This window comes from Rufibacter sp. JT20002 (genome assembly GCF_056491185.1).
Genome location: NZ_JBSZJY010000003.1, coordinates 288,358 through 403,700, shown reverse-complemented (window position 1 = coordinate 403,700; position 115,343 = coordinate 288,358). Strand labels below are relative to the sequence as shown.

115 protein-coding genes (2 of these 115 only partly in view) are annotated in these 115,343 nt (G+C 48.5%); 36 read left to right on the top strand and 79 right to left on the bottom strand.

Going from position 1 to position 115,343, the window contains the following annotated elements:
- From ACW9SV_RS15640 to ACW9SV_RS15630, 3 genes are all read right to left on the bottom strand, one after another.
- A protein-coding gene (locus ACW9SV_RS15640; protein WP_479557693.1) for a T9SS type A sorting domain-containing protein crosses the window boundary here: on the bottom strand, positions 1-1,472 show its 5' portion. Its footprint begins 2,470 nt before the window's first position; the window shows 1,472 of its 3,942 coding nt (coding positions 1-1,472); it begins with the start codon at positions 1,470-1,472; its stop codon lies off the left edge, out of view.
- Between the two features lie 1,350 nt (positions 1,473-2,822).
- Positions 2,823-5,147: a penicillin-binding protein 1A gene (locus ACW9SV_RS15635; RefSeq protein ID WP_479557692.1), complete on the bottom strand. Its 2,325-nt coding sequence runs from the start codon at positions 5,145-5,147 to the stop codon at positions 2,823-2,825.
- Between the two features lie 276 nt (positions 5,148-5,423).
- On the bottom strand, positions 5,424-6,371 hold the full coding sequence (locus tag ACW9SV_RS15630) for an N-acetylmuramoyl-L-alanine amidase (RefSeq protein ID WP_479557691.1): 948 nt from the start codon (positions 6,369-6,371) through the stop codon (positions 5,424-5,426).
- 384 nt (positions 6,372-6,755) lie between these two features.
- Here ACW9SV_RS15630 and ACW9SV_RS15625 point away from each other — a divergent pair, with 384 nt between their 5' ends.
- Together ACW9SV_RS15625 and ACW9SV_RS15620 are read left to right on the top strand one after the other, a co-directional pair.
- A complete protein-coding gene (locus ACW9SV_RS15625; protein ID WP_479557690.1) occupies positions 6,756-7,355 on the top strand; it encodes a hypothetical protein in 600 nt (199 codons plus the stop codon).
- Between the two features lie 70 nt (positions 7,356-7,425).
- The gene (locus ACW9SV_RS15620; RefSeq protein ID WP_479557689.1) at positions 7,426-7,941 is read left to right on the top strand and encodes a nuclear transport factor 2 family protein; all 516 of its coding nucleotides are present in this window, start codon (positions 7,426-7,428) and stop codon (positions 7,939-7,941) included.
- A 45-nt stretch (positions 7,942-7,986) separates the two neighbouring features.
- On the opposite strand, the gene ACW9SV_RS15615 is transcribed toward ACW9SV_RS15620, so the two are convergent.
- The gene (locus ACW9SV_RS15615; RefSeq protein ID WP_479557688.1) at positions 7,987-8,421 is read right to left on the bottom strand and encodes a hypothetical protein; all 435 of its coding nucleotides are present in this window, start codon (positions 8,419-8,421) and stop codon (positions 7,987-7,989) included.
- Between the two features lie 357 nt (positions 8,422-8,778).
- Here ACW9SV_RS15615 and blaOXA point away from each other — a divergent pair, with 357 nt between their 5' ends.
- Positions 8,779-9,579 carry a class D beta-lactamase gene (gene blaOXA / locus ACW9SV_RS15610; RefSeq protein WP_479557687.1) on the top strand — a complete coding sequence of 267 codons (801 nt, stop codon included), beginning with the start codon at positions 8,779-8,781 and terminating at the stop codon, positions 9,577-9,579.
- 54 nt (positions 9,580-9,633) lie between these two features.
- Here the strand turns inward: blaOXA and ACW9SV_RS15605 are convergent, their stop codons facing one another.
- Complete coding sequence (locus ACW9SV_RS15605; RefSeq protein WP_479557686.1) at positions 9,634-9,843, bottom strand: alkylphosphonate utilization protein; 210 nt, start codon at positions 9,841-9,843, stop codon at positions 9,634-9,636.
- Between the two features lie 223 nt (positions 9,844-10,066).
- Here ACW9SV_RS15605 and ACW9SV_RS15600 point away from each other — a divergent pair, with 223 nt between their 5' ends.
- Positions 10,067-10,720, top strand: coding sequence for a porin family protein (locus ACW9SV_RS15600; protein WP_479557685.1), 654 nt, complete (start codon positions 10,067-10,069; stop codon positions 10,718-10,720).
- A gap of 66 nt (positions 10,721-10,786) precedes the next feature.
- Here ACW9SV_RS15600 and ACW9SV_RS15595 read toward each other — a convergent pair whose 3' ends face one another.
- From ACW9SV_RS15595 to ACW9SV_RS15580, 4 genes are all read right to left on the bottom strand, one after another.
- Positions 10,787-11,668 (bottom strand): aldose 1-epimerase family protein, encoded by an 882-nt coding sequence (locus ACW9SV_RS15595; RefSeq protein ID WP_479557684.1) that lies wholly within the window; start codon positions 11,666-11,668, stop codon positions 10,787-10,789.
- 13 nt (positions 11,669-11,681) lie between these two features.
- Entirely contained in the window at positions 11,682-12,197 is a 516-nt protein-coding gene (locus tag ACW9SV_RS15590) for an AAA family ATPase (protein ID WP_479557683.1), read from the bottom strand.
- A 95-nt stretch (positions 12,198-12,292) separates the two neighbouring features.
- Positions 12,293-13,048 (bottom strand): DUF2490 domain-containing protein, encoded by a 756-nt coding sequence (locus tag ACW9SV_RS15585; protein ID WP_479557682.1) that lies wholly within the window; start codon positions 13,046-13,048, stop codon positions 12,293-12,295.
- Between the two features lie 243 nt (positions 13,049-13,291).
- Entirely contained in the window at positions 13,292-14,164 is an 873-nt protein-coding gene (locus ACW9SV_RS15580) for a phosphatase PAP2 family protein (protein WP_479557681.1), read from the bottom strand.
- 750 nt (positions 14,165-14,914) lie between these two features.
- On the opposite strand from ACW9SV_RS15580, the gene ACW9SV_RS15575 reads away from it, so the two are divergent.
- From ACW9SV_RS15575 to ACW9SV_RS15565, 3 genes are all read left to right on the top strand, one after another.
- Positions 14,915-16,009: a nickel-binding protein gene (locus ACW9SV_RS15575; RefSeq protein WP_479557680.1), complete on the top strand. Its 1,095-nt coding sequence runs from the start codon at positions 14,915-14,917 to the stop codon at positions 16,007-16,009.
- 480 nt (positions 16,010-16,489) lie between these two features.
- Positions 16,490-17,710 (top strand): phosphatase PAP2 family protein, encoded by a 1,221-nt coding sequence (locus tag ACW9SV_RS15570; RefSeq protein ID WP_479557679.1) that lies wholly within the window; start codon positions 16,490-16,492, stop codon positions 17,708-17,710.
- A 236-nt stretch (positions 17,711-17,946) separates the two neighbouring features.
- A complete protein-coding gene (locus ACW9SV_RS15565; protein WP_479557678.1) occupies positions 17,947-19,404 on the top strand; it encodes a T9SS type A sorting domain-containing protein in 1,458 nt (485 codons plus the stop codon).
- A 7-nt stretch (positions 19,405-19,411) separates the two neighbouring features.
- On the opposite strand, the gene pnuC is transcribed toward ACW9SV_RS15565, so the two are convergent.
- On the bottom strand, positions 19,412-20,041 hold the full coding sequence (pnuC, locus tag ACW9SV_RS15560; protein WP_479557677.1) for a nicotinamide riboside transporter PnuC: 630 nt from the start codon (positions 20,039-20,041) through the stop codon (positions 19,412-19,414).
- Positions 20,042-20,200: 159 nt separating this feature from the next.
- Here pnuC and ACW9SV_RS15555 point away from each other — a divergent pair, with 159 nt between their 5' ends.
- From ACW9SV_RS15555 to ACW9SV_RS15515, 9 genes are all read left to right on the top strand, one after another.
- Complete coding sequence (locus ACW9SV_RS15555; protein WP_479557676.1) at positions 20,201-20,521, top strand: rhodanese-like domain-containing protein; 321 nt, start codon at positions 20,201-20,203, stop codon at positions 20,519-20,521.
- Between the two features lie 138 nt (positions 20,522-20,659).
- The gene (guaB, locus tag ACW9SV_RS15550; protein ID WP_479557675.1) at positions 20,660-22,129 is read left to right on the top strand and encodes an IMP dehydrogenase; all 1,470 of its coding nucleotides are present in this window, start codon (positions 20,660-20,662) and stop codon (positions 22,127-22,129) included.
- Between the two features lie 488 nt (positions 22,130-22,617).
- Positions 22,618-24,696, top strand: a complete 2,079-nt coding sequence (locus ACW9SV_RS15545; RefSeq protein WP_479557674.1) for a GAF domain-containing SpoIIE family protein phosphatase — start codon at positions 22,618-22,620, stop codon at positions 24,694-24,696.
- 20 nt (positions 24,697-24,716) lie between these two features.
- On the top strand, positions 24,717-25,055 hold the full coding sequence (locus tag ACW9SV_RS15540) for an STAS domain-containing protein (protein WP_062544051.1): 339 nt from the start codon (positions 24,717-24,719) through the stop codon (positions 25,053-25,055).
- Positions 25,048-25,458 carry an ATP-binding protein gene (locus tag ACW9SV_RS15535; protein ID WP_479557673.1) on the top strand — a complete coding sequence of 137 codons (411 nt, stop codon included), beginning with the start codon at positions 25,048-25,050 and terminating at the stop codon, positions 25,456-25,458. The genes ACW9SV_RS15540 and ACW9SV_RS15535 overlap by 8 nt, the downstream gene beginning before the upstream one ends.
- 212 nt (positions 25,459-25,670) lie before the next feature.
- Positions 25,671-27,956, top strand: coding sequence for a peptidylprolyl isomerase (locus ACW9SV_RS15530; RefSeq protein ID WP_479557672.1), 2,286 nt, complete (start codon positions 25,671-25,673; stop codon positions 27,954-27,956).
- A gap of 176 nt (positions 27,957-28,132) precedes the next feature.
- The gene (locus tag ACW9SV_RS15525; protein ID WP_479557671.1) at positions 28,133-29,419 is read left to right on the top strand and encodes a peptidylprolyl isomerase; all 1,287 of its coding nucleotides are present in this window, start codon (positions 28,133-28,135) and stop codon (positions 29,417-29,419) included.
- A 10-nt stretch (positions 29,420-29,429) separates the two neighbouring features.
- Complete coding sequence (locus tag ACW9SV_RS15520; protein WP_479557670.1) at positions 29,430-30,395, top strand: AAA family ATPase; 966 nt, start codon at positions 29,430-29,432, stop codon at positions 30,393-30,395.
- A 259-nt stretch (positions 30,396-30,654) separates the two neighbouring features.
- Positions 30,655-31,083 carry a hypothetical protein gene (locus tag ACW9SV_RS15515; RefSeq protein ID WP_479557669.1) on the top strand — a complete coding sequence of 143 codons (429 nt, stop codon included), beginning with the start codon at positions 30,655-30,657 and terminating at the stop codon, positions 31,081-31,083.
- A 94-nt stretch (positions 31,084-31,177) separates the two neighbouring features.
- Here the strand turns inward: ACW9SV_RS15515 and ACW9SV_RS15510 are convergent, their stop codons facing one another.
- Both ACW9SV_RS15510 and ACW9SV_RS15505 read right to left on the bottom strand, forming a co-directional pair.
- The gene (locus ACW9SV_RS15510; RefSeq protein ID WP_479557668.1) at positions 31,178-31,555 is read right to left on the bottom strand and encodes a hypothetical protein; all 378 of its coding nucleotides are present in this window, start codon (positions 31,553-31,555) and stop codon (positions 31,178-31,180) included.
- An 11-nt stretch (positions 31,556-31,566) separates the two neighbouring features.
- Positions 31,567-32,454, bottom strand: coding sequence for a TIGR02587 family membrane protein (locus tag ACW9SV_RS15505; protein ID WP_479557667.1), 888 nt, complete (start codon positions 32,452-32,454; stop codon positions 31,567-31,569).
- A 268-nt stretch (positions 32,455-32,722) separates the two neighbouring features.
- Here ACW9SV_RS15505 and ACW9SV_RS15500 point away from each other — a divergent pair, with 268 nt between their 5' ends.
- Positions 32,723-33,316: a GNAT family N-acetyltransferase gene (locus ACW9SV_RS15500; protein WP_479557666.1), complete on the top strand. Its 594-nt coding sequence runs from the start codon at positions 32,723-32,725 to the stop codon at positions 33,314-33,316.
- Between the two features lie 41 nt (positions 33,317-33,357).
- Here ACW9SV_RS15500 and ACW9SV_RS15495 read toward each other — a convergent pair whose 3' ends face one another.
- Positions 33,358-34,527, bottom strand: a complete 1,170-nt coding sequence (locus ACW9SV_RS15495; RefSeq protein WP_479557665.1) for a hypothetical protein — start codon at positions 34,525-34,527, stop codon at positions 33,358-33,360.
- A 562-nt stretch (positions 34,528-35,089) separates the two neighbouring features.
- Here ACW9SV_RS15495 and recA point away from each other — a divergent pair.
- The 9 genes from recA (at position 35,090) to tsf (ending at position 43,007) form a co-directional block, all read left to right on the top strand.
- Positions 35,090-36,124 carry a recombinase RecA gene (gene recA / locus ACW9SV_RS15490; protein ID WP_479557664.1) on the top strand — a complete coding sequence of 345 codons (1,035 nt, stop codon included), beginning with the start codon at positions 35,090-35,092 and terminating at the stop codon, positions 36,122-36,124.
- A 231-nt stretch (positions 36,125-36,355) separates the two neighbouring features.
- Positions 36,356-37,087, top strand: coding sequence for a DUF3108 domain-containing protein (locus ACW9SV_RS15485; protein WP_479557663.1), 732 nt, complete (start codon positions 36,356-36,358; stop codon positions 37,085-37,087).
- A gap of 311 nt (positions 37,088-37,398) precedes the next feature.
- Positions 37,399-38,091, top strand: coding sequence for a response regulator transcription factor (locus ACW9SV_RS15480; protein ID WP_479557662.1), 693 nt, complete (start codon positions 37,399-37,401; stop codon positions 38,089-38,091).
- Entirely contained in the window at positions 38,066-39,172 is a 1,107-nt protein-coding gene (locus tag ACW9SV_RS15475) for a sensor histidine kinase (protein WP_479557661.1), read from the top strand. Before ACW9SV_RS15480 ends, ACW9SV_RS15475 begins: the two co-directional genes overlap by 26 nt.
- Positions 39,173-39,346: 174 nt before the next feature.
- Entirely contained in the window at positions 39,347-40,060 is a 714-nt protein-coding gene (locus ACW9SV_RS15470; RefSeq protein WP_479557660.1) for an RluA family pseudouridine synthase, read from the top strand.
- A 322-nt stretch (positions 40,061-40,382) separates the two neighbouring features.
- Positions 40,383-40,832 carry a 50S ribosomal protein L13 gene (gene rplM / locus ACW9SV_RS15465; protein WP_479557659.1) on the top strand — a complete coding sequence of 150 codons (450 nt, stop codon included), beginning with the start codon at positions 40,383-40,385 and terminating at the stop codon, positions 40,830-40,832.
- Positions 40,833-40,846: 14 nt separating this feature from the next.
- Complete coding sequence (rpsI, locus tag ACW9SV_RS15460) at positions 40,847-41,233, top strand: 30S ribosomal protein S9 (protein ID WP_123131211.1); 387 nt, start codon at positions 40,847-40,849, stop codon at positions 41,231-41,233.
- Positions 41,234-41,257: 24 nt separating this feature from the next.
- Complete coding sequence (rpsB, locus tag ACW9SV_RS15455; RefSeq protein WP_479557658.1) at positions 41,258-42,019, top strand: 30S ribosomal protein S2; 762 nt, start codon at positions 41,258-41,260, stop codon at positions 42,017-42,019.
- Positions 42,020-42,173: 154 nt separating this feature from the next.
- Complete coding sequence (tsf, locus tag ACW9SV_RS15450; RefSeq protein ID WP_479557657.1) at positions 42,174-43,007, top strand: translation elongation factor Ts; 834 nt, start codon at positions 42,174-42,176, stop codon at positions 43,005-43,007.
- Positions 43,008-43,251: 244 nt separating this feature from the next.
- Here the strand turns inward: tsf and ACW9SV_RS15445 are convergent, their stop codons facing one another.
- From ACW9SV_RS15445 to ACW9SV_RS15435, 3 genes are all read right to left on the bottom strand, one after another.
- Positions 43,252-43,407: a hypothetical protein gene (locus tag ACW9SV_RS15445; protein WP_479557656.1), complete on the bottom strand. Its 156-nt coding sequence runs from the start codon at positions 43,405-43,407 to the stop codon at positions 43,252-43,254.
- 717 nt (positions 43,408-44,124) lie between these two features.
- On the bottom strand, positions 44,125-45,471 hold the full coding sequence (locus tag ACW9SV_RS15440; RefSeq protein ID WP_479557655.1) for an NAD(P)/FAD-dependent oxidoreductase: 1,347 nt from the start codon (positions 45,469-45,471) through the stop codon (positions 44,125-44,127).
- Positions 45,472-45,686: 215 nt separating this feature from the next.
- Positions 45,687-46,562, bottom strand: a complete 876-nt coding sequence (locus ACW9SV_RS15435) for an alpha/beta hydrolase (RefSeq protein ID WP_479557654.1) — start codon at positions 46,560-46,562, stop codon at positions 45,687-45,689.
- 111 nt (positions 46,563-46,673) lie between these two features.
- Between ACW9SV_RS15435 and ACW9SV_RS15430 the strand changes: the two genes are divergently transcribed.
- On the top strand, positions 46,674-47,531 hold the full coding sequence (locus tag ACW9SV_RS15430) for an urease accessory protein UreD (protein WP_479557653.1): 858 nt from the start codon (positions 46,674-46,676) through the stop codon (positions 47,529-47,531).
- Positions 47,532-47,551: 20 nt separating this feature from the next.
- On the opposite strand, the gene ureG is transcribed toward ACW9SV_RS15430, so the two are convergent.
- From ureG to ACW9SV_RS15365, 13 genes are all read right to left on the bottom strand, one after another.
- A complete protein-coding gene (ureG, locus tag ACW9SV_RS15425) occupies positions 47,552-48,304 on the bottom strand; it encodes an urease accessory protein UreG (RefSeq protein WP_479557652.1) in 753 nt (250 codons plus the stop codon).
- 27 nt (positions 48,305-48,331) lie between these two features.
- The gene (locus ACW9SV_RS15420) at positions 48,332-49,009 is read right to left on the bottom strand and encodes an urease accessory protein UreF (protein WP_479557651.1); all 678 of its coding nucleotides are present in this window, start codon (positions 49,007-49,009) and stop codon (positions 48,332-48,334) included.
- A 130-nt stretch (positions 49,010-49,139) separates the two neighbouring features.
- Entirely contained in the window at positions 49,140-50,861 is a 1,722-nt protein-coding gene (gene ureC / locus ACW9SV_RS15415; protein ID WP_479557650.1) for an urease subunit alpha, read from the bottom strand.
- Positions 50,862-50,925: 64 nt separating this feature from the next.
- Positions 50,926-51,681 (bottom strand): urease subunit beta, encoded by a 756-nt coding sequence (locus ACW9SV_RS15410; protein ID WP_479557649.1) that lies wholly within the window; start codon positions 51,679-51,681, stop codon positions 50,926-50,928.
- Between the two features lie 26 nt (positions 51,682-51,707).
- Positions 51,708-51,986 (bottom strand): Rdx family protein, encoded by a 279-nt coding sequence (locus ACW9SV_RS15405; RefSeq protein WP_479557648.1) that lies wholly within the window; start codon positions 51,984-51,986, stop codon positions 51,708-51,710.
- 44 nt (positions 51,987-52,030) lie between these two features.
- Positions 52,031-52,657: an urease accessory protein gene (locus ACW9SV_RS15400; protein ID WP_479557647.1), complete on the bottom strand. Its 627-nt coding sequence runs from the start codon at positions 52,655-52,657 to the stop codon at positions 52,031-52,033.
- A gap of 542 nt (positions 52,658-53,199) precedes the next feature.
- Positions 53,200-53,640, bottom strand: a complete 441-nt coding sequence (locus ACW9SV_RS15395) for a hypothetical protein (RefSeq protein WP_479557646.1) — start codon at positions 53,638-53,640, stop codon at positions 53,200-53,202.
- 180 nt (positions 53,641-53,820) lie between these two features.
- On the bottom strand, positions 53,821-54,066 hold the full coding sequence (locus ACW9SV_RS15390) for a hypothetical protein (RefSeq protein WP_479557645.1): 246 nt from the start codon (positions 54,064-54,066) through the stop codon (positions 53,821-53,823).
- 204 nt (positions 54,067-54,270) lie between these two features.
- Positions 54,271-56,073 carry a MutS-related protein gene (locus tag ACW9SV_RS15385; protein WP_479557644.1) on the bottom strand — a complete coding sequence of 601 codons (1,803 nt, stop codon included), beginning with the start codon at positions 56,071-56,073 and terminating at the stop codon, positions 54,271-54,273.
- Between the two features lie 267 nt (positions 56,074-56,340).
- On the bottom strand, positions 56,341-56,766 hold the full coding sequence (locus ACW9SV_RS15380; RefSeq protein ID WP_479557643.1) for a RidA family protein: 426 nt from the start codon (positions 56,764-56,766) through the stop codon (positions 56,341-56,343).
- A 105-nt stretch (positions 56,767-56,871) separates the two neighbouring features.
- The gene (locus ACW9SV_RS15375) at positions 56,872-58,224 is read right to left on the bottom strand and encodes a hypothetical protein (RefSeq protein ID WP_479557642.1); all 1,353 of its coding nucleotides are present in this window, start codon (positions 58,222-58,224) and stop codon (positions 56,872-56,874) included.
- Positions 58,205-58,792: a hypothetical protein gene (locus ACW9SV_RS15370; RefSeq protein ID WP_479557641.1), complete on the bottom strand. Its 588-nt coding sequence runs from the start codon at positions 58,790-58,792 to the stop codon at positions 58,205-58,207. Before ACW9SV_RS15370 ends, ACW9SV_RS15375 begins: the two co-directional genes overlap by 20 nt.
- A gap of 41 nt (positions 58,793-58,833) precedes the next feature.
- On the bottom strand, positions 58,834-59,394 hold the full coding sequence (locus ACW9SV_RS15365) for an RNA polymerase sigma factor (RefSeq protein WP_479557640.1): 561 nt from the start codon (positions 59,392-59,394) through the stop codon (positions 58,834-58,836).
- Positions 59,395-59,620: 226 nt separating this feature from the next.
- On the opposite strand from ACW9SV_RS15365, the gene ACW9SV_RS15360 reads away from it, so the two are divergent.
- Complete coding sequence (locus tag ACW9SV_RS15360) at positions 59,621-60,571, top strand: alpha/beta fold hydrolase (protein ID WP_479557639.1); 951 nt, start codon at positions 59,621-59,623, stop codon at positions 60,569-60,571.
- A gap of 2 nt (positions 60,572-60,573) precedes the next feature.
- Here ACW9SV_RS15360 and ACW9SV_RS15355 read toward each other — a convergent pair whose 3' ends face one another.
- The 15 genes from ACW9SV_RS15355 to dapF all read right to left on the bottom strand — a co-directional run bounded on the left by ACW9SV_RS15355 (position 60,574) and on the right by dapF (position 80,485).
- Positions 60,574-61,065, bottom strand: coding sequence for a DUF4442 domain-containing protein (locus tag ACW9SV_RS15355; RefSeq protein WP_479557638.1), 492 nt, complete (start codon positions 61,063-61,065; stop codon positions 60,574-60,576).
- Positions 61,066-61,272: 207 nt separating this feature from the next.
- Entirely contained in the window at positions 61,273-61,755 is a 483-nt protein-coding gene (locus ACW9SV_RS15350) for a hypothetical protein (RefSeq protein ID WP_479557637.1), read from the bottom strand.
- A 131-nt stretch (positions 61,756-61,886) separates the two neighbouring features.
- Positions 61,887-63,449, bottom strand: a complete 1,563-nt coding sequence (amaB, locus tag ACW9SV_RS15345) for an L-piperidine-6-carboxylate dehydrogenase (protein ID WP_479557636.1) — start codon at positions 63,447-63,449, stop codon at positions 61,887-61,889.
- 151 nt (positions 63,450-63,600) lie between these two features.
- A complete protein-coding gene (locus ACW9SV_RS15340) occupies positions 63,601-65,100 on the bottom strand; it encodes a Do family serine endopeptidase (RefSeq protein WP_479557635.1) in 1,500 nt (499 codons plus the stop codon).
- A 180-nt stretch (positions 65,101-65,280) separates the two neighbouring features.
- On the bottom strand, positions 65,281-65,715 hold the full coding sequence (locus ACW9SV_RS15335; RefSeq protein WP_479557634.1) for an Hsp20/alpha crystallin family protein: 435 nt from the start codon (positions 65,713-65,715) through the stop codon (positions 65,281-65,283).
- A 276-nt stretch (positions 65,716-65,991) separates the two neighbouring features.
- Positions 65,992-67,197, bottom strand: a complete 1,206-nt coding sequence (locus ACW9SV_RS15330) for a M20 metallopeptidase family protein (protein ID WP_479557633.1) — start codon at positions 67,195-67,197, stop codon at positions 65,992-65,994.
- A 657-nt stretch (positions 67,198-67,854) separates the two neighbouring features.
- Positions 67,855-68,400 (bottom strand): sporulation protein, encoded by a 546-nt coding sequence (locus tag ACW9SV_RS15325; protein ID WP_479557632.1) that lies wholly within the window; start codon positions 68,398-68,400, stop codon positions 67,855-67,857.
- An 11-nt stretch (positions 68,401-68,411) separates the two neighbouring features.
- The gene (gene deoC, locus ACW9SV_RS15320) at positions 68,412-69,047 is read right to left on the bottom strand and encodes a deoxyribose-phosphate aldolase (protein WP_479557631.1); all 636 of its coding nucleotides are present in this window, start codon (positions 69,045-69,047) and stop codon (positions 68,412-68,414) included.
- 25 nt (positions 69,048-69,072) lie between these two features.
- Positions 69,073-72,453: a preprotein translocase subunit SecA gene (secA, locus tag ACW9SV_RS15315; protein WP_479557630.1), complete on the bottom strand. Its 3,381-nt coding sequence runs from the start codon at positions 72,451-72,453 to the stop codon at positions 69,073-69,075.
- A gap of 455 nt (positions 72,454-72,908) precedes the next feature.
- The gene (locus ACW9SV_RS15310) at positions 72,909-75,161 is read right to left on the bottom strand and encodes a family 1 glycosylhydrolase (protein ID WP_479557629.1); all 2,253 of its coding nucleotides are present in this window, start codon (positions 75,159-75,161) and stop codon (positions 72,909-72,911) included.
- On the bottom strand, positions 75,148-76,362 hold the full coding sequence (gene glf / locus ACW9SV_RS15305; RefSeq protein ID WP_479557628.1) for a UDP-galactopyranose mutase: 1,215 nt from the start codon (positions 76,360-76,362) through the stop codon (positions 75,148-75,150). Before glf ends, ACW9SV_RS15310 begins: the two co-directional genes overlap by 14 nt.
- A 171-nt stretch (positions 76,363-76,533) precedes the next feature.
- Positions 76,534-77,832 (bottom strand): glycosyltransferase family 1 protein, encoded by a 1,299-nt coding sequence (locus ACW9SV_RS15300; protein ID WP_479557627.1) that lies wholly within the window; start codon positions 77,830-77,832, stop codon positions 76,534-76,536.
- A 231-nt stretch (positions 77,833-78,063) separates the two neighbouring features.
- A complete protein-coding gene (locus ACW9SV_RS15295) occupies positions 78,064-78,588 on the bottom strand; it encodes a GNAT family N-acetyltransferase (protein ID WP_479557626.1) in 525 nt (174 codons plus the stop codon).
- Positions 78,589-78,826: 238 nt separating this feature from the next.
- Positions 78,827-79,642, bottom strand: coding sequence for a glycosyltransferase family 2 protein (locus tag ACW9SV_RS15290; RefSeq protein ID WP_479557625.1), 816 nt, complete (start codon positions 79,640-79,642; stop codon positions 78,827-78,829).
- Between the two features lie 72 nt (positions 79,643-79,714).
- Complete coding sequence (dapF, locus tag ACW9SV_RS15285; RefSeq protein WP_479557624.1) at positions 79,715-80,485, bottom strand: diaminopimelate epimerase; 771 nt, start codon at positions 80,483-80,485, stop codon at positions 79,715-79,717.
- 268 nt (positions 80,486-80,753) lie between these two features.
- Here dapF and ACW9SV_RS15280 point away from each other — a divergent pair, with 268 nt between their 5' ends.
- From ACW9SV_RS15280 to ACW9SV_RS15265, 4 genes are all read left to right on the top strand, one after another.
- Complete coding sequence (locus ACW9SV_RS15280) at positions 80,754-81,641, top strand: class I SAM-dependent methyltransferase (protein ID WP_479557623.1); 888 nt, start codon at positions 80,754-80,756, stop codon at positions 81,639-81,641.
- Between the two features lie 233 nt (positions 81,642-81,874).
- Positions 81,875-82,813: a Ppx/GppA phosphatase family protein gene (locus ACW9SV_RS15275; RefSeq protein WP_479557622.1), complete on the top strand. Its 939-nt coding sequence runs from the start codon at positions 81,875-81,877 to the stop codon at positions 82,811-82,813.
- A gap of 668 nt (positions 82,814-83,481) precedes the next feature.
- Positions 83,482-85,839 carry a tetratricopeptide repeat protein gene (locus tag ACW9SV_RS15270; protein WP_479557621.1) on the top strand — a complete coding sequence of 786 codons (2,358 nt, stop codon included), beginning with the start codon at positions 83,482-83,484 and terminating at the stop codon, positions 85,837-85,839.
- A 509-nt stretch (positions 85,840-86,348) separates the two neighbouring features.
- On the top strand, positions 86,349-87,407 hold the full coding sequence (locus ACW9SV_RS15265; protein ID WP_479557620.1) for an Ldh family oxidoreductase: 1,059 nt from the start codon (positions 86,349-86,351) through the stop codon (positions 87,405-87,407).
- A 133-nt stretch (positions 87,408-87,540) separates the two neighbouring features.
- Here ACW9SV_RS15265 and ACW9SV_RS15260 read toward each other — a convergent pair whose 3' ends face one another.
- Positions 87,541-88,323, bottom strand: a complete 783-nt coding sequence (locus ACW9SV_RS15260) for a lysostaphin resistance A-like protein (protein ID WP_479557619.1) — start codon at positions 88,321-88,323, stop codon at positions 87,541-87,543.
- A gap of 194 nt (positions 88,324-88,517) precedes the next feature.
- Between ACW9SV_RS15260 and ACW9SV_RS15255 the strand changes: the two genes are divergently transcribed.
- The 4 genes from ACW9SV_RS15255 (at position 88,518) to dnaK (ending at position 96,536) form a co-directional block, all read left to right on the top strand.
- Complete coding sequence (locus ACW9SV_RS15255) at positions 88,518-90,950, top strand: zinc-dependent metalloprotease (protein WP_479557618.1); 2,433 nt, start codon at positions 88,518-88,520, stop codon at positions 90,948-90,950.
- Positions 90,951-91,124: 174 nt separating this feature from the next.
- The gene (locus ACW9SV_RS15250; protein WP_479557617.1) at positions 91,125-92,756 is read left to right on the top strand and encodes a TldD/PmbA family protein; all 1,632 of its coding nucleotides are present in this window, start codon (positions 91,125-91,127) and stop codon (positions 92,754-92,756) included.
- Positions 92,757-92,873: 117 nt separating this feature from the next.
- Positions 92,874-94,208 carry a TldD/PmbA family protein gene (locus tag ACW9SV_RS15245; protein WP_479557616.1) on the top strand — a complete coding sequence of 445 codons (1,335 nt, stop codon included), beginning with the start codon at positions 92,874-92,876 and terminating at the stop codon, positions 94,206-94,208.
- A gap of 468 nt (positions 94,209-94,676) precedes the next feature.
- Positions 94,677-96,536 carry a molecular chaperone DnaK gene (gene dnaK, locus ACW9SV_RS15240; RefSeq protein ID WP_479557615.1) on the top strand — a complete coding sequence of 620 codons (1,860 nt, stop codon included), beginning with the start codon at positions 94,677-94,679 and terminating at the stop codon, positions 96,534-96,536.
- A gap of 109 nt (positions 96,537-96,645) precedes the next feature.
- On the opposite strand, the gene ACW9SV_RS15235 is transcribed toward dnaK, so the two are convergent.
- From ACW9SV_RS15235 to fusA, 34 genes are all read right to left on the bottom strand, one after another.
- Positions 96,646-96,951: an FtsB family cell division protein gene (locus tag ACW9SV_RS15235; protein ID WP_479557614.1), complete on the bottom strand. Its 306-nt coding sequence runs from the start codon at positions 96,949-96,951 to the stop codon at positions 96,646-96,648.
- A gap of 166 nt (positions 96,952-97,117) precedes the next feature.
- Positions 97,118-98,395, bottom strand: coding sequence for a phosphopyruvate hydratase (gene eno / locus ACW9SV_RS15230; protein ID WP_479557613.1), 1,278 nt, complete (start codon positions 98,393-98,395; stop codon positions 97,118-97,120).
- A 16-nt stretch (positions 98,396-98,411) separates the two neighbouring features.
- Complete coding sequence (carA, locus tag ACW9SV_RS15225; protein ID WP_479557612.1) at positions 98,412-99,524, bottom strand: glutamine-hydrolyzing carbamoyl-phosphate synthase small subunit; 1,113 nt, start codon at positions 99,522-99,524, stop codon at positions 98,412-98,414.
- A gap of 78 nt (positions 99,525-99,602) precedes the next feature.
- A complete protein-coding gene (rplQ, locus tag ACW9SV_RS15220) occupies positions 99,603-100,127 on the bottom strand; it encodes a 50S ribosomal protein L17 (protein WP_479557611.1) in 525 nt (174 codons plus the stop codon).
- Between the two features lie 66 nt (positions 100,128-100,193).
- On the bottom strand, positions 100,194-101,183 hold the full coding sequence (locus ACW9SV_RS15215; RefSeq protein WP_123127708.1) for a DNA-directed RNA polymerase subunit alpha: 990 nt from the start codon (positions 101,181-101,183) through the stop codon (positions 100,194-100,196).
- Positions 101,184-101,220: 37 nt separating this feature from the next.
- A complete protein-coding gene (gene rpsD, locus ACW9SV_RS15210; protein ID WP_479557610.1) occupies positions 101,221-101,826 on the bottom strand; it encodes a 30S ribosomal protein S4 in 606 nt (201 codons plus the stop codon).
- 21 nt (positions 101,827-101,847) lie between these two features.
- Complete coding sequence (gene rpsK, locus ACW9SV_RS15205; RefSeq protein ID WP_062544001.1) at positions 101,848-102,240, bottom strand: 30S ribosomal protein S11; 393 nt, start codon at positions 102,238-102,240, stop codon at positions 101,848-101,850.
- Between the two features lie 10 nt (positions 102,241-102,250).
- The gene (rpsM, locus tag ACW9SV_RS15200) at positions 102,251-102,628 is read right to left on the bottom strand and encodes a 30S ribosomal protein S13 (RefSeq protein ID WP_186641349.1); all 378 of its coding nucleotides are present in this window, start codon (positions 102,626-102,628) and stop codon (positions 102,251-102,253) included.
- 9 nt (positions 102,629-102,637) lie between these two features.
- The gene (gene ykgO, locus ACW9SV_RS15195) at positions 102,638-102,754 is read right to left on the bottom strand and encodes a type B 50S ribosomal protein L36 (RefSeq protein ID WP_071885446.1); all 117 of its coding nucleotides are present in this window, start codon (positions 102,752-102,754) and stop codon (positions 102,638-102,640) included.
- A gap of 4 nt (positions 102,755-102,758) precedes the next feature.
- Positions 102,759-102,977 carry a translation initiation factor IF-1 gene (gene infA, locus ACW9SV_RS15190; RefSeq protein ID WP_048919321.1) on the bottom strand — a complete coding sequence of 73 codons (219 nt, stop codon included), beginning with the start codon at positions 102,975-102,977 and terminating at the stop codon, positions 102,759-102,761.
- Between the two features lie 3 nt (positions 102,978-102,980).
- Complete coding sequence (gene map / locus ACW9SV_RS15185) at positions 102,981-103,751, bottom strand: type I methionyl aminopeptidase (RefSeq protein WP_479557609.1); 771 nt, start codon at positions 103,749-103,751, stop codon at positions 102,981-102,983.
- A gap of 3 nt (positions 103,752-103,754) precedes the next feature.
- The gene (gene secY / locus ACW9SV_RS15180) at positions 103,755-105,080 is read right to left on the bottom strand and encodes a preprotein translocase subunit SecY (protein WP_479557608.1); all 1,326 of its coding nucleotides are present in this window, start codon (positions 105,078-105,080) and stop codon (positions 103,755-103,757) included.
- A 4-nt stretch (positions 105,081-105,084) separates the two neighbouring features.
- Positions 105,085-105,531, bottom strand: a complete 447-nt coding sequence (rplO, locus tag ACW9SV_RS15175) for a 50S ribosomal protein L15 (protein ID WP_479557607.1) — start codon at positions 105,529-105,531, stop codon at positions 105,085-105,087.
- A gap of 1 nt (position 105,532) precedes the next feature.
- Positions 105,533-105,712, bottom strand: coding sequence for a 50S ribosomal protein L30 (rpmD, locus tag ACW9SV_RS15170; RefSeq protein WP_479557606.1), 180 nt, complete (start codon positions 105,710-105,712; stop codon positions 105,533-105,535).
- A 2-nt stretch (positions 105,713-105,714) separates the two neighbouring features.
- Entirely contained in the window at positions 105,715-106,233 is a 519-nt protein-coding gene (rpsE, locus tag ACW9SV_RS15165; RefSeq protein WP_479557605.1) for a 30S ribosomal protein S5, read from the bottom strand.
- A gap of 4 nt (positions 106,234-106,237) precedes the next feature.
- Positions 106,238-106,591, bottom strand: a complete 354-nt coding sequence (gene rplR / locus ACW9SV_RS15160; protein ID WP_479557604.1) for a 50S ribosomal protein L18 — start codon at positions 106,589-106,591, stop codon at positions 106,238-106,240.
- Positions 106,592-106,599: 8 nt separating this feature from the next.
- Positions 106,600-107,154 (bottom strand): 50S ribosomal protein L6, encoded by a 555-nt coding sequence (rplF, locus tag ACW9SV_RS15155; RefSeq protein ID WP_479557603.1) that lies wholly within the window; start codon positions 107,152-107,154, stop codon positions 106,600-106,602.
- A 10-nt stretch (positions 107,155-107,164) separates the two neighbouring features.
- Positions 107,165-107,563 carry a 30S ribosomal protein S8 gene (rpsH, locus tag ACW9SV_RS15150; RefSeq protein WP_479557602.1) on the bottom strand — a complete coding sequence of 133 codons (399 nt, stop codon included), beginning with the start codon at positions 107,561-107,563 and terminating at the stop codon, positions 107,165-107,167.
- A gap of 86 nt (positions 107,564-107,649) precedes the next feature.
- Positions 107,650-107,919, bottom strand: a complete 270-nt coding sequence (gene rpsN / locus ACW9SV_RS15145) for a 30S ribosomal protein S14 (RefSeq protein ID WP_048919312.1) — start codon at positions 107,917-107,919, stop codon at positions 107,650-107,652.
- 4 nt (positions 107,920-107,923) lie between these two features.
- Positions 107,924-108,475, bottom strand: coding sequence for a 50S ribosomal protein L5 (gene rplE / locus ACW9SV_RS15140; protein ID WP_479557601.1), 552 nt, complete (start codon positions 108,473-108,475; stop codon positions 107,924-107,926).
- Position 108,476: 1 nt separating this feature from the next.
- Entirely contained in the window at positions 108,477-108,800 is a 324-nt protein-coding gene (rplX, locus tag ACW9SV_RS15135) for a 50S ribosomal protein L24 (protein WP_479557600.1), read from the bottom strand.
- A 20-nt stretch (positions 108,801-108,820) separates the two neighbouring features.
- The gene (rplN, locus tag ACW9SV_RS15130) at positions 108,821-109,189 is read right to left on the bottom strand and encodes a 50S ribosomal protein L14 (protein ID WP_062543988.1); all 369 of its coding nucleotides are present in this window, start codon (positions 109,187-109,189) and stop codon (positions 108,821-108,823) included.
- A 1-nt stretch (position 109,190) separates the two neighbouring features.
- A complete protein-coding gene (gene rpsQ / locus ACW9SV_RS15125) occupies positions 109,191-109,448 on the bottom strand; it encodes a 30S ribosomal protein S17 (protein WP_479557599.1) in 258 nt (85 codons plus the stop codon).
- Between the two features lie 11 nt (positions 109,449-109,459).
- A complete protein-coding gene (rpmC, locus tag ACW9SV_RS15120) occupies positions 109,460-109,654 on the bottom strand; it encodes a 50S ribosomal protein L29 (protein ID WP_123127724.1) in 195 nt (64 codons plus the stop codon).
- Between the two features lie 2 nt (positions 109,655-109,656).
- Positions 109,657-110,079, bottom strand: a complete 423-nt coding sequence (rplP, locus tag ACW9SV_RS15115; RefSeq protein WP_062543985.1) for a 50S ribosomal protein L16 — start codon at positions 110,077-110,079, stop codon at positions 109,657-109,659.
- Between the two features lie 26 nt (positions 110,080-110,105).
- Positions 110,106-110,909 (bottom strand): 30S ribosomal protein S3, encoded by an 804-nt coding sequence (gene rpsC / locus ACW9SV_RS15110; protein WP_479557598.1) that lies wholly within the window; start codon positions 110,907-110,909, stop codon positions 110,106-110,108.
- Between the two features lie 5 nt (positions 110,910-110,914).
- Entirely contained in the window at positions 110,915-111,301 is a 387-nt protein-coding gene (gene rplV, locus ACW9SV_RS15105) for a 50S ribosomal protein L22 (protein WP_149092184.1), read from the bottom strand.
- A complete protein-coding gene (gene rpsS, locus ACW9SV_RS15100) occupies positions 111,301-111,579 on the bottom strand; it encodes a 30S ribosomal protein S19 (protein ID WP_048919303.1) in 279 nt (92 codons plus the stop codon). The genes rplV and rpsS overlap by 1 nt, the downstream gene beginning before the upstream one ends.
- A 3-nt stretch (positions 111,580-111,582) precedes the next feature.
- Positions 111,583-112,407, bottom strand: a complete 825-nt coding sequence (rplB, locus tag ACW9SV_RS15095; RefSeq protein ID WP_479557597.1) for a 50S ribosomal protein L2 — start codon at positions 112,405-112,407, stop codon at positions 111,583-111,585.
- A gap of 12 nt (positions 112,408-112,419) precedes the next feature.
- Positions 112,420-112,707: a 50S ribosomal protein L23 gene (rplW, locus tag ACW9SV_RS15090; RefSeq protein ID WP_123127728.1), complete on the bottom strand. Its 288-nt coding sequence runs from the start codon at positions 112,705-112,707 to the stop codon at positions 112,420-112,422.
- The gene (rplD, locus tag ACW9SV_RS15085) at positions 112,707-113,339 is read right to left on the bottom strand and encodes a 50S ribosomal protein L4 (RefSeq protein ID WP_479557596.1); all 633 of its coding nucleotides are present in this window, start codon (positions 113,337-113,339) and stop codon (positions 112,707-112,709) included. Before rplD ends, rplW begins: the two co-directional genes overlap by 1 nt.
- Position 113,340: 1 nt before the next feature.
- Entirely contained in the window at positions 113,341-113,961 is a 621-nt protein-coding gene (rplC, locus tag ACW9SV_RS15080; RefSeq protein WP_479557595.1) for a 50S ribosomal protein L3, read from the bottom strand.
- Between the two features lie 396 nt (positions 113,962-114,357).
- Positions 114,358-114,663 (bottom strand): 30S ribosomal protein S10, encoded by a 306-nt coding sequence (rpsJ, locus tag ACW9SV_RS15075; RefSeq protein WP_048919298.1) that lies wholly within the window; start codon positions 114,661-114,663, stop codon positions 114,358-114,360.
- 10 nt (positions 114,664-114,673) lie between these two features.
- Positions 114,674-115,343 carry the final stretch of an elongation factor G gene (fusA, locus tag ACW9SV_RS15070; RefSeq protein ID WP_479557594.1) on the bottom strand. 1,430 nt of this gene lie beyond the right edge of the window, so only the last 670 of its 2,100 coding nucleotides appear in the window; its start codon lies off the right edge, out of view; its stop codon occupies positions 114,674-114,676.

Below are 115,343 nucleotides of genomic sequence, written 5' to 3'. Positions count from 1 at the left end.
GAGGCAAATGTGATAGGCGTAGTGGTGTTGGTGCTGGTGGCCGTTAACAGGAACGGTGCATCCCCCACTTTCTTATTGGGCAACGCGCCAAAGGTAATGACGGCCTGATTGGCTGTTACCGGTTGGGCCTGGCTTACATTGGCAGCAGCGGCAAACCCGTTACCAGCCACCTGCGAGGCTGTAATGGTGGCAGTACCTACTCCCACCACCGTAGCTTTCCACCCTTCCGGGGAATTGGCTACTGAAACCACACTGGCATTGGAGGAACTGAAAGTGACAGGAGTGACAGTATTAGTGCTGGTAGCTTTCAGCAGGAAAGGCGCATCCCCAACCTTCTTGGCAGGAAGGGCCGTAAACGAGATGACGGCCGCTACTGGCGCAGTAGTCACTTCTGATACAACTAAAGCTCTGGTCACGTTGGTGGCAGCAGAATAGTTTCCGCCTGCCACCTGGGAGGCAGTGATGTTAGCGGTTCCTGCGCCCACAATGGTGGCTTTCCAGCCTTCGGTAGTCTTAGCTACTGTAGCTACTGAAGTGTTGGAAGAGGTAAAAGTGATTGGGGTAGTAGTGTTAGTGCTGGAAGCGGTTAGCAGAAACGGAGCATCTCCTACTTTCTTGGCCGGTAGCGAGGCAAAGGTGATGGTTGCCGGGATAGTGGCTACCGTTAGCGTCCGGCTTACGTTGGCCGCCGCCGCGTATTTGCCTCCCGCTGCCTGGGAAGCGATGATGTTGGCAGTACCTGCCGCTTTGATAGTGACTTTCCAACCTTGGGTAGTGTTGGCCACGGTGGCCACTGCTGTGTTGGAAGAAGTGAAGGTGATGGGTGTAGAAGTGTTGGTGCTGGTAGCGGAGATGCCAAATGGTACGTCTCCGAATTTCTTGACAGGTAAAGCGGCAAAGGTAATTACGGCTGCGGTCTTCCCTTTTACAGTGTTAGTGGGTGTTGGAGTGGAAGCTTTTACAGGTGTGCCATAGATTTTCACCTTTTGCGGAATGTTGTTGTAATACTTCCGGATGATGATGGCGTCGGCCTCTATGCGTTTGGTGGGCTTAATGTCTACCCATTGCAGATATAGTTTTCCGGTAAAGGTGCCCAGCTTTATCTTCTGGGTGCCTACTAAGGCATAGATAGTAGCCGGATAAGATTTGAAGGTGCCCTGGTAATCATAAAGGGAGATCCTGGACAACACACTCTTCTTCTCCAGTTTTAGGGTCACATCAACGTATCGTTTGTTGATAGGCTCCCAATTGGTAGGGACCAGCTTTTTCATGTCATCAGACAACCAAGCAGAATAGTCTGTTCCGGTGTTAACGGAAGGTTTGATGGACACTACTTTCAGTTTAGATTCATTGGTTGCCTTAGCAGGCGAGGTTCTAGGTATGAGATAGGATAATAAAATAAATAAGCTTAAAAGTATGGGTTTGGTAGGGTTCATGGCGCGTGAAGTGTGGAAGGAATGACGGGTAAGCATTCATGGGTTTCATAAAGGCTTAGTACAATTTTGACACAACTTTAAACCTCTAATAATTAAGCTATTAATAGAGTTAGAGGCATACAAAGTGAAGTGAGAGCCCTCGCAAGACTTGCGAAATGAAATACAATTAGAACTGAAGAAAACAGGATTAAATTGGCACGCAGAAAGGCAGCACTAGTGAATTAGCATACCTGCGCCATTAAGCAAATTCCTGAGAGGTGGGGGAAAAATACAATTCAGCAATCATACTCCAACATCTTTGGCTTGGTTGTTGTTTAAACAACCTACAAAATTCCTTTTAGACAAAGACGAAATCGGATTAATATCAGTTAGTTACCGTATAAGCTACATCAGTATAAAGTGGAACAATAATAAAGAGTACAATTTCTCTCTACTTTAACATGTTTCAAAATTATACAGGAAACCTAAACCAGACAACCCTCACAATATAACTATACAAATAAAATAAGAAAAATATATAAAGAATTTAGAACCTTTTTTTCAGCCTTTCGTTAACCCCTCTTCATTATTCTAATATGATTAAGAAATAAATTTCTGTAAAATTTTATTATTATTTATTTACAAATCAGATACATAAACCTCCTTTTATATCCCATAGTTAACCTATTCAAATATTGAACATTACTAATATTAAAACCAACTAATATAGATAACTCCTTTAAAATCATAACATTAAACTATTTTAAATAAGAATTTAGGGCTTTTTATTTCTAAAGTGCAGTAGCATTCTTTACATACCACAAAAATCATCAAAACACTACATTCCACATTTACAAACCATTGATCTACTGCCTTTTAATCAGTACAATTACTTTAAAACTAAAAACCAAGGCAGAGTAGGTAGAAACGGGTCTTTTTTGCCCTTTATTTGAGAAGTGCTACTTACCTTTTTATAAGCAGAAAGCGACCTTAAATCTTGTGCGACAATGGAGCAGTACAAAGTCAAGAAATGCCCTATACAAGCAAAGAGCGTACTTTATGCCTAAAATTTGACTTTCTTTAGATCAACAGGATTTTACCTGCCATTAGAGCAAGAATTAAAGCATCACCAGCTTTTTAGCTGTCTCTCCCACCCTTACCTGCAGTTACCCAGTTCAGGTTAATTCAAGACATTCTCTGTCCTGCCTGTACAAATTTGCTAGGAGGACTATGAGTCTTTATTACCAGAACCAGAAGCAAAGAATAGCTTTAGACTATAAATGGCCTTGTTCGTCCTTTAAAACAAAGAAGCCCCATTCCAGGAGTCGGCATTGATTTTACCGATGATTCCTGAAATGGGGCTTAAAACGCTTCTTAAAGCTACACTGTCACATTTACATAGAAGGTTTAGAACTGTGAAGAGATGCTGTCATTCAGCTGCTCCAGCATGGTATCTACGGCTGTAGTATCAATCACCCTAGGTTTACGAGGCACCACTGTGATGCAGTTGTAGGGCTTATTGATTTTGGTCTTTGCCTTAGGGAAGGCGCCTAGCTTGATTCCCAGGCTTGGGTCTCGGTACACTTTCTCCATAAACCGGCCAAAGATAGGCAGGGCGGTCTTAGAACCCTCTCCGGTAGAGGAGGTCCGGAAGTGAATACTGCGGTCTTCTCCGCCTACCCATACCCCGGTTACCAGGTCTTTGGTCACGCCCATATACCAGCCGTCTGAGTGGTTAGAGGTTGTACCGGTCTTCCCACCTACCTGGTTTCCTTTTTTCCAGAGATCGTACTCCCATAGGGCTTGCGAGGTACCTCCCGGCTCTTCCATGGTTCCTTTGAGCATGTGCACCATCAGGAAGGCAGTCTCCTCAGAGATCACGCGCTTCTGCTGGGGATTGAACTGCTCTACCACGTTGCCGTTGCGATCTTCTATGCGCATCACCAACATAGGTTTGTTCAAGAACCCGTTGTTCACAAACGTGCTGTAGGCGTTCACCATCTCATAGATACTCACATCAGAAGAACCTAATCCAATAGAAGGCACTGCCTGCAGCGGACTGGTGATGCCCATCTTGCGGGCGAAATCCCTAACCGTATCCCAACCAATGGCCTCCGTTAACTGCGCGGTAACGGTGTTGATGGAACGGCCCATGGCGTGGCGCAAAGTCATCTGCCGCCCCGAGATAGAATAGCTGGCGTTATTAGGCGTCCACTCCATCGGCTTGCCGTTCTCCACGTATTTGATGGTCACCCGCTGATCTGGAATCTTGTCACAGGGCGAGTACCCGCCGTCAATGGCGGCCGCGTACACAAAGGGCTTGAAGGTAGAACCCGGTTGGCGCTTCGCTTGCTTTACGTGGTCATACTTAAAGTTCTCGTAATCAATACCACCCACCCAGGCTTTGATGTGGCCCGAAAAAGGATCCATGGTCATCATACCGGCCCGCAGGAACTTCTTGTAATACCGCAGGGAATCCATGGAGCTCATGGTCATCTCCTTAGGTCCTTTCCAACTGAAGACGGTCATCTTCTTAGGCGTGTTCAGGGCAGTGTTGATGGCGGCAGTATCGTCTCCGTACTTGTTTTTAAGCGACTGATACACCCCGGTGCGTTTGATGGCATTTTCAATAAACCCCGGAATCTCTTTGTTCTGGTCATCTACCCACGGATTCTTTCCGCGCCAGTGGCTTTCAAACCGACTTTGCAGGCTTTTCATCCTTTCGCGCAGGGCTTCTTCGGCCAGGCGCTGCATGCGGGAGTCAATGGTAAGGTAGATTTTAAGGCCATCAGCATAGATGTCCAGTTCCCGCTCCTCGGCCCAGTTGCGCACAAATTCGTTTACGGCCTGTCGGTAGTAGGCCGGCACCCCATCCAGGTGCTGTTCTACGTGGTACTTCAGCTCTATAGGCAGCAGGGATAAGGAATCGGCCTGGGCCGGAGTGATGACCTTATTGCGAGCCATTTGCTGGAGCACCACGTTGCGGCGGGCCAACGCATTTTTAGGGTTGAACCGAGGGTTGTAGGTAGTGGGTGCTTTCAGGACGCCCACCAGCATGGCAGCCTCCTCGGGCTTCAACTTGTCTGGCGTGGTGCTGAAGAAGGTCTTAGACGCTACCTTAATCCCGAAGGCGTTGCTCCCAAAATCAACGGTATTCAGGTACATGCCTAGAATCTCGTCTTTGGTGTAGCGCTGCTCCAATTTAATAGAAGTGTTCCACTCCTTCGTCTTGGCCACCACGGTAGACACCAGCGGCACATGACCCAGGATGCCCTTGGTGTTTTTGGTACGCGTTTTATAAAGGTTTTTGGCTAACTGCTGGGTAAGCGTGGAGGCTCCCCGCGAATCACCTTTGAGGTTGTCTTTCACCGCCGCCATCACCGAGATAGGGTCGATGCCTTGGTGTTCATAGAAACGCTCATCTTCGGTGGCCACCAAGGCCTTCACCATCACTGGCGCAATGCTGTCAAACGGCACCAAATCACGGTTCTCCCGGAAGTACCGGCCCACCAACAGCCCGTCTGACGTGTAGATCTCAGAAGGAAGGTTGTTGCGTGGGTTTTCTAGGTCGTCTAGCCCTGGAGACTCCCCAAACAGGTAGAACAGGTTGAGGTCTACTGAGACGAAGTATAGGATAATGAACAGGGTTCCAAAGACAAAAAGCTTCCAGAGATTCCTGATCCATTTTTGGTATTTAGTACGCGGGGGTTTTATTTCTTGTATTTCTGGCATGCGGCTATTCACGGGCACAGCACCCGCCTTCTCAAAAAACGCTCAAAGTTACGGGAAAGTGTTGGCTTTCCCGAAGTTGTGCGTCTGTTTACAAGTTCTTTTCTGAGAATTGCGGTAAAAATGGAAAGGTTTTCCTTTTACCTCCGCAAGCCCACAACATGCAAAAAGGGCCTTTCCCAGAGTTTCTCTTCCAATTGAGATACTAGGTTGCCCACTCTCAAAGAAAAGCAACCAGGATAAGCCCTAGGTATTTTCCCAAGGATGGCAGAAGGTCATTTACAGGCTCATTTTGTAAAGGTGGTACAAAACCTTCTTGTCATCATCGGTGAGGATGCCGTTCACCTCTTTCTGGATGAAATGCAGCTTGAATGCCTTGGTAGCAGCCTCCAGGTTAGAGACGTCAAACCCGATAATGCGGAGGGCATCTTTGGGCTGGAAACTTAGCGGGATGGTATCTACGTCTATCACGGCACTAGGTACCAACACGGGCGTAGACACTGCGGCACTGTCGGTCACCGATACCGCTGTGGAGTCCTGGAAAGGAGGAATCACCGATTCAAAAACCGAGTTGCGGACCGCTTCTTCATCGTACCAGATCCCAAAACCTGCATCTGCCAGCTTCTTCCAGGGGAAAGTTGGGTTGGGGTCTACTTTCCGGGTGGGCGCAATGTCTGAGTGACCTATGAAATTAGCCGTCGGGATGCCGTGGGTTTTCTTTAGGATGGCCAACACCTGCAGCAGGCTATTGATCTGCGCCTCAGCGAAGGGCTCAGAGCCGTTGTTATCCAGCTCAATACCAATGGACGATGAGTTAAGGTCGGTGTTGTTTCCCCATCTCCCGGCCCCGCCGTGCCAGGCTCGCAGATAGTCACTGAGCATGTGGTACACCTTGCCATCGCGGCCGATCACGTAATGGGCGCTTACCTGGCTTTTGGGCACCGTAAAGGTTTTCAGGGTTTGCTCGGTAGAATTCTGCGCGGTATGGTGGATGACCACGTAGTTTGGCTTGCGAAGGTTGAAATTAGTGGTACCTACCCATTGGTCGCCTTGCCGCAGGCTGTCTTCTCCGGGATTGGTTACGGGCGTGGTCCGCAGGGTTTTGGCAAAGGCCTTGGCTTGCTTCTTGTACACCTTGTTGGTAGCAGCATACGGATTGGTGGAGCACGAAGCCACCACTATAGACAGGCAAAAAGGAAGGAAAAGGGGGAGTGTGGCACGTTTCATAAGGCGGGTGATTTAAGTATGCCAAATATGCTAAATTTTTCGGTTGGCTTGCCTCTGCTTAGGGCAACTTGAAAGCCAATCCTGAACCCTGTAAATCTGGTTGGCAAATGAACTTCCTTATTTAGGCTACACCCAAAGAATCTTTCCTTCTGCTATTTAAGGCTTAGAAAACAAGAACAAGCCTAGAAACAGGCGTTTTTAACTCCGGTGACTTACTTACTCTATAGTGTAAAGTCAAATTCTTAGGCAGCTCTTCTAATCCGAACTGGAGGACGTATTTTTAGGCTGTTCTCATAAAAAAGCCAGAAAAACAAGTTATTAGGTTTTCCAATCGGGACAAACTTGTAACTTAGCTTCTCAGTACAACAATTTCTTGTTTAAAGCATGAACTTACCTCCTATTTACCTCGGTCAGGAATTTGAGCCACTGCCCAAGGAATTACATTCTGAGGCATCTGGAGCGCCGTTTCATTCCTGCATTTCCTGCAATTGCCACCTGCTGCAAGATGGGATGCATTACCTGGTGGAGAAAGCCGTCCGTTTCTCGTCCGCCGCCGGAATGCAGGACGTTGTTTTTGAATATGCCATGTGCCTGGCCTGCGCGCAACAGTTACGGGAGGAGTTATCCCCGGAGTCAAGGGAGATGATTAACGCTTATTTTCATGAAAACGTGGATTTTGTAGCTCGCCGGGAGGCCCTGCTTTCTTTGCCGGAGCCGCTTAGGTTAGACAACTGGCTATCCCATTGTATTGTGAACGGCACTCCCCGCGAAGCGTGCCTTGATTACCAGATTCTTGCCCAATGCAACGGCCAGGATTTACTCTACACCTACATGCCGTACATGATCAGCGGCGAGGCCATGGAAAAGATTCAGGACCTTATCTCCCCGCATACCCGCCAAGTTTTGGACGACTTCATGGATACCCACTTTGGGCTTCCGCCCGAGCTGCGGGCCTTGCTTAGAGAAAGACTTATCCTGATATAGCGAATTGCCGCCCAATCTGTATCTTTCGGTAGTAAGACCTAACCTAAACCTTTTGCTAATCCCTGCTGCCATGCGTTCCTTTTTCCTGCTCTCCATCTGTCTGCTTTTAAGTGGCAGCCTTTTTTCCCAATCCAAAAAAGCGGCTCCACTTTCCCAAGATGCCAAAGCTGTGGAGGCAGCGGTGGTGCGGTTCTTTGACGGCATGCGGGCAAGCGACAGTTCCATGGCTCGTTCTGTGTTGGCCCCGAACGCCCGGCTGCTTTCTGTGGGAGCCGGTAAAGACGGCAAGGTGCTGCCCCGTGAAACTCCTATGGATAAATTTGTGGAGATGATTGCCCAACCCCGTGAAAAGGCATTAGATGAGCGTATCTGGGACGTAAAGGTGAACATTGACGGTGATTTGGCCACCCTTTGGTGCGAGTACGCCTTTTACATTGGCGACACCTTCAGTCACTGCGGCGTAGACGCTTTCCAATTGTACCGCAGCCCCGAAGGCTGGAAGATCTTCTCTATTACAGACACGCGCCGCAAAGAAAACTGCGACTTAAAGGCCGCCCAAGCCGCCAAAGCAAAGTCCACTCCCTGAGCCTCCTTTTTCTCTAACGTAGAAGCGGCAACTACCCTAAAAAGACTAGTTGGAAAGGCTGGCTTGCTTTACTTTGCATGACTTAAGCCAGGCAAGGGCATCGGCGCGGGAGGTGAACATTCTATATTGCAGTTTCTTGCCAATCAGGCTTACTTCCATGGCATGCCCCGCGGCTTCGCCGAAGGAGTGCTGGTTGGCCACGTGGGCTAGATAACGCAAACCAGACTGCATGGCCTTAGGTAACCACTCTTTCTCCAGCCAGGCAACCGCTTCCTCCCACGGACCGCTGAACTCAGAATTGTCGTTGAGTTTGTAGGCACAATGGGTTTGTTCCAGAAGGTTCAGCCCTACGTCCAAGGCGGCATGCAAGTCATTCTTGGAGGCGTACCCATACCAGAGCGTATCTACAATGTCTAGCTCTTGGTTATGCTCCACCACATAGAAGGTTCTATCAAAGGAGTTTTTGAGTTCGTATCGCATGGCTTTACGTTTTGAGAGGGGAACAACAGACGGATACATAAAGGTAGATTTCTTGTTTGGCTTTCCAACAAAACAGGATTGAACTTTTCTTATTAAAGTGGTGGATTGACGCTTTCCATTGATAAACCGTACCGAAGGGCAGATGTTTTCACCGTTTAATAGTTGGGGCACAACCAATAAAGTATTTTGAGGTGTCGAGGTGCTTGTCGTCTTCCCAACCTTATGCTTTCGGCTTCTTTATTGTCTTTAGATCAGGCACCTACTTAGGTCAGGGAAGAAGAAAGGCCAAAAACTTGTGGTCCGATAAGTTTTTTGAGTAAACTTAGGCCTTTAAGTTTTCACCTTTGCTCTAAACCAATGGCCCACTCCCCTGCCCCACCCCTGTTCATTCTCTTGCTTTTACTTTCCGTTCTCTCTTTTGGGCAGGATCTGCAACAGCCTTTTACAGAGTGTGACCTGGAAGGCAGCATTACGGTTTATGATGACCAGAAAAACCAATGGACGTACAGCAACCGGCAAGATGCCAAACGGGCTTCTTTGCCTGCCTCTACCTTCAAAATCCTTAACTCTCTTATTCTGCTAGAGGAAAAAGCCGTGCGGGATGAGTACGAGGTTCTGAAATGGGATGGGCAGCAACGGAGCATACCCGCCTGGAACGCCGACACGGACATGAAGAATGCCTTTGCCAACTCCACGGTCTGGTTTTATGTAGCCCTGGCCCAGCGCATTGGCAAAGACAAATACCAAAGCTACCTCAAACGGTGTGGCTATGGCAACGGCAAAATCACTAATGGCCAAGGCGCCGACTTCTGGAATTACGGTGATTTTGCTATTTCTCCTGAGGAACAGATTGGGTTTCTAAAAAGACTCCACGAGGAAAAGCTACCTTTCTCCAAAGAGAACATCCGGAAGGTGAAGCGGATGATGGTAGCCGAGCAAACGCCTGAGTACACTCTGCGAGGCAAAACCGGTTGGACCTCCTACGGCGGAATAGATAGCGGCTGGTGGATAGGGTACGTGGAGAGAAAGGGCCAACTCTATTTCTTTGCTACCAGGGTACACAAAGACGTGAATACCAAAAACGAGGACTTCTCCCCTTGTCGGAAAACCATCACCAAAAAAATCCTGCAGCAGTTAAACTTTCTGCCCTCCTCCTGAGCATTCTTCTTTTAGGCCTGTTTTCCTGAAAGAGACCCAAAAGCATTTCTTTGTTTATACTTTTTTCAGGAAGCAGGTTTTCAAAACCATAATTGTCCGTTCTACACGGCCTTCAATTTCCTCGGCGTCATCGGTCAGCCTGATCTTTTTCACAACTGTTCCTCTTTTAATAGTAGTGGAGGAGCCTTTCACCTTTAAATCTTTGATCACGGTTACAGAATCGCCCTCCAGGAGCAGGGTTCCGTTGCTGTCTTTTACTTCCATGCTAATTTTTATAAGCCATTGAAGGTGGTTTCTTTTTAAGGGTAGGCACCTATATAGTTTGGCACAAAGCTATCCCCATTTGAAACAGGATACAACCTCGCTCTCCTTGTCAGCAATCACCCTTACCTATTTTACTTTCTCAAAAAATGCACTTTACCTTGAAACAAGACTTGGTATCTACCAAAGAGAGTAACTACCTTTGCGGAAAAATACGGATTCATCAATGCATAAGTACGTTGTGTTCCTTTTTCTACTCCTTTTGGCTCCCCTTTGCGGTCGGGGCCAGAGCCAGGAAAAAGGGACTTTGGAAGTTGGTTTACAGGCGGGGCCCAGCTACACCTTTCTTAGAGAAAGCAAAAAAACTGAAAATCAGAAAGGTGATTTAAGAGGCGCAGGAGGCATATTTATTCGGTACCGTCTGGCAAATATTGCCCTAAAAGCCGAGTTACTATATGAAGGCAAGGGCACCAAAGAGAAAGGCTCTTCCCAGATGTATGACCTAAGCGATAATTCCACCGGTCAACAGGCCTATACCCTTCGACAACACTTTGAGTACCTCACGCTCCCTATCTTACTGGAAGTACCTATCACCAAAAAAGGACTTTTCCTGGGGATTGGCCCTTACTTGGGGTATCTACTGGAGCAACGATTAAGCGCGTTTAACGAAGACCTGGACTTCACCTCTTCCTACCAGAAACTGGATGCGGGGCTGACCGGAGGGCTTTCTTATTACCACCCTATTTCCGCCTCATTTACCCTCAAGACCGAAATCAGGCACAGCATGGGTCTCCTGAACGTTACCCGAGATACGGAAGAACTCGGAACCATCAAGACCAACTCCACCAAATTACTGGTAGGGATTAGCTATACTTTATAAGCCTGTAGACGCAGCAAGACAGCCTGCCTTTTCAAGGCCGTTTTTAGAAAACCAGCCTTGAAAAGCTTACCCCACCGTGATGGAATAAACTGCCTCAAAGGTTTCGTTGGTACCTAAGGACAGCATGCCCTCTTTCTCGCTTAACTCTACGGGGTCCCCGGCACTGCCCGCTATGCCGTGCCAAGGTTCAATGCACAGGAAGGGAGCCCCCACGCGCTTGGTCCAGATTCCCAGGTAAGGGAAGTTGGCAAACTGCATCTGCACAAAATGCGGGTGTTGGTCGCTCTTGAGGGTAACCCGTTCTGACCGGAAACTCTTGAAAACCAAGGCATCTTTCTCATAGTGCTCGTAGCGCAGCGGCAGCACGGCCATGTTATCTAGCACAGGCTCTGTTTGGCCATTCTGCAACCCGGTTCCTTCCTCCAGAAGATAGCGTGACAGGGTCTCGGGTTGCGAGAACTCCAGGTAGTAGTCTTCAAAGGTTCCGTCCAGGAGCATAGGCACATTGAAGGCTGGGTGCGCGCCAATTGAGAACAACATTTCTCCCTCGCCGGCATGGTGCACTTGCCATTTCACTTCCAGGGTTTGGCCATGCAGGGTATAGACAATGCGCAAGACAAAGTCAAACGGATACACCTTAGGGCTTTCCTCGGAAGCACTCAATTCATATTCCAATTGATTATCGGCTTCCTCTACCAAGGCAAACTCCTGGTCTCTGGCAAACCCGTGCTGCGGTAGTTTATAAGCTTTGCCTTGGTGCAGGTATTGGTCTTGAGGCAGGCGGCCCACAATAGGAAAAAGGACCGGAGCATGCCGGTTCCAGTACGCCGGGTCGGCTTGCCAGATGTACTCCCGCTGGCCGTCTTTCTTCAGGAAACTGCACAGTTCAGCCCCGGCGCTTTTCACACCTACGCGCACGTATTCATTTTCAAGGTAAGTTGTTTTCATGAGAAGAATGGAGTTAGGAATGAAGCACCTGTTCTACTGCCTTGATGGCGTTTTGTAACCGTTCCTCGGCAGAGCCGGAGATCTCCACGTATTTTACCTCCAACTCTTCCAACTCGCGTTTGTACCAGTCATAGAAGAACTGACGCAGGTGCGGGTGCTCGCGCTGCGGATCTGGCTCCCAGGGCAAATCAATGTCCAGTAATAAATATAGGTCAACTTTCTGCTCCTGAAGCGCCTCCAGAATAGAAGTTGGGCACGTGTCATAAGCATGTTCTGACCAGATCTTAAGCACCAGCATCTCGGTGTCCAGGAACAGCAAAGGAGGGTTCGCTTTGGTTTCAGCCTCCCACAGGGCTAGTTGTCCTTTGGCAATGGCTTCCAGATCTGGGGCGTTATAGGGCCTGCCTAATTGATCTAGGTAGGTGCGGGCATACTCGGGCACCCATGGGGCTTGGAAATGATGCGCCAGTTGAGTCGTCAACGTAGACTTGCCCGTACTCTCCGGACCGGTGATTGCTATCTTTATCAAGAGACTGGTATTAGAAGGTGATTTGTTTAGGCCTTATCTGGCAAAAACGGACTCTAAACAGAAACGGCGAAGGGAAGAGAAAGGATATTACCTGCCTACTGCTGAGGAACGGCGTCCTTCTTCCGGAAATCCAGGTTATAGGTTAGCCCTACTTGCAGGGTATGGTTGTTTTCAAACCAGATGCCGTTGCGCTGGGCCACGTGCTGGTGCATATATCCTATTTCCAGGTTCGCATCTTTATGGAAACGATAGCCTACGGCGGCATAGGCACGGTTCTGGTCAAAAATGTTGCTGGTCACATTAGGCCCAAAGTTCACGAATACTTCATCATACAAGCCCAAGTAGAACTCTTTGTCTTCCAGGGTAGGGCCTGCCAAGGGAATAGTAGTCCGGAACTGATAGCGCACCCGGTTCAGGTAAGTATAATCATCGGCGTTAGCAAACTTGATCCAGCGCTGCTCTAACCGGAAACGGTGCTGCAACCCAAAAATGCCCTGCTGGTCTTTCAACTGAAGTTGCTGGTACGTGCGGTGCTCCGGGAAATCATCGGCGGCCGGGTTGTCTCCGTACGGATAGGTGTGCACGTACGCGTATCCTCCCGCAATAGACGCCCGATCTGATAGATTATAGACCAAGGCCACGCGTGGCATGACCTGCTGCGGGTCTGACACCACATGGTACCGGCGCAATTGGAACTCGGTGTGCAGGCCCCATTTATCGGTCAGTTTATGCGTCCCGAAGTACATAAACCAGCCGTTATAGTTGGTGTCATGGCGTCTGTTGTTCTGGGCAAAAGCTTCTGAAAACGCGAAGGAAAGGAGCACTAGGCTTAAAAAGAAAAGCTTCTTCATAGGTAGTTTTTTGGGGATAATTGGCCCTGCTTGTACAGGACGGACCTTGGGTAATGGTGCAAATCAACGATGCAATGGGGTGTTCTTCCAAACGATTGGGTTTCTTTTACGCCTTGTTTCCTCAAAAAGACGTAAAAACAGCTATGGCTTAACGTCAAAAAGAGAGACCTGCAACTTTAAGGCAGGTCTCTCTTTTTAGCATGTTTTAAGCAAATTGCGATCATTCCGCACCACTTGGAATTGTTAGTTCAGGTTGTAACCGTAAGTGGAAACAGGAGTTCTCTTTCGGTTCTTATAATCATCCAGGTTCATGGAGAAGGCAAAACCGGGCACTCCGTAGATATAGGTGGGAGACAGCTGTACGATGGAAGGTTTACGACCCCAGCGGTTCCGGTGTGAAAGGTACGCCAAGTGCGAAGAAAGCATGCCTATACCCGCGCCCACAAACACATCAGACTGCCAGTGTTTGTTGTTCAACATTCTGAAGGCCCCTACGCTGGTGGCAATGGTGTACGCCCCGATTCCGTACCACGGGCTTTTGTGCTTCAATTCTGAATTCAAGATGGACGCTGCCAAAAAGGCCTGGGCCGTGTGACCCGAGGGCATGGATTGGTCATCTTCATCATTGGGCCGCTGCTGGTTGGTGATCTTCTTGAGACTAAATACGGTAAGCCCAAAAATAGCCTCAGCTTTTAGAATCAAGATGGTGGTGTTCAGAAAATCGTGGTTTGACTTTATGTTGAAAAGGTTAGCCGCCGCCAATTCCACATAGGGCGCAATGAGCAAAGGGTTGTCAATGGTGGTGTGAAAATTGGGAAAATGCTTCTGAATGTCGCGTTTAGCGTCATAGCTACTATAGATGCCATTGTCTTTAATGGTGCTCAAACCATATGCGATCAGAATAGTAGGAATAATAGTGGCCTTGAAGGCTTTAGACTTAAAGAAGGGTTGCTTAACAGGAGTGGCAACAGAATCCTGGTATTTCTTCAACGTGTCTTGGGCTACTACGGGCTCTTGGTATTTTTTTAAGGAGTCTGCCTCTTGGGCCATCAGTTCCTGACTAGTCAGGCCGAAACACATGGTGAGGGCTAGCCAAATACGTACTATGTTTTTCATATGCTCTTCAAGGTTGGGGTGAGAACGTAACCTACTGCTTATCGTTAGAAAAAGTTAAAGGGTTACTTTAAACGCAGATTTTTTTTGGACAATTCTCTTTTAGAGCTTTTAGGTTGACCCAACTAATAGCATTTCCCTGCTTCATCTCAGAAGTACATATTCGTGAGAAACAACTACTTCTCCGATACCTGTTTCTACTCAGGCAGCTGTTCCTTGGGCGTTTCAAGAATCATAAAGCGCAATAGACCACAGTCAGCACCAGAATGCTGCCGAATTACGCCAGGTCTCGAATCAGAGTTTGAAAAGCGTGAGTGGTGATAGCTTGAAAGGGTATTGAACCTGCTTTCTAACAGTCAGGCAAGCGGGGGGGTTGTATTCTTTCCGGAACCCCGGATTTAAGCTGACCTAATCCAGGAAGGATTTATTAGCCAAATAGAAAGTGATATCTGATTTAAATTGAAATTTTCTATTGAAACCTTTAACAAAACAGTTAACTTCTACTAAAATAAGTAAGCTGATAGCGAATCTTAACAAAAGCGAAGTTCAAAGACAGGGCTGCATTTAGAATCAGGTTTACTTCAACTTCCTCAAAACAAAAAAAGTGCTTTTATAGAACTAAGATAAAACCCTCCATCCCCTGGAACATCAATGGTGCAACTTTCAGGCATTCCCCCCTTTCCTAAAAGTTGAGATAACTGCTAAATAATCACTACCTCAGACTATTTACCTGTTACGCATATGCCACTTTACATGGATCGCCACGATGTTCCAGAAACGGTTACAGCGGAGACTGTAGCCCACATCCACCAAGAGGACTTAAAATTGCAGGATAAGTATGGTTGCCGAGTTCTTACCTATTGGTATGATGAAAACAGGAAAAACGCTTTCTGTTTGATTGAAGCACCCACTGCCAAGGCCATTCAGGAACTGCACAACGAGGCACATGGCCAAATTCCAAACAGCATCATTGAAGTAAATGCCAGCTTGGTGGAATCATTTTTGGGCAGAATTGATGACCCGGAAAAAACAAAAGACACCGAACTGAACATCATTGATGACTCCGCCTTAAGGGCCATCATGGGGGTAGCCTTACAACCGGTAAAGCCGACAGCAACTAACAGTTCCTCGTCTAAACCCTTTGTAGACAGTTTTACAAAATCTGTTCTTAAACTACTTAAGGTTTACGAGGGCAACCTGGTAAAACAAACGGAGAACTTTCATTTAGTTTCTTTCAAGTCCGTCTCAAATGCTGTGCATGCCGCTTTTGAAATCCAGTCAGAGTTCAACTCTTTAAAGAAGGATTTAAGCAGAAATGGAACCCATATCAGGATTGGCGTAAGCGCTGGCTTACCGGTCACTGAGAATAAATTACTGTTTGAAGACACCGTAAAATTAGCCCAACGCATATGTAAGATCATTGAAGGCGAAGTTATTGTTTCTTCAGAAGTGCGAGAGCTATACAACAGCCAGAATCCTGACACTTTAAATCAAGGAGAAAGCCTCGTTTGCCTCACCCCAGCAGATGAAAAATTCTTAACGGTTTTAGCAGATTACCTAGAATCTAACTGGAGCGACAACAATCTAAAGCTTGATGATTTTAGCAAACCATTGGGCTGCAGCAAATCACAGTTATACCGCAAAATGGTGTATCTCACTGGAAAGTCTCCCCATACGTTTATCATAGAATACCGGCTAGATGAGGCGCTTAATTTATTAAACAAAAACAATAACAACGTAGCCGATATTGCCTACCAAACTGGTTTCAGCAGTCCATCCTATTTCTCCAAGAGCTTCAAGAAAAAATACGGACACTTGCCTTCTGAATGTTTAGGCACCAAAGCCTAATACCAGTATTAGGCCATTCATTTTCCCCTCCTCTGAATCAAAATTACCACTCTTTGAACTAATAGTTATAGCCCGCTGCCCCTTCATATAGTACCTTTAGCACAGCAATGAACCGGTATTCTGCTAAAACAAGGCACCTCGGCTAGCTGATTAACTAAGGTTATTACGGCTAGACTTTCCACTTAACACAAGGCAAGCATTTACCTCATCAAGGAAATTTAAGCCAGGTTAAACTAAGAGGCAGTTACCTTTTTTAGATCCATCAAAATTTAAAATACCCTAACAACTGAAGCTGTTTAGGGCAGGAACTTCCATACCTATCTACTCATAAGAAATGCTCTAAAACTGCATCTCTTACCTGTCTAGTATTCAAGAATTGCGGCAAAACAATCTTCAACAAACCTTGCATTCACCCTCCACCTACTTAGTCTATTTATTCTCATAAGTTAATTAAACCTTTCACTAAATGATTAAACCGCCATGAAATCTATACTCATTCGTAACCTCCAAAGAGCAGTAACCCTTCTGTTTTTATTCCTTTCCATCTTGTTGTTTAGTTGCCAGGAAAGTGACGATGACCCCACCTTACCTACCCAAGAAAGTGCCGACGTAGTGTATGACTGGTACACTTTACTGTTACGCACGCAACTGCACAGCAGTCCGCAGGTTAGTGCATTATTGAACAACAGCAACTTCGGTTACATTGGCGTGGGCCTCTACGAGGCAGTCCGTCCTGGTATGGAAGGAGCAGCCAGCCTTTCTACTGTCCTTTACCAGATGCCCGCTATGCCTACAGCCCCAACAGGCAATGGCTTTTTAGCGCGTGCCAGTGCCAACGCTGCCTTAGCTAGTCTAGTCCGCTTGTTCTCCGTAGGCCTCACCGATGCCAACAAAGCAAGCATTGACTCTTTGGAGAACGCGTATAATCAACGATTACAGACAGAGTACAACAATAACGCTGCCTTTACCCAATCTCAAGCCTTTGGGCGCTCCATTGCCACCGCCATCCATGAGTGGTCTAAGACAGACAACTTTATTTTATCAAATGCCGGCTATGTGCCGCCAATATTTCCAGGAGCCTGGGAGCCTACCCCTGCTGGCTTTGCCAATGCTGCCGGACCTAGACTGAAAGATGCCCGTCCTTTTTTAGCTTCCAATGTATCAGTAGAGACGCCTCCTTTGCCTTTCACTTATTCAGAAGACCCAACGTCTGAATTTTACAGGATGGCCAAAGAAGTGTATGATGTCTCCAAAACACTGACGGCAGAGCAGAAGTTAATTGCTACTTCCTGGGCCGATGTAGGTGGCACGGGCAAAGCATATCCCATCCCCGGACATACCGTTGCCATAGTAACCGATGTACTGAAACACAGGGGAGTCACTCTTGACGAGGCAGCACAGATTTATGCTAAAACAGGCATTGTGCACCGCGATGCAATCATTGTACTATGGAAAATGAAGTTCCATTACAATCTCATGCGTCCGGTTACCTATATCAACCGGTTCATTGATCCAAACTGGCAAACATACATACCCACTCCTCCTTACCCCGAGTATCCTTCTGCCCTGGCCTATATCGTGGGAGGTGTGATGCAGGTTTTAACCAAAGAAATAGGTGACAACATTCCGGTGGCAGATAATACCTATACCTGGAATGGGTCCGCTGCAAAGCAGTATTCTTCCTTCTCCAAAATAGCCTAAGAAGTTGCTATATCACGGGTTTACGCAGGCATCCATTATAAAATCGCGGTAGACGAAGGGCTAAGGCTAGGTAAAATATTAGGCAATAAAGCCGCCGACATCAGGTTGGGCAATTAGCAAAACCCTAGAAAGATTCTCCATTTACCTATTCCTTGTCCTGCAAAGTCAAGCAGGTTCACGGTGCCTTTCTGTGTACCATTCTCTCCTCTTCATGTTAACCTCTTCACTGCATTCCAATGAAAACTTTTATACCTTTTGAATTGAAATTACTGTTGCTGATGGTAACACTACTCTTTTCTGGAAGCGTCTATTCCCAAACCATTATTACAGTAACAGATTGCAACCTGAATGGCTGGGTAGAACTACATTACCCCAACACGGCAACAGCCATTACCACTGGCGCTGCTAATCCACCACTTGGCACGGGAAGTTTAGAATACACCACCCATACCGGTGCTCTCGGGAATTTCAGAAACGAGTCTTTCCATAACACTCTTCTGGCTTCTCTCACTACTTTCAGTTACTCTACCTACATCCAGAACCGCACCAATGACACTGATAATATATTTGTGGTTTTGCAGGTGGACAGAACGGGCGACGGCCTAGCAGATGACCACTTGATTTTCGAACCACGCTGGCAAACCGGCTCATGGGTAGCTGGGATTCTGCCAGACCAGGGCCCCACTGTAGAAAACACTTGGCAAACTTGGGATATGCTGCATGCCATCTGGTGGTTAGGCCCTCCAAGGCTGCTCAATCCAGAAAAAGGTGGTGAGTACCTTACGTTAGCCGCTTACATCAGCCAATACCCTGAGGCCAGAATTGTGAACCAGCCATTAGGGGGTGGTATTGGCGGCATCAGGGTAAATGTGGGTTCCCCCCGTTTCGCTCCTTTCATAGAGTATTGGGGCGGTCCCTTTACTGGTTACCTAGATGCTTTCACCATTGGCATTAACGGCCATACTACCGTCTATGATTTTGAGCCTAGCATTGCCAGTGCCGGAGAGGATAAAACGGTTGTTTACAGCTATGGATCTAATTGCACCACCTTGAAGGCTAGGGCTACGGGCGGGATTGTCCCTTATTTTTATCAATGGTCGGCTGGGGGCAGAACTTGGACCAGCGCCGAGATTTCTGTTTGCCCCACTGCAACAACCACCTATTCCCTCACAGTAACCGATGCCCAAGGTTGTTCGGGCACAGATGAGGTAACCGTATTTGTGAATGATGTTAGATGCGGCAAGAAAGAAGACAAAGTGCTGGTTTGCCATAGAGGGAAGATGATTTGTATTGCCTCAGCGGCCGTTAAAGCGCATCTTCAGCACGGTGACCAGCTAGGCTCCTGTTCTTCCGAAGCCATAGCCCAAGCCAGACACCAAAATACCCAGCTTGAATCTACTGAAGCAAATTTTGGTAAACCCAACCCATTCAGACTATCCAATTACCCTAATCCTTTTAAAGCAAGTACAACCATCCAGTACCAGCTCCCATTTGATGGTACTGTTTCCATAAACGTGTATGATACAGCCGGAAGGTTGGTAAATACCCTTGTGTCAGAAGACAAAAAAGCAGGTGCGTATTCCGTAGGTTTCAGTAGAAATAACTTAAAACCCGGAGTTTACTTCTATAAGCTTACCGCAACAAATGGCTTAAAAAGCGTTACCCAAACCAAAAGAATGATTCAACTGGAATAAAGCAAGACTACCCGACAGACGGGAAAGGTTCTTTCCCGCCTTCGGGCTGTTGCACCATACTTTTCTTCCAATCTAGATACCCCCACCAGGCTAAGCCAAGGTACAGCAGATACAAGACCGCTGTGGGGTAAAGTTCTTTATAGAAATAAATAGGCACGTACACGGCATCCACCACAATCCAGATGAGCCAATTCTCCAGTTTTTTCCGGCTCATGAGCCACTGTGCTCCAAGGCTTACGGCAGTGGTAGCAGCATCCCAATAAGCCAGATCAGCATCGGTATTGTAATGCAGGTAAGTTCCTAAGCCAAGGGTAAAGAGGGGCACAAACAGCAGCAGCCAAATCCAGTGCTTAGACGTCATTTTAGACACGGGCCGCTCCTCCCTTTGGTTTCCTTTGTACAGCCACAGATACCAGCCGTAAAAGTTGAGTCCGGCAAACATCACCTGCAAGCCCATATCGGCGTAAAGGCGGGCGTCATAGAAGATGATGATGTACAGGGTTACGCTGATGAGCGCGATGGGGAACGTCCAGATATTCTGTTTGGCGGCCAGCCACACGCAGAGCACACCCGTAATCACGCCTACTACCTCAGTAACGGTAGCCAAGTCCCAAGTATTGGGGGAGAAGAAATCCATAAAGAAAGAATTGGCTTGCTCCGTTTTAAACCGCTTTGCCAGAAAACAGCCTTAAAATCAGGACAAGCATAAGTAACAGCCACAAAAATAGAAGCTTCCGGGTAGGTTGCTCCTTCCTGCTGCTTTATACGGCAAAATTATTTGGGTTATCTTTGCGCCATGCTACCAGAGATTTCGCCCCAACAACTGAAAGAGCGCTTAAACCAACAGGAGCCCCTCCAACTCATTGATGTACGCGAGCCGCAGGAATGGGCTATCTGTAACTTGGGCGGCCAGCTGATTCCGCTGGCAGAACTTCCCAAACAAGTGGCCAACTTGGACAAAGACAAGACCACGGTGCTCATTTGCCACCACGGTTTCCGAAGCGCCCAGGCCCTGATGTTTCTGCAGCAGCGGTACGGCTTCACCAACCTGCTGAACCTGAAAGGCGGCGTGCATGCCTGGGCACAGGAGGTAGACCCTGAGTTTCCGGTATACTAAACCATACTGCTTTTAGCCGTTTCTAAGGCAAACAAGCCCTAAACAGACACTTCGATTTCAGAAAGTTTTTGTCCTGACACTAGGATATTCAACTTTTCCCTTAACTTTACGTGGCAAATACCATATACGCTATTTGCTATGCAGTCTCACGCACCCAATCTGTTGTTCGAAGCCCTCACCTACGACGACGTTCTCTTATTACCTGCCTACTCAGAGGTACTTCCCAAAGATACAAATACATCAGCCCAGCTTACCCGCAACATCCGGGTGAACATTCCTTTGGTTTCTGCCGCCATGGACACCGTGACCGAAGCAGACATGGCCATTGCCATGGCCCAGGAAGGCGGCATCGGGATCATCCACAAAAACATGAGCATCAAGCAGCAAGCCGAGCAGGTGCGCAAGGTGAAACGCTCTGAAAGCGGCATGATCCTGGACCCCGTAACCCTGGACGAGCACGCCACCCTGGGCGAGGCCATTCAACTCATGAAAGAGCACCGCATTGGCGGTATTCCCATTGTTTCCGCAGACAAGAAACTGGTGGGCATCATCACCAACCGTGATCTCCGGTTTGAGAAAAACTTCTCGGTGAAAGTGTCTGAAATTATGACCAAAGACCGTCTGGTAACCGCCCCTAAAGGCATTGAACTAGATAAAGCCGAAGACATCCTGCAGGAGTATAAAATCGAGAAGCTGCCGGTCATTGACGAGAACGGCGTATTAGTTGGTTTAATTACCTACAAAGACATTCTCAAAAGAAAGCACCGCCCGTACGCCTGCAAAGACGAGTTTGGTCGTCTGCGCGTGGGAGCAGCCGTTGGCGTAACCCCCGATGTGCTGGACCGCGTAGGCGCCCTGGTGGAAGCCGGTGTGGACGTGATCAGCGTGGATACCGCGCACGGTCACTCTAAAGGCGTGATGGATGCCGTTCGCAGAATCAAAGACGCTTTCCCTAACGTGGACCTGATTGCTGGTAACGTGGCCACCGCCGAAGGTGCCCGTGCTTTGGCAGACTCCGGTGCCGATGCCGTGAAAGTAGGCGTTGGTCCGGGTTCTATCTGTACTACCCGTATCATTGCGGGTATTGGTGTTCCGCAGCTTTCTGCGGTGATAGAAGCCGTAAGAGGCTTGGAAGGCACCGGTGTACCGGTAATTGCCGATGGTGGTATCAAATTCTCTGGTGACGTGGTGAAAGCCATTGGCGGTGGCGCCAGCACCATTATGATCGGCTCCCTGCTGGCTGGTACCGAAGAAGCTCCCGGCGACATGCAGATCTATGAAGGCCGTAAGTTCAAGACCTACCGCGGCATGGGCTCTATTGAGGCCATGGGCGAAGGTTCCAAAGACCGTTACTTCCAGGATGCCGAGGATGACGTGAAGAAACTGGTACCCGAAGGAATTGTAGGCCGTGTGCCATACAAAGGCTTAGCCGGGGAAGTGCTTTACCAATTGGTCGGCGGCCTGAAAGCTGGGATGGGCTACTGCGGCGCTCCTGATATTGAGGCCCTGAAGAAAGCCAAAATGGTGAAAATCACCGGAGCCGGTCTGCGCGAAAGCCATCCGCACGACGTACAGATCACCCGTGAGGCGCCTAACTACAGCCGTTAATTCCTAGAGAAAAGCTTCAAACCGAAAGCTAATAACCTATAGTTTGCTCTGTCCGTCTTTAATCGGGCAGAGCAAACTTGTTTTATAGCGGTTGCCTTCGCTAGCTCTTACCGCTATCCTATTACATGCGGAAATAGGCAAGACTAGTCTGTTCTTGCTTTTTTACCTTTTAAGCCTGTTTTTCTAAAACCAACCCTAAACTAAGCTTTTGTCTTCCAAGAATTTACCTTGTCCTACTCAGAAAAGTCAAAAGGTAAGTACCTGCTTGGTGAATCATTGTCAAAAATTTAGCGTTTCCTATATAGTCTTCCCTTAATCGGGATGATTGCTTATTGCTTTTAAGGCAACTTTCTGGCTTTTAGGCTCATTCACCCGAGGTTAAAACCTGCCGCTGGGGCCGCTTGAGGAACATAACTTTTTTTTAGTTACTTTTAAGAAATTCTCGTATTCACCCACATCTAAAACATAACCTGCAGGCAACCTCTCCAATGCCCCAAGATAAAACCATCAGACAGGTGAGCTTTTTAACCGGAAGCGTGAGCTGGGTATTGCTATTGGTGAACGTGTTGTTTTTGGCCCGCCAAGGGCATATGGGTGAAGCCAACGCCGCCACCTCCTACTTCAGCAATCTGCTGTCGGTGGTGTTTATCTTGTCCGTGTTCCTGCATCAGCGGCACTATGTACAGGTACAACGCAGCGCTGAGTTCACCTCGCCGCTTTGGGGCCTCTTTGTGAAAGGAGGGCTTGGCGCGTATCTCTGCTTACTTCTAAACATTGGGTACCCGGGCCTTAACCAGCACTGGGTCAACAGTCCTTACCTGCTGGACATTTTCTACCAGATCTTTTTTGGTTTACTCGTGTACTTTCTGGGCAAGGCTTTCTATACCTGGCGGCAATTGATCCTGTACCATAGAACCAAGGACATCCAGAGCCAATGGAAATGGTTTGAGATTTTGGTGTACCTGTCCTTGTTAGTGCCTTTGTTCAATGTGGAGTACATGAAACATGTATTCCTTATCCTGGATCTGGGCCTTCTTCTGGCCTATAGCTTGTACATGAGCGTACACCAGCGGTGGGTCGCTTTCCTTAGCCTGGACAAGAAATGGGGCTGCATCTTCCTTTTAACTGCCATCCTGGCCTCGGGCGTTTTGTTTGCCAATTTCCTGTTCCTCTACGCCGATTCGGCTGAGTTGGTAGTAGATTACACAGACAATCCCTTCATTCTCATTGCGCTTGCCTTTGTCTTTTTATATGCCTTGGCTTCCTTGCTGGTGTCTTTGTTCAGTTTGCCCACGTCTAGGGTATTTGAGCAAAGAAACGCAGACCTTCTTAGTTTCCAGCGCCTGAGCCATACCATCCAGCAAGGGCAAAACGAAGATGAGGTGTACAACATGCTGTTTGAAAGCGCCATCAAAGCCACCGGTGCCGATGCTGCCTGGCTGGAGATTACCGACACTCCTCACCTGGACCTTTCCCAAACCACTGGCAACCCCGTAGAGCAAGAGGTGCAAGTCGCCGTGAAAGCTTTAGTAAAGAAGGTGCATGAGCAGGAGAAGTCTACGCAGGAGAGCGTGTACATGAACGGTGATCTAAACCTTTCCCCGGAGTTCAAGGCCCTGAACAGCCCCTACAACTCGTTGCTGGTGGTGCCGCTGGTTTCCATCAAGCGCCGGTATGGCTACCTTTACCTGCTGCAGGAACTGGAGCAGGGCTTTGACCCAGACACCATCAGCGTGGTGCAGTCTTTCGCCAACCAGACCGTGCTCACCATTGAGAACCTGCGCCTCATGCAGGAGTCTTTGCAGAACGAGCGCTACAAAGAGGAACTCAAAATCGCGACCCTGGTACAGGACCGTCTGAATCCCAAAACATTCCCTACTGATACCTGGTTTGACATCAGCACCTACGCCCAGGCGGCCAAGGAAGTGGGAGGAGACTTCTACGATTACCTGCAGCTAAGCAAGTCTCGCATTGCCATCATCATCGGGGACGTGTCTGGGAAAGGCATCTCGGCGGCTTTTTACATGGCGCAGATGAAAGGGATTTTCCATGGCCTCATGCAGCAAGACTTGCTCCCAGATGAGTTCATGATCCAGGCCAACAGTGCCCTTAGCCGGTGCCTGGAGCGCACGTCCTTTATCACGTCCTCCCTGTACATCATAGACTACGAGATGCAGGGGGTTTCCTTTGCCCGGGCGGGTCATTGCCACACGCTTTACTACAACTCTATGATAGAAGATACGTTCTATTTTCAGACAGAAGGGTTGGGCTTGGGCATCATCAGAGATCCCTCGTACGCCAAACGCATCCACCGGCTGCACTATGACTACAACCCCAATGATGTGATGGTCATTTACACCGATGGCATAGTGGAAGCCCGGAATGCCCGGCAAGATGAGTACGGCGAGGAGAGACTGAAATACATGCTTTCCCAAACGTACCATTTAGAGGCGGAGGACATTAAAAGTGCTATCATCAACGATGTCAACGACTTCAGCAATGACACCCTGCACGATGACCAAACCCTGCTCGTGATCAAGTTTAAACAGCGTCAACCTAACAAATAGATGATTCGTAAAGAAGCACGATGAAGATAAAACATACTATCACCGACAATACTATCACCATCAGTTTAGATGGTGAATTAGACGCCAGCTCCTCTGTGCTGCTAGATGAAGAACTTTCTAACCCTAGCATTATGATGTTTGGCAAGATCCTGGTTGACTGTAAAAACCTCAACTACATTTCCTCGGCCGGTTTAGGCGTGTTCATCTCGCATTTGCAGCGTTTTGAAGATGCCCAGATCAAGCTGATTTTCTTCAACATGCAAGAGAAAGTGCGCAATGTGTTTGAGATTCTAGGTCTGGATCTGCTCATGACTATCGTCTCTTCCTATGAAGAAGCCGTGACCATAGCCAATGACTAACAAGATCCGGGTCAGTTGCGACAGGAAGAACCTTAAGATTATCCGCGCCTTTGTGACGGATACCCTTCTTCCTGTCCATTTGTCTGAGATCATGTTAAACCAGATCATCTTGGCCGTAGACGAGATCTGCGCCAACTTGATCATCCACTCCAACCACGAAGACAGCCAGAAACACCTTTGCCTTACCATCAGGTACGACAAGAAAGAAATCGTATTTGAACTGGAAGACAACGGAACCCCTTTTGTGCAGGCCAACTACAAAGAGCCTAACATCCATGACAACATCAAGTCAGGCAAGAAAGGGGGTGTTGGGGTGGCCTTGGTAAACCGCATCATGGACAAAGTAGAATATAGCGTAAAAGGGTCTACCAATATCTGCCGCATGCACAAGCTCATTGCTTGAGCCCTGCCTTTGTATTTTTTGTTTACAATACAATAAAATCCGTTTATGGCCAGTTTTGAGCAAAAGACGCCATAAACGGAGCAGGCCCTTCCCCCTCCTGCTTCTTTGGCACTATGTTTTAAAATAGTAGCCTATTCTCTCCAAAAAATTAAGTAAAATTGCATAATGTTAGGTAGCCTATAAACCAGACCTCCTGCATTTTGCTAACATCTATGCGAGTTACTTCTTTGTATGTGGGCCTAGGTGCCCTGCTCCTTTTTCAGTGCTCTTCTCCTAAAAAGGCCGTTGAACCTGTACTGCTTTCTATTGGGCCTGAGACGGTCCCTGTTTCTGAGTTTGCTTACGTGTATGAGAAAAACAACAGCAACGCAGACAGCGCTTTCTCCAGTGCCAGCGTCAACGAGTACCTTAACCTGTACACCAACTTCAAATTGAAAGTGGCCGAGGCCAAGAGCCGTGGTTTGGATACAACGCAGGCATTCAAAACCGAGCTTGGCGGATACAAAGAACAACTGGCCCAACCTTTCCTGACGGAGAAAAGCGTAACCGACCAATTGGTGCGCGAAGCCTATGAACGCCTGAAGAAAGAAGTAAACGCCACGCACATCCTGATCAACGTGGACATGGAGGCTGACCCCAAAGACACGTTGGCCGCCTATCAGAAAATCATGGACCTTCGGCAGCAGGCGGTAAACGGCACTCCGTTTGAGTCCTTGGCCCAGCGCTTCTCAGAAGACCCATCAGCCAGGGAGAACGGCGGGAATCTAGGGTATTTCACCGCCCTGCAAATGGTGTACCCGTTTGAAAATGCCGCCTTCAACACGCCGGCCGGCCAAATCTCGCAACCGGTAAGAACCCGCTTTGGCTACCACATCATCAAAGTAAACGAGGTACGTCCGGCGCAGGGTGAGATCAAGGTAGCGCACATTATGGTGCGTGCGCAACAAGGCTTGCCCAAGGCTGACTCTTTGGCGGCCAAAAAGAAGATAGACGAAATCTACAGCCGGGTACAGCGCAAAGAAGACTGGAACAAACTGGCTTCTCAGTTCTCAGAAGATGCTGCCTCCGCCGACAATGGCGGGGAACTGCCCTGGTTTGGAACAGGCCGCATGATCCCGTCTTTTGAGGAAGCCGCTTTTGCCCTGGCCCAACCAGGAGCAATCTCTGCCCCTATCCAGACAGCCTATGGCTGGCATATCATCAAATTACTGGAACGCAAGGAACTACCGTCTTACGAAGAGATGGAAACCTCGCTCCGGAACCGTATTGCCAAAGACTCCCGTTCTGAGCTGAACAAGGCGGCGTTCCTGCGTCGCATTAAAACCGAGAACAAGTTCCAGGAAAACCAAGCCATCAAGGAAGCCACCCTGCGCCTAGCAGATTCGTCTCTTTTGGCCGGCAAATGGAAATTCAACGTTCCGGCAGAGCCTAAAAACCTGCCAACGGCCACTTTGTTCACCATCAACGGCAAAGCATACACACCCGGTAACTTCGCCACCTATATTGAGGCAAACCAGAAGGCCCGTCAGAACGCATCTCCAGCTCACGCCATGAACCTGTTGTATGACAAGTTTGTAGAAACCAGCCTGCTAGATTACGAGCGCGAGCACCTGGAAGAAAAACACAAGGATTATAAGATGCTGGTGAATGAGTACCATGACGGCATCCTGTTGTTCCAGCTCATGGAAGAAAAGGTTTGGGCTAAAGCCGTGGAAGACACCGTTGGTTTAAAAGCTTTCTTTGAAGCCAACAGAGACAAATACATGTGGGGAGAGCGAGCCCAGGCCACTATTCTGAGCGCTGCCAACCCAACGGTACTGGCACAGGCGAGATCTCTTATGGCCAATGGCAAATTTGTTTCTACCAGAAACAAACCAATTGATCTGCTTTTCACATCTGGCAATGCCACCCTTTCTAAAGCCGCAACCACTCAATTAGACCAATTGGCGGCAGCTGTGGAGGCCGATTCTACCTTATCTATTCAACTTACTGGCTACACCGACGCTCGGGAAAGCGCGAATCGGAAGAACAGTACTTTGGCAACCCGCCGCACTACTGCCGTAAAGAACTACCTGCTCTTAAAAGGTGTTGAAGGAGAGAACATTCAGGTAAAAGCTGCTGACCCAGGTGCCATTGGTACCCGCCGGGTAGCGCTGCAGGTGTTCACCTCTGATTTGCAAGCTTTGGCAGAGAACCTGAACCAGAGCAACCCATTGGCCTTGCAAGTAACTTCCCGCAAATTCCAGCGAGGTGAAAGCAAACTTTTAGATGGCGTGACCTGGAAGCCGGGTACTTATACTGTAACGCAGGATGGCCGTTCCATCTGGATCAAGATTGACCAGGTAGACCCGCCGGCGCCTAAAAAGCTAAGCGAAACCCGTGGGGTAGTGATTTCAGACTACCAGAACTACTTGGAGCAGGAATGGATAAAAGAACTGCGCCAGAAGTACAAGGTGGTGGTGAACCAGCCAGAAGTGCAGAAGCTTATCAAGAAGTAAGCGGCAGAAGTTTCTTTTAATGAAGCAGTTTACCTAGCTTTGTTTGTTTACCACTATACTATTTTGCAAGAGAAGCGGTTCTATACAAAGCAACCGCTATACAGAATACCATGAAAATCAGAATTTCTTTTTCTTCTTTCTTTAAAAGCCTTCTCCTACTATGTGTTTTGGGCTCTTTGACGCAACGCGCAGAAGCTCAGCAAGCCACATTGGTAGACAACATTGTGGCAAAAGTGGGAGGACATATCGTACTACGTTCAGAACTGGAGTTCCAGCATGCCAATGCGGTAAGCCAGGGCTACAAATCCCCTAACCTGCGTTGCGAGATCCTTAGGTCGCTTGTACAGAACAAACTGCTGTTGGCCCGCGCCGAGGTGGACTCTGTCATTGTAGAGGAAAACACTATTACTGCCGAGTTGGAGGGCCGTTTAAACCAGTTTATCGCCCAGATCGGGAGCCAGGAAAAATTGGAGGCTTACTACAACAAGCCTATGAGTGAAATCAGAAGTGATCTTCGCCGTAGCCTTAAAGAGCAATTAACGGTTCAGAAAATGGAACGTGAGATTGCCGGTAAAATGAAGGTGACGCCTAAAGAAGTACAGCAATACTTTAACCGCATTCCTAAAGACAGCTTGCCTTACTTCTCCACCGAGGTTGAAGTAGGCCAGATTGTGAAGATTGCCCAGATAGGCACCGCGCAGAAACAAGCCGCGCGTGAGCAATTAGAAAGCATCAGAAAACGTATCTTGGCCGGCGAAGATTTTGCTACCCTGGCACGTCAATATTCACAAGACCCAGGTTCTGGGGCAGCGGGTGGAGAGTTGGGCTTCTTCAAGAAACGCGAGCTGGTACCAGAATACGAAGCGGCCGCGTTAAAACTGCAGCCTGGTGAGACCTCTCCGGTGATTGAGTCTATGTTCGGTTTCCACATCATTCAGTTGCTGGAGCGTCGCGGCGAAGAGTTCAACACCCGTCACATTCTAATCAAACCCGCTACGGCTCAGGTAGACTTGCAGTTGACCACGCGTTTACTGGACAGCATCCGGACGATGGTTCAAACAGACAGCATGTCTTTCGCGAAAGCTGCGAAGGAGTTCTCCGATGACATGGGTACCAAAGGTAACGGGGGGATGATCACGTTACCGGGCAGCCCAACTACTTATATTCCGGTAGACAAACTGGATCCTTCTATCTTCTTCGTGATTGACACCATGCAGGTGGGTTCCATCAGTGGTCCGCTTCCGTACCGTACCGAAGATGGCAAAGAGGCCATGCGTATCCTTTACCTTAAGTCAAAGGCCGCTCCGCACCAAGCCAACCTGAAAGACGATTACCAAAAAATTGCCGCAGCGGCCCTAGCCGACAAACGCAACAAAGCCATTAACGAGTGGTTTGACAAAAACAAAGAAACGGTGTTTGTGGACATCACCCCCGATTTCAGAACCTGTAGTTTAGACGACTAATTCCCCTTCTATGCCTCCCTTTGCCTCTGACAAAGAAGCTGCAGATGCGCTTCACCATGCCTACAAGCGTTTAACAACCGAGATCTCCCAAACCATTATTGGCCAGGAGGAAGTAGTAAAACTGGTGCTGACTGCTGTTTTTTGTCAGGGGCATTGTCTTTTAGTGGGGGTCCCCGGTTTGGCCAAAACGCTCCTGATCCAGACCATCTCCAACTCACTGGACCTCTCGTTTAACCGGGTACAGTTCACACCGGATTTGATGCCCTCAGACATTCTGGGGTCAGAAACGCTGGACCAGAACCGCAATTTTCAGTTTGTGAAAGGCCCGGTGTTCGCCAACATTGTGTTAGCGGACGAGATCAACCGGACACCTCCTAAAACCCAGGCGGCGTTATTGGAGGCCATGCAGGAATACTCAGTGACGGTGGCTGGCCATCATTACAAATTGCCCCGCCCCTTCTTTGTACTGGCCACGCAAAACCCTATTGAGCAGGAAGGAACCTATCCTCTGCCCGAGGCCCAGTTAGACCGCTTCATGTTCCATGTGGCACTGGAGTACCCCAGCTACGAGGCAGAACTGCAGATTGTAAAGAACACCACCGGTGACCGCAAGCACACGCCCAACGTAGTCTTGCACGGCGATGAAATCACCGCCTTCCAGCAACTGGTGCGCCGGGTTCCGGTCACTGATAATGTGGTGGAGTACGCCGTAAAACTGGTGCACAAAACCCGCCCTAATACCAACCTGGCCGGGCAACAAACTAACCAGTATCTGGAGTGGGGCGCTGGCCCAAGAGCCTCCCAGCACCTCATCATGGGAGCCAAGTGCAACGCCCTGATCAGAGGGAAGTACTCCCCAGACATTGAGGACGTGCAGGCTGTGGCGGTTCCTATTCTCCGGCATCGGTTGGTACGTAACTTCAAGGCCGAGGCTGAGGGAATCACCGTAGAGCAAATTATCAAAGGTCTTCTCTAACCCTACTTTGGGCCTAATTTCAGGAAACTAGGCCCAAAGTAGGGTTCTCTTTTTAAACTCAGCTCAAAACAGGACTGCCCTCACGATGAGCCCTCTCAGATAAGTTTCCGGTAGGTGAAGTCCAATCCTTTGTTTTTGGCTTACTTTTCAGAATACAGCCAGTAAATACATGTAGCTTGATGTATCAGGCAACAGTGGGTAGTGAAAAAGAGTAATGCATTCTGTACTTTTGCCCCCGATTTCTATAAACCTAAACCGCATGGAAGCAGCAGCTCTTTACGAACGCTTTGAGAACAACCTGGAAACCATTTTCTCTTACATCAAGAGAGGACTGGATGTACGTACCACGCCTTATAACATCTCCATGCCGTTGGAGTTGAATATGCTGTGCGATGTACTCACCAATGCCGGCTTTCCTTGCCAGGTGACCAAAGATGGTTTTGATGCACTTGTAGAATTCCACGAGGTATACATGCGCGAAGGCAAACGCATAACCGATATCATGCACAGGATTCTGGAAGACAAGCGGGCGTACCTACGTACCCCTGAAGGAACCGTGCTGCTGAAAGAACAACTAATCAGGAGGCTGGAGTATTTCAACGAGATTGCCCACTCCATGGAGGTGATTGCCCGCCTACAGCAACTGGGCAGCCCTTTGCAATACAACTATCCTTTCTTAAACAAATAGATCAAAAGCGCTTCCTGTACCTTTTTAAGGGAACAGAGATAAAGCAAGAGTGCCGGCTCTGCCAAGAAGTTCTTGGAAAGCCGGCACTCTTGCTTTATGGTTTGTTATAACCCAGCACGTGCACAGACATTTTCTGACTGAGTTGTCTGGGTTGTTTAAAGGTTATCCAGGCTTCTTGTATGCTTTCTTTGGGGGCTACCTCAAAATTCAACTCGGCTTTGTCTACCACCGTGCCTTGGTCCAGCAAGGAGATTTCCACTAATACGTTTTCGGCGGTCTGTTCTCCCAGGTTCACTAACTCCACCCGGTAGACATTCTTCTCTGGCTGGGCTTTCTCCGGGAACAGCTTTACCTGAAGATCCGGCGGGGTATGTTTGTAGTGAAAGGCTTTCACCCCCAGGTACCCTAAGAGTGCAATCAGGAGCAGGACACTCAAGCCAAACACAAACCACTCCAGCGGATTTTTATTCATAGTCTCTTCTCCTATTTGTATTCCTGGTCAAACAAAAACCGTCCGGCAGAGGCTCCTAAAGCAGAGACCAGGCCTAACACCACGGTAGCTTCAATACAGGCCTGTAAGCCCACCCCATCAAACCTCCCGAAAAACCACAACGCCCCGGCGGAGGTGCAAAAGGAGGTGGCATACGTAATACTCAAACCCCATATTACCTCCAGAAAAGTGGGTTTCTCGTTGGCCGGGGTTTCATAAGAGCCCCTGAACCCCACATAGAAAAGAATAGCCCCGCTCACGCCCAGAGAAACCAAGAAAACCAGCAACAACTGTAACGGGTTAGCATCAGAAGCAATCTTCATTACTTCCTCGGTAGGTGCCACGTTAGCCCCAAACAGCAAGCTAGCACAAGTAGCCAGCATGATCTGCTCTAACGTAGAGGCCGGTCCGGCGTCTTGCTTAGCCAGAATACTTTCCTGCGGCTTCTTCTCTTCTGACTCGTCTTCCTCTTCTTCGCCGGAGGTACCTAATTGGGCCGTCCCGATGGAAACCCCAATGGCAATAGGCATGGCCTCAATCACGGTCATATACACAATGCGCTCCAAAGACATGTCATGAATTTGCACTACCCCTAATAGCCAGAGAAAAAGGAAAGCCAGCACCAGCCCAAGGCCCATCTCTTCTATGGAGTCAATGGCAATCTCTTTCCAGGAGGCACTTGACCGTAACCCCGCGTAAGTGTTGTAGCCTAGCAGCGAAACCGAGGTCACCAGAATGTACAGCAGCAGCAACCAGGGAGACACCGTAAAACTTGTCCACCAGATTTCCATGGTATAGAGCATGGGTAGGCTGAACAGCAAGCCCCCGATGACGCCCCGTCCGTATTCCTGCAGTGATTGGATCGCACTCTTTGCCGGCATAGCTTAGAAAACGTTAACGGAATAGGTTTTTCCGCCCTGAGGAAGATGATCTGCTTTCCTCTGGCTGGGGCGGGTTCTGTTTACGGCTTCAAAGTGAGGGATGTTCATTCTCCCTTTTGGCCTTGGTGAATGGCAATATCTCGCAAACCTCTTTTAGGAACCAGCTGTCCCCTGTTTACTTCTCTAAAGTTAGTTAGGCAATAATTCTTGATTTTTAGCATCTGCCGGAAGCGTGTGCCGTACATCCAGTAAGATTATGCTTCCGCTTATGCAGCCAACTGTTACCTCTCCTGCCGCCCGTTTAGAGATTTCCACCGAAAGGTTGTGGATGCTGCCCTATACTCAGGAGATGGCGCCTCAATTCTGGGAATTGCTGCATCAGAACAGGGCGCGGCTGCTCCCCGATTTTCCAGACCGGGCATCCTCTGTTCTCACCCTACCCGATGCCCAGAACCGGATACGGGTTTTCGCCTCGCAGCACAAGGTCGGCGACATGTATAGTTTTGGCATCTGGCGGAAAGAGCACCATGACTATGTGGGAGACATCACCCTGCGGCGATTGGCGCGCGGAAAGCCGTATTCAGAAGTGGGCTACTATCTGGGCCACAAAGCCGAAGGACATGGTTACGCGACCGAGGCCCTAAAAGCCATTGCCCGGTATGCTTTTCAAGACCTCGGGATGGAATGCATCAATCTCCGGTGCGCCCAAACCAACCTCCGCAGCCAGAAGGTAGCCGTGCGCAGTGGCTTCACCTACCTGAAGACCTACACACCCGTGGCCCAGGATTCAAAAGATACCCCGCAGCCCATACAGGTATACCAGTTAAAGAAAACGGATGCCAAACTCGCGCTGTCAAGGTAGCTTTTTAAGCTTCTTTCCTGAAAACCAGCCCTAAATTAGGCTTAACGCTTTTTAAGCTTGGCCAGAAAGAAATCAGAGTTGAAGTTGAGGTACAGGCTATTGGAGAACTCCAGCTTAGGGTTATCAAAATCAAGGTACGGCTCCAGTCGCAAGGTCAGGGAAAGCCCTTCCATCAGGGTAATGTCATGCATGAACCGCACAATCATCAACTGCCGGGTTTTATCGGTGTAATCGGGGGTTTTGAAGTTGGACGAAACCGATGGGAACAGCTTACCGCCCATTTCTGCGTAATATCCGCTTCCCCGCCAGTAGCTTAGCATCACATTCTGGTATTTGGTATCTACCCCTGCGTTGAGGTACAGCCCGCCCCCTTGCTGAAACGGCAGATTCCGCTCATTGGAGAAGTCTTTCCAACCCACTACGTACGGTTGAAAATACAGGGCCTTCAATACTTTCCTGTTGTAATTCTTCCTGATCACCAGTCCGGCCGCTACGTTGGCCAGGGTCACCAAGGGAAGATCGGTGTCATCAATCTGGCCGCCCCGGTGCTGGGCCGTGAACTGCAAGGGCAACCCTATGTAGGTTTCCGTTTCGGGGTTGCTTTCCGAGGAACCAAGGGAAACTGGCGTTTTATAGAGCGTGAACTCGGCAGAGGCCCCGCCGGCCACTTCCTCCTGGAAGGGATCCCTCCGGCGGAGATACCGTTGCCAGTCAATCCAGGCATCCAGCTTCATGCCGGGCTTGTCCAATAGGAATTGAAGGCCGTTCTCCAGACGGTTGGTGATGACGCGCTCAAAATCGTACAGCGGTTCAATGTAGCCGTGGTTCAGGTTACCTTGCAGCGTTCCGAAGATCAGGGCCATGCCGTTTTCCTCGTACCGGATAGTGAACGTAGGCTGGACCAAAGAATAGCTGCGAGTGCCAAAGTCTTTCTGCACCTGCACCCCGGCATCTATGCGTACATGAGGCGAGGCGAAGTAGACTAGGCGCGGGTTTAAGTGATAGCCAAAAAGGGTGTAGCCCTCGGCGATGTCATTGAAGTACTCATTGTTTTTCTGGTAACCGAAGGCGTTGATTCCTAGTTGCAACTCTCCAGCCTGGTCAGGTTTCACCGGCTGCCTGAACTCCAAGGCTTTGTTGTTTAACTGAGCAAAGCTGGCCTGAGAGGCAAAAACCATCCCTACTACTACAAGAAACCACTTTTTAGACATAGAAAAATGTTAACCCCATTTGGCTACGGGAAGCTGCTAAAAAAGGAGAAGAGGTGACGTTTCTGTCCTTTACGGCCTACACCCTAACCCGAAAGGTAGATAAAAACCAAAAGAAAAGAAACGGGAAGAACCCCTTGCCGGAATTTGACCAGGAAACTTCCGGCAAGGGGTTCTTGGCTTGTTTTCACAAAACCATGCCTAAAACCAAAGCTGTACCCGTTTGCTTATTTCTGGGCACTTACGGTAAAATACCCGCCTTGTTCTGTAACTAAACTGCTCCTGCTTTTGTTGAGAAGAAGCAAAGAGAAAGCATGATGTTGCCGCCTCTGGACGTAACCCAATGATTAGTTGAGGGTTTGCTCTTTGCTATTAAAAATAGCAAAGAGGCAGAAAAAATAACTAAAAAAAGTAGTAAATCTTGGGACAAATCCGGTACTTTGGGTGTTTCTTTTATACACCTCCGGAATAAGTCTGGAAAGCAAAGAAACGCCGCGGCTAGCGTTTGCAGATTGGCTCAGGAAGTTGTAAATTCATCAAAAATAAAGCATAGAAAAACACAGACATGAGTGTAAACAGCGAAAAATTGAAAGCGCTCCAACTCACTATCGACAAGCTGGACAAAACCTACGGAAAAGGTACGGTTATGAAGCTGAACGATACCCAGGTGGAGGACATTCCAGCCATTTCTACCGGCTCCCTTGGCCTTGACATCGCCTTGGGTATTGGAGGTCTTCCGCGCGGACGTGTGGTGGAGATCTACGGACCAGAATCTTCCGGTAAAACCACGCTCACCATGCACTGCATTGCAGAAGCGCAGAAAAAAGGTGGCCTTGCCGCGTTCATTGACGCCGAGCACGCTTTCGACAAAGCATACGCTGAGAAACTAGGCATTGACACCGAGAACCTTCTGATCTCTCAGCCAGACAACGGTGAGCAGGCTCTGGAGATCGCCGATCATTTGATCCGTTCCGGTGCTATCGATATTATTGTAATTGACTCAGTAGCTGCCCTAGTACCGAAAGGTGAATTGGAAGGCGACATGGGTGAGAGCAAAATGGGTCTTCAGGCTCGTTTGATGTCTCAGGCCTTAAGAAAGCTTACTGGTACCATCAACAAAACCGGCTGCTGCTGTATCTTCATCAACCAGTTGCGTGAGAAGATTGGTGTGATGTTCGGTAACCCAGAAACCACCACTGGTGGTAACGCCTTGAAGTTCTACGCTTCGGTACGTTTGGATATCCGTCGTATTGGCCAGATCAAAGAAGGTCCGGACAGCATCACCGGTAACCGCACCAAAGTGAAAGTGGTGAAAAACAAGGTGGCGCCTCCGTTCAAAGTAGTGGAGTTTGACATCATGTACGGCGAGGGTATCTCCAAAGTAGGTGAGATCCTTGACTTGGGTGTTGAGCTGAGTGTTGTTCAGAAATCAGGCTCCTGGTTCTCTTACAACGGTGACCGCTTAGGCCAGGGCCGCGATGCCGTGAAGCAGTTCTTGCTAGACAACGAAGAGCTGATGCAGGATATTGAGAACAAGATTCGTGCAATAGTGAAAGGCGAGCCAGAGAAAGTGGCTGCCGCACTGGAAGACAACGAGTAATCTCTTACTTTTTACACAAAACGGCACCTTTTTAGGTGCCGTTTCTGTTTAAGTTGAGTTCCGTCTGAAAACCTATAACTTTGTGTACAAGCCACGTTTGGCTGGAATTGGTACGACATTTGAATAGCTCAGGCATATAGGAAATATTGGCTTATGCGTGTAAAACATCAACTACTACTTATAGTACCTTTATTAGGATTGGTTTTGAGCGGCTTTGCAGTTGAGGACACCATGCGCACCGTAAAAAATGATTCCTTTGCCCCTGGCGAGGTACTTCAATATAAAGTACACTACGGCCTTATCAATGCCGGCGAGGCCACCATCAACGTGGCTTCCAACCTCCAGCGCATCAACAACCGGCCCTGTTACCAGACAACGGTAAGTGGCAAGACCATAGGCTCTTTTGACTTCTTCCACCGGGTACGGGACACCTGGACATCCTTCATTGACACCTCCTCCATGTTGCCCTTACGCTTCCACCGCAACATTGAAGAAGGCAAGTACCGCCGCAAAGAGACCACTGACTTTGATCACTTCAAGAACACAGTAGTAGTAAACGATAGCCGTGACGAGAAAAAGAACCAGGTCTTCAAAGTGCCAGATAATGCTCAGGACATGGTAAGTGGCTTCTACTATCTGCGCACCTTAGACCTGAACAGTTTTAAGCCGGGGCAAACCGTAAGAATGCAAGGCTTTTTAGGCGACGAGGTGTTTGACATGACCGTCACGTACCGCGGCAAAACCACGGTTGACACCAAAGCCGGTAAAATACGCGCGCACCGCTTGGTGCCCAGAATGCCCAAGAACCGCTTGTTCAGCGGAGAAGATGCTATCTCTGTCTACTTCTCTGACGACGCAAATAAAATACCGGTGATGTTCCAGGCCGAAATGTTTGTAGGCTCCGTGAAAGTAGACCTTTACAAATACAGCGGCCTCCAAAGCAGGTTAAATGTGGTGAAGTAAAGTCCTCCCATTATATAAGTTGAAACAGAAACGCCGCCAGAGAGCTATCTCTGGCGGCGTTTCTGTTTCAACAGCATTTTACTTAAACTAAGCTCAAAAAAGCCGAAGGTGTTCTTCTTGCTTATTTTTCCATCACCCTGCATAACAATTTGTTAACACGAAATAGAATTCCCAAATAAACGCCTACTGAAGACTATTCCCTATCTTTATCCTGAAATTCAGAAACTCGTAGTCTATTAACGACACGATTTTAGCCTGATTTTTCAAGAGATTACCTTACGTGTACCGCTCTTTTAAGTAAACCGCATTCTATGCAAACGCCGGCTAAATACAAGATTCTGGTAGTAGACGATGATCCAGACATCGTGGAACTGTTACAGTACAACCTGGAAAAGGAAGGGTACGAGGTAGCCCAGGCCCAGAACGGGCAAGTGGCGCTGGACCAAGCCAAGAAATTCATCCCAGACATTATTCTGTTGGACGTGATGATGCCAGTTATGGACGGGATTACGGCTTGCCGCCAACTGCGCGAGAACCCTAAGTTCAGAGACACGCACATCCTTTTCCTGACAGCCCGCAGCGAGGAATTCTCTGAGGTGGCCGCCTTTGACGCTGGCGCCGATGACTTCATCGTGAAACCCATCAAGCCTAGAGCCTTGATTAGCCGGTTGGCTGCGTTTAAACGACGCGACACCAGCCAGACGCCCGAGCAAGTTCCCGTGATAGAGATTTCTGGCCTGCGCATAGACCGCACCAGCTTTATGGTGCACAAAGGCGATCAGAAAATCACGTTACCCAAGAAGGAATTTGAGCTGCTGTCTTTTCTGGCGGCCACGCCCAACAAAGTATTCTCCCGCGACGAGTTGCTGAACAACGTGTGGGGAAATGATGTGTTTGTGATTGCGCGCACCGTGGATGTGCACATCAGAAAAGTGCGCGAGAAAATAGGCGAAGACCAAATAAAGACGATTAAAGGCGTTGGCTACAAATTCAACACCGACTAAACCTGCCCCACCTACCGCTACCCCGCCCTCTAAAGGGATAAAGCTGAGTTCGCAGAGAATTGCCATCCTCATTTCGGTGCTGGTGGCCTTGATTATTGCCATTTACCTGGGCATCTCCCCCTATTTGGAGTTTAAGCAGCGTGTGCTGGCCTTGGCCCTCACTTTCTCTGCCTGCTTTTTGTTGGTGTACTTCTCCTATGAAGCCTTGATCTTCAGGGAAATTAACAACATCTACGCGGGTCTGGAGAAATTCAAACGGAAGGAGTTCAAGCAAATGAGTACCAAATTCCTCTTCCGCCCAGATCCCCTACAGCGCATCAAAGATGAAATTTATTTACTGGCCGAGCGTAACCAGAAAGAAATTGAAGAGCTCAAGCGCCTGCAGGCCATGCGCCGGGAGTTCCTGGCCGATGTTTCCCATGAGCTTAAAACTCCCATCTTCGCCGCCCAAGGATTTATCCATACGCTCTTAGACGGCGCCATGGATGATGAGCGGGTACGGGACAAGTTCCTTATGAAAGCCGCCAAAAGTCTAGACGGGCTTGACACGCTGGTGCAGGACCTGATCACCATCTCGCAGTTAGAGAAAGGCGTGATCCAGATGAAGAAATCAACCTTTGACCTAAATGAACTAGGGCAGGAAGTCTTCGAGCAGTTGGAAGGCAAAGCGCAGTCCAGAAACATCACCATCCATTTGCTGAATGACCCCGAAGAAAGTTTCAAAGTAATAGGAGACCGCGGGCGCATTAAACAGGTGTTAATCAATCTCATTGACAATGCCATCAAATACGGCAGGGAGAACGGCAACATCTGGCTCTCGTTCCATGACGGCAAGAAAAAGACGTTGGTAACCGTGCGGGATGACGGGCCCGGAATTCCGAAAGAACACCTTAACCGCATTTTTGAGCGGTTCTACCGCATAGACAAAAGCCGGACCCGCGATGTATCGGGCGGAGGTTCGGGGCTAGGGTTGGCCATCTCCAAACACATAGTGGAGGCGCACAAATCTGTGATTGTGGTAGATTCTGAGGTAGGCCAGGGTACAACCCTTCGGTTTAAATTGTCAAAACAGAAGGCATAATCCATCACCCGTTTAGGCGCGGTTTTACTTGAAAGCGGCTCTAAACAGGAAAACCAGCAAGACGGAAATAATGGGTATCTTTGCAGCAATACAGAGAAAGCCGTCGTTTTTGCCCTGTTTTCGTAAAAGCGGGTTGAAAACGGCTCTACTCTCTGCCGTCACACATGCATTTCTATGAAGTTACCCGCTTTCCGCGACCTTATTATTTTTGAGAACGACGATTTCATTGTAGTCAACAAACCTCCGTTTCTGGCCACCTTAGAAGACCGTTCTTTTAACGCCACTAACTTACTTACACTGGCGCGCCAGTATCATGAGGATGCCCAGGCCTGCCACCGGTTAGATAAAGAAACATCGGGCTGTCTGGCCATTGCCAAGAACCCCGAGGCGTACCGCCATCTCTCCATGCAGTTTGAAAACCGCCAGGTACAGAAGGTGTACCACGCGGTGGCCTGGGGAAGCCATGAGTTTGAGAACCTGCTGGTAGACCGCGCCATTCAACCCGGCCTGAAAGGAGTGGCTAAACTGGCTTTTAAAGGCAAACCTGCGCAAACGTATTTTACCACGCTGGAGAAATTCAGCCGTCATACTCTGGTAGAATGCAAACCTATCACGGGTCGTATGCACCAGATCCGTTTGCACCTGGCGTTCCTGAAAGCCTCTATTGTGCAAGATGAGTTGTATGGGGGTGAGCCGTTGTATCTCTCCAGCCTCAAACGCAAATTCAACCTAGCCAAAGACACCCAGGAACAGCCCGTCATCAAACGCTTCGCGCTCCACTCCTACCAACTGGGCTTCACCCTGCTGAACGGGGAACCGGTGACCGTAACCGCAGAATACCCCAAAGACTTTGACGTTCTGGTGAAACTGCTCCGGAAAAACAGCTGATTCTTAGTGTAGGCTTTTGCAAGCCTTGAGCCGACTGCTAGTAGTAGCTTGAAAACTTAGTTGCAAATACTTGTTGGTAGTCTAAATATGCTTTTTCAAACGCGTCTATTTAGGGGCAGTTTTCTTGAAAACGCCTCTAAACAGACGCGTCTTTTTAGATAAATGCTTCAGGCTTAACCTTCAAGCGGCTATTCTCTTTTGAATTCTCTTGATTTTCAAGGGAATAAATGCAAATGGTATTGCACGCCAAAAAGAAAGCTCGTATCTTTGTGACCATTTTTAAGAAAAAGCATTCAATTTTTTCACTCGTTAACCATTTACAATGGACCATTTAAGTTATAAGACGCTATCAGTTAATAAGGCGGCCGCTGATAAAGGCTGGGTAGTGATAGACGCCGGAGACTCAACCCTTGGCCGTGTGGCCTCTCAGATCGCGATGATCCTTCGCGGTAAAACCAAACCTTCTTTCACGCCTAACGCTGACTGCGGCGATAACGTGATCGTGATCAATGCGGATAAAGTTCGTATGACCGGTAAGAAGTGGGACAAGAAAACCTTCGTGACGCACACTGGATACCCAGGTGGTCAGAAGACCTTCACTCCGCGTGAGCTGAAAGCTAAATCTTCTACCCTGTTGGTAGAGCGCGCCGTGAAAGGAATGTTGCCAAGAACCCGTTTGGGCCGTGAGCAATTCCGTAACCTGTACGTGTATGCTGGCACTGAGCATCCGCATGCTGCACAACAGCCTGTTCAAGTAAAACTTACAAAATAATCTAGACATATTTAATGGAAGTTCTCAATACATCTGGTAGAAGAAAAACCTCGGTGGCGCGCATTTACATGACGTCAGGGCAAGGGAATATCACTATTAACGATAGAGATATTAAGGAATACTTCCCTAGTGAAGTATTGCAAACCATCGTACAGCAGCCATTGTCGCTGTTAGATGCAGTTGGCAAATACGACATTAAGGCGAATATCAAAGGCGGTGGCGTGGCCGGTCAGGCAGAAGCCCTTCGTTTGGCAATCACCAAAGCTTTGGTGGAAGAAAACGCTGAGACCCGTCCAGCCCTGAAAAAAGAAGGATTCTTAACGCGTGACCCACGTATGGTGGAGCGTAAGAAATTCGGTAAGCGCAAAGCTCGTCGTTCCTTCCAGTTCTCTAAACGTTAATATATCATCAGCTGTATCAATATCATGGCTAATACCACATATAAAGAATTACTGGACGCCGGTGTACACTTTGGTCACCTTACCAGAAAATGGGATCCTAAAATGGCTCCGTACATTTTCATGGAGAAAAACGGCATCCACATCATTGACCTGAACAAAACGCTTGCTTCTATTGACGAGGCTACTGCTGCTATTAAGCAGATCGCTAAGTCTGGCCGTAAGATTTTGTTTGTCGCCACAAAAAAACAAGCACAGGACATTGTGGCTGAAGAGGCAAAACGCCTTAAAATGCCTTACGTGACCGATCGTTGGTTAGGTGGTATGTTGACTAACTTCCAGACTGTACGCAAGTCTTTGAAGAAAATGTCAACTATTGACAAAATGGTGAAAGAAAACACTGCGTATGCTGCAATGGCGAAACGTGAGCGTTTGATGCTGTCTCGTGAGCGTGAGAAACTTGACCGTGTGTTGGGTGGTATCGCTGACTTGTCACGTCTCCCAGCTGCCTTGTTCATTGTTGACGTGAAGCGTGAAGGCATCGCCATCAAAGAAGCACAGAAACTGAACTTGCCAGTATTCGCGATTGTAGATACCAACTCTAACCCAGAGTTAGTTGACTTCCCGATCCCGGCAAACGATGACGCTTCTAAGTCTATCTCTTTGATCACATCTTTGATTGGCCGCGCCATTGAAGAAGGTCTGTCTGAGCGTAAAGTAGACAAAGAAGACACTGACAGAAAGCGTTCTGAAGAAGAAGGCATCCAGGAGAAAATTGACGCTGAATAAGCCTCTGATCTCTTTATAGATTTGTAAAGGAAACTGAACATTAGGAAGCTTGGCCACTGATGTTCAGTTTCTTTTTAACCTAACGGGAACCCGCCTTACCGGTAATTCCCTCTCCTACTGAAACTTATTAACCGTATTTCTTAATAAAAGAACAATGGCTATTACAGCACAAGATGTAAACAGACTTCGTCAGGAAACTGGCGCAGGTATGATGGACTGCAAAAAAGCGTTGACTGAAGCCAACGGCGACTTTGAGACAGCCAAAGATATCCTTCGTAAACAAGGTCAGAAAATTGCCAGCAAGCGTGCTGACAACGCTACTTCTGAAGGAGCGGTATTGACGCAGGTTAACGCTGATGGTACTGTTGGAACAGTGATCGCGCTTGCTTGCGAGACTGAGCCAGTATCTAAAGTAGAAGATTTCAGAACTTTGGCCCAAACTGTATTGGCTGCTGCCGTAGCTAACACTTCTGGCACCAAAGAAGATTTATTGGCTACGCCTCAGGCTGATGGCCGCTCACTGCAAGACCACATCACTGACCTGATGGGTAAAATTGGTGAGAAAATTGACGTAGTTTCTTACGAGACCGTAACCGCTGAGAGAGTAGTTGCTTACAACCACTCTAACGGTAAACTGGGTGTATTGGTAGGCTTAACCAACACCGGCGGAAACGAAGTAACTGAGGTTGGTAAAGACGTGGCTATGCAGATTGCGGCTATGAAACCAATTGCAGTAGACAAAGATGGTGTTGATGCAAATACCATCCAGCGTGAGATCGAGATCGGTAAAGAGCAGGCTCGTGCCGAAGGGAAACCAGAAGAAATGCTAGAGAAAATCGCCCAAGGTAAACTGAACAAATTCTACAAAGAAAGCACTTTGTTGAACCAGGAGTTTGTGAAAGACCCATCTTTGACTATTGCCAAATTGTTGGATAACACTTCCAAAGGCATGACCGTTACTGAGTTCAAGCGTGTAGCCATCGGCTAAGCTGAAAGCACCGCTTTCATAAATCAAAAGCCCCGCTGACTATCACAGCGGGGCTTTTCTTTTGAATCTGATAATCTTATTTAATTCACTTATAAGAGTACCCAGCTGGGCATCGCTTGAAAAGCACGCATCCAGAAAGGAAAACCCTAGCTTAATTGTATAGGTTTTTAACTATAAAGATTTGTTTATGCTATAAGTGATGTGGTGTAGGCTCAGATTACGGCACTGCTAGAATAGAAACCTATTAGTTACCTGCAGCAGTCATAGAAACTCTTTTCTCAAGTTGCGACACTTGCTCGCCGTGTGCTTTGGTGTTGTTAGCACTATTGGCTTTTAGTTGCTCTTTTCTTTTTCTCTTTTCAGCAGAAATGTAACTCAAGAAGGTGGCTTTTGCTTTCATAACTTAAAGGTTTCTGATTTAACAATGATATTAGGTATAGGAAAAATGGCTCTAAATTCTGGTTTTACTCTGGTGAGGTTAGCTTCTTAGTTCTTACCTCTTCTATTCTTATTTCTCTCCTGAACAGAAAGAAAAATTAAAACGTTCTGCAATTTGTTACTTTCTTATTAAAAAATATAACAAGTCTACCAATCAATAACTAAAACATAATGCTTAAGTGCAACACTACTTACTTAAGTTTATAGCTATTTTTCACCTAGCACCTACCACTTGATATTATTTTGTTCATCTAATATAGTGCAAAATTCATATCATCCAAAAAATTATTTACTATTTTCTATAATTTAAAGGATATTACCTAAAACTAAGTAATAAATAAATTAGTTAAATCATATACATGCATACTAAATACCTCATTGAGCGCGTTCAAAGGCGTATTTCTACAAAAGCAGTAGTTTAAGAAAAGGTGAACTTTAAGACCCTTTCTTTTTAGCATAGGGTTTGATTGCAAAGAGCAACAAGGTCTAGCTACTTTTCTAAAAAGGAAGAACACATAAGTATATGGCCTAAAAAGGCTATGATTGGTCAAGACAGGGAATATCTGCAAGGGCAGATCTTATTCAGAAAGTGAAAGAAGTTATTGCAAAGGAAAGGGCCTGCAAAAGCAGGCCCCCCAAAGGTGTAGTAGAATCAGTTGGTTGAACAGGTACGCAAAACTCAATCCAGCTCCGCCTGCTTCCTAACAAACTCTTGTCCGGCAATATCATCTTTCCGTAAAAAAGGCCTGATAATCAGACGCGTTCCGTTCTCGTAGGTAAAGAATTTATAGAGCCAGTTGGCGAGCACTATCAATTTATTCCTAAATCCTATCAGATAATAGATATGCACAAAGAGCCAAGCCATCCAAGCGATGAATCCTTTCAAGTGCATATTCTTTGGAAGATCGGCAACGGCGCGGTTTCGGCCTATGATGGCCAGCGATCCTTTGTCAAAGTACTCAAATGGCACCAAGGGCTCATTGCGAATAATCCGGCGGAGGTTTTTGGCCAGGTGCTGCCCTTGTTGGATGGCAGGCTGCGCTACACCAGGGTGTCCTTTCGGCCACTTCTCGGTTTTCATGTACGCAATGTCACCTATGGCAAACACATTAGGAAAACCGATCACCTGGTTGAAAGGGTCTACTAGGTACCGACCTCTCTCGCTGGCCTCGGGTGGCAAGCCGGCTATCTGCGCCCCGGATACACCTGCTGCCCAGATCAGGGTTTGGGTTCTGATCTGCTCCCCGCCCTTAAAGGTCACTACTTGCCCATCATAAGACTCTACCAAGGTATTCAGCTTGACATTAATGCCTACATCCTCTAAGTAGCGTTTGGTGGTGGCACTAGACTCTGGTGACATAGGAGGCAGCACCCGGTCCAACCCCTCCACCAAATAGATATTCATCAAACTGAAGTCCATGCCCGGGTAATCTCCTGGCAGAACGTGTTTCCGCATCTCGGCCAGGGCACCGGCAAGCTCTACCCCCGTAGGGCCTCCGCCCACAATCACTATATTGAGGAGGCTTTGCCGCACGGCCGGGTCTTTGATCATGTTGGCCTGCTCAAAGGACTGCAGAAGCTGGCTGCGCAGGTTAAGGGCATCTGGCACCTGCTTGAGCGGGAACGAGAACTTCTTGATTTGTTCGTTTCCGAAGTAATTGGACTTGGTACCAGTAGCGATAATCACAAAATCATAAGCCAGCTCACCCACCAGGGTAGTTACGGTTTTGGCCGCGGGGTTAATGCCCGTTACTTTTACTTGCCTGAAGTGGAAGTCCTCATAGTCTTCGTCAAACATCTTGCGGAGCGGCTCGGCAATGGCATCTGGCTCCAGTCCGGCGGTGGCCACCTGGTACAGCAGCGGCCAGAAACCATGGTAATTCTGCCGGTCAAACATCACCACCTGAAACTCCTTGCCAGATAGTTTCTTTGCCACGTTCACACCACCAAATCCACCACCAATGATCACCACTCTGGGCTTGGTAGTTTCAGGTATATTTAGGGTAAGCTCTTTTATATGAAGCATAAGCAGTCAATAGAAGTTAAAGGAAACCTTCCGTAGCACAGAAGGCTTTCCTGATTCATAGACTTATACTGCATTTTCGGTATATAAGATTTTCTATTTGGAGAGAACTTTGCCCTGATTCTCTTGATTACCTCCTCTGCAAAGAAAAAGCCGTTTAGAGGCAGTTTACCGGAAAACTGCCTCTAAACGGCTTCAGAAGAAAGGATACGGATTTATTACCGGTGAAAGCTCTCTCCCACAAACTTCAACACCTCTGGTAAAGCGGTACGCCAATAAGACCAGGTATGGCCTCCGTCCCGCACTCTGAACTCATGCGGAATCTTTTGGTCAATCATAGCGGCATGCAGGGCCATGTTTCCTTTGATGAGAAAATCATCGTCTCCGCAATCAATGTAGTACTTCACTTTCTTAAGCGAGTCTGCCGGGGTGGTTTCTACAATTCTAAGGATGGAGTTCTGGTTCCAGTGGGTGCTCAGGCGCTCCTGCCCTTTGGGGTGCTGCCCGTAGATGCCGGCAAAGACCCGGTTGTAGTTGTCTTCGGGCATGTTCTTGAATTCCTCCTCGGTGAAGACGGCAGAACTCAAGGGGGCGGCGGCAGAAAACAGTTCAGGGTGCTTCATTGCCATAATCAGGGTACCATAGCCTCCCATGGACAAACCGGCCACCGCCCTGGACTCTTTGCTGCTGCGGGTCCGGAAGATCTTGTCCACGTAGGGAATGAATTCTTTGACAAAGAAATCCTCGTACTTCACTTTCGCGTCAACACTGTTCACGTACCAGGAAACCCCAGCATCGGGCATGACAATGATCATAGGCGGAATCTGACCGGCCTGCATCAGGCGGTCGGCAATCAGGTGGGCCTCGCCAAACTGAGACCAGCCGGTTTCATCATCGGTGTAGCCGTGCAACAGGTACAACACAGGATACCGGCGATTAGAGGTAGAATAGTCGGCGGGCAAGTAGATGGAGTACTTGACATCGGTACCCAGAATCTTACTTTTGGTTTTCAGGCTTTCCTGTAACGTGCCGTGTTGTTGGGCCAGGGCTGGCCAGGAAAAAAGCAACAGGAGGGATAGGAGAAATTGACGCATCAAAGGTTTTTGTTTCACAGCGGAGGATCTTTTGGTTGGTTTCGTTTGCTCACCCTAAGTATAGTAGCTTTCTGCTGATTCTTCTCTATTTTACCGTCCAAATAAGGGTAGATGGAGCATCAAAAAATCTGGAGCGAGCTAGAGGTCGCATTCGTCAAGGGGAAATCTAGGGTCATTTCGAGCAAAAACATACAGCCCCTGAAGATTCTGAACCCTGGCTCCTCTTACCCCGGTTGCCACGTGGTGCTATCCAGTTACGGAGGCGGCATGGTGGCCGGAGACCAGATCAACCTGCGGGTTACCTGTGGTTCCCAGGCCAAACTCTTCCTCAGCACCCAAGCCAACACCAAGATCTTCAAGAGCACCAACGGCGCCACGGCAGAGCAGCACATCACTGGCCAAGTAGGTGAAGGAGCCCTGGTGGTAACCTTTCCCGACCCGGTGGTGCCCCAGGAAAACAGCCGGTACAAGCAAACGCAGCACTGGCACTTACCCGCATCGGCGTTGTTGCTGGTGATTGACTGGTTTCACTCGGGCCGCATGGATCAAGACGAACGGTTTCTGTTCCAGTCCTTCTCTTCTGAGCTGAAAGTGTCGGTGGCCGGGAAACTGGTGCTGCTAGATAGGTTTTCATTCAGGCCCGAAGAACACATTGCTGGCTCGCCGGCAAACTTTGACACGTACCAAACCATGTTCTCAGCTTATCTGGTTGGCTCCCCAGACGATGAGCGTTTCAAGGCCTTAGCCCAAACGCTGATGCAACTGAAGATTACCAGCAGCCGGAACATCAGCTTTGATATGGGAGACCAGGATTACGTCATCTCTGTCTCAGAGGTGAAGGAAGGTGTGTATCTGCTCCGGGCCATGGGCAAAAGCCGCCAGGACCTGGAACCCACCTGCCAACACCTTCTAAAAGAACTCAGCGGCGAAGCGTTCTTCGGGTACAACCCGTTAGAGCGTAAGTATTGATGGAAAGGAGCGCTTCCGCCCTACCGCCTTTCTTCCCGCACCGACTCCAGCGCTTTTTGCTTTGCTTTGATAATTTGGTCGATAATCACGTCCAGATTATAGCTATCCAGAGCCCGCGCAAACACAAATGGGCCGTCTCCGCGCATCTTTTTAGAGTCCCGTTCCATTACGCCCAAATCAGCGCGCACCAGGTCCGCGATGTCAATCTTGTTGATCACAAGTAAGTCTGACTGAGTAATACCGGGCCCACCTTTGCGAGGGATCTTATCGCCGCCCGAGACATCAATGACATAGATGGAATAGTCTACCAACTCCCGGCTGAAATGGGCCGCTAGGTTATCACCGCCGCTCTCCACAAACAGCAGGTCTATTTGGTTGTTGAATTTAGCCATGAGACCTTCCAAGGCATCCATGTTAAGGGAGATATCTTCCCGAATGGCCGCATGCGGACAGCCACCGGTCTCCACGCCCACAATGCGGTCGGCGGAAAGGGCGCTATGGCGGATAAGGAACTCGGCATCTTCACGGGTGAAGATATCATTGGTGACTACGCCCAACTGGTACTCGTTGCGGAGACGCTCGCATAGGGCTTTGAGCAGCGCCGTTTTTCCGGTACCCACGGGTCCGCCAATGCCAACCGTAAACGCCCGCTTTCTGAAGTTGCGGTAGGGCGGCAGTTTGCGGGTCTCGCGCTCCTCAAATGAACCCGGTGACTCATAGAACTCATGGGTGTGTCCGTGCAGCAAAAGGGCTAGTTTTTCTACAAAAGGCATAGCTTCAGGGTAAGTAAAGAGTGTGAGTTAATTTTGGAACAACTTAGAATAAATGTCTTCCTGCAGCACCTGCACGGCATCCAGCAGAAAAGCCGACCGAGTGGCTTGGGTGTAGTCAACTGCAGCCTGGTTTTGGAGCAGATTTTCGAAAATAGTGTAGAAATCATGTTGCAGCTTGTGTCCTTCCATGGGACCCAGGAAGCCCAACCGGATGGCGGCACTCACCTGGTCGCGCAGGGCCATGTGCAGGTACATGGTTTGCACATCTGATAACTCAATCTCCACCTGCTTCAAGCAAAGGGCGAACACCGGCACAAAATGAGGAGGCAGTTCCTGCAACGCAAACCATTGCCGGATGTCTTGTATGTCTGAGTTAGGGTAGAAGGATTCCAGCAACTTCAGCCAGTTCTTCCCCTGCCCCACGCTCGCCCGCCTGATGGAAGGAACCAGCATCATGACATCGTACTCCTCTACCATCTCATAGAGCTGAGTGCTTAGCGTTGGCGCTTCTAACCCGAAGCAGGAATTGATAAACGGGATTTCCATGGCTACCACCTGCTGCAAGTAGGAATACAGGTAATGCCGCAACCCCAACCGGTCTTTAATGAGTCCAAACGTAATGCTGCTTTCCAACCCATAAGAATAGGCGAAAGAACCCGTAGGGATAGAGGAATCTACAAGGTGAAGCAGCCGGGCGAATTTCATCTTTAGATGGTAGATGTTGAACTGGAATTTTGTTTTGGGATGGTTTTGGTAAAATGTGCCTGTAAACACCTTGGTTCCGGAAAACAAGACCTTGCTCGGCTCCTAATGGCACACCAATATTTTTAATTAGTTAAAACAGGTTATACAACTGAGCCAAGGGCAACTTATCGGCAGGCTCGCAGGTGAGGTGCACGCCATCTACGGTCACCTTGTAGGTCTCGGGGTCTACCTCAATGTTGGGCAGGTAATCATTCAAGGCCATGTCTTTTTTGGAGACCGACCGGCAGCCTTTTACCGCCACTATCTGTTTTTGTAAGCCGTAGTTCTGCTGCACATACTCCACCGAAGCCTTGGAAACGAATACCATGGAGGTCTGCCAAATAGCTTTGCCAAAGGACCCGAACATGGGCCTGGATAATACCGGTTGCGGCGTAGGGATAGAAGCATTGGCATCGCCCATCTGCGACTGCACAATGATTCCGCCTTTGATGATCATCTCGGGCCGTGAGCCGAAGAAGGCAGGTTTCCAGAGCACCAAGTCCGCCAGTTTGCCCAGTTCTACAGACCCGATTTCCTCAGAGAAGCCATGGGCGCGGGCCGGGTTGATGGTGTATTTGGCCACGTACCGTTTTGCCCGAAAATTATCTGACCCGGTGGTAGAGCCAGTATCTTCTGGCAAATGGCCGCGTTGCTGTTTCATTTTGTGGGCTGTTTGCCAGGTACGGGTAATCACTTCGCCCACCCGACCCATCGCCTGTGAATCTGACGAAATGATGGACAAAGCACCCATGTCATGCAGAATATCTTCGGCGGCGATGGTCTCTCCCCTGATGCGGCTCTCGGCAAAGGCTACGTCTTCGGGGATGTTTTTGTCTAAGTGGTGGCAAACCATGAGCATGTCCAAGTGCTCGTCAATGGTGTTCACCGTGAAAGGCCGCGTAGGGTTGGTGCTGGAAGGTATCACGTTGGGCTCGCCGCAGATTTTGATGATGTCTGGGGCATGGCCGCCGCCGGCACCCTCGGTATGGTAGGCGTGGATGGTGCGGCCCTTGAACGCCGCCGTAGACGTCTCCACAAAACCGCTTTCGTTCAAAGTATCAGTATGGATGCAGACCTGCACATCGTACTGCTCGGCAATGGTAAGGCAGGTGTCGATGGCCGCGGGTGTGGTGCCCCAATCTTCGTGAAGTTTGAAACCCAGTGCGCCCGCTTCCACCTGTTCTATCAGCCCCTCGGGTTTAGACGAGTTGCCTTTGCCCAGAAATCCGAAGTTCAACGGATAAGCCTCGGTGGCCTGCAACATCATCTTAATGTAAAACTCACCGGGCGTACAAGTGGTGGCATTAGTGCCCGCCGCCGGACCAGTGCCGCCGCCTACCATGGTAGTGACACCCGAAGCCAGTGCCTCATTGATCTGCTGCGGACAGATAAAGTGAATGTGACAGTCAATACCTCCGGCGGTGAGAATCAGTCCTTCGCCGGCCACCACCTCAGTAGTGACGCCTATCACCATTCCGGGGGTGACGCCTGGCATGATGTGCGGGTTGCCGCCTTTTCCAATACCGGTGATACGGCCGTCCTTGATGCCTATATCGGCTTTGAAGATACCAGTGTAGTCCAGCACCAAGGCATTGGTGATGATGAGGTCCAGGGCCTCGGCTTGGCCGATGCTTGCGGCTTGTCCCATGCCGTCGCGCAGCACCTTGCCGCCCCCAAACTTGCACTCCTCGCCGTAGGTGGCGTAGTCTTTCTCTACTTCTATGGTGAGATCAGTATCGCCCAAGCGGACCCGGTCCCCCACGGTAGGTCCGTACATATCAGAGTAGGCGCGGCGGTCTAGGTGTATGCTCATGAAAGTTTTGTTGATGGCCGATGGTTTCTGGCCCGTTTTCAGGAAAAGGGACCAAAAGGGAAGTTTACTTTGTAGTTAAGAAATCAAGGGATTGCGCTTTCTCCAGGGCGGCGGCTTTCTGGTCCTCTCCCATAGGACCATTTATCAGATTGTTGCCCCCGTAGACTATCTGTTCCCCGGCTAGTTTTACCAAAGTCACTTGCTTCCGCTCGCCGGGCTCAAAACGCACTGCCGTTCCGGCCGGAATATTCAACCGGTACCCGTACGCTTTTTCGCGGTCAAACTGCAGAAGGGCATTGGTTTCAAAGAACGGATAATGAGAGCCCACCTGCACGGGGCGGTCGCCCATGTTGGTTACCTCCACTTGCACGGTGGCTCGGCCTTGGTTCAGTTCCACTCCCTCTTGGGCCAACAGGTACTCACCGGGGTTTGGTTGGATAAAGGTATCAAGTGGAGCCGTTTTTTGGGTGCGGGTCAGACCAGAGCCGTAGAGGGCCAGCTCAGGTAATCCTTCATTGCGGCAAATGGGGTGGTGCACCGTAACCAGCTTGGTACCGTCCGGGAAAGTGCCTTCCACCTGTACCTCGTGGACCAACTCGGCTACGCCTTCCATGACATCAGCGAAGCCCAGGATCTTTTTGCCTTTGTCCATGAGGGTGGCAACCCGCTCCCCGTCCCTGATAAACTCCAGCAACTGAGTGGCAATTAGCGCCACGGCCTCGGGGTAATTGAGCCGAAGGCCGCGAGCGTAGCGTTTTTGGGCCACTACGCCGGCGTTGTGTAGCACCAGTTTGTCTATGTCTTTGGGCGAAAGATGCATGGGCGGGAGTTCTGAGTCTTGAGTCTTTATTTTTTGTCTGAGTGGCCCAGGCTTTTCTCTGGGTTCACCTGGTCGCGGACGAGCTGCTTGAGTTCCTTGATCTCGGGAAAACGGCCTGCCTCCCGCCGGTCAAAGATCACCTGGTCGTTGATCCGGATGAGGTAGGTACCACTGGTCTCGCTGGGTTCCAGGAGCACGCCTTTCAGGTCATCGGAGAAGGTGGTGAGCAGTTCCTGGGCCATGTAGGCGGCACGCAGCATCCAGCCGCATTTAGGACAATATTCTATGCTGATAATGGGTTTCATTGCCGGTTTTAGGAAAGTAGGTAAATAGTAGAAAGGGCCTGCGTTCACAGCAAGAGGTTCTCGTAGATCATCCAACCGCCATACGCAACGCACAGAACCGAAGACACCGCCACCATGCTCATCCGGAGGGTTCTGCCAATCTTCATGCGCCTGGTAAACGGAACGTTCACCAGGCCCGCGGCCACAAACATGCCTAGAATGGAGCCGAAGCCGAACATGAACAGGTACGCCACGCCCAACCAGGGATTCTCAATCTTGCCCATGATGGAGATCACCAAGGCACCGCTCCCGGCCAGACCGTGTACCAGCCCCACGGTATACGCGTAACTGTGCTGGTAGCGCGGGGTTCTGGATCTGGAAAAGTTTTCTTTGTTCGTTAATCGGCTCAGGCCCATGATCACCAGCATAAGTCCCACTCCCGCCTCCAGGTACCCGAACCCCGATTGCAGACCGGTGGATTGCAGAAAGATGACCTGGCTCAGGATGATGAGAGAACCCAGCAGCACAATAGTAGTGGTATGGCCTAACCCCCAGTACAACCCGTCTTTCATGGCCAATAGCCAATTATCCCGTTTGGAGACGATGTTGCCCACGGCAATCAGGTGATCGGCCTCAAAGGCGTGGCCCATCCCCACCAACGAAGCAAACATCAAGGGCATCAGGGTCTGCATGGATTCTTAAACTATCTTCCTGTTAATTAAAACTGGAAAACAATATAATAATCACAGCCACAGATTCAAACTTTAGGATTTTTCGCAACAACCAACCTCCTTATAGCAGTTTTTCTAAAATCGGACTTGAATAAGCTATTTTAAGCGGCTCCACCACTTTTTTAAACTGATGTTTTCAATGCTCCGGCTTTTTTCAGCCATAATCAGCTTAAACCATAGCAACAAAGCTTAACAAGAGGATTTTTAAAAAATTTATGGCAAACCCCAAATAGACGAAGCACTATCTAGATCAAAGAGATGCAAACTGGATCTTTGGCCGTTTTCTAAAATAAACCAGAAAGGGAATGATGGGTCTTGCCATCAAAAAATGAGCAGTTTTATGGCCAATTACTTTTTAAGGAAACAGGGCGTGAAACTAGATTGCGCTATCCTTTAAAGATTGAAAGAGGTCTGAGGTGTTAGTTCAAGGCGAGAGAATCTCGCACAAACCTTTGAATGGTCTGCTACACGGAGGAAAGGCAACTAAAGATTTTAATGCAAGCTTACTGTTGGGGATTGTTGCGGTGCTCTACTTGGACCACAGAATCTTCCAACCATTTCACGGCCTCGTTCTCGGTGAGGAAGGCTTTCCTACGTACGTCTGGCTGGTCTGAGGAGATGGCGGAGAGGGTGCCCCCCTCCTGAAGTCGCTGCATCTGCCGCGGAGCCAGCAACCAGGCTACCAATACGTGAGAAGAAACTTGCTGCAGGGCTTTGGGGTAGAATTCATTACTAAGCCAATCGCTTTCCAATTGAGTCATCTCGCCTTTAGAACGGCAGTCAAACAACCAGGAAGAAACGGCATGCTCTTTGGCCGTGGAAAGGATGGCCAGGCAGTTCATCTTGAACTCAGTAAAGGTGACAGGCTGCTGCCAACGGATAATGACCGTTTGCATGTCCGCCCGATAGGAAATCTTGATGTGCTTGCTAAATCCTATCTTCATGGCGCAAGGGGGACTAAACGCTACTCAGTGGCGCTTGGGTTTAAAAACTCATACCTTAGTCTTAGTCGTTGCTGTCTGTCTTGAAATGAATTTAGGCGAAGCATTTGGCAAATGCAAGCCTTCGGGGATATTTCACTCCAATCTTTTGAAAATAAGGTAGAAATACGAAAAATATTCCTACTACTCGTGCCTACTACGGGTCTCGTACAGGTTTTTACGCATAGAGAGAAATAGTTCAATGCTGGCTTGCAGAAAGGGCTCATCTAACCAGCTTTTCACCTCCTCATCACCGCCGGTGACCTCCATTTCGCTTACTTTATAGGTCTGCTCAAACGGGCCTAACTCTAACTTAAGCAAGTACTTCCCGTTCCAGGACAACAGGGTGATTTTTATGTCGGGGTGGGGAATGTCAGCTACTACACGCATGCGCAAAAAGAATAAAGCTTTATAAATCCAATCCAGAACTAATGTACGTAAAGGTAGCCGCCAAGATTACAACAAGGCACCTGAGGTGTAAGAATTCTTACTGCTTTTTTGCTTCGCTAGAACCCAGGCCCACTTTCAATAGCACTTTTCGGGAAGCAAAAGCTACCCGGGTATACAGGCCCGTTTTCTTCAAATTGCACAAAACTACAGCTCAATTCCCATCTGGCGCATGAGCTGGCTGGCATTGAAACTCTGGCAGATGCCGGGCCGCAGGGTATAGTCAAAACGCAGCTGGCCATCTTCAAAATAGCTGTTAAAGCTGAAGTTCTGCACTGATCCAGGTAGTTCCTGCTCCATATTCCCCAGTTCAAGGTCATGGGTAGACACAAAGCCTGCCGCTTGCCGTTGGTGCAACTGCCGGATCAGGGCCATGGCTCCCTGATGACGGTCATGGGAGTTGGTGCCTTTCAAGATCTCGTCCAGGAAGAAGTACACTGGCTGGCCAGTAAGGGTTAAGTCCAGCAGGATTTTAAGCCGTTTCAGTTCGGCGTAGAAAGACGAGGTGTTCTCAGCGAGGTTGTCTTCGGTGCGCATACTGGTGTACACCTGGCCCGGAAAAACCGTAGCCTGTCTGGCGCAAACAGCCGTACCGGTGAATGCCAGCACCATGTTCACGCCTACAGCCCGCAGAAATGTGCTCTTGCCAGACATGTTGGAACCCGTGATGAGTACGGTTTGACCCGCCCCCTGGAAAGCGATGCTGTTGGCAGTACGGCCCGGGCTAAAGATAAGCGGGTGGCTGAGATCGGCGGCTTCAAACTGGAAAGGCTGGGCACTTACCACCGGGACGGCATATTCTGGGTTGGCATACTGGAAAGCGGCTAGGCTAGCCAGGGCCTCAAATTCGGCGGCAGCATCCAGCACCTGCCCTATGTTGCTGGACATGGTCTTCTTCCAGCGCTCCAGGCGCCACATCCAGATGAAATCCCACATGAGTACGTGGTTCAGGATGAAATTCAAATAGGTGTTGAGCCGTGCCGAGAGGAACTGAATGATGGAAGCTAGCTTTCTAACGTGAGCGGAAGCTTGCTGCTCGTCAATCTTGAGTTGCTGCTGCAAGCCGCGGGCTTTTTTGCTTTGGAAGTCTCGGCCTTCAATGTGCACCAACAGATCAGTGTAGCTACGCAAGGTCTCGTACATGCCAGTGCTTTCTTCATAATACTCATCACGCTGCTGCTGAAACTTGTAGGCAATCAGGAACTGTACCACCACCAAGCCTAGGAACGGATAATGGGAATGTCCCTGACCCCAGTACACCCCGGCGCCTACAGTGAGCACCGGCAATAGAAAGGTCAAGGCCACCAGCCAGCTTTTCCCGGCGAAGAAGTTAGGGCTTTTAAGCCACTGCAAGAAAGGCTGAGGCAACTGCTGGGTTTTCCGATGGTGGTGCATAGCCCGAGCCTCCAGGTTTTGGCGCCACTCTAAGTCAGGCAGCAACTCCGCGACGGCCTCTTGCCGGGCCAGAATCTCACCTGCCGATGCAGGGGCTTTCAGCCACTCGGCCAAGCGTTGTTGACCCAACCGGGTGACAGCCCGGTTTAGGAGCTGAAAAAGGGAATTATCCCCAAAAACATCTAAATCTGCGGTATAGTAATGGTTAGGCTCCTGAAACTCCTCCCCGCCCGGAAACTCCTTCAATTCCCCGTGCAGGCGCTCCTTCTCCCTTCTGTTGATCAGGCCCAGGTACAACTGGTGTTTTCGGGCGTATTCTATTTTGTTATGCCAATGGATGAGCGTGGCAAAAATAAAGTAGCCGCCAATCAGCAAGCCCAAGCCCGCCCCGTTGTGCCCGTAGTAAAACAACACCAAGCAGCCAATCACCGAGGCAACAAAAAACGACAACCGGAGCCAACCCACCCAACGGTACCTGGTAGCCTGCCGCTCCTCGGCGGCGAAAAAGCGCTGTTCACGTTCGGTAAACAACCCTTCTGGAGAAGTTTGTATCATTAAAAAGAAGTCAAAATCATCAAGAACCCGCGGTGAAAGGCACATATTCCCTACCAGGTTCTGTCTTGCAGATAGGCTTACACCCAACTACCCAGGCAAAATAGGAAACTGCCATCAGTTAATCCGCTTTATGCGCTATTTTTTAAAAGCCGGGCGTAAACAGCAGTTTTACTTTAGAAAAGGGAAAACAGCTGAAATATTGCCTTCACACCCATCTTCTAAACTAAAGACAACTCCTCAAAAAGCAGACCTGAATCAAAGAACCTCTTAGATAGTGGCGATGCACTTGAGCTCAATGGCGATGGGGGTTGGCAGGGCATTTACCTCTACCGTAGTACGACAAGGTTGGTTGTCTTGGAAGTACTCAGCGTACAGGCGGTTGTAGGTTTGAAAATCGGCTTGCATATTGGTGAGGAACACAGTCACGTCTACCAGGTTCTCCCACCGGGTACCGGCTTCCTCCAGAATGGTGCGCACGTTCCTGAAGACCGAGTGGCACTGCGCCTCTATGTCATAGGAAACAATATTCCCTTCTTGGTCAAGCGTTACGCCCGGGATCTGCTTTGTCCCTTTTTCCCGCGGTCCCACGCCTGAGAGAAACAACAGATTTCCCACGCGTCTGGCGTGCGGGTACAGCCCTACCGGTTCCGGGGCTTGGGAGGCATGAATCGCTTCTGAAGAGGTATGGTCCATAAACGAAGGCTTTAGCGCTGTTTTACCAAAAGTAGGGTAAAAGCCAGGCATAAAAAAGGAGCGGACCTTAAACAGATCCGCTCCTTTTTTATGTGTTTCTAGTTTTTAATTGAAGGCGATGCTGCCGTACTTGCTGGAGACATTCACGGTGCCTTTAGGCGAAGCCTTGCCATATTTGCCTTTGTAGGTGCTAGAGGTGTTTCTTACCTCTTTCAAACTGAAGTTGGCTAAATCCTGGTCAATCTTGAAGTTGCCGTACTGGGTGTCTACCTCAAAGTTGAAGGCCGAGTTATCGGCGAAGCTCAAAGCCATTCCTGTATAGCCTCCTATCAGTTCCAGCTTTCTGAAGTTGGAAGACACGTTGCTGATCTCAAAGCCCGAGCAGTATTTCACGGTCAGGCTCGCTGATTCTTTCAGGCTACCAATCTTGATACCCGAGTAACTTCCGGTACCGTTGATCTGGCTGGCGCTGCCAATATGGAACTTTGAATCATAGCGGCTGGCCATGGTGAGCAAGTCTACGCGGTCAATGGTGATATTGCTGTAGGCAGTGACGGCATTGATGTCATCGGCTCCCCGCAGGTGCATGGTGGAGTATTTGGCAGTTAAATCGCCGCCTTTCATGTAGGCGATCTGGCAGTCGCCTCCGCTGTAGGTGACGGTAACCGTGTTGCGGGGGTTATTCAGACTTCCGGTCACCAGCTTTCCGTATTTCACCTCTAACTCGGTGGGCCCGTCAAAGTCTGGCATCTGCACCGAGCCGTATTTATTGTTGATGCGCAACGGGTTGGCTCGAGGCATTTTCACCATGTAGTTGATCTCGAAAGCCTTCTCGCTGCTGCTCTTGATCTGCATGGGCTCGCGCTCAGTGACAAAGGCGAGCAGGTTGTTGGCTCTGTCTTCGCTTATTCTCACCTGAATCTTGTTCAGGATTTCCTGCGCTTTTTCCTCCGTGATGGCCCGGGCCACAATGGTTACCTCTACGGCAATCTCATTTCTGGTCCAGGTTTGCACGTCTACCCGGCCAAACTGGTTTTCAATGCTTAGCTTGTCTGATTTGTCCACTTTAAAGGTGCGGTCTACTTTCTTCACCTTGGTGTAGGCATACGCCCCTTGCAGGTCTGGAGTAGGCTGGCTAAAAACGGGCGGCTCTGGGGTGGCCGGCACTTGCAAGGGCAGAACTTCTATATCCGGATGAATTGCTGCCAAAGGCGCCAGGATCACGTTCATTTCGGGTGCCAAACCTTCACAGGCAGGCAACGCAGAGATTTTCTCTGAGAGCTCCAAGACCTGGTGTAAGGCAATGGAGGGTTGTACCTGCGCTGAAATCTCGGCTTTGATTTCCTCCCTTAATACTTGTTTGCAAGGCGCTGTATTGCCCACGGCTTGCCCCTGGGCAATGCCCGCTCCCATGCAAAAACAGAAGAAGGTGAAAAGTTTAGATATTGGTCGTTTCATGGCGCGCAGGGGTTTTTACATTACTTCTATTTTCCAGTACTTCTAACTGCTGGTTCAGGAGCGCGATTCTCATTTTCAGGTTGTCGCTCATGGCCTGCAGAAGCACTTCTTTGTTGGGGGTGGTATACAGTTCTTTTTTCAGTTCATTGTAAGCTGAGTCCAGTTCAGAGAACCTGACTTGGTTTACACCCATGGCCTTCAGCTCCGATTTCTTTTTCTCAATCACCTGCACGTATTTGGTTTCAATCTGCCTCAGCTCTGGGGCTATTTTCTCCAGCGGAACCGGTGGGGTAGTCGCAGCCAGGGAAGCTGTCTCTTGCGTGTTCATATAGTAACGGGCCGAGAACGCGACCATCACCAGCAAGGCAATGGCAGCAGCATACCGCCAAGCCTGGTGCCAGTTGATGGAAATAATTTTTGCCTCTCTCTCAGTTTGAACTGGGTTAATAGGTTTTACTTCCTCTTCCAGCAGCTCCGCCGCAATGTCCTGCCACAAATCCGGTCGTGGGGCAAAGGAATCAAACTCTTCTCGGTGGGCCTGTACAAAATCTTTTAATCTATCTTTCATGGCAATGCTCCTTGTACTCGTTTTTGGTCCTTTTTACTTTTTCAGCTTAAGAACGACTGCTCCCGCATGAGGCTCAGCAATTTTTTGCGGGCCCGGCTGTACTGTGACTTAGACGTGGCCTCGCTGATACTTAGAATCTCGGCAATCTCGCCATGGTCATACCCTTCCAGCAGGTACAGGGTGAGCACTACCCGGTACCCGTCTGGCAGAGACTGAATGGCCTTCTTTATGTTTTCTACTTTGTAGTCCATTTCTTCCTGGTCGTAGTCAGGCGCCTCTTCGGCAAAATCCTGATGTTCTTCCATGGGCACCACCTGAAGCCGCCGGCTACGCACTTTGGTGATGGATTTGTTGATCACAATACGCTTTAACCAACTACCAAAAGTAGAGTCTCCCTTAAAGGTATGCAGTTCTCTGAACGCGCTCAGAAACGATTCCTGCAAGACATCCTCGGCCTCAGTATAGTCATTGGTAATGCGCATGCTCACGTTGAACATGGACTTACTGTAAAGTTTGTACAGCTCATATTGCGCCTTCCGGTCGCCCTCCTTACAGCGGGCCACCACGTGCGCGTTTACGTCGGTGTATTCCAGCGTCTCCAAATTGTTACCCTTTAGTGCTCATCATGATGGTAATCTAGTAACAGCAAACCGGAACACACCCACCCTTTTTCGCTAGCCTTTGGCTTTTCTCCTGTTCCAAACTTCTACTCTAAAGACTAGCCCAAAACCTGATGGTTGCACGGTGTTCCTAAAATATTTCCAGCGGTATTCCTTCCCTTAATTTATTCATTTTATTTCCCATTTTTGCGCAAAAAATCCACCTTCTATGAAACCTTTGTTCTTTCTGGTGCTCGCTTTCTTGCTGGGAATCAGTTTTTCACCCGTTTTAGCCCAAAACAAACCAAATACCTCCACTTCTGCCCGTGAAATGCGCCTGACCGTGAGTGATGGCACCGAGCTGTATGTAAAAGTTTCAGGCAAAGGACGGCCCTGCCTGTTCATCCATGGCGGGCCGGGCGCCTGGAGCCATTCGTTTGAGGTACTGGGCGTGAACACCCTGGAAGATTCCCTGCAGATGGTGTATGTAGACCAGCGTGGCAGCGGACGGTCTGGCAAAGCCCCTGATGGGAACTACAGCCCGCAGCGGGTAGCGCAAGACTTTGAGGAAGTGCGCCAGCAGCTAGGTTACCCGCAATGGACGGTTCTGGCCCATTCCTTCGGCGGAATTCTGGCCACGGAGTATGCCTACTATTACCCCAAAACCATCTCCCGCATGGTTCTGCTGAGCGCCACTTTAAACCTGAATTACTCAGCGCAAGTTCAGATAGACAGAGGGCTGGATATCTTGAAACCCGAAAACCCAGCCCCTTTCCTGGACAAGAGCAAGCCCCTGATTGATCGTTTCATGATGATCATTCAGGCGCTGAACGAAAAGAACAAGTACCATCAGTTGATGTACACCACAGAGGAAGGCCTGCAGAAGATGAACGAAGAAGACGCCAAACGCCCGGGCAATTACAGCTTTGGCCAGGCCTGGTCTAATTACCCAGAGTACTTCCAGGATTTCACCGAGGTCTCAAAACACCTGAAGATGCCGGTTCTGGTGATTGCCGGCCAACAGGATTTCTCTATTGGGCCAGACCATTACAAGAGCTTTAAATTCCCGAACCAGACCCTTGTTTCTATGCCGGGCGGCCACGTGATTTACCTGGAGCAGAACCCTCAATTCCAGAAGGTGGTGAAAGAGTTTTTGAAGAAGACCAGCAAAAAAAGCTAAGCCTATCTTACCCGAGCCTTGTAAGACCAGGTAATCCGGAAGCGGGCAACTTCCTCGCCTTTTTCGTCGCGGCCAACGCTCACAGTTTGCAGGCTGCTGCCTTGGCCGGTGATTTGGGCCAGGCGTACCGCCGAGGCAATGGCTGCCCCATCAGCGCAAGTGAAGGTGATGGTTCCTACGGCTTTCTTGCTGAACTCGGCTTCCAGGCTAACCACCAGCATTGACACTGAGGGTTGTGCCTGGTGCAGGTACATCATACTTAGCACCCCAGAGGCCATCTCAGCCGCCATGCTCAGACAGGCAAAGTAGATTGACCTAAACGGATTTTTGGTAAGGTAGCCGTACGCAACGGTCACCTCTGCCTTCTCCTCCGTCAGGCTCCGGATTCTGATTCCTGCCAGATAGGCCATGGGCAACCTCCTGAGCAGAAACAATCTCAGCTTGAATGGATTGGTGATTAACTTACGAAAGTTAGCGGTGGAGGCAGTAGTCATAAGCCGAAAGCTGGTTCACCAGAAAAGATAGACATTCTATGGGAGTTATGGAAAACATGGAAGGACTCGCCATGTTTTCCATAACTTTTTTTGAAATATGCCTCCAAAGCAAAATGCCCCGCCAATTTTATGTTGGTGGGGCATTCTGTTTCAATATGTTTTAGGACAACATCCTTGCTAAAAAAGAATACGGCCGTAAAGACAGATTTACCTTTCTGTTTTCTTCTTCAGGGTATACCCGTACCAAAGTCCGGCAATGGTCACGGGAGCAAGACAAAGTAAGGCCATCCAGGCAAAAGGCTTCATCACATAATTGAGCAGCCATCCCCTTTCCAGCGCACCCGTGAACGCCTGCAGCAACAGGGCGGCCAGAACGCAGATAAGGGTAGAGAACAGCACCACCTTCAAGCCAGAAAGAACCCCAACCCAGGCATGCCTTTTCTTGCCCAGGATGATTTTCACGCCCGCCTTTCTGCCCACTAAGTAAGCGAACAACAGACTTGAAAGCGTGAAAACAATCAGGTTGGTTGCTCCAAGATACGTTACGATGTCCCAGAACACCTGCACCGAACTGGTGACGGAGAGCAAGAAAGTGAAAAAGAGCACCGCTATGATGATCTCAGTTGTAAGCGTGGCCTTAAGCGCGTAGGTGATTCCCTGTCTTCGCGCGTTTTTGATTGAGGCATCCATCAGGATTGTTATTAATTAATGGCTTCTAAAACAGTGTAAAACGCAATTCACTTCTAGTTAAAGAAGACCATGCCAGCCCCTCCTTACTCCTCTCCCACAAAACGCCAGTTCATTTGGCTTTATTTTAAAGTTTAGAAGTCAAACTTGATGCCTTGCGCCAGCGGCAGCTCCCGTCCGAAGTTGATAGTATTGGTTTGCCGGCGCATGTAGAACCGCCACGCATCTGACCCGGATTCGCGCCCGCCGCCCGTGTCTTTCTCCCCACCGAAGGCCCCGCCAATCTCGGCTCCGGAAGTACCTATGTTCACATTGGCAATGCCGCAGTCAGATCCCCAGTGGCTCAGGAAGGCCTCCGTTTCCAGCAGGTTAGAAGAGAAGATGGACGAAGACAACCCTTGCCGCACCCCATTCTGGATATCAATGGCGTTTTTCACGTCACCGCTATATTTGATGAGGTACAGAATAGGCGCGAAGGTTTCTTCCTGCACGGTGTGGTAAGAATGTTCGGCCTCCACAATGGCAGGCGTCACGTAGGTACCGGTGGCGTATTCCTCTCCTTCCAGCACTTCTCCACCAATCAGCAGGTTTCCACCTTCTTGCTGCACTCTTTCCAAGGCATCCAGGAAAGCCTTGGTAGCATCTTTGTCAATAAGCGGACCCACCAGAATGCCGTCTTTCAACGGATCCCCGATGGGCAGATTAGGATACACCTTCAACAAGCGCTCTTTCACCTCGTCATAGATGCTGTCATGGATGATCAATCTTCTGGTGGAGGTACAGCGCTGCCCACAGGTTCCTACGGCCCCAAATACAACCGCTCTGATGGCCATTTCCAGGTCAGCGTTTGGCGTGAGGATGATGGCGTTGTTTCCGCCTAGTTCCAGCAAAGAACGCCCTAAACGCCGGCCCACGGCCTCGCCCACTTTCTTGCCCATGCGCGTAGATCCTGTTGCTGATACTAGCGGCACGCGCTCGTCATGCGCCATCTTGCTTCCGATCATGGCATCCCCGATGATCACGCTGAAGACACCTTCCGGCACCTGGTTATCCCGCAGCACCTCCTGAATAATCTGCTGACAGGCCACTGCGGTCAAAGGGGTTTTCTCTGAAGGTTTCCACACTACCGTATCTCCGCAGATAGCCGCCAGCATGGCATTCCAGCTCCAAACCGCCACCGGGAAGTTGAAGGCTGAGATCACGCCTACTACGCCCAACGGATGGTACTGCTCATACATGCGGTGGGTGGGGCGCTCAGAGTGCATGGTGTAGCCGTGCAGCTGCCGCGACAAGCCCACCGCGAAGTCGCAGATGTCAATCATCTCCTGCACCTCGCCCAGGCCTTCCTGCAGAATCTTGCCCATTTCATAGCTCACCAGTTTGCCCAAAGGCTCTTTGTACTCGCGCAGTTTCAGCCCGATCTGGCGTACTACTTCCCCGCGTTTGGGCGAGGGCCAGGTACGCCACTCCAGAAACGCCTGCTGCGCGGTGGTGATTACCTGGTCGTAATCGGCCTCAGAAGCCATGTTCACGGTGGCGATGGTTTTACCGTTGGTAGGCGAATGGATGGTGCGGGTCTCTGAGTTGTTTTCGCCGCCCCAGTTCAGCCCGGTGCTGTACGCCGGGTTAGTCTCCTGGATGCCCAACTGGGAAAGTATATCGGTGATATTGGTTTGTAGCGTGGTCTCGGTCTGCATAGATCTTCTGGTTAACCTTTACTTACTAATGTGGGGAATAAGACCCTAGTATAGGCCTTTCTGGCAACATATAAAACAAAAAAGCTCCTGCCGTGGGGCAGGAGCTTTGCAGGAACCGTTTAAAGCTTATATTTCTCAAAGGAGGTCAAAATTAGCGGCCTAAGGCATAATAGGCTCTGCGACCATCTGGGTAAACTCCCTCAATAAGGAGACCTCCGCGGCGAGTACCTTTCAATACTTTGTCTACGTCTTGTGGCACATTGGTTGGAGTTTTGTCAATGCTGGTGATGATGAAACCATCTTTCATACCAGTTTCGGCAAAGGCACTCTCTTCCACGTCACTGATTTTCACACCACCGGTAATGTCCAGTTTGTTTAGTTCCTGCTTGGTGGCAGCCTCAAACTTGGCACCATCAATGGTCATGGCCTTGTTGGAGTTAGGATCGCGTTTCACAATCTCAGTGCTTCCGCTGGCATTACGCAATGTAACGTTGATGCTCTTCTCGCTTCCGCCACGCAGGAAAGCCACCTTGATTTTATCGCCAGGGCGATATCTGGTCACTTGCTCCTGTAACTGGGCGCTGGTGTTCACTTTCACGCCGTTGATTTCAGTGATCACGTCACCTTGCTGTAAACCGGCAGTTTTAGCGGCACTGCTTTCAGAGAAACCGGCCACGTACACGCCATTCAAAGTTTTCAGGTTTTTTTCTTTGGCTAGTTCAGCATTTACTTCCTGCATCTGCACACCCAGCAAAGCGCGTTGCACTTCACCAAACTTCAACAGGTCATCCACCACTTTGCTTACGATGGAAGAAGGAACGGCAAACGAGTAACCGGCAAAAGAACCTGTCTGCGAGGCAATGGCGGTGTTAATCCCGATCAGGTCTCCGTTAAGGTTCACCAGGGCTCCCCCACTGTTACCAGGGTTCACAGCCGCATCGGTCTGAATGAACGATTCCACACTCATGTTACCGGCTCCTTGCAGGATACCTACGTTACGACCTTTCGCGCTCACGATACCGGCAGTTACCGTAGAGTTCAAGTTGAAGGGATTACCAACTGCCAGTACCCACTCTCCAACTTTCACATTGTCAGAGTTTCCGTAACGCAGGGCAGGCAGATTGTCAGCGTTGATTTTCAACAACGCAATGTCTGTATTAGGGTCAGTACCTACCAGGGTAGCATCAAACGTACGTTTATCATCCAGAATCACCTGGATTTTATCGGCACGGTCAATCACGTGGTTATTGGTCACCACATAACCGTTAGAGGCAATGATTACCCCAGAACCAGAACCCATGGCCGGACCTTGCTGTTGGCGCTGATAGCCTTCAAAATCATCACCGAAAAAATCACGGAAGAACGGGTGAATCTCACTCGCGCTTGGTCCGCGGCGCGCCTGCACTTTGTACTCAGTAGTCACGTGCACCACCGCCGGGGTTACCAACTCTGCCGAGGTGACAAAGTTCAACCCTTCTGGCACCACTACGTCAGAAGAACGCATGGCGCTGGTGTAACGCACATTGGTATTAGGCAATTGTTGCCCACTGGCAGGCACATCATCATCCAGTAATTTATAACTTCCAACGGCGACGCCTCCACCTACCATAGCAGAGAGCATCAGCCCCAACATCAGCTGTTTCGTTTTCATATTTATAAGTCAGCTATATAGGTTAATAAATTGAAAAGTATCTTCTCTTTCAGGAAAATTAAGTCTTGTTTACTTTGTACGTGGGAAACGCTAAAATAGCAAAACTAGTATTGTTACTAAACAAAGACTACGCCAAAAAGGCGCTGATTAGCGCCTTTTTAACATATCCTTAACGTTTTCTTACTTCACAGAAATCTGGTGTTTCACCACTTTCTCCTCCACCTTAGGAACAGAGATTTGCAGCACGCCGTTCTCAAACTGAGCGTCAATGGCAGCGCCATCTACGTGCTCTGGCAGTTGGAAAGAACGTCTGAATTTTCCGTACAGGTTCTCTACCCGGTGGTATTTATGTCCTTCGGTTTCTTTGTTGAAGGTACGCTCACCGCTTACGCGTAGCACGCCGTCTTCAAACTCAACAGTAATGTTTTCTTTCTTAAGACCTGGTAGGGCCAGTTCTACTTCATAGCTTTTCTCGGTTTCCCAAAGATCTACCGCAGGGGTAAAACCTTGTACCCGACGGTTGTTCACAGTGTCCTGGAAAAAGCTGTCTAACAAGCTGCTGAACGTCTGTGGAGCTCTGTTTTGCAATACCGGATGTTGTTTTACAGTTGCCATTGTCTTTATATCTAATATTTAAATTTCAATTGGATACTTACCTATTAGTAAATTTTGTACCAATCGAGAAAACAGCCCATTTACTGACACAAAGACATTTTAAAAAATCTTTAAAACATAGAAACAAGCCATAATGTCTTATTTGCTTGATTTTTCTCGTCCGAAAAGGCAGATATTGAAAGGAAAACCAATAGCTCCTAAAAAAACGATCTGCTTTGAGGCTCCTTTAAAGAAAAGAGCCTCAAAGCAGATCGTTTCCCAAAACAGGATATTGGGTTATGCTTGGGTTGCCAACGCCTGGAGTTCATTAACCGCCAACCACGCCATTAAACCGCTTCCTACTTCCAGGGCGGCTTCCTCTATGTCAAAGGTAGGCGTGTGCACCCCTGAAATAATACCCCTCTCCTCGTTGCGGGTACCTAGGCGGTAAAAGCAGGCAGGGGTTTGCTGGGAGTAATAAGCGAAGTCTTCGGCAGCCATCCACATATCCAGTTCTACCACGTTCTCTTCGCCTAAATAGTCTTGGGCGGCGGCCCGGGCGCGGGACACCAGGGCCGGATCGTTTTTCAGGAACGGATAGCCATCCATGATGTTGATCTCGCAGGAGCCACCCATGCTTTCGCAAAGTCCTTCGGCCAGTTTCTTTATTTTCTGCTTGGCCTCGGCGCGCCAGGCTTCATCCATGGTCCGGAAGGTGCCTTCAATTTTCACCTCGCCCGGAATTACGTTGGTAGCCCCGTTGGCAATCACTTTCCCAAACGACAACACTGACGGAACCTTGGGGTTAGCGCGCCGGCTCACAATCTGCTGCAGCGCTACCAATAGGTGAGCACTTATTAGAACCGGGTCCACCAACTGCTCAGGCAAACCACCGTGGCCGCCTTTCCCTTTCACGGTGATGTAGATTTCATCGGCGGAGGCCATGTACATGCCGGAACGGAAACCTACCTTGCCGGCAGGCAGAAACGGAAACACATGTTGCCCCATGATGCTCTTTGGGGCCGGGTTTTCCAGCACGCCTTCTTTGATCATCAGGGAGGCCCCACCCGGGAACTTCTCCTCGCCGGGTTGGAAGATGAGTTTCACGGTGCCTTCAAACTCATCGCGCAGGTCCTGCAGAATTCGGGCAGTGGTCAGTAAGGAAGAAGTATGCACGTCATGGCCACAGGCATGCATAACCCCTTCGTTCCTTGATTTGTAGGCGACTTCATTCGTTTCCAGAATGGGCAAAGCATCCAGGTCGGCACGCAGGGCGGTGGTGGCTTTCTCGGGGTTGCGGCCCTTGATCAATGCAACTACCCCGGTCTTGGTGACCCGCTCCGGCTCCAGCCCATATTCCTGCAGTTTCCTGAACACGTACCCCGAGGTCTCAAACTCCTGAAAGGATAACTCTGGGTGCTGGTGCAGGTGCTGCCGGGTGGCTACGGTGTCTGCGGCATATTTCCTGGCGAGTTGCTGTATATGGCTGGTAAGTTCTTTCATTGAAGAGAAACAATCAAATATGCGCAAAGGTACAGCTAAAAACGAAAGTGCTGTTTACGGCCTTTTTTCTCAAAAGAAACCGTAAACAGCACTTTGCCTACCATTCGTCAGTTGACTACTTAAGGCAAGCTCCTCATCTTCTCTTCTGCCCTAAAGCCAAAAGAATTGTCAAGGCGACGAGCCCGGGCAAGTCCGGTTAAGGTCAAATACACCAATGGTGGGGTATTTAAGTGACTAATCTTTATAAACCCCTCCTCTAGCAGTTCATTGCATAGAAACAGAACCTCCTCCAACCTCAGGTGAATATTTGCTGCAATACTGAAGGTAGAAGCAGGATGATCTTTAGGGTCAGGGTGAGATTTCACCTGAGCAAACAAGCCTGAAAGTATCAAATCCCTCTTATCCATATACTAATCTTATCGGAAGGAATTTACGAAAGAACCTTATTCCAATTCACAGACTTGATGATAATGAAGTACTTTCCACAGCAAATACCGTAGAATCTCCCCCCCCCCGCCATTTGGATGTAAAAAGTACGGCTGGAAAAGTAGCCCTGAAAAATACCCGATGCGCTCAAACAAAAACCGCCGTTTCTGAGCTGCTTTCTATAAACAGGCCAAAAACGGCGGCTAATAAAGTAAACAAAGTGTTCCTGTCCTACTTAGGGATATTGATGGTTTCCTGCACCAGCAGAGCATTAGGAAGTAAATCCTGTATTTTGTTTAACGCATTCTGCGCTTCTACCCGGGTGAAGAAGTCGCCAATCTTTAGCTGGTACGTGGGCTGCTTGTAGGTGAGGTAGTCTTTTTCCTCTGGCAACCGACGGACGATGTTGTTGCGCAGGTTCATGGCGGTCTGGCGCTCAATGCCGGTATACGCCAGAATACGGTAACCGGCCGCGTACTTGATGTTCTTCTGCACTTGCACCACGCTGTCCATGAGCAACGTCACTTGCGGACCTACATGGTTCGTCGGGGCGGCTGGGGCTGTGGGTTCAGCCCCGCCTTTGGGAGCCGCTGGAAACGAAGGTCGGTATTTCTTGGTATCTACCAAGGTAGCGGTGCCCTCGCCTTTCTTCCCATCTGACCGGCTGCCTGAAGCCACGGAACCATTCCCGTTGCTGGTAGAGGAGGAAGTACTGCCCGTGGCGGCGCAACTCATCATAGCACCCAGGCAAAGGAAAGCAAATATTCTAAAAGTCATTATTCTCCAAATCATAGCAATGAAACGCCGGAGGATGTTCCAATCCGGTCTGCTCCTGCGTTCACCAACGCAAGGGCGGCTTCCTTTGTTTTAATACCACCAGAGGCTTTGATCTTAATGTGCTTGGGTAGGTTTGCCCGCATGAGCAACACATCTTCAATCTGAGCCCCGTGCGCGGCATATCCGGTAGAGGTTTTCACGTAATCTACCTCCGCCTCCACACAGATCTGGCAAACCTGCACAATCTCTTCGGGTGACAGCAGCGCGGTTTCAATAATCACCTTTAAGATGGAGTTCTTGAAGTGACAAAGGGTACTCAGTTCATGCAACTCAGACATGACCTCTTCGTGCTTCCCAGACTTGAAGGCGGCAATGTTCATCACCACGTCAATCTCAGTAGCTCCTTCAGACAAGGCCTGATGCGCCTCAAAAAACTTTACTTTGGCCAACTGATACCCAAAAGGGAATCCCACCACGGTGGCAACCTGTACCCCCGTATCCTGCAGGGCGGCCACCGCCTGCCTAACAAAACATGGTGGCACACACACCGCCGCAAACTTATACTGGATTGCTTCCTGGCAGAGTTGTGCCACCATGGCTTTGGTGGTATCAGGCTTGAGCACCGTATGGTCAATATACGGTGCCAAGCTCTGTTCCGGTGAAATAAGGGACTTAGTCTTCAATGAGTACACAACGGTTGTTGAGCAAATCGTTTTCCACGTTTTTGAACTTCACGTCTTTCATGACACGCCCGTCTGAGTACATCACATTGACGCGGTCATTACGGCCTGCGTGCTTCTCTACCCTGATTGGTGCTTGCTTAGGAGCAGCCGCCTGTGGCATAGAAGGCATGCCTTGCGTTGGTTCTTCTAACGTAGAATGCACTTCTTCTTTCTGTTCATGCAGTCTTGGTGGTCTTGGCGCCTGTTGCGGACGGGCTTCCTGTACCGGAGCAGGTTGCTCCTGCTGTACCGGAAGATCTGCTTTGAACAAGAAGGAAACAGTTTCTTCGTTCACCTTGCTGATCATGCGCTTGAACAGCTCAAAAGACTCAAACTTGTAGATCAACAACGGGTCTTTCTGTTCGTACACCGCGTTCTGCACGCTCTGCTTCAAATCGTCCATTTCGCGCAGGTGCTGGGTCCAGGCCTGGTCAATGGTCGCCAAGGTGATCACTTTCTCTACGGTCTTGATCAACTCACGGCCTTTGGAAGAAACCACTTTCTCCAGATTGGCTACCGCAGTGATCTGCTTACGACCATCGGTGAACGGCACGGCAATGTTCTCAATCATCGGCCCACGGTTCTCATAGATGTCAGCCATAATTGGGGCTGATTGCTCCATGATCTGGTGGTTCTTGGCCAGGTAGAAATCAAGCGCCTCGTTGTACAGGCGGTCAATCACTACATCCACAGATTGCCCGGCTAGTTCAGCAGCAGTGATGGCTGAGTTGAAACCATACACTCTGATGATGTGCAACAGGAAGTCTTCATGGTTACCGGTGGCCTTGTAGGTCTGTACAATGTCCTCGGCGGTATCATAGATCATGTTCCAGATATCCAGCTCCAAACGCTCGCCGTACAGGGCGTTGCGGCGGCGTTTGTACACCACCTCGCGCTGGGCGTTCATCACGTCATCGTACTCCAACAGGCGCTTCCGCGTACCGAAGTTATTTTCCTCTACTTTCTTCTGCGCACGCTCAATAGAGTTGGTGATCATGGAATGCTGAATCACTTCACCTTCCTCCAGACCCATACGGTCCATCAAACGGGCAATGCGGTCAGAACCGAACAGGCGCATCAAGCTGTCTTCCAGGGATACGAAGAACTGGGATGATCCCGGGTCTCCTTGGCGGCCTGAACGACCCCGCAACTGACGGTCTACCCGGCGAGACTCGTGGCGCTCGGTACCAATGATGGCCAGACCACCCGCAGCTTTCGACTCAGGGGTCAGCTTGATGTCCGTACCACGACCCGCCATGTTGGTAGCGATGGTCACAGTGCTTGGCTTACCGGCTTCGGCCACAATCTCGGCCTCGCGCTGGTGCTGCTTCGCGTTCAATACCTGGTGCGGGATTCCGCGCAGTTTCAGCATACGGCTTACTAGCTCCGAAATCTCCACCGAAGTAGTACCCACCAAGACCGGACGGCCTTGCTTGATCAACTCCTGGATCTCTTCAGAAACGGCGTTGTATTTCTCACGCATGGTCTTGTAAACCTTGTCGTGCTCGTCTTTGCGTTGGGCTACACGGTTGGTAGGAATCACCACCACATCCAGTTTGTAGATTTCCCAGAACTCACCCGCCTCAGTCTCGGCAGTACCGGTCATACCCGCTAATTTGTGGTACATCCGGAAGTAGTTCTGCAGGGTCACGGTAGCGTAGGTCTGAGTAGCGTCTTCCACGCGTACGTTTTCCTTGGCTTCAATTGCCTGGTGCAATCCATCTGAGTATCGACGACCCTCCATTACCCGACCGGTTTGCTCATCCACAATTTTCACTTTGTGGTCATCGGTCACGATGTACTCGGTGTCTTTCTCAAACAGCGTGTAGGCTTTCAGCAACTGGTTGATGGTGTGCACACGCTGCGACTTCTCCTGGTACTCCTGGATCAGGCGCTCTTTCTCGTGCAGTTTCTCATCGGCAGACAGTTCTTTGTGGCTTTCAATGTTGGCCAACTCCGTCCCGATGTCTGGCAAGATGAACAAATGCGGATCTTCGCCCTGGCCGGTGATTAGGTCAATCCCCTTCTCGGTAAGTTCAATTTGGTTATGCTTTTCGTCAATGGTGAAGAACAAAGGCTTATCAGCCTCTGGCATTTGACGGGCGTGGTCTTGCAGGTAAAACGCTTCTGTTTTCAACAAGATCTGGCGCACGCCGGTCTCACTCAGAAATTTGATCAACGGCTTGTTTTTAGGCAAACCACGGTACGCTCTGAACAAAGCTAAACCGCCTTCTTTATCGTTTCCTTCTTTGATAAGACGCTTGGCTTCTACCAGGTAGTTACCCACCAGTTTCCGCTGCGCTTCTACCAGCATGGCTACACGGGGCTTTAACACGTAGAATTCGTGCTCATCGCCGCGCGGCACCGGACCTGAGATAATCAATGGCGTACGGGCATCGTCAATCAACACGGAGTCCACCTCATCGACCATGGCGTAGTGGTGCTTGCGTTGCACCAACTCACCAGGCTCGCGGGACATGTTGTCACGCAGGTAGTCAAAGCCGAACTCGTTATTGGTACCGTACGTGATGTCCGCTAAATAGGCATTGCGGCGGGCATCGGTATTAGGCTGGTGTTTGTCAATACAGTCAATGGTGATGCCGTGGAACTCAAACAACGGCGCCATCCACTCAGAGTCACGCTTGGCCAGGTAGTCGTTCACGGTTACTACGTGCACGCCACGTTTTGCCAGCGCATTTAAGAAGGCTGGCAAGGTAGCCACTAAGGTCTTCCCTTCACCTGTCGCCATCTCGGCAATCTTACCCTGGTGCAAGACAATACCACCAATCAACTGCACGTCATAGTGGAGCATGTCCCAGGTTACCTCGTTACCGGCGGCAATCCATTTATTTAACCAAACGGCTTGGTCGCCGTTGATCTGTACGTTTGGCTTGCGGGAGGCGAAGTTGCGGTCCAGCTCTGTAGCGGTAACCGTCAACTGCCCGTTCTCTTTGAACCGGCGGGCCGTCTCTTTTACAATGGCAAAGGCCTGCGGCAGCACTTCCATGAGCACCACTTCCAGGTCTTTGTTGCGGTCTTTCTCCAGACTGTCAATCTCAGTGAAGATTTCTTCTTTCTGAGCGATATCCAGTTCTGGTTCGTTCTCAATGCGTTGGTAAAGAACCGTTACTTTATCATCTATGGGTTTAAGACGATCTGCGATCACGGTTTGCACCTCCTTGGTACGTGCCCGAAGCTGGTCATCGGAAAGGGAATTGAGCTTGGCGAACTCCTGGTTGATGAGCGCTACGTACGGCAATACCCCCTTGATATCCCGCTCAGACTTGGTTCCGAAAATCTTAGCGACCGTCTTCCCAACAAAATCAAACATATATAACTAGTTAAAATGTACTTGAATCAATTTCAAAAATACGCGGTTTTTCCGACAATTTTCTACCTAGCCAAAACAATACCACTCACACAATAGTGCCCTAAGCCTGACGGGATGTCATAGAAAATAAAAAAGTAGTAAAAGTGGCCAGTAAATAAGCAGCCTACTTGGTGTTTTCAGCCTCCTTTTCCAGAACCTGCTTCAAACCGTATTTAGCTGAAATCAACCTTACCCCGCTTTCCTTCAAAAAGACAAAAACCTCTGCCAAATGCTTTTGCAAAACGCCTTGAAAAATTATTTTGTCTTTGTATTCCCTAAAAAGGTCAGAAAACGGATAAGATAAAGCATTGCAAATACATCGCAAAAAGAGGAGCGGAACGGTTAATAATAAAAGGCCTGTATTTGGCCTGGTTTAAAGAAACCAGGCCAAATACAGGCCTAAAAGTTAAAGGTACTTACGCCTGGGCGGCGAAGCGGATTTCGTCTTCAGAAGAAGTAATATGGCGTTCTGAAGGCCGGAAATTAAACTCACTTGCGTGCATAAATCTACGAAGGGCATCTTCTACGGTAGGCAGGACCGCCCTTTTGCCCGTTTCCAACGCGGTGGATGCAGGGCGAGGAGCAGCCAGATTGAAACTGGCTTGGGGCACAGGTTGCAGCCACGGGCTTGGTTCCAAACCAGCCAGGTTTGCGGCCAGTTCTGCCAATTGGGACCAGCTATAGGTTCCCTGGTTGGCTAAGTGCCAAATGCCGGCTTCTCCGTCAATGAGTAGATCAAGGGCGGTGTTCACCAGATCAGGCACGTAGGTAGGCGTGATAAACGTATCTTGGGCGGCCTTGAACTGCTCTTGGTGGGCAATGGCCCGCAGGGCATGGTATACAAAGTTATGCTCATCCCAAGGCCCGAAGAAGGCACTTGTCCTGATTACCAGTGCCTCTGGCATGGCGTTCAGCACCTGCTCTTCTGCCAGGGCCTTGCTACAGCCATACACGTTTAAGGCATTGGTGGTATCTTCCTCAGAGTACGGGGTTTGCTTTTCACCGTCAAAGACCAGGTCTGAGGAGAACGTGACAAACCCTATGTTCTGCGCTTTACAGACACTAGCCAGCACGGCCGGCCCCAAAGTGTTTTCGCGGTAGCAGGCCTCCGGTTGTTGCTCGGCCTCGTCTACGCGCACGTACCCGGCGGTATTCACCAAGGCCCACGGCTTATATTTCCGGAGCACCTTTCGTACCGAGGCTTCATTGGTGATGTCCATTTCCTGGCGGGTGAGCAGCTTGTAAGGAATGCCCCTGATCTCGCAAATCCGGGCAAATGCTCTTCCCAGGGTTCCAGTGGCACCAGTTATGAGCAAGGGTTGGATGATCACCTCTTTCATTTGCTTCACCGCCTCTGAAGAAATACTCCAACCTTCTGGGGTTTCGGGCAGGGAGGGGTATACACTGCGGCAAACCCGTTTCCACCAGCCATCAATCCTAAGCAAAGGGTGCCGCTCTGCTCCCACGGGCAAGCCTTGGATGAACCTGGATACCGCTGTTCTGGCAGGCACACGGCTGTTGCGGAGGTCAAACGCTCCCATTTCATAGTGCCCGGCATCTTGCGTGAGCAGGCTGTTCCAGTCATAAGCTCCCAGCAAAGACCAGGACGTAACCGCCAGCACGTTTTTGCCTTGGTTTCTCAAAAAAGAGGCAGAATCCCATACATCGGCGAGCCAGCGCATCTGCTCCTCGCGGGTGCAGCAAAGGTGGGCTTCGGTGATGGCAACGGGAATGTCATAGCGGGTGCAAGCTTGGTCCAGGATGTTCTGCACCCCTAGCGGAGTGGCTGTCTGCACCCGAACGGCCTCCACATCGGCGTACCGGTGTTGGGCATTGCTGCCGTGGGTGTGCCAAGGATAATTGATGATCCGTTCGTCCAAGTACCGCTCACTGGTGACATAGTAATTCACCCCGATGATGTTGGGCGGGCAAGGGTTCTGCACTAGGTCCAGCAGGGTTGCCTCAGGCACCTGGGATCCCCGCAGGTAATTCCAGAAAAAGTGTTTTTGGTCTACTTTCCCGCAAAGCAGGTCCCAGGAAAGCCAACGGCGCTGGTTTTCAAAGTCTGCCTGGTACTGCAGGGCAGGCGTGCTATGAGAATAGCCCAAGTCATCGGTCTGCACCAGTTGGGCATCAGGGTTGATTTCCCTGATGGCTTCCATGGCCAGTTTAGTCCCGATTATTTGATTTAGTAAAGCTTTTGCAAAAGAAGCATCGTCTTTGGTGTGCGGATACCAGAAGCCATACAATGCGCTGAACCTAGCAGTGGTCAGAGGTTCGTTGACGGGGGTGTAGTAGGTGACCCAAGGGAATTGCTTGGCCACCGAACGCGCATACTGCGCAAATTTCTGGGGGAAATCGTCGTCTAGCAGGTTGGTATATCGGGGGCCGCTGCCATGATGCAGCAGCCCCACGATAGGTTCTATGTTCAGTTCCCGAAGCCGGTAAAGACGTTCTGTCGCCCAACTCCAGTCCTGTTGCTCTGGATGCTCTGGAGCTACGCTTTCCCACAAAACGGGGTACCGTAATTTCTTGATGCCTAACTCAGCAAACAGATCAAGGTCTGTTATCCGGTGTGCATGCCCGCTCTTGGCAAGCTGGTCAAAATACTGGTCACCAACACGGTTTACGGTACACTCAACGCCTCCCCAAAGCTCAATGTTTGCCATTCGTACCAATTTTAGTGGAACTTCCGTTTAGGCTGGCCGCATTACCGGTCAAAGCTTCACGCACCACTTTTGGTAATACGTCAATGCCATCTACAACTGATTGCTTGCCAACTTTGTCTGTCAGTTTCTTGTGCAAGGTTAACGCTTGCGCCACTACTTGGTCCATGTTATAGTATTTGTAGGTAGCCAGGCGGCCCACAAAGTGTACATTAGGCGTAGCATCTGCCAGCTTCTTGTATTTGTTGTATAGCTCAGCGTTCTCTGGCTTAGGTACCGGGTAGTAAGGATCTCCTTCTGCGCGAGGGAACTCATACACCAGGCTGGTTTTAGTGTGCTGCTGCCCAGTGAGATATTTGAACTCGGTCACGCGGGTGTACAGCTGCTCATTAGGGTAGTTCACCACGGCCACCGGCTGGAACACTTCTTTGTTCACGGTTTCATGCTTGAACTCCAGTGAGCGATAAGGCAGTTTGCCGTATTTAAAGTCAAAGTACTCATCAACTGGACCAGTGTAGATCATCTCTTTGAACGGAATCACGTCAATGATCTCATGGTAGTCTGTGTTGAGCATGATCTTGATGTTGGGGTGATCCAGCATCTTCTCAAACATCTTGGTGAAACCGTGCAGCGGCATGGCTTGGTAGGTGTCTGTGAAGTAGCGGTCATCACGGTTGGTACGGGTTGGTACGCGTGAGGTCACCGATTTATCCAGCTCAGACGGGTCCATGCCCCATTGCTTGCGGGTGTAGTTTTTGAAGAATTTCTCGTAAAGCTCGCGGCCTACTTTACTTACCACCACATCTTCTGAGGTGCGGATGGTGTCTACCTTCTCGGCTACCGACTCAAACCATTTGTCTAGTTCAAAAGAAGTAAGGCTCAAGCCATATAGTTTGTTGATAGTATCCAGGTTGATAGGCATAGGCACTTGCTGCCCGTCTACGCTGGCCAATACGCGGTGCTCATAAGGGCGCCATTCTGTGAATTGACCTAGGTATTCAAACACCTCTTTAGAGTTAGTGTGGAAGATGTGCGGACCGTACTTGTGCACTAAAATCCCGTCTTCGTTATAATGGTCATAGGCATTACCAGCAATGTGCGGACGCTTGTCTATGATTAATACTTTTTTATTGGAATACGTAGCCAAACGCTCGGCTAGTACACTACCGGCAAAACCTGCTCCTACAATCAGATAGTCGAACATAAACTTATTGGGCTAAAGTTATTTTTTTTATAATTTTTTATTTCACAATACACCATATCTCTCCTTTGCTCTCTCAGAAGGGAGAGAAAGGCAGGCTTCTGGTCATAGGGCTATTTTCTAAAATTGAGCTGAAAACGTTTGGCTTTCGCCCCAACCGGTCAAAGCACCGCTTTATTTGGAGGCAGAATCTTTTTTCGTTTTCTTTTCGGTGCTCACGCATTGCATCAGGCGCACCATGTTTTGCCAGGTTTTGTCCCAAGAGATACCCGCGAGGTACTCATCGGCATGGTGCATCCATTTCTTGTCGTCCTTCTGGATCAAGGCTTTCTCAAGGGCGACTTCAAAGTCTTTGGCTCCGTCGGCAATCTGCACCAGGTTTAGTTCACCATAAGGGCGCACCACGTCCCTAATGGAGGTAGACACCACCGGTTTACCGGCGGCCAGGTACTCTGGTGTCTTGGTGGGGCTGATGTACTTGGTAGAATCGTTATGGGCGAACAGCAACATGGCTACGTCCCACCCGGCCAGATAAGAAGGCAGTTCCTGGTAAGATTTTCCACCCAGGTAGTGGATGTTTGAGCTGGAAGGCAGTACCGCCGGGTCTATTTTCACCACCGGCCCGATGATGACAAACTGCCATTCTGGGCGGGCAGTTGCTACCTCACGAAGCAATTCAATATCAAACCGTTCATCTACCACCCCAAAGAAACCCATGCGCGGGTGCGGAATGCCGGCTTGATCTGCCGGATCTGGCTGCATTTGGCGGGCCTGGGCAAAGTGCGCTTTGTCTATGCTACTAGGGAACGCATATACTTCTTTATGACGGTCTTTCTTGGCCTCATATAAGCTTTGCCCTCCGGTAAACACCACATCGGCTTTCTCCAGCAACTCCGCCTCCAGCTCCAGCAAACGGGGTGGAGCGAATTTAAAGGCAGAAAGTTCATCCATCACGTCAAACACCGTTAAAGCGGGCTTGAACTGGCGGGTGATTTCCAACGCCATTGGCGTATAGTACCAGAAGACGGTTTTCTCCAGGTCATGGTCGGCCATGAAGGCGTTCAGCAACTCTATTTGCTTTGCGTCTGACTCTTCTGGGGTAAGGCCGTTTGGTAAATGGGCTATTACTTTGATAACACGGCCGTTTTCGCGCTCTTCCATTTCCAGCCGAGGCTGGGCATTCTCATAGAAATAAGGCTCCTCAAAGAAGAAGAGGCGGGTATGTTTGGCAAATCGGGACAACAAGTGTTGTGGACGCTGGTACACAAAGTCCCACCGAAGGTGAGACAAGCAGATGATGGCGGAAACAGAAGTAAGGTAAGCTTCCAAACTGACTTCATTCGTGAGTTTGGGCGATACTTTAGAGGTATTGTTTACTGACGATGAATAGGTGCTGCTTGAAGTTACTTCTGGTTCTGATGAAAGGGAGCTACTCCCCCCTCCGGGGATAAAATCTAGGTCTAGGTCAAACATATACAAAAGCTAGTTAAGAAGTGTGGGTCCTGAAAAAGGCACACGAAACAGGTGACTTTCCCTTTTTTAACCTAGCTTACGCACATTTGCAAAAAAGGCTGCATTCCAATAGGATTTACCCTTGATTCTCCTATAAAACCATATAAAATTCAGTATAAATGCCTGTTTTTCTAATGAGATTTATTCCGCTTCTGGCCGAATTTCGCCTTTGAAAACCAGATTGTTTCTTTTTCAAGAAACAGATAGGACCTTCTGAAGTTCTACAACGCTCTGCCACCCTTTTGGTGTCCTGAGCCAGTCTTTGCGCACCCCTACCTCCTGGAACCCGGCCTGTCGGAAGAGTTGTAGACTTGTAATATTCTCCTGCGCTACTGTGCAGTAAAGCTGGTGAAGCTGCAGCACCTGAGTTGCATATTCCACCAGAAGTTGCAACGTCTCAGTGCCGTATCCTTTTCCGCGATGCGCAGTAGCCAAGGCAATGCCCACTCCCGCCCGTTGGTGGAGCGGCTCAAAATCAAAGAGGTCAACGGTGCCTATCAAGGTGTGCTCCTGCTGCAGGCAGATCATAAGCCTGAGTTGCCGGGCAGCATAGATATCTAATGTGGCGTTCTCAAGGTACTGTCGCAACGCTTCCTGCGAGTAAGGCGCCACAGACAAACTCACCGGCCAAAGCGTAGCATCGTTCTCTAGTTTGTAGAGGAAAGATAAATCTGAGGGCTCTGGCGCACGCAGAAAGATGCGGTCTGTTTGCAACATGAGAGATAATACGTTTAAAACCAGCTCTCTCCTAATTCCTTTTCAGGAGAACAGCCTTCCATGCAAAGCTTTTGTCAAGTCTGATGAATTAAGCTTTTCTAGCTTCCTCAAAGATACTTGCCAAGCTGCTTTTTGTGTTATTTCCAGAAAGAAGCTGTAAAACAAAATCTTTCTCTTTTATAAATTTTCAAGAAAGACCTATGCTCTTACAAGGCTTAAAAATTTTCTTAAAATATTATTAATGAACGAGATACTGATCTACTCCTTTCTGGCAGTACGTGATGTTGGTTTGAATGGTGGTGCGCAACAGTTCTTCATTGATGGCCTTTCGGCTGGTGTCTACATAGGTGTGATGCAGATGGTATTGAACTCCTCCCATTTTCAATGATCTTTTTCTAATGCCGGCGTTCATGAGCCGGGCCGCTATTTCACTGTCCTCGGGGCCCCACCCCACATAGTTCTCATTATAGCCGTTCACAGCCAGCAAGTCCTTACGCCAGAAAGACATGTTGCAGCCTTTCACGTAGTATTTGTTTTTGCCTGTAAGCTTGTAACGATCTGCCAAAATTTTTCTAAGAAAGACAGATCGCAACCCATTGAAAAGATTACTGGTCTTTACGATATCGCCTAGACTAAACTGGGTGATTTGTTTTGCCAGCACCTCCCGGGAGATTTCAGGGGAGAGATTGATTCTGCCACCTGCCAAGAAGCGGCCTGGTGCTGCCGTTGAAAGGTGATCCTGGATAAACTTAGGATGTAGAATAATGTCACCATCTACCTGCACTATGTAAGGCTCCTTGGTCTGTGCAATAGCTCTGTTCAGGATCATAGACCGTTGAAACCCGTTGTCTGGGTGCCAAACATGGATTAATGGAACCGGAAACTGCTGCTGGAAACGCGCAACCAGGTCCCTGGTCTCCGGGCCTGATCCGTCATCGGCAATTAAAACCTCTTGGGGCATTACAGTCTGCTTCAGCACACTACGTAGGCAAAGGTCTAATGCCTGAGGCCAGTTGTACGTAGAAATAATAAGGGAACAGGTGGGCAATGCCATCCGGTGCAGTCGTTTTGGTTAAACAAAATTTGTTTCACGGGGGAGTGTACTATGTAATTGTAAATCTTGGGTTTAAAGGCTGATCTCTCCTTTGAATACCTGCACGGCAGGTCCAATAAGAAAGACGTTTTTAAAACCGTTCCCTACGCGCTCAAAACTTACCTGCAGTTCGCCGCCCAGCACCCTAATGTGCACCGGGCTCTCGTACCCTGCCCGGCTTGCCGAAAGGGCCGCCGCCGTAACGCCGGTTCCGCAGGAAAAGGTCTCATCTTCTACCCCGCGCTCATAGGTCCGCACAAACAGCTTGTTTTCGGGGAGGTGCTCTACAAAGTTCACGTTGGTTCCCTCGGCCTTGAAACGGTCTGAGTACCGCACGGCACGACCTTCAGCAAACACGTTGAGGTCAGCCAAAGCTTCTACCTGCTTCACGTAGTGCGGCGAACCAGTATCCAGAAAGGAAGCCTCTGCTAAATCCTCCACAGCGTCCACGTCTTTCATCTGCAGGTGCACCAGCTCGTCTTTCAGAAAGGCTTGATGCGGTCCATCGGCGGCAATGAAATAGGCCTGGTTTTCTACCACTCCCAGGAACTGCGCGAAGGCCACCAAACAGCGCCCACCGTTGCCGCACATAGAACTGGGCCTGCCATCGGCGTTGTAATACACCATTTCAAAATCATATCCTTCGTGGGGCTGCAACAGCATGAGGCCATCTGCCCCTATCCCTTTGCGGCGGTCGCAGAGAAAGGCCACCTGCTCTTGGGTAAGCTCTATAGACTGAGTTCGGTTGTCCAGCACCACAAAGTCATTGCCGGTGCCTTGGTATTTATAGAAAGTTAAGTTCATGTTATAAAGATACGCCTGTTTTCCGCCTGGGCGGAGCCTCTTCACCTTGTAAAAACCTTGAAAATTAAATAAAAAAGCGACGCCATGCTAATGAGTTACACCTTAAACCTCATTTGTAAAGCTTTGGTACTGAAATCTGTTTACGCGCTCTTTTACTTTAAACAGGTTTAAAAAGCGTTTCATCAGAAGCTTACGCTGGGTAAGATAATGAAGCACAGCACTGCACGCCAAAAACCGTACCTTTGCACTTTCACCACTCTTGGAACCTATGTATTCTTTCCTGACCACCAGCGCCTGGACCGATTATGAACTGATAGACTGCGGCAATTTTGAAAAGCTGGAGCGCTTTGGAGACTTTGTGCTGGCCCGCCCCGAGCCCCAAGCCGCCTGGGACAAGCACCTTTCTGAGCGGGAGTGGGAAAGACTGGCCCAAGCCACCTTTAAACGCGAAAAAGGCAACCAGGAGAAAGGACAATGGCAACTGAAGAAAGGCATGGCCGAGCAGTGGTTCATCAACTATCGCTACACCGATCTAAAGCTGCGGTTCAGGTTAGGCTTGTCCTCGTTTAAACACGTAGGCCTGTTCCCGGAGCAGGACCCCAACTGGCAGTTCATCTATGACCGTACCCGCGCATTGCCCGGCAAGCCGAAGGTGCTGAACATGTTTGCCTACACAGGTGGTGCCTCTTTGGCCGCCAACGCTGCCGGCGCCGATGTTACCCACCTGGATTCTGTGAAGCAGGTGAACTTCTGGGCCCGCCAGAACATGGAAGCCAGCAACTTAGACAACATCCGTTGGCTGGTGGAAGACGCCATGAAATACGCCCGCCGTGAGGTAAAGCGCGGAAACAAATACCAGGGCATCATCCTGGACCCGCCTGCCTATGGCCGAGGCCCAGATGGTGAGAAATGGCTGCTGGAAGAACAGATCAACGAGCTTATTAAACTCTGTTCCCAGATGCTGGACCCCGAGCACAACTTCTTCGTGATTAACCTGTACTCCCTCGGGTTTTCTGCCTTGATTCTGGATAACCTGATCAAAGCCTCTTTTGGCACCATGGTGCGGAACGAAGAATTGGGCGAACTCTACCTCCAGGATCAGGCTAAACGCAAACTGCCTTTGGGTACTTTCTTCCGGTTCAGTTCAGTAAAGTAAGGGGTGATTGCTGCCTGATTACTGTTGATTGCTCAGATAATCCCGAAGCCGTTTTAGGTTAGTTTTCTAGAAAACTGGCTTAAAACGGTTTTCTTTGTTTAGAAAAAGCATCTACGTTGTCAAAACTAAAGCCTTTTGCGTAGTGCTTTCTAAAACTTTTTATCAAAATAGATCGGGCCGGAAGGTGATTAAAGCACTCCTATCCGGCTGGTTCTTAATTCTTACTTAAAAATATGCCGCGCAGACTCGCCCTTATAGACCTTGGAACCAATACCTTCCACCTGCTTATAGTTGAATTGGACACCGATGGCGTGCAGCAGACGCTGTATAAAACCAAAGTACCGGTAAAGCTAGGGCAAGGCGGCATCAGCAAAGGCGAGATTACCCCTGAGGCCCGGGAACGTGGTTTGAAGACCTTGGCAGAATTCAGGGAGATCATGGATCAGCATCAGGTGGAAGTAGTGAAAGCCACCGCTACCAGCGCCCTGCGCAACGCCAGTAACGGTCCCGAGGTGGTGCAGGCTATCAAAGATCAAACCGGCATTGAGGTAGAGGTGATCTCCGGAGCCCGCGAGGCCGAACTCATTTTCAAAGGGGTGCAACTGGCCATGGAAGTGGGTTCTAAACCCGTGCTGGTGATGGATATTGGCGGCGGCAGTATCGAATTTATCATCGGGACGGATAAAGGCATCCTTTGGAAAAAGAGCTTCGAAATAGGTGCCCAGCGGCTGCTAGACAAATTCTACCCAGAGCAGGAACAGGCCATTCGACCAGAGCAGGTCAAAGCAATCCGGCATTTCCTGCAGGATCATCTCCAGAAGCTGACTTCTGCCGTGTTACAGCATCAACCCGAGGTTCTCATTGGCTCTTCCGGCACGTTTGACACGCTCGTAGACATGGACCTAGCTCCCCAAGGCATCGTCCGTGACCCCAATGGCTCACCCGATATGTCTCTGGCCCTTGCCACGTTTCACCGGCAGTACAAAGAACTCATCCAGAAAAACCGCGCCGAACGCTTGGCCATTCCGGGCATGCTGGAGATGCGGGTAGATATGATTGTGGTAGCGTGTGTGGCTATTGACTGGGTGCTGGAGAAGTATAATTTGGAGAAGATACGGGTGTCTGCCTATGCGTTGAAGGAGGGGATGTTGGCGGAGTTGTTGCAGCAGTAAGGTTGCTTTTGGTCTTTGTTGGTTTGCTGATGCAGGACTGTTGGTCTGTTTACATGGGCTTGATTGTTGCAGCTTTGCTTTGGTGCGCCCCATGCCGCGGGGCCTCGTCTACCGGCCACGCGCTTCTGTTTTAGCCCTGGCCGGTAGGCCTGCCTGCGGCACCGGGTCTAAAACAAAGGCGCTCACCCGAAAGGCTGGAATTTGGATCTTCTAGCTTGGAGTTGCATAGCCACCATTTTCCATGGTTCAGGTTCCTAACTTTTTCTTTTCATGGTTTAAGTCTGCGACTTGGACCTACTGTGGTCTGCAGTTTGCAACTGCAGTGAGGCGCCAGCCTCAGAAAATGGCATTTCTCTGTTCTTCGTTTCACCGCTGCTGGTGTTATCACCAACAACCATATCAAGGACCCTCCTTCATACTCACTTTTCCTAGGCTCAAAACACTGCTTCTCAATGAATAGGGGTAATCAGCGGGCGGGGCTGTCCTGTTGGTAGGCTTGAGGTCTGTTTTCAGGAAAAGAGGTGGAAAGTGACCTGAATGTTTTTCGGTATTTCTCGCTTAGCAGGCAACCTCTGAGAGCTGGGGCGCATCTTCCAGATAAATACCTTGATGCTCCATTTTTCTGGAACGGATTTTGCCTTAGCTGAATATAAGAGATTCCTAATATTATGAAAGCCCACCTGTTTTCCCTCCTCTTGGTTTTGCTGCTCTTGGCGGGCAGTAGTGCCAACGCCCAGTCTAAGGTTATCTATGGCCAAAGCAAAATGGAAACCATCACCCTCACCAGCTTCACCAACACGGAGCTGAGTGCCTTGGCGCAGGAATTAGGAAGAGACAATCACCACCGTTCGGGAAAACTGGTGTTGCCTGTTGAATTGGAGCAACAGGAGAAAATTACCCGCGAGGGAGATCAGTTGATCCTTCATGCCTCTTTCCGGAAGGTGCGGGCACGGGAGCAGGTGTTATACCGTGACTTCGATTTCGCAGATGAGTTGACTCCCACCGTTGCCCATGCAAAAGTGCAGTTGCTAGGCCGCGAAGACAAGGTGCTGCAAACATTTGAGGTATCGGGTAAATCCATCAAACAAGACGGGGCAACCGTGCTGGTGCAGGCCTCAGTGAAAGATACTTCCTCCTTCACTGGCTTCAAACTCCGCATCATAGAAAAAAAATTGTCCTTTTCCTCTGAAAACACGAAAGCGGTGCGTGAGCGGAAAGGTTTGGTTCAACGCTACTATGACACTGATGTGCGCCTGGCGCAACTCTCCCGCGAGCTGCAGACCATTAACCCCAATGATATTGATCACCTGGTGCAGCATAACGAGCGCTTGAAAGGATTAGAGCAGGAATTAAATCGGTTATTTGATAACCGTATGGACCGGGAGTTGGGTTTAAGCCACCGCGATCCTGTGCAACTGCGCCGCCGAGTGAAGGAACTGGATCTCCTGTTTAGAGAGCGCCGGGTAGCCTTAGACCAAATCTTGGCTCGCTTGCCTGAGATCTATTATAACCGAGGCTTAGAACTGGCCATGAACGGGAACGCCCGCGGCGGACGCGAATTCTTTGAGCGTTCCCTTCAGGCTAATCCGGCGTTTGCACCCGCGCACTTGCAACTGGCCCGCCTCGACTTCAAAGCCGGTTACCTGGAAGAGGCTGGGCAGCGCACCCGTGAATTGTTGAACCGCATGCAGGTAGATCCCGAAACGTATCGGTTTGGGCAGGAACTTGCCTTGGATATCCAGAATGCGTACGTGCGAGATGGCGAGAAACTAAACAACCAAGGCAACTACCGCCAGGCGCTAAAGCAATTTGAAGAAGCCCGTGAGTTCTGCAGAAGCATTTCCAGCCTGCGTTGCCGTCCAGAGCTTTGGGAAAACGGGATTGCTTTCGCTAAAAGCGGTATCTATGATGATCTGCTTCAGGACGGAAGACAGGCCCTCAACCAGAAGAACCTGACCCAAGCCGAAAAACTGGCCAAAGAAGCGCAACAGTTTGCCCGGAACAATAAAACTGCCATTGACTCAGATGCCGCCGCGGCCACCTTGCTGCGCGATGTGCAACAACAGGTATATCTGGGTCTGATGAGTGAAGGGCGTCAGGCGTTACAAGCCAAGAGATACAGCTCGGCTTTGCAGGCCTTTGAAAAAGGGAAAAGCCTTGCCAGCGATTATGCCTTGACTCCCTCTACAGACGCCGAAAAACTTTTGAGGCAGGCGGCCCGTCCGGTGATTTTAGAGAAAATAGCCGAAGGTCAGCTGCAAGCCAACGCCAACAAATTATCTCAGGCCCGTTCTGTAGCCGCCGAAGTCACTAACCTACAGATCCGCTACGGATTGGTCAGCGACAAAGAACTGGATGGCAAATTCAGGGCATTGAACCAAGGAATCTTTTCCCAAGAATGTGCCAATGCCCAAGCCGCCTATGACCAACACTACCAGCGTTCTCTGCAACTTAGCAAAGAGCATAAATTTGCCCAAGCTGCCGCTGAACTGGACAAAGCCCTTGCTGCCACAAAAGAGAACGGTGGTTGTGCTATCCCCTCAGCGAGTGCCGAAGTAGAACTTACCCGCATTGATGCACCCGCCCATTACCAAGAACTGTTGCAGAAAGCCAGTGACTTCATCGGGAAAAACAACATGGCTGAGGCCGTTAAGGTGTATTTAGAGGCCGGCCAGCATTATGAAGAAGCAGAGGTTGCCCGCTTCGGATTAGAGCATGTGTCACTACAGGCTTTTGCCCTGACTAATGAAAACAAAGCGTTTATCTCTGAAGTAGCCAAGTATGCCGCTACCCAGGGAGACGCCGCAGGTTCACTTGAACTCGTAAAACGGCTAGTTTCGCTTAAGTACACAAAATACAACCTGAACCAACTACAGGAACAAATTGGCCAGCTACTCGCCACCCGAGACGCCCAAGCCAACCCCAAAGGAGACTACAAGCAACTGGCTAACACCTACACCGGCGGCAACAAAGACCTTAAAACCCTCAACAAAGCCTACCAGAAGCATTTCAAGAAACTGACCTAATAAAAAGCCCCAAGCCTCTCTTCATGTAAAAAGGAGCTTGGGGCTTTTTATGCCCTATTATAGCAGGAGCCTTCTTGGTAGTTGTTTTGATAGCACCAGAAACGATAAAACAACCAGCAGAAGAGAACACTAAAGCTATTTGCCTCACTGCAACTTGCAACTGCAAACCATGATAGAGCCAAGTCACAGACTTGAACCATGGAAAATGGTGCCTATGCAACTACAAGTTTGAAGATGCCTTTTCCAGTCTTTCGGTTGAGCGCCTTTGTTTTAGACCTGGTGCCGCAGGCAGGCCTACCGGCCAAGGCTAAAACAACAGAGCGAGGCCGGAAGACGAGGCCCCACGGCCTTGAGCGCACCAAAGCAGAGATGAAACAACAGAGCTTATGTAACCAGAACGACAGTCCTGCCTCAGAAATAGCAAGACAAATCACAAACCAAGCAAACAGTTCAGATAAAATCTTTCCTTCGGTTTCCATTACCTTTGGTCCTTTCAATCTGAATCACGCATGTACCCCTACCAACGTCTTTTCGATTTCTCCCGCCAGATCTTCCTGGCCATCGGGTGCCCACCCGAAGATGCCCAAACCGCCACAGAAACCCTCCTTTCAGCCGACCTCCGCGGGGTAGATTCCCACGGCGTAGCCCGCCTGATTGGCTATGTGCGTCTTTGGGAAGCAGGCCGCATAAACGCCACTCCCAACGTGCGCATTGTGTACGAAACACCCAGCACCGCCACGGTAGATGGCGACGGAGGCTTGGGTCTGGTAGTAGCGCCTAAAGCGATGCAGATTGCCTTGGAGAAAGCGAAGGTAGCCGGTACTGGTTGGGTAAGCGTAAAGAACTCTAACCACTACGGAATTGCAGGCTATCATGCCATGAAGGCGCTGGAACACGACATGATTGGCTTGGCCATGACCAACGCCAGTCCGCTCGTGGCCCCTACCTATTCTCTGGAACGCTTGCTGGGCACCAACCCCATCGCCGTGGCCATACCGGCCAACGAGCAGCCTCCGTTTGTAGCCGACTTAGCCACCACCACCGCCGCCAACGGGAAACTGGAAATGCTGCAACGCAAGAACCTGGAAGCGCCCCACGGCTGGATTCAAGCAGTAGACGGGTCTCCATCGGTTAACCCCAATGAACTGAAAGACGGCGGCGCCCTGCTCCCGCTAGGTGGCGATACCGGCAGCCACAAAGGCTATGCGCTGGGTGCGGTGGTTGACATCTTCTCGGCGGTTTTATCTGGGGCAAACTACGGGCCGTGGGTACCACCGTTCGTGAGCTTTTTGGCTCCTCCCGCTGATCCTGTAGGAGAAGGTATTGGGCATTTCTTTGGGGCCATGCGCGTAGACGCCTTCCGTCCGGCCGAGGACTTCAAACACCACATGGACAATTGGATTACGCGCTTCAGAAGCTCCAAAGCCAAGGACGGTCACCAAGTCCTCATTCCCGGCGACCCAGAACGGATTTTCACCGAGCAGCGTCTGAAAGAAGGAATCCCATTGTTGCCTCCGGTTGTGAAGGATCTGGAAGGCTTGGGCGAGAAGTTTAGGGTGGAGTTGTAGAGGGGATAAAGAACCTCCTTTTGCTACTTTATAAAAACAAAACAGCCGCTCTCTTAGATAAGTGGCTGTTTTGTTTTAAATCCATTATCAGCAAAACAGGTTTAAAATAAACATCAATTCTCTGTCTAAGTTACTAAGCTTTACTCATTCTCTTGCTCACCCAATAATTCACCACGGCTAAAAGCAGAATAAACAGTGTTAATTCCCATAGTCCTGAAAAACTGGAGGTTCCTTCTTCTACCTTAAGCACATCGTTGGAGAAACGGTACACAGTATTGCCGGCCCAGTGCGCGCCTACAGTGTACCACAGGTTTCTGGTATAGACCAACGGAATAGCCAGCATGATGCCTAACGCGAACAGATAAGCTAACGCAGTAAAACCATCATCCAAAGAGTAGAAGTGGTTCAAGACATACACGCTGGAGGAAATTAGGATGAAAGCGCCCTTGCCTATCCGGTTCTGAAGATGCCCAAACAGATAGCCTCTGGTTAAGATATCCTCAGCTAGAGAAGGCAGAAACGTACCTACTGTAAAAAGCATGGTTTGGGTGAGTAACGTGACGGTATCAGGTACAAGGCTCACCACTTCTATACCCATCCACAACCGAACCGCAAAAGCCAACCCGTTTAGAAGCAAACCTAGCCCCAAACCTGTCAAAAACAAAAGGGCATATTTCCTGCTGAACCGCATGCCCCAGGCTCTCACTCCCACAAAACCCTGCCACCTTGCCACCAGATACGCCACCGGAATCATGGCAAACATGAGCCCCAAGAACAGCGGAATGTGTTGATGGAAACGCATGGCGTATTCCCCAGCGTGGTACGTGAACGCGAGTGCCACATACCCAATCAGGAAAGGGAACCAAGAAAATCTTGTTGAAACTGGAGAAGTAGGAACGCTCTGGACTTTGATCATCTTTGTCTAGGCCTAAAGAAGGAACAATATAGAGGAAGCTTCACAAATATAGTTTTATTAGCATATACTATCCAGAGCTTTCCTTCCGGTCCCACGCGGTTATTGAAAGGGACCAGAAACATAGGTTTGCCCCTATGTTATGAAATCGCTACCTTATCCAGCTCATTCTGTTTCAGGCTTACTTTCCAAAGATTATGCGCAAAACGCTACTCCCCTTTCTCCTCACTTTTCTAACCATTACCCACATCTGGGCCCAAAACAAGCCCGCCGGCATCTCAGGCAAAACTGGGGGCATGCAGAAGTTCAACGGCTATTTTCCCTACTACTGGGACGAGGCCACCGGCCGAATTCTGCTGGAGATTGACAAACTAGACCAGCAATTCCTCTACGTGAACTCTCTGGCGTCTGGACTGGGCTCTAATGACATTGGGTTGGACCGGGGACAGTTGGGCGGTGAGCACGTGGTGTATTTCCATAAAGTAGGCCCTAAGGTCTTACTCATTGAACCCAACCAGAGCTACCGCGCCATGAACGGTAATCCCGCTGAGGAGCAGGCCGTGGCCCAATCCTTTGCGCAATCGGCGTTGTGGGGTTTCAAGGTAGAAGCCACCGAGGGCGACAAAGTACTCGTAGATGCCACTGAGTTCCTGCTCCGCGATGCCCATGATGTGGTGGGCAGCATCCGGCGCAGCCGCCAGGGCACCTACCGGCTAGATCCTAACCGCTCGGTAATGTACCTACCCCGCACCAAGAACTTCCCCCAGAACTCAGAATTTGAAGCCACGCTTACGTTTGTGGGCGGCGATGACGCCGGTGGGTTCGTGCGCAGCGTAACCCCATCGGCGCAGGCGATCACCCTCCGCCAGCACCACTCGTTCATCCAGTTACCCGACAAGAACTACACCCCTAGAGCCATGGATCCGCGGTCCGGATACTTCGGGATTGAGTACATGGATTTCAGCACGCCCGTAGACCAGTCCATTGTGAAGCGGTTCATTGCCCGGCACCGTCTGCAAAAAAAGAACCCCGCCGCCGCGGTTTCTGAAGCGGTGGAGCCCATTGTGTATTACGTAGACCACGCCGCCCCAGAACCCATCAGAAGTGCCCTGTTGGAAGGTGCCCGCTGGTGGGCGCAGGCGTTTGAGGCCGCCGGTTACAAAGATGCTTTTAAAGTAGAGATTCTCCCCACCGATGCTGACCCCATGGATGTGCGGTACAACGTTATTCAATGGGTACACCGCAGCACCCGTGGCTGGTCTTACGGCGCTACGGTCACAGACCCCAGAACCGGTGAGATCATCAAAGGGCACGTTAGTCTGGGCTCACTGCGGGTGCGGCAGGATTTCCTGATTGCCGAAGGATTACTGGCTCCCTATGAAGACGGGAAACCGGCAAACCCCGAGATGATGAAGATGGCCTTGTCCCGCTTAAGACAACTATCGGCGCATGAGCTGGGGCATACCTTGGGTATCATGCACAACTACGCCGCCAGCGTGAGCAACCGCGCCTCGGTGATGGACTATCCGCACCCAACGGTAAAACTCACCTCTAACGGCGAGATTGACTTGTCTGATGCGTACGCCGTGGGTATAGGCGAATGGGACAAACTAGCCGTGGCCTATGGCTACCAGGACTTCCCCAAAGGCACAGATGAACAACAAGCGTTAGACCAACTGTTGCGGGGCGGGCACCAACGAGGACTGCAGTTTATTTCTGACCGTGATGCCCGAGCTCCGGGTGGGGCACATCCGCAGGCACACCTTTGGGACAACGGACCTAACGCCGCTAACGAGTTGGTTCAGGTTCTAGCCATCAGAAAGAAAGCCTTGGAAAGATTCGGGGAGAACAACATTAAACCAGGTGTACCTATGGCTATGCTGGAAGACGTGTTGGTGCCCATCTACAACTACCACCGCTACCAGGTAGAAGCTGCCGCTAAAGTGGTGGGAGGGTTGAACTACACCTACGTCTCCCGGGGCGACGGGCAGTTGGTAACCGAGTTTGTGCAAGAGACTGAGCAGCAAAAAGCCTTGGACGCACTGTTGGCCACCCTGCACCCCAACGTATTGACCTTACCCGAAAAGATTATCGCTTCTATCCCACCCCGCCCAACGGGTTGGTCACCTACCCGCGAGCTATTTGACAAACACACCGGCCTCACGTTTGACCCCCTGGCCGCGGCAGAGGCCTCGGCTGATTTCACGCTCTCGTTCCTTTTCCACCCGGAGCGTGCCGCCCGTTTAGTAGAACTGCAAGCGCGAGGTAGCAAACTCGGCCTGCATGAAGTGCTGGGCCAAGTCATAGAGAAGACCTGGGACCCTAGACCTGCCTCCGGATTAGAGGGTCAGATTCAATTGTTGACGCAGCAATTAGTACTCACTCATTTGCTGGCGCTCTCGCAGAATGAAAACGCGGCTTACTCTGCCCGGGCCGTTGCCATGCTGCACCTGGAGCAACTGGAAAAACAAGCCAAGAAGCTAGCCAAATCTTCAGACGAGGCTGTGAAAGCCAACGCGCTCTTGGCCCTTGACCGCATGAAAAAACCAGCCGAGGCCAAACCCCAGTTGCACAAAGACCTGCCTCCAGGAGCCCCCATCGGGTCTTTGGACATGATCGGCTGCGAATAGCGTTTAACTGCCCTTTTCTAAAAAATAGCTTCAAAATCCCACTTCCTCTTGAGTGGGATTTTTTATTTACACGAACCCGGCACCGCTTTTATATAGAAAATACTTAATCTTTTCACCTTGCAGATGTGCCTAAAATTCATACATTTAATAGACTAACCCTTAACCTGTTCTGCTTTGAAAAGACGCGATTTCCTTCAACTTTCCGGCTTGGGGCTTGGCGCCCTCATGATGCCGATTCCGCTGTGGGGCAATGACATTGCCCCGGAGGCGATGCTTGCTCCCCTGGATGTGGCGTTAAACAAACAGATCGCCGATGCTGCCCTCAACGCCGCCAAGTCAAAAGGTGCCACCTACACCGATGTCCGGATTGGCCGCTACTTGAATCAGTATCTCATCACGCGGGAAAACAAGGTGCAGAATACCGTCAACACAGAGTCCTTTGGATTAGGCGTGCGGGTACTGGTAAATGACACGTGGGGGTTCTCGGCCATTGATGAGGTAACCCCCGCTGGCGCCGCCAAAGCCGCTGAGCTAGCTGTGGCCATCGCCAAAGCTAACTCTAAACTGCAAAGTGAGCCTGTTAAGTTGGCTCCGCAGCAAGGCTATGGGGAAGTCAGCTGGAAAGCGCCCATTGAGCGGAATGCCTTTGAGGTGCCTTTGAAGGAAAAGGTAGACATTCTGTTAGGTGCCAACGCCGCTGCCATGCAGAACGGAGCCAATTACGTAGATTCGGCCTTGTTTTTGGTAAACGAGCAGAAATACTTCGCCTCGTCAGAGGGTTCTTACATAGACCAGGACGTGCATCGGATCTGGCCTATCCTCAATGCCACTGCTGTTGACAAGAAGACCGGCAAATTTGAAACGCGCCAGGCCCTGAGTTCTCCGGTGGGGATGGGGTTTGAGTACCTGAGCGGCCGCCCTGAGGGGAAATACAAAGGCGAGACTACCCGCTATGGCAAGTACTATGACATGGTGGAAGATGCCACCGCTGCGGCCAAGCAAGCCAAAGAGAAACTCACGGCCAAATCGGTGCTGGCGGGCAAATACGACTTAGTATTGGATCCTTCGCACCTGTGGCTGACCATCCATGAATCAGTAGGGCACCCACTGGAACTGGACCGCGTGCTGGGCTACGAAGCCAACTTTGCCGGAACCAGTTTCGCCACACTGGACAAGTGGCAATCCAAGAACTTCAAGTACGGCAGCCCACAGGTAACGCTGTTCGCAGACAAGGTGCAGCCCGGCTCGTTAGGAGCGGTGGGTTATGACGATGAAGGCGTGAAAACCAAGCGCTGGGATCTGGTAAAAGACGGCACCCTGGTCAACTATCAGGCCACCCGAGACCAGGCGCACATCATTGGCGAAAAAGAATCGCACGGGTGCTGCTACGCCGATAACTGGAGCTCGGTGCAGTTCCAGCGCATGCCCAACGTTTCCTTGGCTCCAGGTAAACAGAAATTAAGCGTGGATGACATGATCAAAAACGTGGAGAAAGGCATCTACATCATTGGCGACGGCTCCTTCTCCATAGACCAGCAGCGCTATAACTTTCAATTTGGCGGACAGCTTTTCTATGAAATCAAAGACGGCAAGATTGTAGGGCCGCTCAAAGACGTGGCGTATCAAAGCAACACCCAAGAATTCTGGAACTCCTGCGCTGCCATCTGCGACGAAAGCGATTACCGCTTGGGGGGCTCCTTCTTTGACGGCAAAGGCCAGCCCATGCAGGTTAGCTCCGTCTCACACGGCTCGGCTACCGCTCGCTTCAATGGCGTGAACGTCATCAACACGGGTAGGAAAATCTAAAAGGAGTCCTGAGTTCTGAGTCTCTAGTCTTGAGCCAATATTTTTCAACTCAAGACTCAGCACTCATGACTCAGAACTAATCCCAAGTTTCAATCAACTGATAGACGCGAATTAACCATGGCAATATATACCAAAGAACAGGCACAGGCTGTCTTGAAGAAAGTGATGGCGCTGAGCAAAGCCGATGAATGCGAGGCGAACCTTACAGGTAGCAAATCGGGGAACGTGCGCTACGCCCGTAACTCTGTTTCCACCGCTGGCGAGTCGCATACCACCCAACTGGTGGTGCAATCTTCCTTCGGAAAGCGCGTGGGCACCGCCACCATCAATGAGTTTGATGATGCCTCCCTGGAGAAAGTAGTGCGTAGATCGGAAGAACTGGCCAAACTGGCGCCTGAGAACCCCGAATACATGGGCGTACTGGGTCCGCAGAAATATATCACTACCAACCCTTACGTGGCGGCCACTGCTGCCATTACCCCCGACAAGCGCGCAGAGATGGTGGGCCAAAGCATCGCCACGGCCAAGTCAAAGAACCTTACCGCTGCGGGCTATTTGCAAGACTCTGTGGGCTTTCAGTCCATGATGAACAGCAAAGGCCTTTTCGCTTATAATACCGATACCGGGGTGGATTTCTCCCTCACGGTGCGCACGCCAGACGGAACCGGCTCGGGCTATGTTTCCAGAGGTTTCAATGACGTGACCAAGCTAGACACGGCCTCAGTCTCTAACATTGCGGTGAGCAAAGCCACGGGGTCTATGAACGCCAAAGCCTTGGAACCCGGCAAGTACACCGTCATTCTGGAACCAGCCGCTGTGGCTGTGATGCTGGAGAACCTGTTCTTTAACATGGATGCCCGCTCTGCAGACGAAGGTCGCAGTTTCCTGAGCAAACCCGGCGGCGGGAACAAAGTAGGCCAAAAGCTGGTGGACGAGCGCGTGACCATCTACTCAGACCCGGCCCACCCAGATCTACCTACCTCCCCTTGGGCGCAGGACGGCCAAGCCCTGAACAAAGTCACCTGGATTGACAAAGGAATTGTGAAACAGATACCGGTATCCCGCTACTGGGCGCAGCAAAAGAAACTGACACCGGTGCCCTTCCCTAACTCGGCCATTATGCAGGGTGGCACCCAAAGCTTGGATGACCTTATCAAGGGCACCCAAAAAGGTATTCTGGTGACGCGTCTCTGGTACATCCGTAGTGTAGACCCGCAGACGCTTCTGCTTACCGGCCTTACCCGCGACGGAACCTTCTACATTGAGAACGGCAGAATCAAACACGCCGTTAAGAATTTCCGCTTCAATGAAAGCCCCATCATCATGCTGAACAACCTGGAGGCCCTGGGCAAAACAGAACGCGTAGTAAGCGGTGAATCTACAAACAACTATTTGCTGCCACCGCTTAAAATTAGGGACTTTACCTTCAGCAGTTTGTCTGATGCTGTGTAGGTAGCTTATATAGCATCCTCTTTCAACTAATCCGTTTAGAGCCTGTTTTAAGAAGAACAGGCTCTAAACGGATTTTATATTACCTGCTAACGGAACCGTTGGTGCGAGCCTCCGGCTCGTAGCCGCACGTATTGCTAAGAATCAATAACCAGATAAAGCAACTGGTAAGAATAGAATCAGGAATACGTGGGAACATGAGCCGGAGGCTCGTGCCAGCGAAGATTAGGTTACTAAAGTGATAGCATAGTTTTTTTTGCGGAATAGAGGTACTAACAGGCTTCTTCTACTCCTCAGGTATTCCGCTTTAAGCCTGTTTCACAAAAATCAGTATAAAAACGAATCAGCCAAGCTCAAGGAATCACTCCTCTCTTTCGCTACCTATCCCTCAGGAAACCGTATCCTTGTAAGAGGCTAATTCTTCGTACTTTTGCCGAAGGACGCGGAAACGCGTCCACTAAACTTGACAGTATGGCTAAAATAGCAATAAATCTTACCACGGCATCTATTCAAAAGGAAGAGGTGATTGTGGGTATTGACCTGGGTACTACCAACAGCCTGGTGGCCTATATGCACCCTGAAGACCACGTTCCTATCGCTATCAATGACCAAGGGTTGGGTACCATTGTGCCTTCGGTGGTACACTTCGCCGAGAACGGGGAGGTACTGGTAGGCAATGCCGCCAAGGAGTTTCTTATTTCAGATCCGGCCAACACTATCTACTCAGTGAAGCGTTTATTGGGTAAGTCGTACCAGGATTTGGGCGAGCACAAAGACTTCTTCGGGTACAAAATCATTGATGATAACTCTAAGGGGCTGGTGAAAATACGGGTGCAGGACAAGTTCTACTCCCCTATTGAGCTATCCGCTGAGATCCTGAAAGAACTTCGGGCCCGGGCCGAGCACGCGTTAAAAACTCCCGTGAACCGGGCGGTGATTACCGTTCCCGCCTACTTCAACGACTCTCAGCGGCAAGCTACGCGTGATGCCGGCAAACTGGCTGGTTTGGAAGTATTGCGTATTGTGAATGAGCCCACGGCGGCTTCGTTGGCGTACGGCATCGGTCTGGACCAATCTGAGGAGCGTACCATTGCCGTGTATGACCTGGGAGGGGGAACCTTTGACATCTCCATCCTGCGCATCCACCAAGGCATCTTTGAAGTACTGTCCACCAACGGAGATACCTATTTGGGCGGCGATGACTTAGACCGAGCCATCATACAGTACTGGAGCCTGCAAAACCGGCTCCTAGCTGACCTTGCCATCCAAGATGCCAATACAGCTCAAGCTCTTCGCTTACAGGCAGAGGAAGCGAAGAAGGCATTGAGCAGCCAAGAAAAATTCAAAGCGGATCTTAACGGCATTGACCTTGCCTTAGACCGGCACACCTTTGAAACCCTGATCACACCCATTGTGGACCGCACCATGGCCTCCTGCCAGATGGCCTTGAAAGACGCGGGCTTGCAGCCAGAGCAGATTGACACGGTTATTATGGTGGGTGGCTCAACCCGCGTGCCCCTGGTGTACCAAACGGTGAGTGATTTCTTCGGGAAGCCAGCCAATAACTCCCTTAACCCAGACGAAGTTGTGGCCTTGGGTGCCGCCATCCAGGCCGATGTACTGGCCGGGAACCGCAAAGACATCCTGCTGCTGGACGTGACGCCGCTCACGTTGGGGATTGAAACCATGGGGGGACTGATGGATTCCATTATCCCGCGTAACTCCAAGATTCCTACTAAAGCCGGCCGGCAGTACACCACTTCGGTAGACGGGCAGGTGAACATGAAAATCTCCGTGTATCAGGGCGAGCGTGATTTAGTGAAAGAGAACCGTAAACTTGCCGAGTTTGATCTTAAAGGCATTCCGGCCATGCCAGCCGGTTTCCCGAAGGTAGACGTGAACTTTATCCTGAACGCTGATGGTATTCTGAAAGTGGAGGCGATTGAGTTACGGTCAGGCGTGCGCCAAGAGGTAGAGGTGAAACCACAGTATGGCTTAACCGATGCCCAGGTTGAGCAGATGCTGATGGACTCTATTACCCACGCCCGCGAAGACGTTTCTACCCGCATGGTCATTGAGGCCCGCACTACGGCTGAGCAGATGATTTACCAGGTAGAACGCTTTGTAGAGAAAAATGGCGAACACCTAAGCCCCGAGGAAATAGACCTGACCCGTCAGAACGTGCAACGCCTCAAAGACGTGCTGCCTACCGGAGACAAAGACACTATTCTAAAGGCAGTAGATGTGCTGGAAGAGCAAACCAGTCCCTTTGCCGAACGGGTTATGCAGATCTCCATTAAGAAAGCAATGACGGGTAAAAAGATAGAATAACTCCTTTCAGGGCTGGTTTGAGAAATTCGGCCTTCAAACGAGATAAAAAAGCAGAACGCGCAGCTCTTACAAGGGCTGCGCGTTCTGCTTTTATGGATGGAGAAATAGATTATTTCTCTTCTTCGTCTTTTTCAACTATTAGGTAGAGTTCCTCCGTGGGTTTCTTCATGAGGTACTTCTCCCGGGCAAACTTTTCCAGCAATTCCGGGTTGCTCATCAGTTCCTTGCGGTCTTTCTGCACCTCGGCAATCTTCTCTAAATAGTAATCCCGCTCCTCTTCCAGAATGGTCAGCTTACGGCTGGTCTGGTACTGGGTAACGAAATCATTTGAGTCGAAGAAGAACATCCAAGCCAAGAAGGCGATGCCCGTCAGAAAATAGAAGTTCCGGAAGAATTTGGGTACGCGTGCTAACATAGTCTAACAAAAATGGCGGCAAGCTCTCGCTTGCCGCCATGAATTTACAAAGAATCCAGAACCTATCTGCACAAGAAGCGAATCAATTCTTCAAATTCTGCTTTTGTCCTGTTTCCTGAAAAACAGGTGCAAAACGAACAAGAGTAAACTCGCCTCATACGGCAAATTACATGTTGCGTCCTGGGAAGTAAGCTACCTCACCCAATTCTTCTTCAATGCGGAGTAATTGGTTGTATTTAGCCATCCGGTCAGAGCGGGAAGCAGAACCAGTTTTGATTTGACCAGTGTTCAAGGCTACCGCTAAGTCAGCGATGGTGTTGTCCTCGGTCTCACCAGAACGGTGGCTCATGATGCTCTTATAGCCGTTAATACGGCCTAAGTTGATGGCGTTGATAGTCTCCGTAAGGGTACCAATCTGGTTAACTTTGATCAGGATGGCATTAGCTACTTGCTGATCAATTCCTTGCTGCAGACGAGTTACGTTAGTCACGAACAAGTCATCACCCACCAGCTGTACTTTCTTGCCGATAGAGTCAGTTAAACCTTTCCAGCCGGTCCAGTCGTCTTCATCCATACCATCCTCAATAGAGATGATTGGGTATTTGTTCGCCCACTCGGTCCAGTAGCTAACCATCTCAGAAGAGGTCAGTTTGTCACCGGTAGATTTCTTGAAGTGGTAGTGACCAGTAGAAGCATCATAGAACTCAGAAGCAGCGGCATCCATGGCAATCATGAAGTCCTCACCTGGGCGGTATCCGGCAGCCTCAATAGCCTGGATTACAATCTCTATAGCTTCTTGGTTTGAACCAATGTTAGGTGCAAAACCACCCTCATCACCCACGTTGGTAGACATACCTTTTTTCTTCAGTACGTTCTTCAGGTTGTGGAAAACTTCAGAACCCCAACGAAGCGCTTCAGAGAAGGTAGGCGCACCTATTGGCATAACCATGAACTCTTGGAAGTCAATTGAATTATCTGCGTGGCTACCTCCGTTCAGGATGTTCATCATAGGTACTGGCAACGTGTTGGCGTTAACCCCACCTACGTAGCGGTATAGAGACTGACCAGCTTCTTTCGCAGCCGCTTTGGCAGCCGCCAAAGAAACCCCTAAGATAGCGTTGGCACCTAACTTCGCTTTATTAGGCGTGCCGTCAATCTCAATCATGATTTTATCCAGCAGGCTCTGCTCAAATACAGAAAAACCAACCAGCTCATCGGCAATGATGGTGTTCACGTTCTGTACTGCTTGCAGCACACCTTTGCCCATGAATTTGCTCTTGTCATCATCACGCAATTCTACGGCTTCGTGTTTACCGGTAGAAGCTCCGGATGGAACCGCAGCACGACCCACTACCCCGTTTGAGGTGATTACATCTACCTCAACGGTAGGATTACCACGGGAGTCAAAAATCTGGCGGGCTTTGATGTCTTCAATTAAGCTCATATAGTTCTAGTTTGATTTAAGAATTCTTTTCTTTTTCCAGCATCTCCACAAACAGGTCAAACAGATACTCGGAATCATGCGGACCTGGAGAAGACTCTGGATGGTATTGTACAGAGAAAGCAGGTTTGTTTTTAATTCTGATACCTTCTACGGTATTATCATTCAAATTTATGTGCGTGATCTCTACATTAGGGTTGTTCTTCACCGCATCAGCATCCACTGCAAACCCATGATTTTGGGAAGTAATCTCGCTTCTACCGGTGATCAGATTCTTCACAGGATGGTTAAGTCCCCGGTGCCCATTGTGCATTTTGTAGGTAGGAATACCGTTAGCTTGAGCCAAGATCTGGTGTCCCATACAAATTCCAAACATAGGCTTCTCAACTCTCAGAATCTCCTCTACGCTTCTAACCGCTTCGGTAGTAACAGCAGGGTCACCAGGGCCATTAGAAATGAAGTACCCATCGGGTCCCCAAGCTTCCATTTCCTCAAAGGTAGTACCGTACGGGAACACACGGCACTCACATCCTCTAATAGTAAGATTGTTAAGGATGTTGCGTTTCACTCCAAGATCAAGTACCGCGACTTTAAAGCGAGGCTCAGCTACGGGTAAATCGTACTGCTGGGCGGTAGTCACTTTAGAGGAAAGCTCCAACCCGTCCATGGAAGGGACTTCTAGTAGTTGTAGTTTTAGGGCTTCTACATCGGTGGTCTCAGAAGAGATAATGGCATTCATCACCCCTTTGTCGCGCACGTAGCGCACCAGTTCACGGGTATCAATCTCGCAAATCCCAACTACCCCGGCTTTCTCAAAGTATTCCTGCAAAGATCCTTCAGCGGTCTTTCTGGAAAAATGGTGCGAAAACTCCTTACACACCAATCCTTTGATCTGAATATTCCCAGACTCAACCTCTTCTGCCTGTACCCCATAATTACCTACGTGCGAAACGGTGGTAATCACAATCTGGCCATAGTAGGAAGGATCAGTGAAAATCTCCTGATAGCCGGTCATGCCTGTGTTAAAGCAGACTTCGCCGCCTGTAGTTCCAATTTTCCCGAGGCTCTTACCCCGGAAAACAGCGCCATCTTCCAGCACTAATACTGCATCAGTTGTTGTATGAAGCTTCATTTATTATAGATATGTGGCAAAAATAAAAAAGGGATACGAGTAATCTCGTATCCCTTTTCAATAATTATTGCATTCTTGTTATTCTGCGGTTGGAGTTGGAGCAGAATCAGTAGCTGCTGCATCTTCAGAAGTGGAAGCAGAAGCATCAGGAGTAGCCTGAGCATCATCTTTTTTCTTTCCTGAAGAACGACGTCTAGTTTTAGGCTTAGCGGCTGCGGCAGTACCAGTAGTTGAAAGCATGTCCTCGTTGTAGTCAACAAGTTCAATGATGCACATTTCAGCGTTGTCACCCAAACGAGTGCCAGTCTTTAAAATGCGAGTGTAACCACCTGGACGATTCGCAATTTTGCCTGCTACACCGTCAAAAAGTTCTTTAACTGACTCTTTGTTTTGCAAGTAAGCAAATACAGTACGACGTGAGTGCGTAGTATCGCTCTTAGATTTGGTTAACAAAGGTTCTACATATTTGCGAAGAGCTTTGGCTTTAGCAACCGTAGTGATTACGCGCTTATGCAGAATTAGTGATGAAGCCATGTTAGAAAGCATAGCGGCTCTGTGAGCGGCAGTTCTTCCTAAGTGGTTTATTTTTTTACCGTGTCTCATTATTTTGATTGTGCACGTGCATACCGTCGATCAACCTTTCGGGATCGGGAATTATGCCGTAGATTATTAATCCTCTTCTAATTTGTACTTGGCGATATCCATTCCGAAGGTAAGACCTTTATCAGAAACCAGGTTTTCCAACTCAGTTAAAGATTTCTTACCGAAGTTACGGAACTTCATCATGTCAGAAAGATCCAATTGTACGAGATCTCCAAGTGTTCTGATATCAGCTGCTTTCAAGCAGTTGTATGCGCGAACAGAAAGATCCATGTCATGCAATGGCGTCTTAAGAACTTTTCTCATGTGCAGCATTTCCTCATCAACAGCTTCCTCCTCTTCAGGCTTCACAGTTTCAAAAGTCATGGTGTTGTCTGAGAAAAGCATGAAATGCTGGATCAGAATATTGGCAGCACCTTTCAAAGCATCTTCCGGATGGATAGAACCATCGGTAGTGATCTCAAGTAAGAGACGCTCATAGTCAGTCTTCTGCTCAACACGCGTATTCTCAACGCTATATTTCACATTCTTTACAGGAGTGAAAATGGCATCAATCGCGATTTGACCAAAAACCTGATCTGCGGGTCTGTTTTCTTCAGCTGGAACGTAGCCTCTTCCTTTTTGAATGGTTAATTCAATCTCAAAAGAAGATTCAGGGTCTAAGTGGCAAATCACTAAGTCAGGATTCAACACCTGGAATGAACCCGAGAATTTATTGATGTCACCGGCAGTGAAGGTATCTTGCTTGCTGATGCTAACGGTGATTTTATCATCAACCAAGTCACCAATTTTCTTGAACCGAACCATTTTCAGGTTCAGGATAATTTCAGAGACATCTTCAACCACACCTTCAATGGTAGAGAACTCATGGAGCACACTAGGAACCCGGATGCTGGAGATGGCATATCCCTCCAATGAGGAGAGAAGAATTCTTCTCAGCGCATTCCCAATGGTAACACCATAGCCCTTTTCTAGCGGCTTAAATTCAAATTGCCCATTAAAGTCATCGGATTTCTCCATAACGACTTTCTCTGGCATTTGAAAGGCTAATATTGACATGATTGCTGGTTTAAGGTTGATATTTAATTAGAACTTATTACTTAGAGTAAAGCTCGACGATCAGCTGCTCCTGAATTTTCTCAGGGATTTGATCACGCACTGGGTTGGAGATGAATTTACCAGTTAACTGGCCACCATCCCACTCTAACCAAGTGAATTGACGAGCATTACGGCCAGACAAGCTGGTAGTAATGGCTTCTAAAGATTTAGATTTCTCACGAACACTCACCACATCACCAGGACGAAGTGTGTAAGAAGGAATGTTTACCACATTACCATTTACCAAAATGTGTTTGTGAAGAACTAATTGTCTTGCACCACGTCTCGTTGGAGAAATACCCAAACGATAAACAGTGTTATCTAATCTTGCCTCTAACAAAGCCAACAAGTTTTCCCCAGTAATACCTTGTTTACGGGCTGCTTTGTCAAACAAGTTCGCAAACTGGCGCTCCAATACACCATAGATGTATTTAGCTTTTTGCTTCTCCATTAACTGGATGGCATATTCAGATTGCTTTTTTCTACGACCACGGCCATGTTGGCCTGGACCATAAGCCTTTTTAGTTAAAGCTTTGCTTGGTCCAAAAATTGGTTCGTTATATCTTCTAGAGATTTTACTCTTGGGGCCTGTGTATCTTGCCATTTCTAATACTAAATAATATCCTTAAACTCTTCTGCGTTTTGGAGGACGACATCCGTTGTGAGGAAGTGGAGTAACGTCTTTGATAGAAGTTACTTCAATACCTACGTTTTGCATAGTCCGGATAGCAGACTCACGTCCTGCACCTGGGCCTTTAACAAAAACTTCAGCCTTTCTCAATCCAGCTTCGTAAGCTACTTTACCGCAATCGGCAGCAGCCATTTGGGCAGCATAAGGAGTATTTTTCTTAGACCCTTTGAATCCCATTTTACCAGCAGATGCCCAAGAGATAACCTGGCCATTGATGTTGGTAACTGAAATAATAATATTGTTGAAAGAAGCTTTGATGTGTACCTGACCAACAGGCTCCACCACAACCACGCGCTTCTTGGCTTTATCTTTTCTCTTCTGAGCCATTGTCGTTTAATTATTTAGATGCCTTCTTCTTGTTTGCAACAGTTTTACGCTTACCTTTTCTGGTTCTTGAGTTGTTCTTGGTTCTCTGACCTCTTACTGGTAAACCTTTTCTGTGACGAAGACCGCGGTAAGAACCAATGTCCATCAAACGTTTGATGTGCAATTGAACTTCTGACCGAAGAACACCTTCAACTTTGTGCTCAGCAGCAATGATGCTACGGATTTCTCCGGCTTCATCCTCGCTCCAATCTTTCACCTTCTTGTCAAGATCCACCCCAGCCTTCACCAAAATAGACTGTGACAACTTACGGCCAATACCGAAGATGTACGTCAAGGCAATTTCGCCTCTTTTGTTATCTGGAATATCAACTCCTGCTATTCTAGCCATGTTTTTAAATTAACCTTGTCTTTGTTTATAACGTGGATTCTTCTTGTTGATCACGTAAAGTTTGCCTTTACGTCTGATCACTTTGCAGTCTTCACTGCGCTTCTTAACTGACGCTTTAACTTTCATCTGTTTATTTGTATCTGTAAACTATTCTGCCTTTACTAAGGTCGTAAGGAGACATTTCCAATTTTACTCTATCCCCAGGAAGAATCTTGATGTAGTGCATCCGCATCTTTCCGGAGATGTGAGCAATAACTTGATGGCCATTTTCTAATTCTACCCGAAACATTGCATTGGATAGTGCCTCAATGATGGTACCGTCTTGTTCGATGGAAGACTGTTTAGCCATGTATTAGTTCAGTGCTTTATCTATGTAATCAAAAGTAGTTAAAATCTCTGCTTTGCCTTTTCTCACCACAACCGTGTGCTCAAAATGGGCAGAAGGTTTCTTATCTCGCGTACGGATAGTCCAACCGTCATTTTCCTGAACAACATGTCTGGATCCAAGATTCACCATTGGCTCAATGGCAAGAACAAGGCCTTCTTGTAATTTCATCCCCTGCCCTCTTTTCCCATAATTAGGAACTTCGGGGCTTTCATGTAAATTACGACCCAATCCATGACCAACCAATTCCCGAACAACCCCGTAGCCAAACTGCTCCACATGAGATTGGATAGCATGACCTACGTCACCGATACGAGAACCAACAACGGCTAACTCAATGCCTTTATACAAAGACTCTTTGGTACGTAGCAGTAATTCAGTAACCTCTGGTGCAACTTCTCCTACAGAGTGGGTATAGGCACTGTCACTATGGAAACCCTTAAAAAAAACTCCACAATCTATAGATACAACATCTCCAGATTGTAGAGCATACTGACTAGGTATACCATGTACCACTGCAGAATTTAAGCTAATACACAAGCTATGCTTAAATCCATTATACCCCTTAAAGGAAGGAGTACCACCATTGTCTCTGATAAATTCTTCAGCGACAGAATCTAATTTTAAGGTAGTAACACCCTCAGTTATGTGTTTGGCAACTTCGCCATGCACTTGACTGAGGATGTTAGCACTTTGTTTGATAAGCTCGATTTCTTCTTCGGTCTTATATATAATCATTCCTTAGGAAGCAACCGCTATATTTTTTGAACGTCCTCTGAGTTTGCCGGACTTCATCATGCCATCGTAATGACGCATTAACAAATAGCTCTCGATTTGGTTCAAAGTATCTAAAACAACACCAACTAAGATAATGAGGGAGGTACCACCAAAGAAAGCTGCGAACTCTCTTGTGATCCCAAACAACATTGCAATAGAAGGCAGAATAGCAATGATTGCTAAGAAGATGGCACCAGGTAAGGTAATTCTGGTTAATACTTCATCAATATATTCAGAAGTAGCTAAACCAGGTTTAACACCAGGAACAAAGCCACCGCTTCTCTTCAGGTCATCAGAAATCTGATTAGGATTAACACTGATGGCTGTATAAAAGAAGGTGAAAATAATGATCAAAACAGCGAAAGAAAGGTTATACTGCCAAGAAGTATAATCAGAAAAAACATTCCCAATTTCATTGGCGATATCACTTTCGTTTCTCCAGAAGGAAGCGATCATACCTGGCAAGAACATCAGAGACTGTGCAAAGATTATAGGCATTACCCCAGCAGCATTCACCTTTAATGGGATAAACTGTCTTTGACCAGCTTGAAGTGAAGCGCTTCCGCCAACTTGCTTAGCGTATTGTACAGGTATTCTTCTGATGGCTTGGGTAAGCATCACAACCCCCATAACCACAAAGAAAAGAACAATCAATTCAATGATAAAAATTAAAGCACGTCCAAGGCCAAGGGCTAAAGCCTCTCCTACTAATGCACCAGGTAAGCGGGAAACAATACCGATCATAATCAGCATAGAAATACCGTTACCAATACCTTTATCAGTAATCTTTTCACCTAACCACATACAGAACATAGTTCCAGCGGTAAGGATAATCATAGAAGAAATTGTAAAAAGAGGACCAGCTACAGAAGGATCAATAGCGTCTTGATTAATGGTTGCTAGGAACCCAACCGACTGAGCTAAGGTAATTACAATGGTAAGAACCCTAGTATATTGGTTTATCTTCTTACGACCGGATTCTCCTTCTTTCTGCAATTTCTGGAAATAAGGAACCGCAATGGTTAGAAGCTGTAAAACGATGGAAGCAGAAATATAAGGCATGATACCTAATGCAAAGATGGAAGCATTACCAAATGCTCCACCTAAAAAGGCGTCTAACAAGCCTAAGATCCCTTGAGCACTGCCTTTTAATTGATTTGGATCAATACCAGGCAATACCACATAGGAACCTAATCTGAAAATTGCGATGAATCCTAAAGTATTTAGGATTCTAACTCGCAAATCTTCAATCGCAAAAATATTCTTAATCGTAGTAATCAGCTTCTTCATCTGTTTACAGAGTCACAACCTTGCCGCCTGCTTTTTCAATTGCTTCTATTGCACTTTGAGAGAACGCATGCGCGTGGATCTCAATAGCAGTAGTTAATTCGCCTCTTCCAAGAACTTTGATATTGTCATTCTTAGATGCTAAACCATTTTCACGTAGCACAGCAAAGTCGATAACAGAAGATCCAGACTTAGAAGCTAAGTTCTGAAGAACATCCAGGTTAACCGCCGTAAATTCAACCCGGTTAATGTTTTTAAAACCGAATTTAGGTACGCGACGTACCAAAGGCATCTGACCACCTTCGAAACCTGCTTTGGATGAATATCCTGAGCGAGATTTAGCTCCTTTATGTCCACGGGTAGAGGTTCCACCTCTACCAGAACCGGTACCACGACCAATTCTCTTCCGGTTCTTAGTAGAACCTTCAGCAGGTTTTAGATTACTTAAATTCATTTTAGACCTCCTTGATCGATACTAAATGTTGCACACGGTTAACCATACCTGCGATTTGAGGGGTCAACTCTTTTGTTACAGTCTTATTGATTTTACCAAGACCAAGAGCTTTCATTGTAGCTTTCTGTCTTTCAGGACGATCAATAATACTTTTGATCTGGGTGATTTCTACACTAGCCATAATTACCCGTTGAATACACGTTGTAAACTGATTCCACGTTGCTGAGCAACTACCAATGGGTCACGCATCTTAGACAAGGCATCAAAAGTAGCTTTAACCACGTTGTGTGGATTAGATGAACCTTTTGATTTTGCAAGTACGTCTCTGATTCCGGCACTGTCAAATACTGCACGCATCGCACCACCGGCAATTACACCAGTACCTGCTGCAGCAGGCTTGATCAACACAAAACCACCAGAGAATTTACCTTCCATTGGATGAGGAACTGTGTGACCAAACAAAGGAACACGAACTAAGTTCTTCTTAGCATCATCAATTCCCTTTGCAATAGCATCAGTTACCTCATTAGCTTTACCTAATCCGTAACCAACAACACCGTTACCATCACCTACAACTACGATAGCAGAAAAGCTAAATCTTCTACCACCTTTAACAACTTTAGCAACACGATTGATAGCTACTACGCGCTCTTTAAGCTCAATCTCGCTTGCTTTAATGCTTCTGATATTTAATTTAGACATGTTCTTAGAATTTTAGACCCGCTTCACGAGCCCCTTCTGCTAAAGATTTAACACGACCATGGTACAGGTAACCACCTCTGTCAAATACAACTTCAGTAATACCTTTTTCCAGGGCTTTAGCTGCTATATCACGTCCAACTAAAGAGGAAGTCTCGCTCTTAGTTCCAGTGACTCCGCCTTCTTTAACAGAAGATGAAGAACTTGCTAAAGTAACACCATTCACATCATCAATCAGCTGCGCATAAATAAACTTATTGCTTCTGAAGACAGACAGACGGGGACGCTGAGTTGTGCCAGACACCTTGTTACGGATGCTGCGACGAATTCTCAGTCTTCTTTTTGCTTTATCGAATGCCATTTTCTTACTTATTTAGAAGCAGTTTTACCAGCTTTTCTTCTAACAACCTCACCAACGAAACGAATACCTTTGCCTTTGTAAGGCTCAACTTTACGTAACGAGCGGATTTTGGCAGCTACCTGACCAATCAACTGCTTATCAATACCTTCTAAGGTGATTACCGGAGCTTTACCTTTTTCTGTAACTGCTACAGCAGAAATCTCTGGAGGTAAACCCACGTAAATGTTATGTGAATATCCTAAGGCAAGCTCTAAATTTTGGCCTACAGTAGTGGCTTTAAAACCTACACCTACTAATTCCAAAGATAGTTTATAGCCAGTGCTTACCCCAACAACCATGTTGTTGATGATAGAACGGTACAAACCATGTAAAGCTTTGTGTCTCTTTTGCTCAGTTGGACGAGTTACAGTAAGTACTCCATCCTCTATGGCAACAGTTATGTCCGTATCAACTTGTTGAGAAAGAGAACCTTTAGGCCCTTTCACTGTAACCAGGTTATCCTGGTTAACCAACACCTCTACACCTTGTGGGAGCGTGATTGGCAGTTTTCCTATCCGCGACATTTCCTCTTGATTAATACACGTAACATAATACTTCACCACCTACATTAAGGCCTTTGGCCTCTTTGTCAGTGATAACACCTTTTGAGGTTGAAAGGATGGCTACGCCATACCCGTTCAACACACGTGGCATCTCATCAAGATGCACATACTTACGGAGTCCCGGCTTACTGACTCTCTCAAGCTTCACGATAGCAGACTGCTTAGTAGCGGGATCATACTTCAAGGCAATTTTAATTGTACCCTGAACTGAACTATCATCAAACTTGTAACTTTGGATATAACCTTTCTCGTAAAGAACTTTGGTTAATTCCTTTTTTATTTTGCTAGCCGGAATTTCAACTACACGGTGATTTGCCTTGATGGCATTCCGTAGTCTAGTTAAATAATCTGCTATCGGATCTGAATGCATTAGACTATATTTTTAGATTCCGCTCTTTTTAAGGAGCCGCAAAGATACTAATTTTTTCCTAACTATGTTAATGATAGGACTAATAATTACCAACTAGCCTTCGTTACCCCAGGAATCTTGCCTGCAGAAGCCATCTCTCTGAAAGTAACACGAGAGATGCCAAACTTTCTCATATAGCCTCTTGGACGTCCGGTTAATTTGCATCTGTTGTGCAACCGAACTGGAGAAGCGTCTTTTGGCAATTTATCTAGAGCTTCATAATCGCCAGCAGCTTTTAACTGAGCTCTTTTAGCTGCATACTTAGCAACCAACTTCTGTCTTTTGAGCTCTCTTGCTTTTGCTGATTCTTTAGCCATTTCCTTATTTCTTTAATGATGCGAACGGTAAACCAAATCCTTTCAATAACTCTAGGCTTTCTTCATCTGTAGAAGCGGTAGTTACGAAAGTGATGTCCATACCAGCAATTGACTTGATTTTGTCAATGCTGATCTCAGGGAAAATGATTTGCTCTTTAACCCCGAGCGTATAGTTACCGCGTCCGTCAAAACCTTTATCGCTGATACCTTTGAAGTCACGTACACGTGGAAGTGCAACTGTTACTAAACGGTCAAGGAATTCGTACATTTTCTCACCACGCAGTGTAACGCGAGCACCAATTGGCATACCTTCTCTCAACTTGAAGTTAGAGATAGAGTTTTTAGCTTTGGTTTGAACTGCCTTCTGACCAGCGATGATGGTTAATTCATCAACTCCAATGTCAACCAGTTTCTTATCTGCCACGGCATTACCAATACCTCTGTTGATGCTGATCTTGGTAATCTTTGGCACTTGCATTATGCTCTTGTATTGAAATTTCTCTTTCAATGCAGGCACAATCTCCTTTGAATATTTATCTTTTAGTCTAGCTGCCATGTTAGATTAAGTTTCCAGTTTTTTTGGAATAACGTTGAAGCTTACCATCATTGTTCAGCTTCTTACCGGTTCTAGTGGCAACATTAGAAGAAGGCTCAACCAGCATTACATTGCTAGCATGAATAGGAGCTTCTTGTTTTACTATACCACCATTAGGGTTTTTAGCACTTGGCTTTTGGTGCTTAGATACAAGGTTTAAACCTTCAACTACTACTTTTTGCTTATCAGTAAGCACAGAAGTAACTGTTCCTGTTTTGCCTTTATCATCACCAGCGATCACTTTCACAGTGTCGCCTTTCTTCACATGAAGTTTATGCTTTGACATCTTGTTTTCTCTTCTCGTGTTTAAATTACTTCAGGAGCCAAAGAAACAATTTTCATAAACTGTCTTTCACGCAACTCACGGGCAACTGGCCCAAAAATACGTGTACCACGTGGCTCATCGTTGTTGTTCAATAACACAGCTGCATTATCGTCAAAACGAATATAAGAACCGTCTTTACGACGAACTTCTTTTTTGGTGCGAACAATCACAGCTTTGTGAACAGTTCCCTTTTTAACGTTTCCTGAGGAAAGAGCAGATTTTACGGTAACAACAATTTTATCACCCACAGAGGCGTATTTTTTTCCTGTACCACCCAATACTCGGATGACCAGAACCTCTTTTGCTCCGCTGTTATCAGCAACAGTAAGTCTTGATTCTTGTTGTATCATTTTATTTAGCTCTTTCTACGATTTCAATTAAGCGCCAATTCTTGTTCTTGCTCAATGGTCTTGTTTCCATGATACGTACTGTATCACCAATACCGCACTCGTTATTCTCATCGTGTGCCATGAGCTTCTTGGACTTGGAAACAAATTTCCCATAGATTGGGTGTTTCACTTTGCTTTCCACAATAACAGTGATGGACTTATCCATCTTGTTACTTACCACGCGTCCAGTTCTTTCTTTTCTTAGATTTCTCGTCTCCATGGTTGTATATCTTAGCCATTGAGCTCCAGAGAACGCAATTGCGTCTCTAGCCTGGCGATGGTTTTTCTTGTATGCTTAATTCTGGATGGATTCTCAAGCGGAGAGATAGCATGAGCAAACTTCAAGTTTACTAAGTTGTTTCTCTCTGTTGTAAGTTGCTCTTTCACTTCATTGAGTGAAAGAGCTTTGATTTCAGATTGCTTCATGACTATTTCTCAACGTAATCTCTACGTACTACAAATTTAGTTCTTACTGGTAGCTTTTGAGCAGCCAGTCGTAAAGACTCTTGAGCTACTTCTAGCGACACTCCATCAGATTCAAACATGATGGTACCTGGTTTAACAACGGCTACCCAGTACTCTGGAGATCCTTTACCCTTACCCATCCGAACCTCTGCAGGCTTTTTAGTGATAGGCTTGTCAGGGAAAATACGAATCCAAACTTGGCCTTCCCGTTTCATGGCACGAGTCATGGCGATACGTGCAGCTTCAATTTGACGGGCGGTGATCCAAGAGGCTTCTAATGATTTGATGGCGAAAGATCCAAAGGAGATTGTGCTTCCTCTGTGCGCAAGACCGGTTACCCGGCCTTTCTGCATCTTTCTATATTTGGTTCTTTTCGGCTGTAACATTTCTTAAATTCCTAAAAGTTGAACAACTACTTGCGCTTGTTAGGTCCACCCCCGCCACGCTTCTGGTTTGAATCACCAGGACGCTTGTTGCGGTTGTTGTCTCTACGGTCGCCGCGGTCATTTCCACCTCTCTCACTTCTTTCATTGCGAGGACCTGCAGATTGACCACCACTTTGTTGACCTGCATTAGGAGATAAGTCACGCTTACCGAAAACTTCTCCTTTGAAGATCCACACTTTGATACCCAGTTTACCGTACACGGTCTGAGCTTCTGATAAAGCGTAATCAATATCAGCTCTCAAAGTATGCAAAGGAGTACGTCCTTCTTTGTAGTGCTCTGTACGAGCCATCTCAGCACCGCCTAAACGACCTGATACTTGAATCTTGATACCTTCAGCACCAACTCTCAAAGCAGAAGCGATTGCTTGTTTCATAGCTCTTCTGAAAGAGATACGAGCTTGCAATTGTTGTGCTACTGACTCACCAACCAATTTAGCATCCAGTTCTGGACGTTTAATTTCAAAGATGTTGATTTGAACATCTTTGCTGGTGATTTTCTTAAGCTCTTCTTTAATTTTATCAACCTCTTGGCCACCTTTTCCAATCACCACGCCTGGACGGGCAGTGTTGATGGTGATGGTGATTCTCTTAAGAGTTCTTTCGATGATGATTTTAGAAATACCTCCTTTTGGGATACGGGCAAGGATGTATTTACGGATCTTCTCGTCTTCGATCAGTTTATCAGCGAAATCCTTTCCTCCGAACCAATTAGAGTCCCAGCCTTTAACAATACCTAGTCTTAGGCCTACTGGATTAACTTTTTGTCCCATTTTAACTATTTGGCTTCGTTAGAGGTAGATGTTTCAACTGTCTCCACTTCCACTTTAGAATCAATCACAAGTGTCACGTGGTTTGATCTTTTTCTGATTCTGTGGCCACGACCCTGAGGAGCAGGACGTAAACGCTTCAGCATCTTTCCTTCATCTACTCTAATCTCTTTAATATATAGATTAGCATCTTCAATGCGGGCATCTTCGTTAGCTGCTTGCCAGTTAGATAAGGCAGACAAAAGAAGTTTCTCCAATTTAGGAGCGCCGGAATTAGCAGTGAATTTTAGTAAACCTAACGCTTGGGTAACTCTTTTACCACGGATTAAGTTCGCAACCAATCTCATCTTACGCGGTGAGCTTGGTACATTGTTTAATTTAGCTACCGCTTCCATTATCTTTTACCTTTATCTTTCTTAGCAATATGGCCTCTGAAGTTTCTGGTAGGAGCAAACTCACCTAATTTGTGCCCTACCATGTTTTCTGTTACATACACAGGAATGAATTTATTTCCATTGTGTACTGCAAACGTGTGACCAACGAAATCTGGAGAGATCATAGAACGACGTGACCAAGTCTTGATCACCGCTTTCTTTCCAGACTCATCCATTGTCTGCACTTTTCTATCGAGCCTGTAGTCAATATAAGGCCCTTTTTTTAATGATCTTGCCATTACTTATTTCTTCCTTCTATTAACAATCAGGTTTTCAGAGAATTTATTTTTGTTTCTAGTCTTCTGACCTTTCGCGTACAGACCTTTGCGTGATCTTGGGTGACCTCCAGATGACTTACCTTCACCACCGCCCATTGGGTGATCTACAGGGTTCATGGCAACACCTCTTACTCTTGGTCTGATACCCATCCATCTGCTACGTCCAGCTTTTCCAAGCTTCACGTTCATGTGGTCAGCGTTAGAAACAGTACCTACGGTAGCCATACAGTTTACCAGTACCATTCTCATCTCGCCAGAAGGTAACTTCAAAGTAGCATAACGGCCTTCACGGGCTACTAACTGTGCATAAGAACCTGCACTTCTAGCTAGTACTGCACCTTGACCAGGAGCTAATTCAATGTTGTGAACAATTGTACCTAGTGGAATATCAGAAAGAGGCAATGCGTTACCAACTTCTGGTGCCACACCTGGTCCTGATACTACGGTAGCATCCACAGCCAAGCCTGCTGGAGCAATGATGTATGCTTTCTCGCCATCCGCGTAGTACAACAAGGCAATGCGTGCTGTTCTGTTTGGATCGTACTCGATCGCTTTTACAGTTGCAGGAACTCCGTACTTCGTTCTTTTGAAGTCGATGATACGGAACTTTTGCTTGTGACCACCGCCAGTATAGCGCATGGTCATTCTTCCTGAATTGTTGCGTCCACCAGATTTTTTCTTGGATGCCAACAAAGATTTCTCAGGCTCGCTCTTCGTGATCTCAGTGAAGGCAGGCGCTACTCTAAATCTTTGACCTGGTGTTGTCGGTCTTAGTTTTCTTAATGCCATTCTCGTAATTGCTTATATTCCGCTATAGAAATCGATTACTTCCCCTGCTTTCAAAGTAACAATCGCCTTCTTAGAGGATACCGTACGTCCGGTTACAACACCAGACTTGGTGTTGCGAGACTTCAATTTTCCCTGGGTTCTCATGGTAGAGATTTTCTCTACCGTTACACCGTAACGTGATTGGATCGCTTTCTTGATCTCAATCTTATTTGCTTTTCTATCAACTTCGAAAGCATATTTACCTACTTCATTCAAAGCAGTCAGCTTCTCAGTCAATAATGGTCTTTTTAGGATACTCATTATTTCGATGTGTAAATTTCTTCAAAAACAGAAAGAGATTCCTCTAAACAAACTACTTTGTCTGCGTTCAACAAGTCATATGTTGTTAAAGCACCTGGAGTAGCCACTTTTACCTTTGGAAGGTTTCTGCTTGACAGAACCACGTTGGTATTCACATCTTTCGTAACGATCAATGTTTTTCTAGTGCCTACATTCAATCCTTGCAGGATGGCAGCGAAGCTCTTTGTTTTTGGAGTATCAATAGTGATGTTATCAACTAACACCAGACGCTCATCTTTCACCAAAGTTGAAAGAGCAGATAATCTTGCTACTGCTTTCAGCTTTTTATTTAATTTGAAGCTATAGTTTCTTGGTCTTGGACCAAATACACGACCACCGCCTACAAATACAGGAGCTTTCAAAGAACCAGCTCTTGCTCCACCGGTACCTTTTTGACGCTTGATCTTTTTGGTTGAACCGGCAACTTCGTTCCGCTCTTTTGCTTTGTGGGTTCCTTGACGTTGGTTTGCTAAGTATTGCTTAACATCCAGATACATCGCGTGCTCGTTAGGCTCTACCCCGAACACAGACTCAGGAAGGGTTACTTTCCTTCCGGTATCTTCGCCTTTACTATTGAAAACTGATAGCTCCATCTTATTTCTCAACTACAATAAATGAATTTTTAGCGCCTGGGATAGAACCGCTAACTACAAGTAAATTTTGCTCAGGCAGGATGCGCAAAACACGCAGGTTTTGAACCTTCACGCGGTCTCCACCCATTCTACCAGCCATACGCATTCCTTTAAATACTCTTGATGGCCATGAGCAGGCTCCAATTGAACCGGGGTGACGTGCTCTGTTGTGCTGACCGTGGGTCTGCCCGCCAACACCACCAAAGTTGTAGCGTTTTACTACCCCTTGGAAACCTTTACCTTTTGAAGTACCAACTACGTCTACGAATTCGCCTTCTTCAAAAAGTTTTACATCTACTTCGTCTCCCAATGAGAAAGAAGCCACGTCTTCTAATCTAAATTCTACTAGCTTTTTCTTAGCAGTAGTATTAGCTTTTGCGAAGTGTCCAGCAAGCGCCTTGCTTACTCTTTTTACCTTCTTCTCTCCGTACCCAAGCTGAACAGCTGTATAGCCATCTGTTTCTTGCGTTTTAACCTGAGTTACTACGCATGGTCCCGCTTGAATCAAAGTACAGGCCACGCTCTTCCCTTCAGGAGTGAAGAGGCTTGTCATTCCGATTTTCTTACCGATAATTCCAGGCATTCTACTTTTTTATTTAAACAATTAAAATTAACATCCCGTAATAGGGTCTATTTTCGGGAGTGCAAAGTTCTATATTTAATTTTTATTTTACAAGCTATCCTAAATTATTTGTTTTCAGATACTAATGAATTTTCCCTTAGTACTTACCCCTAGGTTGCTTATAAGTAGGTGCTTAACTAGTTCAGGTAGTAAATGATTTCACCCAATTACCTGTTTTAAGTTCTTTTTCTTAAAACAGGGCCTAAAACTCTCACGCTTCTACCTTTAAATCACCTTCGTAGAATGTTTTTCCGTTTTAAAGGTCTTTTTACAAAATTAAGTCAGAAACAAGTATCCGTTTGACCACATAAAAAAAGGGAGAGGTTACCCTCTCCCTTTTATATTGAGTGTTGCTTATCAAACTTTGATTTCAACATCAACGCCACTTGGTAATTCAAGTTTCATCAATGCGTCTACTGTTTTAGAAGAAGTAGAATAGATATCTACTAATCTTTTATAGGTACAAAGTTGGAATTGCTCTCTTGCTTTCTTGTTCACGTGTGGTGAACGAAGTACAGTGAAGATGTCTTTTTCAGTTGGCAAAGGAATTGGGCCACTTACAATCGCACCAGTCGCTTTTACCGCTTTCACGATTTTCTCTGATGATTTATCAACCAGATTGTGATCGTAAGATTTCAGTTTAATTCTGATCTTTTGATTCATTCTATTTCAACTATTTCGAAGTCCCTTTAATTTTTGCCACGATGCCATCTGCCAAGTTCTGCGGTACCTGCTCATAATGAGAGAAAGTAAGAGAAGCAGTTGCTCTACCTGAAGTAATGGTACGTAAGTCAGTCACGTAACCAAACAGTTCTGATAAAGGAACATCGGCTTTCACTACAGTAGAAGTACCTTTGGTATCCATACCTTTCATGATACCTCTTCTTCTGTTCAAGTCACCTGTTACCGGACCAGTGTACTCATCTGGAGTTACTACGTCTACGGCCATGATAGGCTCAAGCAGTTTAGGTCCACACTGTTTACCAGCTTCTTTGAATCCTTGACGGGCTGCTAATTCAAAAGATAGTGAATCAGAGTCAACGTCGTGGAAAGAACCGTGGAACAAGCGCACTTTCATTGAGTCTACCGGGAAGCCAGCCAGGATACCGTTCTTCATGGCTTCCTCGAAACCTTTCTGAATAGCAGGGATGAATTCTCTTGGGATCACACCACCTACAATGGCGTTTTCAAACTCAAGTCCTTGTTTTCCATCTTCACGCGGTCCAATGTTGAACACGATGTCGGCGAATTTACCACGACCACCAGACTGCTTCTTGTACACCTCGCGGTGCTCCACCATTTTAGTGATGGTTTCTTTATAAGCAACCTGAGGAGCACCTTGG

Coding starts and splice junctions, on each gene's coding strand:
- ACW9SV_RS15635 (WP_479557692.1), bottom strand. CDS start 5,147: ATGCCAGAAATACAAGAAATAAAACCCCCGCGTACTAAATACCAAAAA.
- ACW9SV_RS15630 (WP_479557691.1), bottom strand. CDS start 6,371: ATGAAACGTGCCACACTCCCCCTTTTCCTTCCTTTTTGCCTGTCTATA.
- ACW9SV_RS15625 (WP_479557690.1), top strand. CDS start 6,756: ATGAACTTACCTCCTATTTACCTCGGTCAGGAATTTGAGCCACTGCCC.
- ACW9SV_RS15620 (WP_479557689.1), top strand. CDS start 7,426: ATGCGTTCCTTTTTCCTGCTCTCCATCTGTCTGCTTTTAAGTGGCAGC.
- ACW9SV_RS15615 (WP_479557688.1), bottom strand. CDS start 8,421: ATGCGATACGAACTCAAAAACTCCTTTGATAGAACCTTCTATGTGGTG.
- blaOXA (WP_479557687.1), top strand. CDS start 8,779: ATGGCCCACTCCCCTGCCCCACCCCTGTTCATTCTCTTGCTTTTACTT.
- ACW9SV_RS15605 (WP_479557686.1), bottom strand. CDS start 9,843: ATGGAAGTAAAAGACAGCAACGGAACCCTGCTCCTGGAGGGCGATTCT.
- ACW9SV_RS15600 (WP_479557685.1), top strand. CDS start 10,067: ATGCATAAGTACGTTGTGTTCCTTTTTCTACTCCTTTTGGCTCCCCTT.
- ACW9SV_RS15595 (WP_479557684.1), bottom strand. CDS start 11,668: ATGAAAACAACTTACCTTGAAAATGAATACGTGCGCGTAGGTGTGAAA.
- ACW9SV_RS15585 (WP_479557682.1), bottom strand. CDS start 13,048: ATGAAGAAGCTTTTCTTTTTAAGCCTAGTGCTCCTTTCCTTCGCGTTT.
- ACW9SV_RS15580 (WP_479557681.1), bottom strand. CDS start 14,164: ATGAAAAACATAGTACGTATTTGGCTAGCCCTCACCATGTGTTTCGGC.
- ACW9SV_RS15575 (WP_479557680.1), top strand. CDS start 14,915: ATGGATCGCCACGATGTTCCAGAAACGGTTACAGCGGAGACTGTAGCC.
- ACW9SV_RS15570 (WP_479557679.1), top strand. CDS start 16,490: ATGAAATCTATACTCATTCGTAACCTCCAAAGAGCAGTAACCCTTCTG.
- ACW9SV_RS15565 (WP_479557678.1), top strand. CDS start 17,947: ATGAAAACTTTTATACCTTTTGAATTGAAATTACTGTTGCTGATGGTA.
- pnuC (WP_479557677.1), bottom strand. CDS start 20,041: ATGGATTTCTTCTCCCCCAATACTTGGGACTTGGCTACCGTTACTGAG.
- ACW9SV_RS15555 (WP_479557676.1), top strand. CDS start 20,201: ATGCTACCAGAGATTTCGCCCCAACAACTGAAAGAGCGCTTAAACCAA.
- guaB (WP_479557675.1), top strand. CDS start 20,660: ATGCAGTCTCACGCACCCAATCTGTTGTTCGAAGCCCTCACCTACGAC.
- ACW9SV_RS15545 (WP_479557674.1), top strand. CDS start 22,618: ATGCCCCAAGATAAAACCATCAGACAGGTGAGCTTTTTAACCGGAAGC.
- ACW9SV_RS15540 (WP_062544051.1), top strand. CDS start 24,717: ATGAAGATAAAACATACTATCACCGACAATACTATCACCATCAGTTTA.
- ACW9SV_RS15535 (WP_479557673.1), top strand. CDS start 25,048: ATGACTAACAAGATCCGGGTCAGTTGCGACAGGAAGAACCTTAAGATT.
- ACW9SV_RS15530 (WP_479557672.1), top strand. CDS start 25,671: ATGCGAGTTACTTCTTTGTATGTGGGCCTAGGTGCCCTGCTCCTTTTT.
- ACW9SV_RS15520 (WP_479557670.1), top strand. CDS start 29,430: ATGCCTCCCTTTGCCTCTGACAAAGAAGCTGCAGATGCGCTTCACCAT.
- ACW9SV_RS15515 (WP_479557669.1), top strand. CDS start 30,655: ATGGAAGCAGCAGCTCTTTACGAACGCTTTGAGAACAACCTGGAAACC.
- ACW9SV_RS15510 (WP_479557668.1), bottom strand. CDS start 31,555: ATGAATAAAAATCCGCTGGAGTGGTTTGTGTTTGGCTTGAGTGTCCTG.
- ACW9SV_RS15505 (WP_479557667.1), bottom strand. CDS start 32,454: ATGCCGGCAAAGAGTGCGATCCAATCACTGCAGGAATACGGACGGGGC.
- ACW9SV_RS15500 (WP_479557666.1), top strand. CDS start 32,723: ATGCAGCCAACTGTTACCTCTCCTGCCGCCCGTTTAGAGATTTCCACC.
- ACW9SV_RS15495 (WP_479557665.1), bottom strand. CDS start 34,527: ATGTCTAAAAAGTGGTTTCTTGTAGTAGTAGGGATGGTTTTTGCCTCT.
- recA (WP_479557664.1), top strand. CDS start 35,090: ATGAGTGTAAACAGCGAAAAATTGAAAGCGCTCCAACTCACTATCGAC.
- ACW9SV_RS15485 (WP_479557663.1), top strand. CDS start 36,356: ATGCGCACCGTAAAAAATGATTCCTTTGCCCCTGGCGAGGTACTTCAA.
- ACW9SV_RS15480 (WP_479557662.1), top strand. CDS start 37,399: ATGCAAACGCCGGCTAAATACAAGATTCTGGTAGTAGACGATGATCCA.
- ACW9SV_RS15470 (WP_479557660.1), top strand. CDS start 39,347: ATGAAGTTACCCGCTTTCCGCGACCTTATTATTTTTGAGAACGACGAT.
- rplM (WP_479557659.1), top strand. CDS start 40,383: ATGGACCATTTAAGTTATAAGACGCTATCAGTTAATAAGGCGGCCGCT.
- rpsI (WP_123131211.1), top strand. CDS start 40,847: ATGGAAGTTCTCAATACATCTGGTAGAAGAAAAACCTCGGTGGCGCGC.
- rpsB (WP_479557658.1), top strand. CDS start 41,258: ATGGCTAATACCACATATAAAGAATTACTGGACGCCGGTGTACACTTT.
- tsf (WP_479557657.1), top strand. CDS start 42,174: ATGGCTATTACAGCACAAGATGTAAACAGACTTCGTCAGGAAACTGGC.
- ACW9SV_RS15445 (WP_479557656.1), bottom strand. CDS start 43,407: ATGAAAGCAAAAGCCACCTTCTTGAGTTACATTTCTGCTGAAAAGAGA.
- ACW9SV_RS15440 (WP_479557655.1), bottom strand. CDS start 45,471: ATGCTTCATATAAAAGAGCTTACCCTAAATATACCTGAAACTACCAAG.
- ACW9SV_RS15435 (WP_479557654.1), bottom strand. CDS start 46,562: ATGCGTCAATTTCTCCTATCCCTCCTGTTGCTTTTTTCCTGGCCAGCC.
- ACW9SV_RS15430 (WP_479557653.1), top strand. CDS start 46,674: ATGGAGCATCAAAAAATCTGGAGCGAGCTAGAGGTCGCATTCGTCAAG.
- ureG (WP_479557652.1), bottom strand. CDS start 48,304: ATGCCTTTTGTAGAAAAACTAGCCCTTTTGCTGCACGGACACACCCAT.
- ACW9SV_RS15420 (WP_479557651.1), bottom strand. CDS start 49,009: ATGAAATTCGCCCGGCTGCTTCACCTTGTAGATTCCTCTATCCCTACG.
- ureC (WP_479557650.1), bottom strand. CDS start 50,861: ATGAGCATACACCTAGACCGCCGCGCCTACTCTGATATGTACGGACCT.
- ACW9SV_RS15410 (WP_479557649.1), bottom strand. CDS start 51,681: ATGCATCTTTCGCCCAAAGACATAGACAAACTGGTGCTACACAACGCC.
- ACW9SV_RS15405 (WP_479557648.1), bottom strand. CDS start 51,986: ATGAAACCCATTATCAGCATAGAATATTGTCCTAAATGCGGCTGGATG.
- ACW9SV_RS15400 (WP_479557647.1), bottom strand. CDS start 52,657: ATGCAGACCCTGATGCCCTTGATGTTTGCTTCGTTGGTGGGGATGGGC.
- ACW9SV_RS15395 (WP_479557646.1), bottom strand. CDS start 53,640: ATGAAGATAGGATTTAGCAAGCACATCAAGATTTCCTATCGGGCGGAC.
- ACW9SV_RS15390 (WP_479557645.1), bottom strand. CDS start 54,066: ATGCGTGTAGTAGCTGACATTCCCCACCCCGACATAAAAATCACCCTG.
- ACW9SV_RS15385 (WP_479557644.1), bottom strand. CDS start 56,073: ATGATACAAACTTCTCCAGAAGGGTTGTTTACCGAACGTGAACAGCGC.
- ACW9SV_RS15380 (WP_479557643.1), bottom strand. CDS start 56,766: ATGGACCATACCTCTTCAGAAGCGATTCATGCCTCCCAAGCCCCGGAA.
- ACW9SV_RS15375 (WP_479557642.1), bottom strand. CDS start 58,224: ATGAAACGACCAATATCTAAACTTTTCACCTTCTTCTGTTTTTGCATG.
- ACW9SV_RS15370 (WP_479557641.1), bottom strand. CDS start 58,792: ATGAAAGATAGATTAAAAGATTTTGTACAGGCCCACCGAGAAGAGTTT.
- ACW9SV_RS15360 (WP_479557639.1), top strand. CDS start 59,621: ATGAAACCTTTGTTCTTTCTGGTGCTCGCTTTCTTGCTGGGAATCAGT.
- ACW9SV_RS15355 (WP_479557638.1), bottom strand. CDS start 61,065: ATGACTACTGCCTCCACCGCTAACTTTCGTAAGTTAATCACCAATCCA.
- ACW9SV_RS15350 (WP_479557637.1), bottom strand. CDS start 61,755: ATGGATGCCTCAATCAAAAACGCGCGAAGACAGGGAATCACCTACGCG.
- amaB (WP_479557636.1), bottom strand. CDS start 63,449: ATGCAGACCGAGACCACGCTACAAACCAATATCACCGATATACTTTCC.
- ACW9SV_RS15340 (WP_479557635.1), bottom strand. CDS start 65,100: ATGAAAACGAAACAGCTGATGTTGGGGCTGATGCTCTCTGCTATGGTA.
- ACW9SV_RS15335 (WP_479557634.1), bottom strand. CDS start 65,715: ATGGCAACTGTAAAACAACATCCGGTATTGCAAAACAGAGCTCCACAG.
- ACW9SV_RS15330 (WP_479557633.1), bottom strand. CDS start 67,197: ATGAAAGAACTTACCAGCCATATACAGCAACTCGCCAGGAAATATGCC.
- ACW9SV_RS15325 (WP_479557632.1), bottom strand. CDS start 68,400: ATGACTTTTAGAATATTTGCTTTCCTTTGCCTGGGTGCTATGATGAGT.
- secA (WP_479557630.1), bottom strand. CDS start 72,453: ATGTTTGATTTTGTTGGGAAGACGGTCGCTAAGATTTTCGGAACCAAG.
- ACW9SV_RS15310 (WP_479557629.1), bottom strand. CDS start 75,161: ATGGCAAACATTGAGCTTTGGGGAGGCGTTGAGTGTACCGTAAACCGT.
- glf (WP_479557628.1), bottom strand. CDS start 76,362: ATGTTCGACTATCTGATTGTAGGAGCAGGTTTTGCCGGTAGTGTACTA.
- ACW9SV_RS15300 (WP_479557627.1), bottom strand. CDS start 77,832: ATGTTTGACCTAGACCTAGATTTTATCCCCGGAGGGGGGAGTAGCTCC.
- ACW9SV_RS15295 (WP_479557626.1), bottom strand. CDS start 78,588: ATGTTGCAAACAGACCGCATCTTTCTGCGTGCGCCAGAGCCCTCAGAT.
- ACW9SV_RS15290 (WP_479557625.1), bottom strand. CDS start 79,642: ATGGCATTGCCCACCTGTTCCCTTATTATTTCTACGTACAACTGGCCT.
- dapF (WP_479557624.1), bottom strand. CDS start 80,485: ATGAACTTAACTTTCTATAAATACCAAGGCACCGGCAATGACTTTGTG.
- ACW9SV_RS15280 (WP_479557623.1), top strand. CDS start 80,754: ATGTATTCTTTCCTGACCACCAGCGCCTGGACCGATTATGAACTGATA.
- ACW9SV_RS15275 (WP_479557622.1), top strand. CDS start 81,875: ATGCCGCGCAGACTCGCCCTTATAGACCTTGGAACCAATACCTTCCAC.
- ACW9SV_RS15270 (WP_479557621.1), top strand. CDS start 83,482: ATGAAAGCCCACCTGTTTTCCCTCCTCTTGGTTTTGCTGCTCTTGGCG.
- ACW9SV_RS15265 (WP_479557620.1), top strand. CDS start 86,349: ATGTACCCCTACCAACGTCTTTTCGATTTCTCCCGCCAGATCTTCCTG.
- ACW9SV_RS15260 (WP_479557619.1), bottom strand. CDS start 88,323: ATGATCAAAGTCCAGAGCGTTCCTACTTCTCCAGTTTCAACAAGATTT.
- ACW9SV_RS15255 (WP_479557618.1), top strand. CDS start 88,518: ATGCGCAAAACGCTACTCCCCTTTCTCCTCACTTTTCTAACCATTACC.
- ACW9SV_RS15245 (WP_479557616.1), top strand. CDS start 92,874: ATGGCAATATATACCAAAGAACAGGCACAGGCTGTCTTGAAGAAAGTG.
- dnaK (WP_479557615.1), top strand. CDS start 94,677: ATGGCTAAAATAGCAATAAATCTTACCACGGCATCTATTCAAAAGGAA.
- ACW9SV_RS15235 (WP_479557614.1), bottom strand. CDS start 96,951: ATGTTAGCACGCGTACCCAAATTCTTCCGGAACTTCTATTTTCTGACG.
- eno (WP_479557613.1), bottom strand. CDS start 98,395: ATGAGCTTAATTGAAGACATCAAAGCCCGCCAGATTTTTGACTCCCGT.
- carA (WP_479557612.1), bottom strand. CDS start 99,524: ATGAAGCTTCATACAACAACTGATGCAGTATTAGTGCTGGAAGATGGC.
- rplQ (WP_479557611.1), bottom strand. CDS start 100,127: ATGAGACACGGTAAAAAAATAAACCACTTAGGAAGAACTGCCGCTCAC.
- ACW9SV_RS15215 (WP_123127708.1), bottom strand. CDS start 101,183: ATGTCAATATTAGCCTTTCAAATGCCAGAGAAAGTCGTTATGGAGAAA.
- rpsD (WP_479557610.1), bottom strand. CDS start 101,826: ATGGCAAGATACACAGGCCCCAAGAGTAAAATCTCTAGAAGATATAAC.
- rpsK (WP_062544001.1), bottom strand. CDS start 102,240: ATGGCTCAGAAGAGAAAAGATAAAGCCAAGAAGCGCGTGGTTGTGGTG.
- rpsM (WP_186641349.1), bottom strand. CDS start 102,628: ATGGCTAGAATAGCAGGAGTTGATATTCCAGATAACAAAAGAGGCGAA.
- ykgO (WP_071885446.1), bottom strand. CDS start 102,754: ATGAAAGTTAAAGCGTCAGTTAAGAAGCGCAGTGAAGACTGCAAAGTG.
- infA (WP_048919321.1), bottom strand. CDS start 102,977: ATGGCTAAACAGTCTTCCATCGAACAAGACGGTACCATCATTGAGGCA.
- map (WP_479557609.1), bottom strand. CDS start 103,751: ATGATTATATATAAGACCGAAGAAGAAATCGAGCTTATCAAACAAAGT.
- secY (WP_479557608.1), bottom strand. CDS start 105,080: ATGAAGAAGCTGATTACTACGATTAAGAATATTTTTGCGATTGAAGAT.
- rplO (WP_479557607.1), bottom strand. CDS start 105,531: ATGAATTTAAGTAATCTAAAACCTGCTGAAGGTTCTACTAAGAACCGG.
- rpmD (WP_479557606.1), bottom strand. CDS start 105,712: ATGGCTAGTGTAGAAATCACCCAGATCAAAAGTATTATTGATCGTCCT.
- rpsE (WP_479557605.1), bottom strand. CDS start 106,233: ATGTCTAAATTAAATATCAGAAGCATTAAAGCAAGCGAGATTGAGCTT.
- rplR (WP_479557604.1), bottom strand. CDS start 106,591: ATGGCATTCGATAAAGCAAAAAGAAGACTGAGAATTCGTCGCAGCATC.
- rplF (WP_479557603.1), bottom strand. CDS start 107,154: ATGTCGCGGATAGGAAAACTGCCAATCACGCTCCCACAAGGTGTAGAG.
- rpsH (WP_479557602.1), bottom strand. CDS start 107,563: ATGCATTCAGATCCGATAGCAGATTATTTAACTAGACTACGGAATGCC.
- rpsN (WP_048919312.1), bottom strand. CDS start 107,919: ATGGCTAAAGAATCAGCAAAAGCAAGAGAGCTCAAAAGACAGAAGTTG.
- rplE (WP_479557601.1), bottom strand. CDS start 108,475: ATGGCAGCTAGACTAAAAGATAAATATTCAAAGGAGATTGTGCCTGCA.
- rplX (WP_479557600.1), bottom strand. CDS start 108,800: ATGTCAAAGCATAAACTTCATGTGAAGAAAGGCGACACTGTGAAAGTG.
- rplN (WP_062543988.1), bottom strand. CDS start 109,189: ATGATACAACAAGAATCAAGACTTACTGTTGCTGATAACAGCGGAGCA.
- rpsQ (WP_479557599.1), bottom strand. CDS start 109,448: ATGGAGACGAGAAATCTAAGAAAAGAAAGAACTGGACGCGTGGTAAGT.
- rpmC (WP_123127724.1), bottom strand. CDS start 109,654: ATGAAGCAATCTGAAATCAAAGCTCTTTCACTCAATGAAGTGAAAGAG.
- rplP (WP_062543985.1), bottom strand. CDS start 110,079: ATGTTACAGCCGAAAAGAACCAAATATAGAAAGATGCAGAAAGGCCGG.
- rpsC (WP_479557598.1), bottom strand. CDS start 110,909: ATGGGACAAAAAGTTAATCCAGTAGGCCTAAGACTAGGTATTGTTAAA.
- rplV (WP_149092184.1), bottom strand. CDS start 111,301: ATGGAAGCGGTAGCTAAATTAAACAATGTACCAAGCTCACCGCGTAAG.
- rpsS (WP_048919303.1), bottom strand. CDS start 111,579: ATGGCAAGATCATTAAAAAAAGGGCCTTATATTGACTACAGGCTCGAT.
- rplB (WP_479557597.1), bottom strand. CDS start 112,407: ATGGCATTAAGAAAACTAAGACCGACAACACCAGGTCAAAGATTTAGA.
- rplW (WP_123127728.1), bottom strand. CDS start 112,707: ATGAGTATCCTAAAAAGACCATTATTGACTGAGAAGCTGACTGCTTTG.
- rplD (WP_479557596.1), bottom strand. CDS start 113,339: ATGGAGCTATCAGTTTTCAATAGTAAAGGCGAAGATACCGGAAGGAAA.
- rplC (WP_479557595.1), bottom strand. CDS start 113,961: ATGCCTGGAATTATCGGTAAGAAAATCGGAATGACAAGCCTCTTCACT.
- rpsJ (WP_048919298.1), bottom strand. CDS start 114,663: ATGAATCAAAAGATCAGAATTAAACTGAAATCTTACGATCACAATCTG.